The 111887-nt window shown below is 68.7% G+C and carries 100 protein-coding genes and 15 pseudogenes (1 of these 115 cut by a window edge); 57 read left to right on the forward strand and 58 right to left on the reverse strand.

Annotation, left to right across the window (positions count from 1 at the left end; translation table 11 throughout):
• The 3 genes in view from ABTY62_RS32345 to ABTY62_RS32355 are tightly spaced (at most 52 nt apart) and all read right to left on the reverse strand, a layout consistent with a single transcriptional unit that may run on beyond the window.
• Positions 1-302, reverse strand: the 5' end (the start) of a protein-coding gene (locus tag ABTY62_RS32345; RefSeq protein WP_352132978.1) for an ABC transporter substrate-binding protein. The gene continues 1078 nt to the left of window position 1, outside the view; the window shows 302 of its 1380 coding nt (coding positions 1-302); its start codon is at positions 300-302; its stop codon lies off the left edge, out of view.
• Positions 303-354: 52 nt separating this feature from the next.
• Positions 355-1248 carry a carbohydrate ABC transporter permease gene (locus tag ABTY62_RS32350; protein ID WP_352132979.1) on the reverse strand — a complete coding sequence of 298 codons (894 nt, stop codon included), beginning with the start codon at positions 1246-1248 and terminating at the stop codon, positions 355-357.
• Positions 1245-2150 carry a carbohydrate ABC transporter permease gene (locus ABTY62_RS32355; RefSeq protein WP_352132980.1) on the reverse strand — a complete coding sequence of 302 codons (906 nt, stop codon included), beginning with the start codon at positions 2148-2150 and terminating at the stop codon, positions 1245-1247. Before ABTY62_RS32355 ends, ABTY62_RS32350 begins: the two co-directional genes overlap by 4 nt.
• A 309-nt stretch (positions 2151-2459) precedes the next feature.
• On the opposite strand from ABTY62_RS32355, the pseudogene ABTY62_RS32360 reads away from it, so the two are divergent.
• Positions 2460-2810 (forward strand): annotated as a pseudogene (locus ABTY62_RS32360) (MgtC/SapB family protein); the annotation flags it as partial.
• Between the two features lie 323 nt (positions 2811-3133).
• On the opposite strand, the gene ABTY62_RS32365 reads toward ABTY62_RS32360, so the two are convergent.
• Both ABTY62_RS32365 and ABTY62_RS32370 read right to left on the reverse strand, forming a co-directional pair.
• Positions 3134-4156: a LacI family DNA-binding transcriptional regulator gene (locus tag ABTY62_RS32365; RefSeq protein WP_352132981.1), complete on the reverse strand. Its 1023-nt coding sequence runs from the start codon at positions 4154-4156 to the stop codon at positions 3134-3136.
• A 1108-nt stretch (positions 4157-5264) separates the two neighbouring features.
• Positions 5265-5972: an alpha/beta fold hydrolase gene (locus tag ABTY62_RS32370; RefSeq protein ID WP_352132982.1), complete on the reverse strand. Its 708-nt coding sequence runs from the start codon at positions 5970-5972 to the stop codon at positions 5265-5267.
• A 126-nt stretch (positions 5973-6098) separates the two neighbouring features.
• Between ABTY62_RS32370 and ABTY62_RS32375 the strand changes: the two genes are divergently transcribed.
• Both ABTY62_RS32375 and ABTY62_RS32380 read left to right on the forward strand, forming a co-directional pair.
• Entirely contained in the window at positions 6099-6668 is a 570-nt protein-coding gene (locus tag ABTY62_RS32375) for a TetR/AcrR family transcriptional regulator (RefSeq protein WP_352132983.1), read from the forward strand.
• Positions 6653-7019 (forward strand): annotated as a pseudogene (locus ABTY62_RS32380) (integrase); the annotation flags it as partial. The gene ABTY62_RS32375 and the pseudogene ABTY62_RS32380, both read left to right, overlap by 16 nt.
• Positions 7020-7294: 275 nt before the next feature.
• Here the strand turns inward: ABTY62_RS32380 and ABTY62_RS32385 are convergent.
• Positions 7295-7705 (reverse strand): RidA family protein, encoded by a 411-nt coding sequence (locus ABTY62_RS32385; RefSeq protein ID WP_100568610.1) that lies wholly within the window; start codon positions 7703-7705, stop codon positions 7295-7297.
• A gap of 474 nt (positions 7706-8179) precedes the next feature.
• Between ABTY62_RS32385 and ABTY62_RS32390 the strand changes: the two genes are divergently transcribed.
• On the forward strand, positions 8180-9067 hold the full coding sequence (locus tag ABTY62_RS32390; RefSeq protein WP_352132984.1) for a helix-turn-helix transcriptional regulator: 888 nt from the start codon (positions 8180-8182) through the stop codon (positions 9065-9067).
• A 223-nt stretch (positions 9068-9290) separates the two neighbouring features.
• Here the strand turns inward: ABTY62_RS32390 and ABTY62_RS32395 are convergent, their stop codons facing one another.
• Both ABTY62_RS32395 and ABTY62_RS32400 read right to left on the reverse strand, forming a co-directional pair.
• Positions 9291-10277: an SDR family NAD(P)-dependent oxidoreductase gene (locus ABTY62_RS32395; protein WP_352132985.1), complete on the reverse strand. Its 987-nt coding sequence runs from the start codon at positions 10275-10277 to the stop codon at positions 9291-9293.
• 40 nt (positions 10278-10317) lie between these two features.
• Positions 10318-11205 (reverse strand): helix-turn-helix transcriptional regulator, encoded by an 888-nt coding sequence (locus ABTY62_RS32400; RefSeq protein ID WP_352132986.1) that lies wholly within the window; start codon positions 11203-11205, stop codon positions 10318-10320.
• Positions 11206-11536: 331 nt separating this feature from the next.
• Here ABTY62_RS32400 and ABTY62_RS32405 point away from each other — a divergent pair, with 331 nt between their 5' ends.
• Complete coding sequence (locus ABTY62_RS32405; RefSeq protein ID WP_352132987.1) at positions 11537-12445, forward strand: MBL fold metallo-hydrolase; 909 nt, start codon at positions 11537-11539, stop codon at positions 12443-12445.
• Positions 12446-12594: 149 nt separating this feature from the next.
• Entirely contained in the window at positions 12595-13203 is a 609-nt protein-coding gene (locus ABTY62_RS32410) for a TIGR03086 family metal-binding protein (RefSeq protein ID WP_352132988.1), read from the forward strand.
• A 119-nt stretch (positions 13204-13322) separates the two neighbouring features.
• Here the strand turns inward: ABTY62_RS32410 and ABTY62_RS32415 are convergent, their stop codons facing one another.
• The 3 genes from ABTY62_RS32415 to ABTY62_RS32425 form a co-directional block, all read right to left on the reverse strand.
• On the reverse strand, positions 13323-15359 hold the full coding sequence (locus ABTY62_RS32415) for a glycoside hydrolase family 97 protein (protein WP_352132989.1): 2037 nt from the start codon (positions 15357-15359) through the stop codon (positions 13323-13325).
• A 614-nt stretch (positions 15360-15973) separates the two neighbouring features.
• A complete protein-coding gene (locus tag ABTY62_RS32420) occupies positions 15974-17644 on the reverse strand; it encodes a glycoside hydrolase family 13 protein (RefSeq protein ID WP_352132990.1) in 1671 nt (556 codons plus the stop codon).
• Positions 17641-19980 (reverse strand): hypothetical protein, encoded by a 2340-nt coding sequence (locus ABTY62_RS32425; RefSeq protein WP_352132991.1) that lies wholly within the window; start codon positions 19978-19980, stop codon positions 17641-17643. The genes ABTY62_RS32420 and ABTY62_RS32425 overlap by 4 nt, the downstream gene beginning before the upstream one ends.
• Positions 19981-20155: 175 nt before the next feature.
• Here ABTY62_RS32425 and ABTY62_RS32430 point away from each other — a divergent pair, with 175 nt between their 5' ends.
• From ABTY62_RS32430 to ABTY62_RS32470, 9 genes are all read left to right on the forward strand, one after another.
• On the forward strand, positions 20156-21205 hold the full coding sequence (locus ABTY62_RS32430; protein WP_352132992.1) for a LacI family DNA-binding transcriptional regulator: 1050 nt from the start codon (positions 20156-20158) through the stop codon (positions 21203-21205).
• Entirely contained in the window at positions 21202-22800 is a 1599-nt protein-coding gene (locus tag ABTY62_RS32435) for an FAD-dependent oxidoreductase (protein WP_352132993.1), read from the forward strand. Before ABTY62_RS32430 ends, ABTY62_RS32435 begins: the two co-directional genes overlap by 4 nt.
• 49 nt (positions 22801-22849) lie before the next feature.
• On the forward strand, positions 22850-24121 hold the full coding sequence (locus ABTY62_RS32440; protein WP_352132994.1) for an ABC transporter substrate-binding protein: 1272 nt from the start codon (positions 22850-22852) through the stop codon (positions 24119-24121).
• A gap of 2 nt (positions 24122-24123) precedes the next feature.
• A complete protein-coding gene (locus tag ABTY62_RS32445; RefSeq protein WP_352133095.1) occupies positions 24124-25089 on the forward strand; it encodes a carbohydrate ABC transporter permease in 966 nt (321 codons plus the stop codon).
• On the forward strand, positions 25079-25924 hold the full coding sequence (locus ABTY62_RS32450) for a carbohydrate ABC transporter permease (protein WP_352132995.1): 846 nt from the start codon (positions 25079-25081) through the stop codon (positions 25922-25924). Before ABTY62_RS32445 ends, ABTY62_RS32450 begins: the two co-directional genes overlap by 11 nt.
• Before the next feature lie 145 nt (positions 25925-26069).
• Complete coding sequence (locus tag ABTY62_RS32455; protein WP_352132996.1) at positions 26070-27167, forward strand: DUF3592 domain-containing protein; 1098 nt, start codon at positions 26070-26072, stop codon at positions 27165-27167.
• A gap of 66 nt (positions 27168-27233) precedes the next feature.
• Positions 27234-28097 (forward strand): DUF3592 domain-containing protein, encoded by an 864-nt coding sequence (locus ABTY62_RS32460; RefSeq protein ID WP_352132997.1) that lies wholly within the window; start codon positions 27234-27236, stop codon positions 28095-28097.
• A 41-nt stretch (positions 28098-28138) separates the two neighbouring features.
• On the forward strand, positions 28139-28465 hold the full coding sequence (locus ABTY62_RS32465) for a hypothetical protein (protein WP_352132998.1): 327 nt from the start codon (positions 28139-28141) through the stop codon (positions 28463-28465).
• A gap of 1 nt (position 28466) precedes the next feature.
• The gene (locus tag ABTY62_RS32470; protein WP_352132999.1) at positions 28467-28760 is read left to right on the forward strand and encodes a hypothetical protein; all 294 of its coding nucleotides are present in this window, start codon (positions 28467-28469) and stop codon (positions 28758-28760) included.
• 12 nt (positions 28761-28772) lie between these two features.
• On the opposite strand, the gene ABTY62_RS32475 is transcribed toward ABTY62_RS32470, so the two are convergent.
• From ABTY62_RS32475 to ABTY62_RS32485, 3 genes are all read right to left on the reverse strand, one after another.
• Positions 28773-29048 (reverse strand): hypothetical protein, encoded by a 276-nt coding sequence (locus tag ABTY62_RS32475; RefSeq protein ID WP_352133000.1) that lies wholly within the window; start codon positions 29046-29048, stop codon positions 28773-28775.
• 19 nt (positions 29049-29067) lie between these two features.
• The gene (locus ABTY62_RS32480; RefSeq protein WP_352133001.1) at positions 29068-29949 is read right to left on the reverse strand and encodes an endonuclease/exonuclease/phosphatase family protein; all 882 of its coding nucleotides are present in this window, start codon (positions 29947-29949) and stop codon (positions 29068-29070) included.
• Positions 29950-30623: 674 nt separating this feature from the next.
• The gene (locus ABTY62_RS32485; RefSeq protein WP_352133002.1) at positions 30624-31922 is read right to left on the reverse strand and encodes a sensor histidine kinase; all 1299 of its coding nucleotides are present in this window, start codon (positions 31920-31922) and stop codon (positions 30624-30626) included.
• Positions 31923-32090: 168 nt separating this feature from the next.
• Between ABTY62_RS32485 and ABTY62_RS32490 the strand changes: the two genes are divergently transcribed.
• The 5 genes from ABTY62_RS32490 to ABTY62_RS32510 are packed head-to-tail and all read left to right on the forward strand — an operon-like array spanning position 32091 to position 37640.
• Positions 32091-32714 carry a hypothetical protein gene (locus tag ABTY62_RS32490; protein ID WP_352133003.1) on the forward strand — a complete coding sequence of 208 codons (624 nt, stop codon included), beginning with the start codon at positions 32091-32093 and terminating at the stop codon, positions 32712-32714.
• Positions 32714-33430 (forward strand): ABC transporter ATP-binding protein, encoded by a 717-nt coding sequence (locus ABTY62_RS32495; protein ID WP_352133004.1) that lies wholly within the window; start codon positions 32714-32716, stop codon positions 33428-33430. The genes ABTY62_RS32490 and ABTY62_RS32495 overlap by 1 nt, the downstream gene beginning before the upstream one ends.
• On the forward strand, positions 33427-34164 hold the full coding sequence (locus tag ABTY62_RS32500; RefSeq protein ID WP_352133005.1) for an ABC transporter ATP-binding protein: 738 nt from the start codon (positions 33427-33429) through the stop codon (positions 34162-34164). Before ABTY62_RS32495 ends, ABTY62_RS32500 begins: the two co-directional genes overlap by 4 nt.
• Positions 34161-36821 (forward strand): FtsX-like permease family protein, encoded by a 2661-nt coding sequence (locus ABTY62_RS32505; protein WP_352133006.1) that lies wholly within the window; start codon positions 34161-34163, stop codon positions 36819-36821. The genes ABTY62_RS32500 and ABTY62_RS32505 overlap by 4 nt, the downstream gene beginning before the upstream one ends.
• Positions 36822-36872: 51 nt before the next feature.
• Positions 36873-37640 (forward strand): response regulator transcription factor, encoded by a 768-nt coding sequence (locus ABTY62_RS32510; protein WP_352133007.1) that lies wholly within the window; start codon positions 36873-36875, stop codon positions 37638-37640.
• Positions 37641-37655: 15 nt separating this feature from the next.
• Here ABTY62_RS32510 and ABTY62_RS32515 read toward each other — a convergent pair whose 3' ends face one another.
• The 4 genes from ABTY62_RS32515 to ABTY62_RS32530 all read right to left on the reverse strand — a co-directional run bounded on the left by ABTY62_RS32515 (position 37656) and on the right by ABTY62_RS32530 (position 42572).
• Positions 37656-39170, reverse strand: a complete 1515-nt coding sequence (locus ABTY62_RS32515) for an ABC transporter ATP-binding protein (RefSeq protein WP_352133008.1) — start codon at positions 39168-39170, stop codon at positions 37656-37658.
• Positions 39167-40015, reverse strand: a complete 849-nt coding sequence (locus tag ABTY62_RS32520) for an ABC transporter permease (RefSeq protein ID WP_352133009.1) — start codon at positions 40013-40015, stop codon at positions 39167-39169. The genes ABTY62_RS32515 and ABTY62_RS32520 overlap by 4 nt, the downstream gene beginning before the upstream one ends.
• Positions 40012-40932: an ABC transporter permease gene (locus ABTY62_RS32525; RefSeq protein ID WP_352133096.1), complete on the reverse strand. Its 921-nt coding sequence runs from the start codon at positions 40930-40932 to the stop codon at positions 40012-40014. The genes ABTY62_RS32520 and ABTY62_RS32525 overlap by 4 nt, the downstream gene beginning before the upstream one ends.
• 86 nt (positions 40933-41018) lie before the next feature.
• A complete protein-coding gene (locus tag ABTY62_RS32530; protein WP_352133010.1) occupies positions 41019-42572 on the reverse strand; it encodes an ABC transporter substrate-binding protein in 1554 nt (517 codons plus the stop codon).
• Between the two features lie 89 nt (positions 42573-42661).
• On the opposite strand from ABTY62_RS32530, the gene ABTY62_RS32535 reads away from it, so the two are divergent.
• The 5 genes from ABTY62_RS32535 (at position 42662) to ABTY62_RS32555 (ending at position 47704) form a co-directional block, all read left to right on the forward strand.
• Positions 42662-43438, forward strand: a complete 777-nt coding sequence (locus ABTY62_RS32535) for an ornithine cyclodeaminase family protein (RefSeq protein WP_352133011.1) — start codon at positions 42662-42664, stop codon at positions 43436-43438.
• A gap of 138 nt (positions 43439-43576) precedes the next feature.
• Positions 43577-44272 (forward strand): pyridoxal-phosphate dependent enzyme, encoded by a 696-nt coding sequence (locus tag ABTY62_RS32540; protein WP_502997557.1) that lies wholly within the window; start codon positions 43577-43579, stop codon positions 44270-44272.
• Between the two features lie 5 nt (positions 44273-44277).
• A complete protein-coding gene (locus tag ABTY62_RS32545; RefSeq protein ID WP_352133012.1) occupies positions 44278-45702 on the forward strand; it encodes an MATE family efflux transporter in 1425 nt (474 codons plus the stop codon).
• Between the two features lie 741 nt (positions 45703-46443).
• Positions 46444-47337, forward strand: coding sequence for an NAD-dependent protein deacetylase (locus ABTY62_RS32550; RefSeq protein ID WP_352133013.1), 894 nt, complete (start codon positions 46444-46446; stop codon positions 47335-47337).
• 31 nt (positions 47338-47368) lie between these two features.
• Positions 47369-47704 (forward strand): transposase, encoded by a 336-nt coding sequence (locus tag ABTY62_RS32555; protein WP_352133014.1) that lies wholly within the window; start codon positions 47369-47371, stop codon positions 47702-47704.
• 33 nt (positions 47705-47737) lie between these two features.
• On the opposite strand, the gene ABTY62_RS32560 is transcribed toward ABTY62_RS32555, so the two are convergent.
• The 5 genes from ABTY62_RS32560 to ABTY62_RS32580 form a co-directional block, all read right to left on the reverse strand.
• Complete coding sequence (locus tag ABTY62_RS32560; protein WP_352133015.1) at positions 47738-49495, reverse strand: amylo-alpha-1,6-glucosidase; 1758 nt, start codon at positions 49493-49495, stop codon at positions 47738-47740.
• A 130-nt stretch (positions 49496-49625) separates the two neighbouring features.
• A complete protein-coding gene (locus ABTY62_RS32565) occupies positions 49626-50450 on the reverse strand; it encodes a carbohydrate ABC transporter permease (protein WP_352133016.1) in 825 nt (274 codons plus the stop codon).
• Positions 50447-51415 (reverse strand): carbohydrate ABC transporter permease, encoded by a 969-nt coding sequence (locus tag ABTY62_RS32570; RefSeq protein WP_352133017.1) that lies wholly within the window; start codon positions 51413-51415, stop codon positions 50447-50449. Before ABTY62_RS32570 ends, ABTY62_RS32565 begins: the two co-directional genes overlap by 4 nt.
• Positions 51416-51434: 19 nt before the next feature.
• Positions 51435-52676, reverse strand: coding sequence for a sugar ABC transporter substrate-binding protein (locus tag ABTY62_RS32575; RefSeq protein ID WP_352133018.1), 1242 nt, complete (start codon positions 52674-52676; stop codon positions 51435-51437).
• Between the two features lie 131 nt (positions 52677-52807).
• Entirely contained in the window at positions 52808-53854 is a 1047-nt protein-coding gene (locus tag ABTY62_RS32580; protein WP_352133019.1) for a LacI family DNA-binding transcriptional regulator, read from the reverse strand.
• A 473-nt stretch (positions 53855-54327) separates the two neighbouring features.
• On the opposite strand from ABTY62_RS32580, the gene ABTY62_RS32585 reads away from it, so the two are divergent.
• Entirely contained in the window at positions 54328-57990 is a 3663-nt protein-coding gene (locus tag ABTY62_RS32585) for a LamG-like jellyroll fold domain-containing protein (protein ID WP_352133020.1), read from the forward strand.
• 69 nt (positions 57991-58059) lie between these two features.
• On the opposite strand, the pseudogene ABTY62_RS32590 reads toward ABTY62_RS32585, so the two are convergent.
• The 4 genes and pseudogenes from ABTY62_RS32590 to ABTY62_RS32605 form a co-directional block, all read right to left on the reverse strand.
• Positions 58060-58247 (reverse strand): annotated as a pseudogene (locus ABTY62_RS32590) (LysR substrate-binding domain-containing protein); the annotation flags it as partial.
• A 107-nt stretch (positions 58248-58354) separates the two neighbouring features.
• Positions 58355-58690: pseudogene (locus ABTY62_RS32595) on the reverse strand (integrase core domain-containing protein); the annotation flags it as partial.
• A pseudogene (locus ABTY62_RS32600) lies at positions 58662-58871 on the reverse strand (hypothetical protein); the annotation flags it as partial. The pseudogenes ABTY62_RS32600 and ABTY62_RS32595, both read right to left, overlap by 29 nt.
• Positions 58872-59008: 137 nt before the next feature.
• Positions 59009-59656: a TetR/AcrR family transcriptional regulator gene (locus ABTY62_RS32605; protein WP_352133021.1), complete on the reverse strand. Its 648-nt coding sequence runs from the start codon at positions 59654-59656 to the stop codon at positions 59009-59011.
• Between the two features lie 75 nt (positions 59657-59731).
• On the opposite strand from ABTY62_RS32605, the gene ABTY62_RS32610 reads away from it, so the two are divergent.
• The 5 genes and pseudogenes from ABTY62_RS32610 to ABTY62_RS47580 all read left to right on the forward strand — a co-directional run bounded on the left by ABTY62_RS32610 (position 59732) and on the right by ABTY62_RS47580 (position 63254).
• Positions 59732-60934 (forward strand): FAD-dependent monooxygenase, encoded by a 1203-nt coding sequence (locus ABTY62_RS32610; protein ID WP_352133022.1) that lies wholly within the window; start codon positions 59732-59734, stop codon positions 60932-60934.
• A gap of 319 nt (positions 60935-61253) precedes the next feature.
• Positions 61254-61808, forward strand: a complete 555-nt coding sequence (locus tag ABTY62_RS32615; protein ID WP_352133023.1) for a hypothetical protein — start codon at positions 61254-61256, stop codon at positions 61806-61808.
• An 85-nt stretch (positions 61809-61893) separates the two neighbouring features.
• A pseudogene (locus ABTY62_RS32620) lies at positions 61894-62286 on the forward strand (hypothetical protein); the annotation flags it as partial.
• 359 nt (positions 62287-62645) lie between these two features.
• Positions 62646-62786: pseudogene (locus ABTY62_RS32625) on the forward strand (IMP dehydrogenase); the annotation flags it as partial.
• Between the two features lie 306 nt (positions 62787-63092).
• The gene (locus tag ABTY62_RS47580; RefSeq protein WP_502997558.1) at positions 63093-63254 is read left to right on the forward strand and encodes a hypothetical protein; all 162 of its coding nucleotides are present in this window, start codon (positions 63093-63095) and stop codon (positions 63252-63254) included.
• A 188-nt stretch (positions 63255-63442) separates the two neighbouring features.
• On the opposite strand, the gene ABTY62_RS32635 is transcribed toward ABTY62_RS47580, so the two are convergent.
• Positions 63443-63766, reverse strand: a complete 324-nt coding sequence (locus tag ABTY62_RS32635; RefSeq protein WP_352133024.1) for a hypothetical protein — start codon at positions 63764-63766, stop codon at positions 63443-63445.
• A 199-nt stretch (positions 63767-63965) separates the two neighbouring features.
• Here ABTY62_RS32635 and ABTY62_RS32640 point away from each other — a divergent pair, with 199 nt between their 5' ends.
• Positions 63966-65054 carry a LacI family DNA-binding transcriptional regulator gene (locus ABTY62_RS32640; protein WP_352133025.1) on the forward strand — a complete coding sequence of 363 codons (1089 nt, stop codon included), beginning with the start codon at positions 63966-63968 and terminating at the stop codon, positions 65052-65054.
• A gap of 227 nt (positions 65055-65281) precedes the next feature.
• On the opposite strand, the pseudogene ABTY62_RS32645 reads toward ABTY62_RS32640, so the two are convergent.
• Positions 65282-66168 (reverse strand): annotated as a pseudogene (locus ABTY62_RS32645) (acetylxylan esterase).
• Positions 66169-66429: 261 nt separating this feature from the next.
• Here ABTY62_RS32645 and ABTY62_RS32650 point away from each other — a divergent pair.
• From ABTY62_RS32650 to ABTY62_RS32675, 6 genes and pseudogenes are all read left to right on the forward strand, one after another.
• Entirely contained in the window at positions 66430-67677 is a 1248-nt protein-coding gene (locus ABTY62_RS32650) for a sugar ABC transporter substrate-binding protein (RefSeq protein WP_352133026.1), read from the forward strand.
• A 35-nt stretch (positions 67678-67712) separates the two neighbouring features.
• On the forward strand, positions 67713-68699 hold the full coding sequence (locus tag ABTY62_RS32655; RefSeq protein WP_502997559.1) for a carbohydrate ABC transporter permease: 987 nt from the start codon (positions 67713-67715) through the stop codon (positions 68697-68699).
• Positions 68696-69568: a carbohydrate ABC transporter permease gene (locus tag ABTY62_RS32660; protein WP_352133027.1), complete on the forward strand. Its 873-nt coding sequence runs from the start codon at positions 68696-68698 to the stop codon at positions 69566-69568. The genes ABTY62_RS32655 and ABTY62_RS32660 overlap by 4 nt, the downstream gene beginning before the upstream one ends.
• Before the next feature lie 55 nt (positions 69569-69623).
• Positions 69624-70826: a glycoside hydrolase family 1 protein gene (locus ABTY62_RS32665; RefSeq protein ID WP_352133028.1), complete on the forward strand. Its 1203-nt coding sequence runs from the start codon at positions 69624-69626 to the stop codon at positions 70824-70826.
• 236 nt (positions 70827-71062) lie between these two features.
• Positions 71063-72472: a glucoamylase family protein gene (locus ABTY62_RS32670; protein ID WP_352133029.1), complete on the forward strand. Its 1410-nt coding sequence runs from the start codon at positions 71063-71065 to the stop codon at positions 72470-72472.
• Between the two features lie 484 nt (positions 72473-72956).
• Positions 72957-73827 (forward strand): annotated as a pseudogene (locus tag ABTY62_RS32675) (hypothetical protein).
• Positions 73828-73865: 38 nt separating this feature from the next.
• Here the strand turns inward: ABTY62_RS32675 and ABTY62_RS32680 are convergent.
• The 3 genes and pseudogenes from ABTY62_RS32680 to ABTY62_RS32690 all read right to left on the reverse strand — a co-directional run bounded on the left by ABTY62_RS32680 (position 73866) and on the right by ABTY62_RS32690 (position 76149).
• Positions 73866-74549: a hypothetical protein gene (locus ABTY62_RS32680; RefSeq protein ID WP_352133030.1), complete on the reverse strand. Its 684-nt coding sequence runs from the start codon at positions 74547-74549 to the stop codon at positions 73866-73868.
• Between the two features lie 803 nt (positions 74550-75352).
• Positions 75353-75529: pseudogene (locus tag ABTY62_RS32685) on the reverse strand (N-acetylmuramoyl-L-alanine amidase); the annotation flags it as partial.
• A 428-nt stretch (positions 75530-75957) separates the two neighbouring features.
• Positions 75958-76149, reverse strand: a complete 192-nt coding sequence (locus tag ABTY62_RS32690; protein WP_352133031.1) for a hypothetical protein — start codon at positions 76147-76149, stop codon at positions 75958-75960.
• 223 nt (positions 76150-76372) lie between these two features.
• On the opposite strand from ABTY62_RS32690, the gene ABTY62_RS32695 reads away from it, so the two are divergent.
• On the forward strand, positions 76373-76573 hold the full coding sequence (locus ABTY62_RS32695; protein WP_352133032.1) for a hypothetical protein: 201 nt from the start codon (positions 76373-76375) through the stop codon (positions 76571-76573).
• Positions 76574-76723: 150 nt separating this feature from the next.
• Here ABTY62_RS32695 and ABTY62_RS32700 read toward each other — a convergent pair whose 3' ends face one another.
• Positions 76724-77410 (reverse strand): TetR/AcrR family transcriptional regulator, encoded by a 687-nt coding sequence (locus ABTY62_RS32700; RefSeq protein WP_352133033.1) that lies wholly within the window; start codon positions 77408-77410, stop codon positions 76724-76726.
• 106 nt (positions 77411-77516) lie between these two features.
• Between ABTY62_RS32700 and ABTY62_RS32705 the strand changes: the two genes are divergently transcribed.
• The gene (locus ABTY62_RS32705; protein WP_352133034.1) at positions 77517-78650 is read left to right on the forward strand and encodes an FAD-dependent oxidoreductase; all 1134 of its coding nucleotides are present in this window, start codon (positions 77517-77519) and stop codon (positions 78648-78650) included.
• Between the two features lie 612 nt (positions 78651-79262).
• Positions 79263-80454 (forward strand): annotated as a pseudogene (locus ABTY62_RS32710) (IS110 family RNA-guided transposase).
• An 8-nt stretch (positions 80455-80462) separates the two neighbouring features.
• Here the strand turns inward: ABTY62_RS32710 and ABTY62_RS32715 are convergent.
• Both ABTY62_RS32715 and ABTY62_RS32720 read right to left on the reverse strand, forming a co-directional pair.
• Positions 80463-81554: an integrase gene (locus ABTY62_RS32715; protein ID WP_352133035.1), complete on the reverse strand. Its 1092-nt coding sequence runs from the start codon at positions 81552-81554 to the stop codon at positions 80463-80465.
• A gap of 262 nt (positions 81555-81816) precedes the next feature.
• The gene (locus ABTY62_RS32720; protein WP_352133036.1) at positions 81817-82779 is read right to left on the reverse strand and encodes an SDR family NAD(P)-dependent oxidoreductase; all 963 of its coding nucleotides are present in this window, start codon (positions 82777-82779) and stop codon (positions 81817-81819) included.
• Between the two features lie 100 nt (positions 82780-82879).
• Here ABTY62_RS32720 and ABTY62_RS32725 point away from each other — a divergent pair.
• A pseudogene (locus ABTY62_RS32725) lies at positions 82880-83091 on the forward strand (IS5/IS1182 family transposase); the annotation flags it as partial.
• A 924-nt stretch (positions 83092-84015) separates the two neighbouring features.
• A complete protein-coding gene (locus tag ABTY62_RS32730; protein ID WP_352133037.1) occupies positions 84016-85065 on the forward strand; it encodes a S66 peptidase family protein in 1050 nt (349 codons plus the stop codon).
• A gap of 13 nt (positions 85066-85078) precedes the next feature.
• Here ABTY62_RS32730 and ABTY62_RS32735 read toward each other — a convergent pair.
• The 3 genes and pseudogenes from ABTY62_RS32735 to ABTY62_RS32745 all read right to left on the reverse strand — a co-directional run.
• Positions 85079-85317 (reverse strand): annotated as a pseudogene (locus ABTY62_RS32735) (IS5/IS1182 family transposase); the annotation flags it as partial.
• Between the two features lie 2 nt (positions 85318-85319).
• Entirely contained in the window at positions 85320-86249 is a 930-nt protein-coding gene (locus tag ABTY62_RS32740; RefSeq protein WP_352133038.1) for an SDR family NAD(P)-dependent oxidoreductase, read from the reverse strand.
• 113 nt (positions 86250-86362) lie between these two features.
• Positions 86363-86785 (reverse strand): DUF6069 family protein, encoded by a 423-nt coding sequence (locus ABTY62_RS32745; RefSeq protein ID WP_352133039.1) that lies wholly within the window; start codon positions 86783-86785, stop codon positions 86363-86365.
• A 244-nt stretch (positions 86786-87029) separates the two neighbouring features.
• Here ABTY62_RS32745 and ABTY62_RS32750 point away from each other — a divergent pair, with 244 nt between their 5' ends.
• A complete protein-coding gene (locus tag ABTY62_RS32750; protein ID WP_352133040.1) occupies positions 87030-87548 on the forward strand; it encodes a MarR family winged helix-turn-helix transcriptional regulator in 519 nt (172 codons plus the stop codon).
• Positions 87549-87786: 238 nt separating this feature from the next.
• Here ABTY62_RS32750 and ABTY62_RS47585 read toward each other — a convergent pair whose 3' ends face one another.
• On the reverse strand, positions 87787-88026 hold the full coding sequence (locus tag ABTY62_RS47585; RefSeq protein WP_502997560.1) for a helix-turn-helix domain-containing protein: 240 nt from the start codon (positions 88024-88026) through the stop codon (positions 87787-87789).
• A gap of 9 nt (positions 88027-88035) precedes the next feature.
• Here ABTY62_RS47585 and ABTY62_RS32760 point away from each other — a divergent pair.
• A pseudogene (locus ABTY62_RS32760) lies at positions 88036-89177 on the forward strand (IS630 family transposase).
• On the opposite strand, the gene ABTY62_RS32765 reads toward ABTY62_RS32760, so the two are convergent.
• From ABTY62_RS32765 to ABTY62_RS32780, 4 genes are all read right to left on the reverse strand, one after another.
• Complete coding sequence (locus ABTY62_RS32765; RefSeq protein ID WP_352133098.1) at positions 89142-89927, reverse strand: class I SAM-dependent methyltransferase; 786 nt, start codon at positions 89925-89927, stop codon at positions 89142-89144. The pseudogene ABTY62_RS32760 and the gene ABTY62_RS32765 overlap by 36 nt on opposite strands.
• Before the next feature lie 280 nt (positions 89928-90207).
• Complete coding sequence (locus tag ABTY62_RS32770) at positions 90208-91101, reverse strand: helix-turn-helix transcriptional regulator (RefSeq protein ID WP_502997561.1); 894 nt, start codon at positions 91099-91101, stop codon at positions 90208-90210.
• Positions 91102-91128: 27 nt separating this feature from the next.
• Positions 91129-91935, reverse strand: a complete 807-nt coding sequence (locus ABTY62_RS32775; RefSeq protein ID WP_352133041.1) for an SDR family oxidoreductase — start codon at positions 91933-91935, stop codon at positions 91129-91131.
• A 302-nt stretch (positions 91936-92237) separates the two neighbouring features.
• Positions 92238-92507 (reverse strand): hypothetical protein, encoded by a 270-nt coding sequence (locus ABTY62_RS32780; RefSeq protein WP_352133042.1) that lies wholly within the window; start codon positions 92505-92507, stop codon positions 92238-92240.
• A gap of 187 nt (positions 92508-92694) precedes the next feature.
• Between ABTY62_RS32780 and ABTY62_RS32785 the strand changes: the two genes are divergently transcribed.
• Positions 92695-93027: a hypothetical protein gene (locus tag ABTY62_RS32785; protein ID WP_352133043.1), complete on the forward strand. Its 333-nt coding sequence runs from the start codon at positions 92695-92697 to the stop codon at positions 93025-93027.
• Positions 93024-93824 (forward strand): IS21-like element helper ATPase IstB, encoded by an 801-nt coding sequence (gene istB / locus ABTY62_RS32790; protein WP_352133044.1) that lies wholly within the window; start codon positions 93024-93026, stop codon positions 93822-93824. The genes ABTY62_RS32785 and istB overlap by 4 nt, the downstream gene beginning before the upstream one ends.
• 63 nt (positions 93825-93887) lie before the next feature.
• On the opposite strand, the gene ABTY62_RS32795 is transcribed toward istB, so the two are convergent.
• A complete protein-coding gene (locus ABTY62_RS32795) occupies positions 93888-94451 on the reverse strand; it encodes a cysteine hydrolase family protein (RefSeq protein WP_352133100.1) in 564 nt (187 codons plus the stop codon).
• A gap of 180 nt (positions 94452-94631) precedes the next feature.
• On the opposite strand from ABTY62_RS32795, the gene ABTY62_RS32800 reads away from it, so the two are divergent.
• A complete protein-coding gene (locus tag ABTY62_RS32800; protein ID WP_352133045.1) occupies positions 94632-94832 on the forward strand; it encodes a helix-turn-helix domain-containing protein in 201 nt (66 codons plus the stop codon).
• On the opposite strand, the gene ligA is transcribed toward ABTY62_RS32800, so the two are convergent.
• Entirely contained in the window at positions 94810-96888 is a 2079-nt protein-coding gene (ligA, locus tag ABTY62_RS32805; protein ID WP_352133046.1) for an NAD-dependent DNA ligase LigA, read from the reverse strand. The genes ABTY62_RS32800 and ligA overlap by 23 nt on opposite strands.
• Between ligA and ABTY62_RS32810 the strand changes: the two genes are divergently transcribed.
• From ABTY62_RS32810 to ABTY62_RS32825, 4 genes and pseudogenes are all read left to right on the forward strand, one after another.
• The gene (locus tag ABTY62_RS32810; protein ID WP_352133047.1) at positions 96878-97660 is read left to right on the forward strand and encodes a hypothetical protein; all 783 of its coding nucleotides are present in this window, start codon (positions 96878-96880) and stop codon (positions 97658-97660) included. The two genes, ligA and ABTY62_RS32810, sit on opposite strands and share 11 nt — an antisense overlap.
• 576 nt (positions 97661-98236) lie before the next feature.
• On the forward strand, positions 98237-98563 hold the full coding sequence (locus ABTY62_RS32815; RefSeq protein WP_352133048.1) for a hypothetical protein: 327 nt from the start codon (positions 98237-98239) through the stop codon (positions 98561-98563).
• Positions 98564-98676: 113 nt separating this feature from the next.
• Positions 98677-100245 carry an FAD-dependent monooxygenase gene (locus ABTY62_RS32820; protein WP_352133049.1) on the forward strand — a complete coding sequence of 523 codons (1569 nt, stop codon included), beginning with the start codon at positions 98677-98679 and terminating at the stop codon, positions 100243-100245.
• Between the two features lie 217 nt (positions 100246-100462).
• Positions 100463-100648 (forward strand): annotated as a pseudogene (locus ABTY62_RS32825) (transposase); the annotation flags it as partial.
• 17 nt (positions 100649-100665) lie between these two features.
• On the opposite strand, the gene ABTY62_RS32830 reads toward ABTY62_RS32825, so the two are convergent.
• Positions 100666-101298: a hypothetical protein gene (locus tag ABTY62_RS32830; protein WP_352133050.1), complete on the reverse strand. Its 633-nt coding sequence runs from the start codon at positions 101296-101298 to the stop codon at positions 100666-100668.
• 143 nt (positions 101299-101441) lie between these two features.
• Here ABTY62_RS32830 and ABTY62_RS32835 point away from each other — a divergent pair, with 143 nt between their 5' ends.
• On the forward strand, positions 101442-101636 hold the full coding sequence (locus tag ABTY62_RS32835; protein ID WP_352133051.1) for a hypothetical protein: 195 nt from the start codon (positions 101442-101444) through the stop codon (positions 101634-101636).
• A 37-nt stretch (positions 101637-101673) separates the two neighbouring features.
• Complete coding sequence (locus ABTY62_RS32840) at positions 101674-102444, forward strand: pirin family protein (RefSeq protein ID WP_352133052.1); 771 nt, start codon at positions 101674-101676, stop codon at positions 102442-102444.
• A 207-nt stretch (positions 102445-102651) separates the two neighbouring features.
• Here the strand turns inward: ABTY62_RS32840 and ABTY62_RS32845 are convergent, their stop codons facing one another.
• Positions 102652-103008, reverse strand: coding sequence for a zinc finger domain-containing protein (locus tag ABTY62_RS32845; protein ID WP_352133053.1), 357 nt, complete (start codon positions 103006-103008; stop codon positions 102652-102654).
• 139 nt (positions 103009-103147) lie between these two features.
• Positions 103148-104056, reverse strand: coding sequence for a LysR family transcriptional regulator (locus ABTY62_RS32850; protein WP_352133054.1), 909 nt, complete (start codon positions 104054-104056; stop codon positions 103148-103150).
• Between the two features lie 43 nt (positions 104057-104099).
• Between ABTY62_RS32850 and ABTY62_RS32855 the strand changes: the two genes are divergently transcribed.
• Both ABTY62_RS32855 and ABTY62_RS32860 read left to right on the forward strand, forming a co-directional pair.
• On the forward strand, positions 104100-105065 hold the full coding sequence (locus ABTY62_RS32855; RefSeq protein WP_502997562.1) for an NAD-dependent epimerase/dehydratase family protein: 966 nt from the start codon (positions 104100-104102) through the stop codon (positions 105063-105065).
• 15 nt (positions 105066-105080) lie between these two features.
• Positions 105081-105965 (forward strand): aldo/keto reductase, encoded by an 885-nt coding sequence (locus tag ABTY62_RS32860; protein WP_352133055.1) that lies wholly within the window; start codon positions 105081-105083, stop codon positions 105963-105965.
• Between the two features lie 6 nt (positions 105966-105971).
• Here the strand turns inward: ABTY62_RS32860 and ABTY62_RS32865 are convergent, their stop codons facing one another.
• From ABTY62_RS32865 to ABTY62_RS32910, 10 genes are all read right to left on the reverse strand, one after another.
• The gene (locus tag ABTY62_RS32865; RefSeq protein WP_352133056.1) at positions 105972-106259 is read right to left on the reverse strand and encodes a hypothetical protein; all 288 of its coding nucleotides are present in this window, start codon (positions 106257-106259) and stop codon (positions 105972-105974) included.
• Positions 106256-106513: an integrase core domain-containing protein gene (locus tag ABTY62_RS32870; RefSeq protein WP_352133057.1), complete on the reverse strand. Its 258-nt coding sequence runs from the start codon at positions 106511-106513 to the stop codon at positions 106256-106258. The genes ABTY62_RS32865 and ABTY62_RS32870 overlap by 4 nt, the downstream gene beginning before the upstream one ends.
• Positions 106514-106521: 8 nt before the next feature.
• Positions 106522-106767 (reverse strand): hypothetical protein, encoded by a 246-nt coding sequence (locus ABTY62_RS32875; protein ID WP_352133058.1) that lies wholly within the window; start codon positions 106765-106767, stop codon positions 106522-106524.
• Positions 106768-106905: 138 nt separating this feature from the next.
• Positions 106906-107550 carry an FMN-binding negative transcriptional regulator gene (locus tag ABTY62_RS32880; protein ID WP_352133059.1) on the reverse strand — a complete coding sequence of 215 codons (645 nt, stop codon included), beginning with the start codon at positions 107548-107550 and terminating at the stop codon, positions 106906-106908.
• An 89-nt stretch (positions 107551-107639) separates the two neighbouring features.
• A complete protein-coding gene (locus ABTY62_RS32885; RefSeq protein ID WP_352133060.1) occupies positions 107640-108596 on the reverse strand; it encodes a MerR family transcriptional regulator in 957 nt (318 codons plus the stop codon).
• An 84-nt stretch (positions 108597-108680) separates the two neighbouring features.
• Complete coding sequence (locus ABTY62_RS32890) at positions 108681-109121, reverse strand: integrase core domain-containing protein (RefSeq protein WP_352133102.1); 441 nt, start codon at positions 109119-109121, stop codon at positions 108681-108683.
• Complete coding sequence (locus tag ABTY62_RS32895) at positions 109112-109453, reverse strand: hypothetical protein (protein ID WP_352133061.1); 342 nt, start codon at positions 109451-109453, stop codon at positions 109112-109114. Before ABTY62_RS32895 ends, ABTY62_RS32890 begins: the two co-directional genes overlap by 10 nt.
• A gap of 522 nt (positions 109454-109975) precedes the next feature.
• Positions 109976-110269: a hypothetical protein gene (locus tag ABTY62_RS32900; protein ID WP_352133062.1), complete on the reverse strand. Its 294-nt coding sequence runs from the start codon at positions 110267-110269 to the stop codon at positions 109976-109978.
• 157 nt (positions 110270-110426) lie between these two features.
• The gene (locus ABTY62_RS32905) at positions 110427-110762 is read right to left on the reverse strand and encodes a hypothetical protein (protein ID WP_352133063.1); all 336 of its coding nucleotides are present in this window, start codon (positions 110760-110762) and stop codon (positions 110427-110429) included.
• 233 nt (positions 110763-110995) lie between these two features.
• Positions 110996-111160, reverse strand: a complete 165-nt coding sequence (locus tag ABTY62_RS32910; protein ID WP_352133105.1) for a hypothetical protein — start codon at positions 111158-111160, stop codon at positions 110996-110998.
• Positions 111161-111492: 332 nt separating this feature from the next.
• Here ABTY62_RS32910 and ABTY62_RS32915 point away from each other — a divergent pair, with 332 nt between their 5' ends.
• On the forward strand, positions 111493-111765 hold the full coding sequence (locus ABTY62_RS32915; protein WP_352133064.1) for a DUF4241 domain-containing protein: 273 nt from the start codon (positions 111493-111495) through the stop codon (positions 111763-111765).
• The last annotated feature ends 122 nt before the right edge of the window (positions 111766-111887 follow it).

Genomic DNA, 111887 nt, shown 5'->3' on the forward strand with positions numbered 1-111887 from the left:
CGCAGGCCTGCCGTGTACTTGGCCAGCAGGTCGGCGTAGACGCCCTGGAAGGTGGCGTTGACGTGGATCTTGCCCTTGTTGGCGGCGTTGAACTCACTGATCAGCTTGTCGAAGGCGACACCGTTGGCGGCACCGAGACCGTGCCAGACAGTGATCTCGGTGACACCCTTCGCGTTCTTCAGGGCGGACGCATCCGGCACGGACGACCCGCCGGCACCACTGTCCGACGAGTTCGAGCTGCAGGCGGCCGAGCCGGCCACGACGGTGACCGCTATGGCCGCAGCCAGGATTCTGTGCTTCATGACGGTTCCTTCAGGGCGATGAGGGGAGGGAGAGGAGACGTGGTGGGCAGGCTCAGCGCAGGACACCGCGGGTCAGGCCGTTGATGAGGAAACGCTGGGCGAAGATGACGAGGAAGATCGTGGGGACGACCACCAGCACAGCACCCGCGAAGATCACTGATGGGCTGGAGACCTCGGAGGCGGACAGCTGGGAGATTCCGACCTGGATGGTCCGGGCGGCGGCCGTGTCGGTGATCAGCAGAGGCCAGAAGAAGCCGTTCCAGGCGGCCAGGGCGCTCCAGATGACGGCGTTGGTGACCTGGGGTCGGCAGGCGGGCATGATGATCGTGAACAGGGCGCGCAGGTCACCGGCGCCGTCCAGCCGTGCCGCCTCCCAGATCTCGGTGGGTACCGCGGCGAACGCCTGCCTCAGCAGGAAGATGGGGTATCCCGCGGCCAGGTAGGGGAGCACGACGCCGAAGATGGTGTTGCGCAGCCCGATCGAGCTGACGAGTTCGTAGTTGGGGATGACGATGCTCTCGGCGGGGATCGCCAGCGTGACCAGGACCAGCACGAAGGCGACGTTGCGGCCCCGCCAGCGTGGGAAGACGAGGGCGTACGCGGCCAGCGCACCGGTCAGCAGCTGCCCGAGCGTCTGCAGCGTGACGGCGCCGACGCTCACGAGGTACTCCCGCACCAGGGGCACGGCCGTCAGCGCCTCATGGAAGTTGCCGAGCGTCACATCGGCGGGGCTGGGAACGATCCCGCTGCGCAGGAACTCCCCGTTGGGAGTGAAGGCGCCGACGAAGGAGACGTAGACGGGCAGGAAGATGATCGCCGCGAAGACCATCACAGCGGTGAACCGGACGATGATCCACGGGCCCGGGACACGCACGCTGCGCCGGGCGCGGGCTGGCACAGCCGGTGCTGACTGGACGCGGGTCGGCCTGGCATCGGTCGAAGTCATGCGGTGTTCTCCCGTCCGAGCAGACGGAACTGGAGCGCGGTGACCGCCGCGACAATGAGGACGAGGACGGTCGCGATGACCGATGCCCGGCCGAAGTCCGGAGTCCCGTTACCGAAGGCCAGCTGGTAGAGGCGGTAGACCAGGTTGGTCGTGGCGGACGCCGGCCCGCCCCGGGTCAGCACCTGGATCTGGGCGAACGACTGCAGACCCGTGATCGTCTGAGTCACGACCAGGAACAGGATGCTCGGGCGCATGATGGGAACCAGGATGCGGGCGGCGAGGCGGAAACCGCCGGCTCCGTCGAGCTGCGCAGCCTCGATGACCTCCGGCGGGACGTCGCGCACCGCAGCGGTCAGCACCAGGAACGCGAACCCGAACTCGTACCAGGCGGTCGCGATCGCGATCGACCACACTGCGGTGACCGGGCTGTCCAGCCAGTGCGGTCCCGGCAGTCCCACCTTGCCGAGGATGATGTTGAGGACTCCGACCGACGGAGCGAACAGTCCCGCGAACACCGCGGACGCCGAGGCCGCGGAGTAGGCGAAGGGCAGCGAGAAGACCACATTGAAGATCCCGCCGCCCAGCAGCCGCTGGCGCAGCAGCAGCACCGCGCACAGGGCGCCGAAGGTCGCCAGGGACATGCCCAGCAAGGCGATGACGATTGAGACGACGACCGTATGCAGGAAGTCGGGGTCCGAGAGCAGCGAGGTGTAGTTGTCCAGACCCACATAGCGGGTCGGATTCCCGATGAGGTCACTGGCGTAGGTGCTCAGCTCCAGGGTCCGAAACAGCGGCTTGAAGATGAAGACCGCCAGCAGCCCGGCCGCGGGCAGCACCAGCCAGGGGCCAAGGCCGTTTTTGCGCCACCTGGCCACCGGGGACGGCGATGTATTTGAAGGCATCAGTACTCCTTTGCCCGGCGCGTCGCATATCTGGCACGTTACGGGAACGTTCCCGGGCTGGCGATGACGCGAACGTATCAGAGGGTGTTCGACGCGAACAAGCGACGATTTCGCAAACGACAGGCTGCGCCAAAAGTCCTCATCGATGACCGGTTGTCGTTGCCGGATCATGGAGATGAACGTAGCCTTCCCCGCCGGGAGCGTTCCCGGCCCGATGGTGTACCGGGCGCCTATGACCAACCCGGAAGGGAACATCCGGTGACCGACCCTGGTGCCCTCTTCGGGCTCTCGTCCAGGGTCTTCGTGGCCATGGCGCTGGGACCGGCGATCGGTATGGAGCGTCAGTGGCGCCTGCGCACCGCCGGCATCCGCACCAATGCCCTGGTCCCGGTGGGCGCCTCACTGTTCGTGGTCATGGGAACCGTGGGACTCGGCGAGAACCCCGGGGCCGATCCCACGCGCGTGGCGGCTCAGGTTGTGTCCGGGATCGGTTTCCTCGGAGCGGGCGTGATCCTCCGGGACGGTTTCGACATCCGAGGACCGACCACGGCCGCGCCCCTGTGGTGCGCTGCCGCGATCGGCTCGCTCGCCGGGGCCGGGATGGAGGTCATGGCACTCATCGGCTGCGTTGTGGTCATCGCGACCAGCACGCTCATGCGCCCCGTGGGCCGGTTCGTCAACGGCCGTCAGCGCCAGGCCGGGGAATTGCCGCGCAGCAGGCGGACGACGAGAACGCCACGACCGATTTCATCCTTGAGGTCGCCACCAGCGCAGGCGGTCGACCGGCCGGAGTACACACTGCGCTCGCCGCACCGGGTCCTGGCAGGGGTGTCCCGGGGTGTCCGCGCAGCACGCCGACGATACGGCCGGCCTGGAAGCCTGGAAGTCACGTCCGAAGAATCGGCCTGGATCCGAAGGCGACCTCCAGCCGGTGGTGGCCGGCCGAGACCGACGACTGACCGGGTCGGCAAGCCGCGCACAGGTTACGGCATGCCGGGCCACTCCGCTGCCGTGCGGCCTTCGACAAGACGTCCCCGAAGCTCGACCAGGCGGTCCTGGTCCGTCTTGCCCTCGATCCTGTCGAGGAGGAGACCGATCGAGGTCCTGCCGATCTCCTCCACCGGCTGGCGGAACGTGGTGAGCCCCATATATGGGGTGGCCAGCGGGCCGAATCCGTCGTAACCGGTCACCGTGCAGTCCTCGGGTGCCGACTGTCCCCGCTGCCGCAACGCCTCCAGGACATCGACCGCTGCGGCGTCCGTGGGGCACATGACAGCCGTGGCCCCGGCGCTGTCCAGTTGGTCGGCGATCACCTGGGCCGATTCTCTGTCCGAGGCGACTTCCCAGACGACGGGTGTCTTCCCCGCGGCTCGTATGCGTTCGATCATGGCGTAGCCCCGGGTGTGCTGGCTCAGGGAGTACGTCTCGTCGGTCAAGAGGACCGCGATCCGTTCGTGTCCGAGCTTGAGCAGATGGTCCGCCAGTACGGTTCCGCCGTCGGCGTCGTCACAAAAGACACTGGTGATGCCCCTGCTCGTCTCCCGGCGGCCCGCCACCACGATCGGCACCCGATCGATGAACGGAACGATCTCCTCCGAGGGCAAACGGGCCGACGACACCACCAGACCGTCCACCTGCAAGGAGATGAGGCTCTTCAGCGCGCGCAGGGCGTCGGCAACCCCAAGATCTCCGGCACTCGCGACCGTGACCATCTGATAGCCCCGGGCCTCAGCCGCCTTCTGCATCGCCACCTGCAGCCACGCGTAGTACGGCCGGGTCATGTCCCGGAGCAGGACACCGACCGTCTTCGTCTGCGAACTGACAAGCCCCCGTGCCATGGCATTGGCCACGTACCCGAGGTCGCGCGCAGCGCGCTCGACCCGTTCCCGGGTCTCCGCGCTCACCTCGCCCTGTCCCGAGAGGGCACGTGACACGGCAGACTTCGAAACCCCCGCCTCCGCGGCGATATCCAAAATCGTAGGAGCCTTGCCGCGGGCCCTCGCCATCCGTTCCAGCTCCCCACTACGCGTCGGCCGATTCCATCCGGGAACGTTCCCCACAATGACTATACCGGTGGTCGTTGCAGCAAGCCTCTGACTCGGCAAGCCCATGAGCCTCGGTGAAAGGGCACGCGATGGACCGGCAGCCTCGAGCGGTCGCACGACTGCCCTCACAAGAGTTATCGAGAGCACGCAACCGCAGTGGGCGAACGACCAGCAGGACCAGCCCGTCAGGGCGACGCAGCGTGCGCTCGCTGAGTGCCGCGGGTGCCCACAATCCCTTGGTACATGCCGGCCAAGGGCCCATCGCCCACCCGCCGGTCGGCGCCGGGCGCACGTCACGCGCCAACAGGTATGCGGCCCGGGTAAAGGTGGCCGCCTCGACCGTCTGGAAGATCCTGAAGGATGCCGACGTCGATCCGGCGCCCGGCCGGAGCTCCAGCACATGGGCCGACTTCCGCGCTCCCAAGCCGACGCCCTCAGCAGGGTCCCACCGATGGTGGTGCCGCGGTGGTCAAGACGACTGCCAGGGCTGAGGGAAGCCAAGTAGGCATCGCGGCCCTCGTCGCTGAGGTGTGCCAGGCACGCGTCATACAGTTCAGGCTGGCTCTCGCCGTTCTCGCCTGGCTGACGCTCAACACGACGGCCTCTGCAACCCACAGGATCTCCGCCGTCCGGGTTAGCGCCGACACCGCAGTGCGCGTAGCTGGGGGGCTCAGTAGGCATGGTGGCAGTCATGTTGTCAGCGACGCCGCCTGGAACGGTTCCGGTTGCCACGGCCCCTTGGGACACATCACGCTCCTCGCCAACTGAAGTACTCCGAGAGACGCAATCAGTCACATCTGAACAGCGAAAATCGTGCTCGACTGGCCATTGCTCAGCCACACACACCCGCCAAGTACAACGCTCAGGGCCCGCCAACTCAAAGCGCTCGCTCGCCAACTACGGCGCTCAGTCACACGAAACTGTCCTGTGCCAGCGAACCTTGATCGTGTGCCACCGAAACCTGATGATCCGTAAGTTCGTGCCATTGAAGTCTGATCGGTACTGGGCCCCGGTCCGTCGCCGCCGCCGCAGCAGCCGATAGGCCGTGGTGGCGGCGACGAGGGAGGGGTCAGCGGGTGGCCTTGGCGGCCTCGATGATCAGGTCGGCCACCGCGTCGGGCTGCGAGATGGCCACCGCGTGGGACGCCTCGACGCGTACGACGTGCGATCCGGCGCGCTCGGCCATGAACTCCTGGGCCTGGGCGGGGATGGCGTTGTCCTGGGATGCGACCACTGCCCACGAGGGCAAAATGCGCCAGGCTGGGGTGCCGGACAGTTCGGCCGTCAGGGCCTGCACGCGTACCGAGCGCTGGGTGACCGCGAGGACGTCGGTGGTCTCGGCGGGCAGGTCGCCGGCGATGACGTCCTGGTAGTGCTCGGGCAGGATGCGCAGCTCCGGCTCGCCCTCGTGCTCGATGGCGATGGTGGTGTCCGGCCCCATCTTGGCGCCGGGGAAGCGGGAGGCGTTCTGCAGGGCACTCTCGCCCTCGTCGGGCTGGAAGGCGGCCACGTAGACCAGGGCCTCGACGTTCGACGCCTCGCGGGCCGCGCGGGTGATGATCGCGCCCGCGTAGGAGTGGCCGACCAGGACGACAGGGCCGTCCACGGCCTTGGTGACGGTGGCGACGTACTGCGCGTCGGACTCCAGCCCGCGCAGCGGGTTCGCCGCGGCGACAGTGGTGTAGCCCTGCGCCTGGAGCCTGGCGATGACCCCCTTCCACATGCCGGAGTCGCCGAAGGCGCCGTGGACGAGAACGATGGTGGGGGTGGTACTCATGGATTCCATTCCTCCCAGGAAGAACGATCGGTCTTTCTGAGAGAAAGATTAGTCGTTCTACCTGGGGCGCTGCAACGTGACAGGGGCGACAGCCGAGAACGACTGGTCTTTCTTTATGATGGGTGTATGACGACCGTCTCGGAGCTGCATCCCAAGGACCGGCTGCTGCGCACCGCGTCCCGCCTCTTCTACGCGGAGGGCATCCAGGCCGTGGGCATCGACCGACTGGTCACCGAGGCCAAGGTCACGCGTGCCACCTTCTACCGGCACTACCCCAGCAAGGACGACCTCGTCTCGGCCTACCTCACGGCCACCGCCGAACAGATCCGGGACGCGGTCGGACGGGCGCGGCAGGGCAAGACGCCGCGCGAGGCACTCCGCGCGGTCATGGCCGTACTCGGCGACGCGACCCTCGAAGACGGCTTCCGCGGCTGCCAGTTCCTCAATGCCGCCGCCGAATACCCCGACCGCACCCACCCGGTGCGCGCGGTCATCGACGACCAGCGCACCTGGCTGTTCGGCGTGCTGCGCGACCTCTCGGCCGCCATGGGCCACCCCGACCCCGACCACGCCGCACGCGTCCTCGTCCTGCTCCATGACGGCGCGTTCCAGGCCGCCGAACTCGACAACGCCATGGCTGTCCGCGAAACACTGCGCCGCGCCGTCGACGAGGTGTTCCCCGCTCAGGACGGCTGACGACGGTCCGCCGCTGCGGGAACAGCCGATGGGGCCACTGCCGGATTCAAGGAACCGGCCCGGCGCGGACACCCGATCGCCGCCTCCACCGTCTGGCAGATCCTCCACACCGCAGGCATCGCCCCCGCACCCCGCCACACAGGCCCAACCTGGCGCGAGTTCCGCTCAGCGCAGGCCACCGGCCTCTTCGCCTGCGACTCCCTCCACATCGACACCATCAGCCTGCACCGCCTGCACGCCCTGGTCTTTCTCGAGCACCGCACCCGACGCCTGCACGTCACCGGCGTCACCGCACGCCCGACCGCGGCCTGGACCACCCAGCAGGCCCGCAACCTAGCCACCGACCTGGGTTCCTGCGCACCCGCATCCTCGGCGGCGTGATCAACGAGTACAGATATGCCGCTTGACCAGGAGCGACGATTATTCGAGCCCCACACCTTCGACGGTTGGACGAAGAGGTTCACGGACCCGCGGCTCCGCGCGGCCATCGTCGACCGGCTGACGTTCATGCTGCCTGCCTCGATTGCCGGCCGCCCTCGCAGGCGGCGGGCAATCCCATATTCGCGGTGATACCGCCAGGCACTTCCGGTCCAGGCCGCGCGGCCGCCGCGTTGTGTCAATGGACCTCAGGAGTCGAGCACGGCGGCGACGGCCTCAATCTCGACGAGCTGGTCCTTATAGCCGAGGACAGTGACGCCCATCAAGGTGCTGGGGACGTCGTGGTCGGCGAACGAGTCCCGGACTACCTCCCAGGCAGACACCAGGTCCTCCCGCCGGGCCGATGCGACGAGAACCCTAGTACTGATCACGTCCTGGAGTGACGCGCCGGCGGCAGCGAGAGCAGCCCGCATGTTCTCGACGGCTTTCAGCGCCTGACCCGCGTAGTCCCCGATCGCTGCCGTCGAGCCGTCGTCGTTCAGGGGACACGCCCCGGCCAGGAAGATCAGGCGGGAGTCGGCGGGCGCCGTAGCCGCGTAAGCGTACTCGGCGACGTCGGACAGGGAGGCGGAGCGGATCAGAGTGATGGCACGAGCCACGGTCGTCGGGTCCTTTCCCATCGAGTGTTGAGCGTGGACATCCTGCCAACGGCCCGTAGGCACCCGCCTCCCTTTTCTCGCCACGCCCACGGCAACGCCGTCATTTCTGGCCGACACTCATGGACCCGCTGATCACCAACTGCTCCGGAACCCGTCGAGAAACGCTGTTCCTAGAGATCAACGAAGCCACCCGCGGGTGCGGGGAGCAGGAGGGCCACCACGGGTTGGTGCTGGCAAACCAGGCGGTGCCGCTCGAGCGAATCACCGCACTGGAGGGCCACCCGGCGTTCGACGAGGCGGTGGCCTGCGGCAGGCCGGCGAGGACCACCTGTGAAGGCGACGCTGCCTCCCGGTTCGCATCCAGCATCCCGCCCGGGACACACGTGTGGACGCCCCGCGCACGCCCTGCCGAACCTAGGTCTGACTGGTCCACCTTCAGCGCCCATGACGTCGCTGTGGTGTATCACTGGATGCATGGACCAAACCGGCGAGCTGGGTGACTTCCTGCGCTCGCGGCGGGCCCGGCTGCGTCCCGAGGATGCGGGGGTCGCGTTCGGTGGCGGCGCGCGCCGAGTGCCCGGGCTGCGCCGTGAGGAGGTCGCGCGCTTGGCCGGGGTGAGCGCGGACTACTACGCCCGTCTCGAACAGGGCCGGCACCCCCACGTCTCGGAGACGGTGCTGGAGGCGGTGGCCCGCGCCCTGCGCCTGGACGACACCGAACGCGGCTACCTCTTCGAGCTCGCCCGGCCCACGACCCCCGGCCCGGACAGGCGCCGTCCGGCCCGGGTACCGCGCGTGCGCCCGGCGATCCACCAGATGCTGGACGTCCTGAACGATGTCTCGCCCGCCCTGGTCCTCAATCACCGCAGCGACGTCCTGGCAGTCAACCATCTCGCCAAGGCGCTGATCACGGACTTCGACGCACTGCCGCACCGCGACCGTAACTTCGCCCGGTTCGTCCTGCTCCACCCTGCGGCGCAGGACCTGTACCAGGACTGGGACCGGGTCGCGGAGGCGTTCGTCGCCAGCCTGCGTCTGGCCACCGGACGCCATCCCGACGACCGCCTGCTGAACGAACTCGTCGGGGAACTGTCCAACAAGGTTCCCGCGTTCTCCACCTGGTGGGCCGGTCACCGCGTGGACCAGTGCGCCCACGGCACCCGGCGCCTCGTTCATCCCGTGGTCGGTGAACTCACCCTGTCCTACGAGATTCTGGCCCTGCCGGCCGACCCTGACCTGAGTATCTGCCTCTACACCGCGGAGCCTGGTTCGGCGTCTGCGGAGACACTGCGCATGCTCGCCAGCTGGAGTGCCCCGACGGGCGTACGAGGGCGCAACTCTCCCGAGGCACCGTCAAGTTGACTTTCGAGGGGCGTCCGGAAGTTCCGCTTCAGTGTGGCCAGCGGCACCGTCCTTCCGCCGCAGCGATGTGTTCGCCCTCGTCCGCGAGTCCTCGGGCGAGGGTCGGCTCCTCTGTGGGCTTCGAACGGTCTACGGGCGGACCGCGCGTGGAGGCAGGTGTTCTGTACATCGCGGCATCGAGGCCGATGCCACGAGTTCGGTGCTGCTCTTGCGGGGATTCTGCTCATGCGCCCGTTGCGGCGAGCGACAGTTCCCACAGGCGGTCGGCGGCGTCCGGGTCGAGCGCGTACGGGGCTACGCCGCCGGGGGAGGTTCCCACGGCCTCGGGCGTCAGCTGCTCCGCCTCGTTGCTGTCCTCGAAGTAGCGGCCGCCGATGCCCTCCAGCTGGGGGGAGGTCGCGGCCAGCACGCTCGTCGCGGCGCCCTGGGCGATCGTCTTGAACCGGAACGGCGCGCCCTGGATCGAGCCGGGTTCCCCGGCTGCCTCGGCGGCGCGCAGCTGTGCGGCCTGGTCGGGGTCCATGTGGCGCGACAGGTTTGTCGACATGATCACGCCGGGGTGGACGGCGTTGGCGGTGATCCCCTCGGCTGCCCAGCGGTTGGTCGCCTCGACCGCGAAGAGAACGTTGGCGGTCTTGGACTGCCCGTAGGCGAGCCACGGGTCGTAGGGGCGGGAGGTGAAGTTGATGTCGTCGAACTCGACGGGCGAGGCGTGGTGGCCCCGGGAGCTCAGCGACACGATCCGCGCGTTGCCGGCCGCCGCGAGCGCGTCGTGGAGGCCGAGCGTGAGCGCGAAGTGGCCGAGATGGTTGGAGGCGAACTGCAGTTCCCAGCCGTCCGGTGTGCGCTCGAGCGTGGGCAGTGCCATCACACCGGCGTTGTTGACGAGGATGTGCAGGGGCCCGGACCAGGCGCTCGTAAAGGCGGAGATCGACGCTCTGTCGGCGAGGTCGAGCCGGCCGACCTGGACCGCGTCGTTCCCGGTCGCCTTGCGGATGTCGGTCGCGGTGCGCTCGCCGGCGTCCGTGTTGCGGACCGCGAGGGTGACCGAGGCGCCGGCACTGGCGAAGGCACGGGCGGTCTCGGCGCCGAGACCCGAAGAGGCGCCGGTGACGACCGCGTGCTTTCCGGTGAGGTCGACGCCTTCGATGACCTCGGCGGCCGTCGACTCTTCTCCGAAGGGGGTGTGGATGCGCTGGGTGGTTGTCATGACCTCAAGTCCTAGTCGCTGATCGACCGCCTGTTCCTCATCAGTTGGACGGTGCCTGAGAGGGGGCGGTCTCGAGTGTGTTCGTCGGTGTGGTCCAACTGGCGAGCAGGCGGAGCGTTTCCGCGGAGGCGGAGCCGGGTTCGGCGGTGTAGAGCACGATGCTCTGGTCAGGGTCGGCCGGCAGGGCCAGCGTTTCGTAGGAGAGAGTGAGTTCGCCGACCACGGGGTGGTCGAGGCGCTGGGTGCCGTGGGCGCACTGGTCCACACGGTGACCGGCCCACCAGGTGGAGAACCCGGGAACTTTGATGGACAGTTCCCCGACGAGTTCGTTCAGCAGGCGGTCGTCGGGATGGCGTCCGGCGGCCAGGCGCAGACTGGCGACGAACGACTCCGCGACCTGGCCCCAGTCCATGTACAGGTCACGGGCGGCGGGGTGGAGCAGGACGAACCGGGCGAGGTTGCGGTCACGGTACGGCAGTGTGTCGAAGTCTGTGATCAGCTGTTTGGCCAGGTGGTTGGCGCCCAGGACGTCGCTGCGGTGGTTGAGGACGACGGCCGGCGAGACATCGTTCAGGACGTCCAGCATGCGGTGGATCCGCTGCCGCATGCGTGGTACGCCGGCGGGACGACGCCGGCGCCGTCCAGGTGACCCGGGCCGGGCGAGCTCGAAGAGGTAGCCGCGTTCGGTGTCGTCCAGGCACAGGGCGCGGGCCACCGCCTCCAGCACCGTCTCCGAGACGTGGGGGTGCCGGCCCTGCTCGAGACGGGCGTAGTAGTCCGCGCTCACCCCGGCCAAGCGCGCGACCTCCTCACGGCGCAGCCCGGGCACCCGGCGCGCGCCGCCACCGAACGCGACCCCCGCATCCTCGGGACGCAACCGGGCCCGCCGCGAGCGCAGGAAGTCACCCAGCTCGCTGTTGTGGTTCATGCGGCCAGTGTGCCCCCCACAGCGCCGTGACGGGCCGGTGAAGGTGGACCAGTCAGACCTAGGTTCAGCAGGGCGCCCTTGGAGCGCCCACGCATACACAAAGTAGGACATGCTGGACGAAAAGCGATGATCCTCTCTGGAGAGGAAACCAGAGGACGTCCCTGCACCGGAGCTGGAGAAAGGAGCGTCTGTCCTGCACTGGCCCGCTGTCGCCTCGAAGGCCACGCTGCCGCAGGCCAGGACCGACCCAGCCCTCACGCGGCCCCTGGAGCCGCATCACAGGAGACCATCCGCCCCCATCCCTGGGACGGGCCACCCAAAGGAGATCACCATGACCAAGTTCGCGCCTGTACCCGGCTTCGCCCTGGGTCCGGACATCCCGGAGTCCGGGTACGCCGTCAGGGACCTGGGCGGCGGTGCCCACTTCGTCACCCAGGGGATGATCAACACGATGTTCGTGGAGACGAACAACGGTGTCGTCCTCGTGGACGCCTCACCATTCCTGGGGGACAAACTGCTGGAGGCGATCGAGTCGGTCACCCCTAGGCCCGTCACCCACCTGATCTACAGCCACGCGCACGCCGACCACATCGGGGCAGCTCACCTGCTGAAGCGGGACGGCCTGAAGATCATCTCCCATGAGATCACCGGCGAGTTCATCAAGCAGGTCAAGAAAGACGATCGGCGCCCCCTGCCCACCGAGACCTTCAGCGGCCGGCGCAAGGAGATGGACATCAACGGGGTACGGTTCGTCCTCGACTACACGGGAGACTGGCATCAGGCTGGCAATCTCTTCATCCACCTGCCGGAGCTGAAGCTCATGGGAGCGATGGACAGCTTCAGTCCGAAGAGCGCGCCATTCTTCCGCCTGTACTTCTCCGCACACGTGCCCGCGTACTTCGACGCCATGGACCAGTTGCTCGAGTACGACTACGAGACCATCGTCACCGGTCATATGGCTCTGCCAGGTACGCCCGAGGACGTGGCGACGAACCGGGAGTACATCCGGGACCTGCGCGCCGCTGCATCCGAAGCACTGCGCACGGTCGACATGAAGGAAGCCGCGGCCGCCGCCAAGGTGCCGGCGAACAACAAGCAGGCGGAAATCAAGGTCTGGATGGATGCGGTCACCGCCCGCGCGGCCGAACTCATGCCGCCCTGGGAAAAGCGGCTGGGAGGGACCGACATCTTCCTCGCCGACAACCTCAACGCCACCGCGTGGAGCGTTTTCATCGACTAGGACGACGCCCTGCACATGAGGGGCGAACCGCGGTGATTGCGTTCGCAGTCACACACCAGACGGTGTTCCCGACTCGGGAACATTATCCAGCAAGCCACCGATCAGCATCACTCGCCCTCGGCGTGGGGCGTGAGAAGGAGGGATGCCACATGCTGCCGGCGACAGAGGTGGAGCAGTTGGCGCAGAGTATCGATCTGGTAGTGGACGCTGTCCACAATGCACCGGTCGACCAGTACCACAGCCCGACGCCGTGTTCGGCGTGGACGGTGAAAGATCTCGTCAATCACATCGCCATGATGCTCCTGTTGACGACAGACGCGGGCACCCGCACGGCATCGGATCCGAGCCTGCTGACCGCGAACCCGGTGCCCCTCCTCGCCGGGCGGGCGGAGTCCGAGTGGGCGTTGCTCGTGGCCAGCAGAGCGGAACCGGCGGCCAGGGCCTGGTCCGAGCCGGCAGCGTGGGAGGGAGAGGCCAGCCTCGGCACAGCGCACATGCCCGCGACCGCGCTCGGCGGCATTCTGATCGCCGAATTCACCGTCCACGCCTGGGACACGGCAACAGCCACCGGACAACGGCGCACCACTCCCCCATCCTTGGCCGAAGCCACGTTCGCGACATACTCGCGTGAGGCACCCCGCATGCGCAGTGTCGGCCTTCTGGGTGACGAAGTACCCCAAGACGCAGACGCCCCCATGCTTGACCGCGCACTGGCCCTCAGCGGCAGAAACCCCCGATGGACACCAGCAGAGCATTAGCCTCGCGCTTTCATAAAGCGGACTGCCCGAGGCTTGATCAAGAACACGGGAAGTGCCCTTGAAGCGGACCGACGGCCCAGATCAGCTTGAACCCCGTTCGGCTCGTCCTGGCCCAACGGTCAGGAGCGCGCGCGGCGGAAGCGGATCGCGGTGCCTCCACCGGCGACGAGTTTCAGCTTCAGTACGGTGGACGCTCGCACCGTCTCGGTCCGGATGTCGATCGGCAGTGGGTTGTCGTGCCAGCTGGTGTCCGCGGCGTCGCTGTAGATTTCGGCTCTGTACCGGCCGCGTCCCAGGAACCGCAGCGGCAGCCTCAGCGTCCGGTCGTGCTCGTCGGTGATGGCGCCGAGATACCAGGTGTGGCCCTTGCGGCGGGCGACCACCGTGTAGTCGCCGATCACGCAGTCCAGGAAGCGGGTCTCGTCCCAGCTGGCAGGCATGTCCTTGAGGTAGGCGAACCCAGGGTGGGAGTGGTAGTTCTCTACCGTGTCGGCCAGCATCTGCAGCGGGCTGAAGAACACCGAGTACAGCGCGAGCTGTGCGGCCGAGGTCGTCTGTACGCGGGTACCGAGTCCGGCCGGGTCCCAGGTCACGTTGAGTACGCCCGGGGTGTAGTCGGCCGGCCCGCCCATGAACCTGGTGAACGGAAGGATCGTGGCCTGCTCCGGCGGGTTGCCGAGCCGACCCATGTAGTTGTGCTGCTCCATGCCGGCGACGCCCTCGCTGGTCATCATGTTCGGATAGGTGCGCGCCAGCCCGGTCGGCTTGATTGCCTCGTGCGCGATGACCATGATCTGGTGGCGGGCCGCCGTCTCGACGACACGCTGGTAGTGACGCACCGCTTCCTGATCGAAGTGGCTGCGGTTGACCCCGCCCAGCACGAACTTGGTGGCGTAGCCGGTCTTGACCGAGTGGATGCCCAGTTCCGCGTATCGCGCGAAGATCGTTTCCAGGTGCTGCTCGTAGTAGTCGACGAAGCCGCGGGTCTCATTGTGCGCGGTGAACCCGACGCCGTTGGCCTGGGCGTAGCGCAGCACCTCGGCCAGGTCGAAGTCGGCCCGCGGCGTGAGGAAGTCCTGGCCGGTCCAGTTGCCGCCGGCGTTGGTGTTCCAGCCCTCGGCGAGTACGGAACTCGCGCCCGCCTCTCTGGCGAGGTCGATGTAGCGTTTGACCCGCTCAGTCGTGGCGCCGTGACGCGGTCCCTCGGTCCAGGTCGTGTGTCGCCGCTGCAGTTCCCACCAGACACCGACGTACGTGCCGGGTGAGATCCACGACGTGTCCGTGAGCGCGCACGGCTCGTTGAGGTTCTCGATCAGATGCGATTCGGCGAGATCGCCGGGTCGGCCGCCGATGACCAGCGTGCGCCATGGGGTGGAGAATTCACCCCTGAGGTGGGCCTTCGCGCCATCGGGAAGGCTGATCAGCTCGCTGGTGAAGGTGCCGGGCCGGTTACCGTCGGCGGCGAGGGTCATGCTCGGATAGTCGATCAGCGCCGCCTCGTGCACCACGATGTACTCACCACCCTGGGTGGCCAACGACAGCGGGGTCTGGGCGGTTTTCACGTCCGCCAGCCGGGCCTGCCGGTAGTGCCGTTCATCAGCGTTCCAGTCCGTGCCCGCCGCCAGCGACCAGCTCGTGGCGGTCGGTGGCAAGGAGAACTCGGTCCTCTCAGCGGTCACGGTGTAGCGGTCGAGCCCGGCCTGGGCCGGCAGGCGGTAGCGGAAGCCGACGCCGTCGTCGAAGACCCGGACGATCAGGTCCAGCCGTAGCCCGGTCGCCGGTTGCGCGGTCCGCAGTACGCACTCCTGTGCATGGTTGCGGACGAGCGCGTCGGGCCCCCACAACGGCCGCCATCTCTCGTCTATGGTCCTGCGCTGCACGGATTCCAGCACCAGACCGCCGGTGAGCGAGGGTCGGTCGGCCAGGTCGAGCCCCAGCCCGGAAGAGGGCACCAGGACCCTTCCGTGTCGTGCGACCTGGTAGCGCAGCCGTCCGTCCGTCACCCGCACGGTCATCCGCAGCCGGCCGTTCGGCGAGACGATCGTGACGTGGCCGGGCGGCGCGGCGGACGCATTGGCGGGTGTGGCGAGCACCCCGGTGAATACCAGGCCGGCGGTGGCGCCGACGACGGCACGGCGATTGGGGACATTGGCCATGTCACGCTCCATCAAGAGTGGTTGGCGACTGGTCCTGGGCGGTGCCCTTGCTCCGGAGCCGGTCGGGCGTGCGACGAGCCGTGGGCAGTCCGGGCCGGGGCGCGCGTCGGCACCGCGCGCAGTGCGGCGGCCGGGTGCGCGGCGACGTCAGGCATACGGCCCCTTTCGTGGAGGCAGGCAGGAGCACCGACGCACGACCTGTCACACCGGGCGCCGTTGCCACGGCGTTACAACGTTGTAACAAGCGCTTTCTGCGGACGTCAACCCTTCGGCGGACAGAAGTGACTCGCAGGGGCGCCGAGGCTCCGCGCGGGTCGGGGCCACGCACACCGCTTTGTCGCACCCCGCGCTCCGCGAGTGCGGGGGTGATCAGGCAGACAGTTCGCCATCCGCTCCTCGAGCACCCCACTCACCTCTGAATGACCGGGTCTTCACGGATCCATGGTTTGTGCGGTGCGCGGCGAAGGCGAGCAGGTGAGTAGGGCGGGTGGCGCCCACGAAGACGAGTTGCGCCGCACGCATCGGCGGCGGCCATGGGCTGGTGAAGGCCAGGGCCTGTCCGGACGGCGGGGCGTGAGGCCGGACAGGCCCTGGGGATATCGGGGTGTGGCTCGCTACACGCTGAGCCAGGCCGTGTGGTCCGGGGCCAGTCGGTTGTCTTCGACGGGGCCACTGGCCAGCAGGGTCGAGGCGTGTTCGGGCAGCTGGTACGGCTCGGTCGAGAGGTTGACCACGCACACGAAGCCGGGCTCGCGGTGGAAGGCGAGAACTCCGGCGGGGGTGTCGTCCAGCCAGGTCAGGGTGGAGTCGCCGAGGGCGGGGTGTTCGCGGCGCAGGCGGAGGGCGGCGCGGTAGAGCTCCAGCATGGAGCCCGGGTCGCCGCTCTGGGCTTCCACGGTGCGCGGCGCCCAGTCGGAGGGCTGTGGCAGCCAGGGCGCGGTGATGGCTTCTTCCGCGCCCGGGGGTGGCTGGGGGCTGAACCCGTACGGTGTGGTCCGTCCGGACCAGGGGATCGGGACGCGGCAGCCGTCGCGGCCCCGGTCGGTGTGGTCGGAGCGTTCCCAGACGGGGTCCTGGAGCGCGGATTCTGGCAGGTCCTCCACCTCGGGCAGGCCCAGTTCCTCGCCCTGGTAGACGTAGGCGCCGCCGGGCAGGGCGAAGGTGAGCAGGGCTGCTGCGCGGGCTCGCCGGGTGCCCAGTTCGAGGTCGGCGGGGCCGGCGGGGACGTAGGACTCGTTGGCCACCCACTTCTTTGCGGCCCTGCGGCCGTAGCGGCTGGCGTGGCGCATGACGTCGTGGTTGGACATGACCCAGGTGGCCGGGGCGCCGACGGTGCCGAGTGTCGTGAGGGTGGTGTCGATGACGGCTCGCAGGTCCTTCGCGTCCCACTCGGCCATGAGAAAGTCGAAGTTGAAGGCGGTGTGCAGGCCGTCGTCGCGGACGTAGGCGGCGAGCCGTTCCGGGGTGTCCGTCCAAGCCTCGGCGACGAAGGAGCGGTCGCCGGGGTACTCGTCGGCCACTTTGCGCCAGGCGCGGTAGATGTCGTGGACCTCGCCGCGGTCCCAGAAGGGGTGCACGCCGCCGTCGCGGTCGGCCAGGTCCGGCAGTTCGGGGTCCTTGACGAGGCCGTGGGCCACGTCGACGCGGAAGCCGTCCACCCCGCGGTCGAACCAGAAGCGCAGGACGGACTCGAACTCTGCGTGGACGTCGTGGTGTTGCCAGTTGAGGTCCGGCTGCTGGGGGGTGAAGAGGTGGAGGTACCACTCGCCGTCGGGCACCCGGGTCCAGGCCGGGCCGCCGAAGCGGGAGTCCCAGTCGTTGGGCGGCAGGGCGCCCTCGGGGCCGCGGCCAGGGCGGAAGATGTAGCGCGCGCGTTCGGGGCTGCCGGGGCCTGCCGCCAGCGCGTCCTGGAACCAGGCGTGCCGGTCGGAGGAGTGGTTGGGGACGATGTCCGCGATGATGCGGATCCCGTGCGTGTGCGCCTCCGCGATGAGTCGCTCCGCCTCGGCGACCGTCCCGAACAGCGGGTCGATCTCGCGGTAGTCGGCCACGTCGTAACCGTGATCGGCCATCGGTGACTTGTACCACGGGTTGATCCAGAGGGCGTCCACGCCGAGGGACTTGAGGTAGGGCAGCCGGGAGCGGATGCCGGCGATGTCGCCGACGCCGTCGCCGTCGCCGTCGGCGAAGCTGCGGATGTAGACCTGGTAGATGACGGCGTCGCGCCACCAGGGAGTGGTGGCGGTGGTGGCGGGCACGGTGTTGTTGCTCCTTGGTCGTTTCATGTCGGACTCGGCAGGCTGTGGTGGCCCGTGGCGTCGGTGTGCGGTGCGAGGCCGTAGTAGATCCGGGGCGCACCGTCGAGTGTCAGCGTCGCGCCACCGTTGGTGACCTGGATCTGGGTGACCTGTCCGATCGCGTCCACCTGCCGTACGACGGTCGTGGCGGCGACCACGAGCGGGGTCTTGGTCGGCCAGGGGTCGGTCCACACCTCGGGGGCGGGGAAGTGCCAGTCGGCGCGTTGGCCGGCGGTGTTCAGCAGATAGCCGTCGGCCCGGTTCCACAGCACGACCGCGGGGCCGTCGGGTGTGTCGAACCACAGGCCGAAGGTCCGCGGGTCGGGGAAGGTCAGCCGGCCCCGGAAGGTGGCCTGGTCGAGCGTGCGGGCCGCGGTCGCGTAGGCCAGGAGCGAGGGCTTCGGGCTGAGGTCGCGGTTCATGAGGCCGTAGTGGTACTCGACGTTGTCCGGGTCGGCGACCTGGGGCATGCCGAGCACGCTGTCGTGGAACTGGTACCAGCACACGCCCCGGATCCCCTCGGCCTTGGCCAATGCGAGGGTGAGCAGCACGTTCTCCGCGGCATGCCGGTAGGTGTCGTGCCACCAGCTGTTGGGCTTGGTCGGCGCGTATGCCTCGGTCAGCCAGATCTCCTTCTCCCCGTGCTCGGCCATCAGGGCCTTCAACTGCCGCAGGCCGCCGTAGAAGTTCCAGTAGGTGCCGTCGCCGCCGGTGGTCCAGTCGTCGCCCGGCGGTATGTAGTCCGGGGTGAAGTTGCCGCGTCCCGGGTGGTAGGCGAAGGCGTCGATCAGGTCCCAGCCGCCGGCGGCGATGAAGTTCTCCACCCATGGCTTGTCCATGCCGGCCAGTCCGTTGTTCATCAGTTTGACGGTGTCGCCGGTGGCTGCTCGCCGGTCGAAGACCGGCCGCAGTGCCTTGTCCAGGTATGCCTGCGCGGCGTCGCCGGTGTTGAAGGGTCTGTTCAGCTCGTTGCCGACCTCGAAGTAGCCGGCGCCGGCAGCGACCGCCACCGCCAGTTTGTCCGCGGCCCAGGTGGCGGCCTCGGCGTCGGTGACGTCCAGGGACGGCTGGAGTTCGATGTTGTGGCGCATGCCGCGGGCGTCGAAGGCGGAGGGCGGCAGCCCGGGCCCGCCGTCGTAGGAGATCCGGACCAGGCTGATGCCGACCTTCTGCCACAGGTCCAGTACGGCGTCGGCGCTCGGCCGTTGCAGCCACGGATAGTTGGCGACGGCGAACATGCTGTCCGTGCCGGCCCGGTAGTCGTAGGAGGGCAGGACCGCGAGATTGGTCCGGGCGAACGCCTCGTCGTCACCGGATCTGACGACCACTTCGGCCAGTGCGATCCCGCCGGCCGGTGCGGTCAGGGTGAAGGTGTGCTGCCACGTGGCGGCCGCGGCGACGCTGCCGGTCGTGGTCGTGGCGGCCAGCAGGTCACCGTCGAAGCCGCGCACCCACAGCTCCAGCTCGACCGTCTTGGCCGCGCCGCCGTTGGCCACCAGGGCGGTGAGTTCCATCTGTTCACCGGCCGACTCGTACAGGTTGAAGTCGCGGTTCGTGGTGAGTTCGAGGCCGAGTTCACGGCCCCGGCCGATGGTGGCGGTGGCGGACGGCCGGGTCTCGGAGAAGAAGAAGTCGGCCCGGCTGGTCCAGCCGCCGGCCGCGTCGGCCACACCCGGAGCGTGCACCCAGGTCGCGTTCGTCCATGCCTGGCGGGACCGGTCCAGCAGGAACAGGCCGTGCAGCGCGGTTGACCAGGTGGAGGTGTGGGCGATGCCGGTGGTGGCCTCGTACGGGATGCCGCCGCCCGTGTCGCGGACCCATTCGGTGATCGGAATGTAGTCGTCGGGCGCCGTCGGCGCCTGGATCGCCCGGCTGAACAGGAAGCCGTCCGGGACCAGCGTGTCCGCCCCGGTGACGTGCCACTCCAGCACGGCATGGGAGGTGGTGACGCTGAACCAGCCGGTGACGGCGGTCGGGCCGGCGGCGGCGTCGAAGGTGTAGTCCATGCGGATCGCCGGCGTCCCGTCCCCGAGCGTGCTCAGCGTCGGGGTGCCGCCGGTGGACACGTGGATGCCGGTGACACTGTCCTTGACCTGGAACTTCGACCCGGCCGAGCGGGTCACGCCACCGGCGTCACGGATGGCGAGCCTGCCGCCCGCACTGGCCAGCAGGCTGATGCCACCGGCGGCCAGGGTGACGTCACCGGCCGCGGCGTGCGCGGTGACCGGGGTCGACTCCGCGACGAGTACGACACCGGCGGCGAGAGCCGCGCCGAGGAAGCGCCGGCGGTCGAGGGCGGGTCGGGAGAAGGCTTCGGAGGTCATCGTCTGCTCCTGTCCAGCGCTGGGCTGCGCACGCTGATAATGCCTATCTGCAACTTCGTGAACAACACGTTTCCAGGCCGCTACCCCGGTGTCAACAGATGCTTGTCCTGGCGATCCACCGTGCGTTACGGTCATCCCCAGCAGATGAAGTTACGCATTATCAGATGGAGGAGCGATGTCGCCGAGACCTCGCCGTGTCACGCAACGCGAGATCGCGGAGCTGGCGGGCGTCAGCCAGACCACGGTGTCGGTGGTGCTGAACGACCGCGACGGCTCGAACGTGCGGGTCCCCGAGGCCACCCGGGCGCGGGTCAAGCGGGCCATCGAGCAGCTCTCCTACGTCGCGGACCCCGCAGCCCGGCGGCTCGCCGGGCTGGACAACCAGATCATCGGCGTCTTCACGTACGAGGCCGCGCTGTCCCCCGAGAGCATGGACTTCTACGGTCCGCTGCTGAACGGGATCGAGCGGGCCGCCGAACGGATCGGCTGGGACCTGTTGTTCTTCACCTCCTCACCGGTGGAGAACAACACGCGCAGCCTCTTCCACCGCAAGACCCGGCTGCGGCTGACCGACGGCTGCGTGCTGCTCGGCCAGCAGATGGTCGCGTCCGAGCTGGAGCGGCTGGTCGCCGAGCAGTTCCCGTTCGTCGCGATCGGCCGCCGGGACGAGACCGCCGCCGCGGTGCCGTACGTGGCGATCGACTACACCACTCCGACCACCGCGCTGCTCGATCAGGCGGCGGCCGGCGGGCACCGGCAGGCGCTGTATGTCCACCGCGGCCGCGACACGCCGACCGCGCGGGACCGGCGCGATGCCGTCGAGGGCGCCTCCGCGGCGGGCCGACTGGCCTTCCTGCTGGTCGGTGAGGAGAGAATCGCCGACCTGCCCCGACTGGCGCGGGCGACCGGCGCCACCCTGATCATCGCGGAGGACGCGTTCCTGGCGGAGGACGTCGCGCACGCCCTGTTGGGTGCCGGGGTCGCCGTACCGGACGAGGTCTCGCTCGCCGCGCTCGGTGAGGTGCGCGGCCATCGGGTGGAGGGCCGGACACTGACCGGCTTCCACGTGCCCAGACCACAGCTGGCCGCCGAGGCGCTCGACCTCCTCCAGCTCCTGATCGGCACGGCCCCGCAGGAGTGGGCCGGTCTGGACCGTGAGCGGCTGCTGGTCGCCGAGGTCGAGCCGGGGGACACGATCGTCGCGCGAACGGAGTCGCCGTCATGACTGACAGGATCACGGCCGAGGTGGCGATCATCGGCGGCGGACTCGGCTCCGTCGCCGCGGCGCTGGCCCTTCTGCAACGTGGCCGCCGGGTGGTGATGACCGAGGAGTACGCCTGGCTCGGCGGGCAGCTCACCTCGCAGGCCGTTCCGCCCGACGAGCACATCTGGGTGGAGCAGTTCGGCGTCACCGCCCGCTACCGCGCGTTGCGCGAGGACATCCGCCGCTACTACCGCGACCACTACCCGCTGACGGCCGCCGCGCGCGCCGACCGGGAACTCAACCCGGGCCGTGGCCGGGTGAGCAGGCTGTGTCACGAACCGCGGGTGGCCGACGCGGTGATCACCTCCCTGCTGGCGCCGTACCGGTCGACCGGGCGGCTCACGGTCCTGCAACCCGCGGTACCCGTCGCCGCCGAGGTGCGCGACGCGACGGTCCGCTCCGTCACCGTCGCGGACCCGCGCACCGGGGCCGAGACCGTGATCACCGCCGAGTACGTCATGGACGGGACCGAGACCGGCGATCTGCTGCCGCTGACCGGAACCGAGTACGTCGTCGGCGCCGAGGCGCGGTCCGACACCGGTGAGCCGAGCGCTCCCGAGACCGCCGATCCGGGCAACGTGCAGTCGATCGCGTGGTGCTTCGTCTTCGATCACGTCGCGGGCGACCACACCATCGCCCGGCCGGACGACTACGACGTCTGGCGCTCCTTCGAACTCCCCTTCTGGGGCGCGCCGATGTTGTCCTTCACCGCGCCGAACCCCCGGACCCTCGCGCCGGAGGACCGGACCATGAACGTCAACCCGGCCGCCGACGCCACCGGGGACCCGCGGTTCGACGCCGGCGACCGGGATCTGTGGCAGTTCCGGCGGATCGCCGCCCGGCAGAACTTCGCCGACGGCTTCTACGACAGCGACATCGTGCTGGCCAACTGGCCACAGCTGGACTACGTGGGCGGCTCGATCATCGACACCGACGACCGGCAGCTCCACCTGGACGCGGCGAAGGCACAGTCCCGTGCCTACGTGTACTGGTTGCAGACCGAGGCGCCCCGCCCGGACGGCGGCCGCGGCTGGCCCGGACTGCGGCTGCGCGGCGACCTGGTCGGCACCGCCGACGGCTTCGCGCAGGCGCCGTACATCCGCGAGTCCCGGCGGATCAGGGCGCTCACCACCGTGCGCGAGCAGGACATCTCGGTCAAGGCCCGCGGGGACGCCGGACCGGCCCGCTTCGACGGCTCGGTCGGGGTGGGGATGTACCGGATCGATCTGCATCCCTCCACCGGCGGCGACAACTACATCGACGTCGAGTGCGCGCCGTTCGAGATTCCGCTCGGCGCGCTGGTCCCGGTGGCCACCCAGAACCTGGTTCCGGCCGCCAAGAACATCGGCACCACCCACATCACCAACGGCGCCTACCGGCTGCACCCGGTCGAGTGGAACGTCGGCGAATCGGCCGGGGAGCTGGTCGCGTACTGCCTCGACCTCGGCCTGAGCCCAGGTCAGATCGCGACCGACGATCGCCTCGTCGACCGACTCCAGCACAGGTTGACCGCGGCCGGGATCGAACTCCACTGGCCGCAGATCGCCGGTTACTAGCCCCAACCCGAAGGCGCAGCACGCGCCGAGACCACGAAAGACGCACACCATGAACAGAGCAAGAAAGGTGTTCGGCGCCCTCGCGCTGACGACCTCGCTGACCCTGACAGCCGCCTGCGGTGCATCCACCGACGGGTCCGGCGGGAAGAACGCCAAGGACGTCAAGCTGCGGATGACGGTCTGGACCTCGAACCAGGACCAGCTCAAGCTGTTCGACTCGATCGCCGACGCCTACCGGGCCAAGCACCCCGAGATCTCCTCGATCACCTTCGAGAGCCTGCCCTTCGAGGACTACAACACCACCCTCACCACCCAGATCGCCGGCGGCAACGCTCCCGACCTGGCCTGGATGGGCGACCTGTCGAGGGACCTGATGGCCTCCGACGCGCTGGTCGGCCTGACCGACAAGCTGAAGGCGACCCCCGGCTGGCAGTACGACGACCTGGAGGCCAGCGCGACCAAGGAGTTCAGCCGGGACGGGACGCTGTACGCCTACCCGTTCTCCACCTCGCCGTACGCGCTGTACGTCAACACCGACCTGTTGGCGAAGGCCGACCAGAAGATCGACCCGAAGAACCTGACCTGGGACCAGGTCGCGGCCGCCGGGGCCGCCGTCCACGCGGACACCGGCAAGGCCGGATTCGTCGTCCGGGACTTCGACTACAAGTCGTGGAACATGCTGGCCACCGTGTGGACCGGCTTCGGCGCATCCGCCTGGAGCCCGGACGGCAAGACCTGCACGTTCACCAGCCCCGAGATGCAGAAGGCGTTCACCTTCCTGCACGACGCCGCGTTCGAGACCAAGGCCATGCCCGGCCCCGGCACGACGGCCGACTTCTTCGCCGGTGACTCCGCCTTCACCGTGGCCCAGGTCTCCCGCGCCTCGCTGCTCACCGACAAGTTCAAGCACGCGCTGTACCCGCTGCCGGCGGGCCCGGCCGGCCGGTACTCCGTCATCGGCCAGGCCGGCGTGGGCGTCCTCGCCGCGGGCAAGCACAAGACCCAGGCCACCGACTTCCTCGCCTACCTGACGAATCCGGCGAACTCCGAGAAGCTGGCGCAGTTCTTCCCGCCGCCGCGCAAGTCGATGCTCACCGGCGCGAAGCTCGCCGCCGACAACAAGGTCCTGACCGCCGCGCAGCTCCAGGCCGCCGTGGTCGACCAGCTGCCGAACGCCGTCACCCTGCCCAACCACACCAACCCGGCCGAGATCGCCCAGAAGGGCAAGACCGCGCTGGACGCGATGTGGAAGGCCGACGCCGACATCCCCGCCGTACTGAAGTCGGTCTGCTCCGCGATCAATCCGATCCTGGCCAAGTGACCATGTCCGGCCTCACCAAGACCCGCACCAGGGCACCTGACACCTCCCGGACGCCGGCCACGGCCCGGAGCACCTCCGGAGCGCCGTTCTGGACGACCCGGCGCCGAGACGTACTCGCGGGCTACCTGTTCATCACGCCGCAGCTCGTCGGGGTCGTGCTGTTCGTGCTGATCCCGGTCGGGCTGGCGATCTGGTACAGCCTCAACGACTGGAACGTCTTCTCCGGCGCGCAGACCTTCGTCGGCGCCGACAACTACAGGGCCCTGGCCGACGATCCGCAACTCCCGTCGATACTGGGGGCGACCGCGATCTTCTGCGGCGGAGTCGTGGCCTTGAACATCGGCCTGGGCCTGCTGCTCGCCGTACTGCTGAACCGGCGGTTCCGCGGCGCGACCTTCTTCCGCACTCTGTTCTTCTCCCCGGTCGTCGTCTCCGTGGTCGCCTGGACCCTGGTCTGGGGCTTCCTGCTCCAGGACAACGGCGGTGTCAACGGGGCTCTCGGCGCCGTCGGCATCGACGGCCCGAACTGGCTCCAGCGCGGCGACACCGCGATGCTGTCGGTGATCGTCACCCAGGTGGTCCGCAGCGTCGGCGTCAACATGGTGCTCTTCCTGGCCGCCTTGCAGGGCGTGCCGACACAGCTGTACGAAGCCGCCCGGCTCGACGGCGCGGGAAGCAGGGTGATCTTCACCCGGATCACCCTGCCGCTCATCTCCCCCACGGTGCTGCTGACCGCGATCATCACCGTCGTCGGAGCCTTGCAGTCGTTCGCGCAGATCGCCGTACTGACCAGCGGCGGCCCGGGGTTGAGCACCACCGTGCTCGTGTACTACGTCTTCCAGCAGGCCTTCGAGTTCAACCACATCGGTTACGGCTCGACGCTGGCCCTGATGCTGCTGTCCTTCGTCATGCTGCTGACGCTGGTGCAGTGGCAATTGCGCCGTAAGTGGGTGTTCCATGAGGAGTAAGCCGCGTTCCCCCGTCCTCAGGCGGGTGGCCCTGCTGACCGCGCTCGGCGTCCTGGCGATCCCGTTCGTGGTGCCGACCGTCTGGATGGTGGCGGCCTCGGTGAAGCCGCTGCCCGAGATCTTCAAAGCCCCGCCGTCACTGTGGACCGCCGACCCCACCCTGTCCGCGTACACCGAGGCGTTCAGCTTCCAGCCGTTCGCCCGGCAGTACATGAACAGCGTCTACATCGCCGTCCTGGTCACCCTGATCACCCTGCTGGTCTCCAGCCTCGCCGGATACGCCTTCGCCCGGATCCGCTTCCCGGGCGCGAACGCCCTCTTCCTGGTGGTGCTGGTCGGCCTCCTGGTGCCCAGCGAGGTGACGATCGTGCCCTTGTTCCAGATGTTCAAACGAGCCGGGTTGATCAACACGCACTGGCCGCTGATCCTGGTCACCGCGCTGGCCGGACCGTGCGTCCTGGCCACCTTCATCATGCGGCAGTTCTTCATCGCCCTGCCGACCGAGCTGGAGGAGGCGGGCCGGCTGGACGGCCTCGGCCGCCCCGCGCTCTGGTGGCGGATCTTCCTGCCGCTGGCCAAGCCGGCGTTGTCCGCGGTCGCCATCCTGACCTTCCTCACCTCGTGGAACCTCTACCTGGAACCCACCGTCTACCTCACCTCGCCGGAGCTGTTCACGCTGCCGCAGGCCCTCACCCGGTTCACCGACTCCTACGGGGCCGAGATGTGGAACACCCAACTGGCGGCCGCCACCATGACCGTCCTGCCGGTCCTGGTCGTCTTCGTCATCGCCCAGCGCCAGTTCGTCGAGGGCCTGGCCCACTCGGGCCTCAAATGAGGCCGGAACGGCCCCTGCCGGCGCACCGGACCCGGACACCGGCGCCGGGCCCGCCCACTCCCCGGGTGGGGTCGTTCCCAGCAGCCCAGGAGGCAGACACGTGGAGATCCACCGGCCGTCACCCGACCCCGACACAATCACCGCCATGACGATCACCACGGGCGCCGCGCCCCCCGCACGGAACACACCCCTCGTCCTCGCCCGAGGGGTCCTGACAGGTGGTGTGATCGGGGCGTCGCTGGCCGCTCTCGTCGTCGGCGGCATCATCGAGAAGTGGCCGCTGTTCGCCACCGGACTGGGTCTTCCCGTGGTCTACGGCCTGCTCTACTTCCTCGCCGGTGCGCCGAGGCGGGCCCGGGAGGCGGCGATCGCGCCCCGTACGGCGCTCGCGATCGTCGAAAGCGTGGAAGCCGTCGGGGGCGAGGCGACCAGCGACGTGGCGGTGCGGTTCGTGTCGACGGTCGCGCCGGACGACGTACCGGCGTACCGCGTCGCGTTCACGCAGAACATCAACCTCGCGGACCTGCCCGACTACCGGCCGGGCGGCGTCGTGGTGGTCCAGTACCCGCCGGACCGGCCGTGGCGGGTGAGGATCGTGAAGCGGCCGACGCCGGAGTGGGAGGAGCGGGCGGCCGGTGCCCTCCTGGACTCGGCGCCGGGGCCGGCCCTGGTGAGCGAGCCCCCAGAGGGCTGTGCCGTCGGCATCGTCACGCTGCTCGCCGTGCTGCTCGCCGCGGCCGGTGTGGTCCTGCTGTTCCGCGCCGACCTGTTCGACGAGGACGCCTCCGCGCAGCCGCCGTCCTCCACCCAGCCGTCGACCTCCTCCTCTTCGTCGACCACGGTGGAGTCGTCGGCCTCCGGCACGGTCACCCTCGGCCCGCACCAGTCGTTCCTCGACAAGGGCGAGCTGCGCAAGGCCGTCGCCTCGCTCGCCAAGGGCACGGACGCGCGCGCGGCGCTCACCGTCGTCGTACAGGACCGGCTGCTGTCGATCGTGTACGCGCCCACCGGCTCGCAGGCCCCGACGTTCGACCCGGACTCCCTGCCCTACGACCACTTCCCCGCCCTCGTCGAGAAGGCGCGGACGGGCCTGGGCGTCGGTTCGCCGCAGACCTGGCAGCTCACCGTCGAACGCCTCACCGGCTCACTCACCATCAGGGTCAGCGTGACGGGGACCGAGGGAGCGGCCTCGCTGGAGGCGGACGGGGACGGCAAGGTGGTGCGGCGCACCCCGGCGCACTGACGGACGCCGCGCCGGCCGCGTCTCACGGCCGCATCTCACCGACGAAGAGGAAGAAGGGGGAACCGCATGGGCCTACAGGGATATCTGGCGCTGTGGTGCGCGGTGTTCGGCACCGTCGCACTGGTCGGCTACACCCGGTCGCTGGCCGGAGTGACCGCGGCCCAGCGAGCGGTCCGGGTCCTGGGGCGGATCGAGCAGGTCCGCGAACCCAGGCACGGAAGCTCGCAGCACGACGGGATACCCGTGGTCGTCTCCTTCCAGGACCCCACCACCGGTGAGGAGTTCACCGTGACGAACGACCGCGACCACGGGGAGAGCATCACGGCGGCCTGGACGGGCCGGGAGGTCGGGGTCCGCTACCCGCGCGGAAGACCGCACGCCTACCGGTTCTTTACCGGCGACCTGGGGGCAGGCCGACGCGGCCTCGGGTGGCCCAACTTCGCGCTCTTCCTGATCTACGTCGGACTGGTGGTCTTCGCCGCGATCGACTGGAGCTGGCCATGGGCCCTGATCGGCTTCGGCGTGCCCTGGACCCTGTCCGGCGTGTGCTACATGCCCCAGAACGCGCGCGCGGTTCGCCGCCGTATCGACGCGCTGACCTCTCAACCCCCCGTTCCGGGCCACGTCATCGCCGTACTCACGGACACCAGCACCGACAGTGAGGGCGGCACCTACACCAGCCACACGCCGGTCATCGCCTTCACCACCCACGAGGGCACGACCGTCACCGCCTACTGCACCGACCAACTGCCCGACCCCACCCACTCCCACGGCCGCAACATCACGATCCACTACGACCCCGACGACCCCGCCGTCTTCACCCCGGACCTCGCGTCCGAAGACCGTTCCCGCGCGCTCGACATCACCTGCGGCACCGTGGCGCTGCTCCTCGGTGTGGCCGCGGTCGTCGTCGGGGCGACACTGCTGTGACAGCCGACGAGCGATGGTACGCACCGGAGGACTTTTCCCCCATGGATCCCCTCACGTTCGACTACGAGAGCCTGCATGTGCGCGTGGACCGGGGGGTGTTCGAACTGTTCCGGCCGTACAACCTCGAGACCACGCTCCGGATCCCGCTGCCCTGGCTCGGGGTCCTGGTGCACTACAGGAAGCCGGGCAAACCCGGCGAGCTGATCTTCGGCGGCGTACGCAATCCACACGCCGCCCTCTACGGCACCGACCTGGCCTCCTTCGGGTACCGCTCCACCGAGGCGGTCCGGGTGCCCCACAGTGACGAGCCGTTGTTCCGCGCGTACTTCACCGAGGTGGCCGCGCTCGCCGACCGGCCGGTGATCTGACATGGAACCACTGGTCTTCGAACACGGCGATGTGCACCTGCGGGTCGATCACGGCATCTTCGAGGTGTTCCGGCGCAGCCGCACCATCGGCTCCTACCGGGCTCCGTTGAGCTGGCTCAAGGTGCGCGCCGAGACCCGCAAGAGTGGGGTGACCCGGCTGCACTTCGGCAACATCGCACACCTCGACGAACCGCTCTACGCGCCCAAAACCCAGCCCGGACACCTGCTCGCCACCATCGAGATCCCGACCTTCACCAGGCTCGCCCAAGTGTCCGACCGCCCGATCGTGTCGTAGCTCCGAGGCCGGTCACCCGACGGCCATTCCCTCACCCCGGCCGCCGGGTGCGAGAACGGGACGGGGCCCTCCCCTGCGCCGGACCAGCAGGTCGAGCTGGAGGTGCAGCGCCGCTGTGGTGCGCGCGCCGTCACCGGTGGCGAGCAGGCCCAGCAGGGCGCCGCTCAGGACGGCGAGGACGAGGGTGCGCTGCGCGCGTGCGCTGTACGTCTTCGCGGTGATCGAGCACGCCACCCGCCGGGGGCGGATCCCCGGCGCGACCGCACACCCCACCGCGGCCTGGGCCACCCAGGCCGCAGGCGCCCACTCAAGTTGGGTCCAGGTCGGTGTGCAGCAGGTGGTGGTCCGAGTACGGGGTCGGAAGCACACGGTGCTCGAGCGGGACGATGCCTCGCAGGAAAATGTAGTCAAACTTGCTCTGCCAGTCGGTGGTCGGCTTGCAGGTTCCGGTAGACGAGGGATGACACTGGGGGTCTGTGTCCGCGGCCAGTGCCCACATCCCGATGAGCTCGGGAGCGTCCGGCACAGCGTTGAAGTCGCCGAGAACGATCGCGCGGTCGTGCCGGGCGACGGCTGCGGCGAGTATGTCGGTCTGGTCTGCCCGGACTGCCTCCTGACGTCGTTCAGCGAGGTGTGTGTTGAAGACCCGGACGGACCGGCCGCCCACCCTGGTGGTGACTGCCATGTACCCACGGTCCTCGGATCCGCCGTCGGGGTATTCCACGTTGACCGGGTTCGTCATCGGCGCCGCCGAGAGGACCGCTTGGCCGAATGCCCCCGGACTCCACGGCGCTCCCCCGCAGCGGCCCCAATTCCGGAGAACCGTCCCGTACTCGACGTGGTAGACCAGCCCGTAAAAGCCCTCCAGATAGTCCCGCATCCTCTCGACGTCACGCACGCACGCTTCTTGCAGGCCGATCACCTGGGGCGCATACGTGGCGATCTCCGCTGCGCGGTCGACGTTGCTTTCCTCACAGGGGTTGCAGATGTTCCACGTCATGACCCGGTTCGGCACGACACCCCTGACGGCATCGACGGGCAGTGGCCGGGCGAGGGGCGCGCCGCTTGGTGCGCTGGGGCCGACGAGCACCATGCAGGCCGCGATCACGGCGCCCGCGAACCACCGCGTGTCCCTTCCGAGCACCATCGCCTCCTCAGAGTGGATACACGTGGCATCCGACGTCTTCATGCACGAGGTTATGGGACGGAGTTGTGAGCAACATACGCGGTGTGCCGGATCTCATTGCGCTCGGACGACCCAATGACTCTCTCGCAGTGTGCGTTCATCCGCGGGGTCCGTGGTGCGGTCTTCACGGTTTCGACGTCCCCGGCCGCGAAGACCGCGTCGAAGGACTCGCTGTATCTGCCGTCCCGGTCGCGGATCAAGACGCGCACCGACTCGAAACGCACGCCCGTTTCGACGGCGAGGTTGCGGGCCTGCTGAACCGTCCGCCGCGCGGTCGGGCGTGCGGTCACCCCAGCGACGTGCAGGCGACGCGTCGGTAGGCGGCCGCCCAGGGCTGCTCCGGTGCTTGCTGTAGTCCCATCCGCGTGCAACAAGCCATCGGTGCCATGCGAGCAGGGTCCCCGGAGTCACCGGGAAATCCCGCCTCCAGCGACTTCCGCGTCACCTGACACACCAGCGAGACGATCACCCCGGCATGATCCCAACATCCCCACAGACCTCGCCAGACCCCCTATGAGCAGCAGCGACGCATCTCTGAACGGCAGGCGGCGAAGGGCGGGTGAGCGGTCACCGCGACTCGGTGCCCGGCGTCCAGCAGGCGCCGCCCCAGGCTCATGAAGGTTGCGACATTCCCTCGCGAACCGGCGGTGACGATCAGCCGAACGCAGCGCCGTCCGTCACTCGCCTTCGGGTATTGGCAGGAACAGGGTGAAGGTGGTCGGCGACGCCCGTACGAGTGTGAGCCGGCCCCCGGCCGCCCGCGCCATGTCGCGCGCCAGGGGCAGGCCGATGCCGCTGCCGGAGCGGGAGGTGGTGGCCCCCCGCTCGAAGACGATCCTCGGCTCGAGGGCCAGTGAGCCCTCGTCGGCGACGTCCATGGCGATCGCGCCGCCCATGTCGCGCACCGTGACATCGACGGCGCCCCGGCCGTGCTGTCGCGCGTTGTCCAGCAGCACGTCCAGGATCTGCTCGCCGGTCCGGTCCGGTATGCGCAGCGCCCTGCTGCTTGGTTCGAGCACGAAGTCCAGACGGCGGCCTTCGGCGGCGAAGGCGCCGTGCCAGCGGCGTTCCACACGGTCCACCACCCCGGTGAGCGGCCCGGCGCGCTCGGAGACTTGTGGTCCGGGGGCAGCTCTGGCCAGGCGCAGGACCTCGTCGACCGTCCGCTGAAGGTGCCGGGACCGCTCCAGGGCCTCCTCGACGGCCGCCCTGAGGTGGCCCGTGTCCGGGTCCGCGGCGGCCTCCTCGAGACCCAGCTGGAGGCCCGCCAGCGGCGTACGGAGCTGATGTGAGGCGTTGGCGCTGAAGTGCCGCTCGTGTTCGAGCAGCGTGGTCAGCCGCTCGACCATGGTGTTCTGGGTGCGCGCCACCTGGTCGATCTCGGCGATCGCGCTGCGGTCGGCGCGCGCGGTCAGATCGCCGTCGGCGACCGCCACGGCCGTGGCCGACAGCGCCTCCAGCGGTGCGGAGAGCGTGCGCGCCTGGCGCCGCGCCACCAGTACGCCGGTGGTGAGCGCGACCAGGGCGGTGCCGGCGAGCGCCAGCCACGCGAGGGTCACCCGGCCCCATGCCTCCTGGGTGCCGTCCGCCGCGCGGACCACGCCGGTGACCCGCTCCGCCGTCGACACGGGCACAGCGGCAACCATCTCCTGGCCGTCGCGGCCGCGCGCCACGACCCCGGCCATGGCCCGCCGGGTCACCGGATCCGCCGTCGCGGGCCCCTGCCCGTCGCGCAGCCGGCCGGCGAGGTCGTACAGACCCACCCGGGCATCCGATTCCCCGGTGGGCAGCTCCGTGTGATCCCCCGACGCGAACTTCGCGCCCACGCGCACGGCGGCCGCCAGGGCAGCCCGCTCCAGCTCACCGCGCTCGTCCGCGAAGAAGGACCGCTGGATCCCCACGGCCAGCGGCGTGGCGAGCAGGACGAGCGCCACCATGACCGCGACCACCGCCACGCGCACCACGCGCTTCCTCATACACCCATCATGACCACCCGGCGAGCCGAACGGCGCCCGGCTGACCAGGATGCTGCTTCTCGGCACCGTGTTTTGCCGTCGTCTCACCTTCGTCGTAGCGGGCTTTCAGCAGCCTCTCCCTAGCGTCGTGGACATCACCGACCCGCTCGCCTGTGGAGGACAGACACCATGACCAAACGAGGCATTCTCGCCGTCCCGGCCGCGATGGCCCTGGCCACCGCGGTTCTCGCGGGCTGTTCGGGAGGCGGGGGCGGCTCCGGCTCGCACAGCGGCTCCTCCGCCTCGTCGACCGCGGACCGGCCCGGCCCCGCGCCCACGGAGTCCAACCCGCCCGGCGACATCCCCGACAACCAGGTCTATGTGTCCTACCGGCCTTCTGGCGCCGGGTTCACCCTGAAGGTCCCCGAGGGGTGGGCCCGCTCGTCGGCCCAGGCCACCACTGCCTTCAGCGACAAGCTGAACAAGATCCAGATCGCCTACGCCACCACCTCGGCGGCGCCGACGGTCCAGTCGGTCGAGGCCCATGTGGTCCCGGCCCTCAAGAAGCAGGCACGGCACTTCTCCCTGGAGAAGGTCACGACCGTCTCCCGCAAGGGTGGGCAGGCCGTACGGGTCACCTACCAGGCGGACTCGGCCCCCAACCCGGTGACCGGCAAGGCTGTGCGCGACTCCGTCGAGACATACATCTTCTTCCACAACGGCCACCAGGCCACCCTGACCCTGTCCGGACCGACGAACGCCGACAACGTGGATCCCTGGCGTATCGTCAGCGACTCGCTCCGGTGGCAGTGATGGCCGGCCCGACGACCGCGTCCGCCCCCGCGACCGAGACCGGCCCGGACAGGGCGGCCGCCATCGAGGCCAGGGACCTCTACCGCTTCTTCCGCACCGGCGAGGAGGAGACGCTCGCGCTGCGCGGGGTATCCCTGAGCGTGGGGCGGGGCGAGACCGTGGCCGTGGTCGGGCCCTCGGGCTCGGGCAAGTCGACCCTGCTGGCCTGTCTGGCGGGGCTCGACGAGCCGGCCGGGGGCTATGTCCATGTCGGCGGGGAGCGGATCAGCCACCGCCCCGAGGCCCAGCGGGCCCGGGTGCGCGCCCGGCGCATCGGGGTGCTGCTCCAGTCCGGCAACCTCATCGCCCATCTCGACGTACGGGAGAACATCCGGCTCGCCCAGGCGGCGGCCGGACGCCGCACCCACGCCCACGACGTCGCCGAACTGCTGGAGGGGGTCGGCCTCGCCGGCCGGGCGCACGCCCTGCCGCACCAGCTGTCCGGCGGCGAGCTCGCCCGCGCGGGCCTCGCCGTCGCCCTGTCGAACGACCCCGATGTGCTGCTCGCCGACGAGCCCACGGGCGAGTTGGACGGGCGTACCGAGCGCCGCGTGCTCGACCTGCTGAAGATCCGAGCCGGGGCGGGCCGCGGAGTCCTGGTCGTCACCCACAACACCGAGGTCGTCGGCTTCGCCGACCGGGTGCTGGTGCTGCGCGACGGGAGGATCGAGCCATGAGCGCCGACGTCGCCGCCGATGTCCTCATCGACTGCCGGGATGCCTCCCGCACCTACGGCCAGGGGGAGAACGCCATCGTCGCGGTGCACGGCGCGACCTGCCGGGTGAGGGGCGGTGACCGGATCGCGATCATGGGCCCTTCCGGGTCCGGCAAGTCGACGCTGCTGCACCTGATGGCCGGCCTGGAGCGGCCGACCAGCGGCGAGATCGACTGGCCCGGGCTCGGCCGACGGGCCACCGCCGGGCACATCGGCGTGGTGTTCCAGTCGCCGAGCCTGATCCCGGCCCTGGACGTGGCCGAGAACGCGGCGCTGCCGCTGGTCCTCGCGGGCACCGCGGAGTCCGCGGCCCGCCGCCGCGCGCTGGCGGCCCTGGAGGCCGTCGGCGTGGCGGACCTGGCGGGCAAGCTGCCGGAGGAGATCTCCGGCGGTCAGGCCCAACGGGTGGCCGTGGCCCGGGTGCTGGCCCTGGGGCCGCGCGTGGTCCTCGCCGACGAACCCACCGGCCAGCTCGACCGCGCCACCGGCGGGCATGTCCTGGACGTCCTGCTGGACGCCGTGGCGCGACTGGGCGCCGCGCTCGTGGTCACCACGCACGACCCCACCATCGGCGAGCGCCTCGCCGAACGCTGGCCCATGCACGAGGGACGGCTGATCGCTCCCGCCCGCGCCGAACCCGGACCGAACGGGGCGCCGCCCGCGCCCACCCACGCACGTCAAGGAGAGAACCCGTGATCACCACCTGGCTGTCCGGGCTGGTCAGACGCCGCCGGGGCAGACTGCTGGCCGCCGCACTCGGCATCTCGCTCGCCGTCGCGCTGGTCGCGGCCCTGGGCTCCTTCCTGACCGCCTCGAAGTCGACGATGACCGATCGCGCGGTGCGCTCGGTCGCGGTCGACTGGCAAGTCGAGGTTCAGCCGGGCGCCAACCCCGGCCAGGTGCTGAGTACCGTACGGTCCGCCCCCGGGGTGCACACCGCCCTCCCGGTCGGCTTCGCGCACACCACCGGCTTCCAGGCCACCACCGGCGGGTCCACGCAGAGTACCGGCCCCGGCGTCGTCCTCGGCCTGCCGCCCGGCTACCGCACCGCGTTCCCCGGTGAGATCCGGCAACTGACGGGCAGCGCGTCCGGGGTGCTCATCGCCCAGCAGACCGCGGCCAACCTGCATGTCGCCCCCGGGGACACCGTCACCTTCGGCCGCCCCGGCGGCCGCCCGGCGCATGTCAAGGTGGCCGGAGTGGTCGACCTGCCCCAGGCCGACTCGCTGTTCCAGAAGGTCGGCGCCCCTCCCCAGTCCCAGCCCTCGGCACCGCCCGACAACGTGATCCTGCTGCCCCCCGCGCAGTTCGCCTCCGTCACCGCCCCCGTCAAGGCCGCGGACCCGGCCGCGGTCGCCACCCAGATCCACGTCGCCCGCGACGCACGCCTGCCCGCCGACCCCGCCGCCGCGTACACCGCGGTGACCGGCGCCGCGCACAACCTCGAGGCGCGCTCCGCCGGTGGCGCGCTGGTGGGCGACAACCTCGGCGCCGCGCTCGACAGTGCACGCCAGGACGCCCTCTACGCCCAGATCCTCTTCCTGTTCCTCGGCGTACCGGGCGCCGTGCTCGCGGCCCTGCTGACCGCGGCCCTGGCGGGCGCCGGCGCCGACCGGCGCCGGCGGGAACAAGCCCTGCTGCGCACCCGGGGCCTCGGGTTCCGCAAGGTCGTCGGGATCGCGGCGACCGAGGCCGCCGTGGTCGGCGTGGCCGGTGGTCTGATCGGGCTCGGCATCGCCGCCGCCGCGGGCCGTATCGTCTTCGGGACCGTCTCTTTCGGCACCACCACCTCCGCCGCGGTCGGCTGGTTCCTGCTGGCCCTGCTGCTGGGGCTGGTCATCGCGGCCCTGGCCGTCCTGCTGCCCGCGGTGCGCGATCTGCGGCAGGGCACCGTCGCCGAGGCCCGCCGGGTCGTCGGCCGGGCCCGGACCCCGCGGTGGATGAGGTTCTGCCCCGATCTGATCCTGCTGGCCGTCTCGTTCTTCGTCTTCCGGGCCTCCAGCGGAAACAACTACTCCCTGGTCCTGGCGCCGGAGGGGGTGCCCACCATCTCCGTGTCCTACTGGGCCTTCCTGGGCCCGGCCCTGTTGTGGCTCGGCTCCGCCCTGCTGCTGTGGCGGCTGGTCGTACTCGCCCTGACCTACGGGCGCCGCCCGCTGGCCCGGCTCGTCCGGCCACTGACCGGCCCGCTCGCAGGGACCACCGCGGCGAGCCTGTCCCGGCAGCGCCGCCCGCTGGCCCGGTCCATCGTGCTGCTCGCGCTGGCCATCTCCTTCGCCGTGTCCACGGCGGCGTTCAACGCCACCTACCGGCAACAGGCGGAGGTCGACGCCCGGCTCACCAACGGCGCGGATGTGACGGTGACCGAGTCGCCGGGCTCGACCGTCGGCCCCGGCGCCGCCCGCCCGCTGGCGGCCATCCCGGGCGTGCGCCATGTCGAACCGCTTCAGCACCGGTTCGCCTACGTCGGCTCCGACCTCCAGGACCTGTACGGGGTCCGGCCCTCCACGATCACCTCCGCCACCTCCCTTCAGGACGCCTACTTCGCCGGCGGCAGCGCCAAGAGCCTCATGGCCAAGCTCGCGGCCCGGCCCGACTCCCTCCTGGTCAGCGAGGAGACCGTCAAGGACTTCCAGCTGGCCCCGGGCGACACGCTCAAGCTGCGGCTCCAGGACTCCAGGACCAAAGCGTTCCACACCGTGCCGTTCCACTACGCGGGCGTCGTCAAGGAGTTCCCGACCGCGCCGCGCGACAGCTTCTTCGTGGCCAACGCCGGCTATATCGCCAAGACCACCGGCAGCGGCGCAGTCGGCACCTTCCTGGTCGACACCGGAGGCGCACACCAGAAGTCCGTCGCCGCGAAACTGCGCCACCAGCTCGGCACCACCGCGAAGGTCACCGACATCACCCAGACCCGCTCCGCCGTCGGCTCCAGCCTCACCTCCGTGGACCTCGCCGGGCTCACCAGGATCGAACTCGCCTTCGCCGTGCTGCTGGCGGCGGGTGCGGGCGGCATCGTGCTGGCCCTCGGCCTCGCCGAGCGCCGCCGGACCTTCGCCATCGCCACCGTGCTCGGCGCCACGCGGCGGCAGCTGCGCGGGCTGGTGTTCAGCGAGGCCGCCGCGCTCACCGCGGCCGGGCTGGCCGGGGGCGCGCTCATCGGCTGGGCCCTGACCCAGATGCTCGTCAAGGTGCTGACCGGGGTCTTCGACCCACCGCCCGCCGCCGTGGCGGTGCCCTGGCCCTATCTGGGCCTGACCCTCCTGGCGGCCCTGGCAGCCATCGCCACCGCCGCGCTCAACGGCGTCCGCAGATCCACCCGGCCGGCGGTGGAGGAGCTCCGTGAGCTCTGACCTGACCCGGCGGCGCGCATGAATCGCGCCGCCGGGCCTAGGCTTCGGGGCATGCGTACGACACGGGCTGAGGACTCCGTATCCGTGCTGGTCGTCGAGGACGACGACGTCATCGGACGGCACCTGGAGACCGGGCTGCGCGGCAGCGGCTACCAGGTGACCTGGAGCCGGACCGGCGGCTCGGCGCTGGCCGAGGCCCGGCGGCTGCCCCTCGACGTCGTCCTCCTCGACCTGGGCCTTCCCGACGTGGACGGCATCCAGGTCGCCCGGGAGCTGCGCGACGAGTACCCCGACCTCCTCATCGTCATCCTGACCGCGCGCAGCGAGGAGATCGACGTGATCGTGGGCCTGGACGCGGGCGCCGACGACTACCTGGTCAAGCCCTTCTCGCTGACCGTGCTGCTCGCCCGGCTCCGCGCCCATCTACGCCGCCGCCCGGCCGGCCCGCCGGGGCCGAGCGAGCCGGTCAGGCTGGGGGACCTGACCGTGGACATCACGGCCCGCCGCTGTCTGCTCGGCGACCGTGAAGTGGAACTGCGCCCCAAGGAGTTCGAGCTGCTCGCCGTGCTGGCCCAGCACCCGGGCGAGGCCGTCTCGCGCGAGACGCTCATGGCGCGGGTGTGGGACGAGAACTGGTACGGACCCACCAAGACCCTGGACGTCACCATGTCCTCCCTGCGCCGCCGGCTGCACACCGCCGCGGCGGCCTCCCCCGTCCCGCTCGAGCTGCCCGAGTTCACCACGTTGCGCGGACACGGCTACCGGCTCGAACCGCCGCCCTCCGGCGCGGCGGGACCGGGAAGCCGACCACGCAGCTGACCACGGGCGCGGCCGTTACATCGCGGGCAGGAGTTCGGCCGTGGGGCCACTGGTGCTGATCCGGCCGGTGTCCATCAGGTGCACGGTTTCGGTGTAGCGGGCGATCAGGTGGTGTTCGTGGGAGACCACGACGAGTGTGGTGCCGTGCTCGTTGCGCAGGCGTGCGAGGAGGTCCATGACAGCCGTGGCGGTGGTGGTGTCGAGGGCGGAGGTGACCTCGTCGCACAGGAGGACGTCGGGGCCGGTGGCGAGGGCTCGGGCGATGGAAACGCGCTGGCGTTGGCCTCCGGACAGCTCGCCCGGGTAGCGCTCGGCGAAGTCGGCGGGGAGTTCCACCTCTTCAAGGAGTTGGGCGATTCGGTCGCAGATCTCCCTCGCGGCGAGGCCGGTGTGCAGGCGAAGGGGCCGGGCCAGCTGATGTCCTATGGTGCGCCGGGGGTTGAGTGCGGCGAGCGGGTTCTGAGGGACGAGCTGGATACGGCGTTGCTGTTCCCGGGTGCGGCGTCGCGCCGTGGCGGCCAGCGCCTGCCCGTCGAGGATGAGTTGGCCGCTGGTGGGCGGATGCAATCCGGCCAGGACCCGCAGAAGGGTGGTTTTACCGGATCCCGAGGGGCCGATCACGGCCGTGGCGGAGCCGGCCGGTGCGGTGAAGTCGATCCCGGTCAGGGCGGGCCGCCGGTGGCGGCCGTCGCGGAAGTGGACCTCGACACCCCGCGCGGAGAGAACCTGGTTGGCTGTGCGCTCCGGCACGCCCGCTGCCGGCGGCCGTGTGGCGGTACGGGGCGAAATGGTCGGCGGCACGGCGCGGGGCGCGGTGATGTGGACGGTGTGGTCGGCGCAGGCGTCGCGGAGGCGGGGATCGTGGGTGGCGATGACGACGGCCAGGTTTCGGCTTGCGGCGAGGTGGCGCAGCAGGTGGGCGATCTCGTCGCGCAGGGCGGTGTCGAGTCCGGCGGTGGGTTCGTCGAGAAGGAGGATCTGCGGTGTGCGGGCGAGGGCCCTGGCGAGGGCGACGCGGCGCTGTTGTCCTCCGGAGAGGGCGGTGGGCCGGCGCCCGAGGAAAGTGCTGTCGCCGGGGAGCCGGCATTCCGCCAGCAGGTTGCGGACCGACTCGGCGGAGGGGTTCGTGGCCAGTTCGGCGACCAGGCGGTGGACCGACATACGGGGGTTGAGTGCCGAGCCGGGGTCCTGGCCGACATAGGCGACACAGGTGCGGCGCAGTCGGCGCAGTGCGTCAGGGGCGAGGGTGTGGGGCTGTCGGCCGAGTATGTCGAGGGTGCCGGCGGTGATCGTGGCCTGGCCGGGGAGATGGCCGATGAGGGCGCGCAGGAGCGTGGTCTTGCCTGATCCCGAGGCGCCGGTCAGGGCCGTGACCTGGCCGGGCCGGATGACCGCGGAGGTGGCGGGCAGCAGGACGGTGCCGTCGGGCAGAGCGACTTCCAGACCGGTGACGGTCGCCACCGGCCTCCCCGTATCGGCCGGGGTGTCAGGTCCGGTGCGGGCCTGGTCGTGGTGGGTGGGGTCGCTCACGAGCGGGTGACCGCCTTCTGCGTGGTGTCGGGGGCCAATGCCTGGGTGGCGAGGTTGACGGTGATGGCGATGGCCGCGATGGCCAGACTCGGTGCGACGACGGCCCAGGGATTGAGGAGGATGCCCGGGCCGTTTTCCCGGACCATCAGGGACCAGTCGGAGGCCGGGGGCTGGGGGCCGATCTGGAGGAAGCCGGCCATGGAGATGAGGTAGACGGCTTCGACGAACCGCAGTCCGAAGAGGGTCAGGACCGTGGAGCGCAGGTTGGGCAGCAGCTCGCGCAGGGCGATGTAGGCGGTGGACTCACCGCGGGTGATGGCCGCCTCGACGTAGCCGGCGGAGGCGAGAGGTGCCGCGGCGGCGGCGACGACCCGTATCGCATAGGGGATTCCCAGGACGACCGCCGCGGCGATGACGGCCCAGCGCCCGCCCCCGGGCCAGGCGAGCGCGATCAGCATGATGCCCAGCAGCGGCGGCAGCAGGATCGCGACGTCGGCGCAGCGTTCGACTGCCCGGCCCAGCACGGGACGCAGGACGGCGAAGCAACCGATGAGGGTGGCAGCCATGGTGACGACGACGGCCACGAGCAACGCGCTTGCGACGAGGAGGGTGCCGCCGTGCAGAAGGCGGCTGAGTACGTCTCGTCCCAGCTGGTCTCCCCCCAGCGGAGCGTCGGCACTGGGGGCGGCGAACGGGGCGGTGACGGGCGTGTCTTTGGAATGCCGGGCCAGCAGAGGACCTGCGACGGTGAGCACGAGGGGCAGGACCGCGACGGCGATCAGCACATGGGTTCTGGCCCGTCCGGTGCGTCGACGCTTGACCGTCGGGGCTACGGCGGTGGTCATGCGCGATCTCCCAGGATGGCCTGGCGGATCAGGTCCGCGGCAAGAAGGACGAGGCTGATGACGGCGCCCGCGCAGACGACGACTCCGGCGATCAGCGGGGTGTCGCGCGATGCGACGGCACCGGCCAGGACCGTACCGATCCCGGGGTAGTTGAAGAGGGTCTCCACGACCACGGCCCCACCCAGCAGCATGCCCGTGGAAGTGGCGAAGCCGGTGGCGATGGCGGGCACGGCTCCGGGCAACTGGTGACGCAGCAGCACCCGGCGGATGGGCAGTCCGTCCAGGTGAGCGGCCTCCACATGGGGAGTGCCGGCCTGGTCGGCGAGGGCTCCGCGCACGATGCGGACGTTCCAGCCGGTCTGCGGGATGACCAGGGCGACCACCGGCATGATCAGCATGGTCCACTGGGCGGGCCTCCCGTCGCTGCCGGTGACGGTGACCGCGGGGAGCCAGCCGGTCCACAAGGACAGCACCAGCAGCAGTACGACGGAAATCACGAACTCGGGCAGGGCGAACGCGGCCGTCGAGACGTGGCCGATGATGCGGTCGGTCAGCCGGCCCGGGCAGGCGGCGGCCCAGCAGCCCAGCAGCAGGGAGATGACGACCGTGAGGACGAACGCGCTCAGGCCCAGTATCAGGGTGTTGGGCAGCGGGTCCGCGAGCAGGTCGCGCACCTTCTGTCCCTGGGCGGAGGTGCCCAGGTCGCCCGTCGGCAGTGCGGTCATCCATTCGGCGAACCGCTCCCACACCGGACGGTCCAAACCCAGCAGGTGCCGACGGGCGGCGATGTCAGCCGCGCCGGCCCCCCGGTCGGAGGTGGCACTGGCCGCGTCCCCGGGCAGGACCTCGACGGCCGCGAACACCACGGCCAACAAGACGACCAGCATGAGCGCGCGGCGGACCACCGCGGTGGCCACACGCACGGCCAGGTGGCGCGGGCGGCGCGGCGCGGTGGCCGCCCCCGTCCGGGGAGTGGCCACCGCGCCGGTCCTGGCGAATGGGCTCAACTCAGCCACACGCCTTCGAGCTGAACACGACCGTAGCCCGCGAGCTTGGGCAGGTTCCGCACCTTGGCCGCGGCCAGGTCGATGCCGTCGGCCATGCCCCACAGCAGGTAGCCCGAGCGGTCGTACTCGATCTGCTGCAACTGTTTGAGGAAGGCGGCGCGCTGCTCGGCGTCCTTGGTACCGATGACCTTGCGGTACGCGGCGTCGAACTCCTTGTCCGCCCACCCCGACTCATTCTGCCCGGCGTCGCTGACCAAGGTCTTGGAGGCGAAGAAGACGACCGAGTCGTTGGTGCCCCAGTAGGTGGTGTAGAAGTCGCCAGTCTTCCAGGTCTTCTCCCAGAACGCGCCGGATTCCTGCTTGACGACCTTCACCTTGATGCCTGCCTCGCGGGCCTGATTGGCGAAGAGGGTCGCGGAGTCGGCCAACCCGGCGATGTCGTCGGTGGTGACCAGATCGTAGGTCCTGGACAGGTCGAAGCCGGCCGCCCTCAGGAGCTTCTTGGCCTGGGCCAGGTCCCGATCGCGCTGGGGGATGCTCTTGGCGTAGTCCGGATCGCCGGTGCCGAGAATGTCGTTGGCGACAGTGCCGTAACCGGACAGGACCTGCCTGACCATCGCCTCACGGTCGACGACCAGGCGCATCGCCTCGCGCACCCGCTCGTCCGCGAACGGGCTGCCCTCGGCGGTGCGCATGACGATCGGCATCGCCATGTCGTTGGGACGGCGCAGGACCTGGATGTCCTTGCGGGTCGCCGCGGTGCGGGCGGCGACCGCGCCGGCGTTGGAGGCCAGGTCGATCTGGCCGGCGAGAAGCGCGTTGGCCATGGCCTGCGGGGTTTCGAACATGGTGACCTCGATGGCGTCGAGGTGCACGGCCGGGCCGTACCATGTGTCGTTCTTCACCAGGCGGGCGTTGCCGCCGCGGTACCAGTCCAGCTTGAACGGGCCGGTGCCCGGCGCCTTGGCGATCTCCGAGTCCTTGGTTCCCTTCTTCATCACGAAGGTGGTGAACCGGGTCAGGACCGGGAACTCGGCGTTGGCGTAGTCGGAGACGATGACGACGGTGTCGGCGCCCTCGGCGGTGATGTTCTCGGCCTTGACCCCGGGCAGCCGGGCCGCGCCTGACGGAGTGTTGCGAAGTCGCTTGAGCGACCACACGACGTCCTCGGCGGTCACCGCGGTGCCGTCATGGAACACCGCATCCTTGTCGATCTTGAATTTCCAGGTCTTCAGGTCGGGCGACGACTCCCATGAAGCGGCGAGACGCGGGACGGTGTTGGTCTTGGCCCCGGGGACGGTGAGGGTGTCGAAGACGAGAGCGATGACGAGGTAGTCGCTCTCGTTGACCTGGGTGCCGTGCGGGTCGCGGGTGATGGCGCTCGCCCGTCCCAGCGCACCCACCCGCAGGGTGCCACCGTTCTTGGGCTTGCCACCACCCGCTGCCGGGTCCGAGGAGGTACCGCCGCCGCTGGAGGAGCAGGCGGCGAGCAGGGCCGTCGCGCCTATCGCCCCGCCGGCCCACAGCACTTGGCGCCTGTTGATGTTCACGTACGTCCTCGATCCACGAGAGGCCACGGGTGCTTAGGTTTGCCTACCCTAACGATAACCATCTCCGCAAGGCATCGCCCGCGAACGTCGTGGCGATCAAGACCTCGTACAAGCACGGCCTGGACAAGGACCGTGAAGCGCAGCACTACTACACTGCCCTGACGATCTACGACGACATCACCGGACTGCCGGTGGCCATGATGGACTGCTCCCGCATCGGCTCACTGCGCACCCCGGCCGTCTCCGCCCTCCTCGCCCGCGAATGCGCGGTCCCCGGCGCACGCTCCGCACTGGTCATCGGCACCGGAACCCAAGGGCGCCTCGCCCTGCCGTTCCTGCTCACCACCATTCCCTCCCTGGACCGACTGATGGCGTTCGGCACCCACCCCGAAGGCATCACCGCAGTCCGCGAGCAACTGTCCGCCCACTTCCCCGACCGGGACATCGAGATGGTCACAGGCCTGCGGGACGCCGCCGCGGACGCCGACATCATCGTCGCTACGGCCGGTCCCCACACCCCGGCCGCCGTCGAAGCGGACTGGCTCAAGCCGGGCGCACTGTCCGTCCTCGTCGGACACGGACTCGCGCCGTCGACCCTGCACCGGGCGGACCGCTCCATCGCCACCAGCGAAGCCCAGATGAACGTCACCGGCACCGACATGGCCGACGCCGAAGGCAAACCCCCCGCAGTCGATGCCGAGTTCCCACCCGTGATCGCCGGGATCGTACCCGGCCGCCTCAGCGACACCGAGCGGATCTTCGCCTACAACAGCGGTCTCGTCGTCACCGACATCGCGCTCGGCCACCGCTTCGCCCAACTGGCCATCGCCCAGGGCCTGGGCACCCAGGTGCCACTGTGGCATTGACCACCAGCGGACATCCTGTCCTCCCCGCGCTGCCCGACGCCGCCACGGACGCGGTCGTGGCCAGCGGACTCCTGCCCGAACTCGCCTACCTTCGCTGCCGTCGTCGACAACCACGCGGCCGCCGACAAACTGCGCGCCATGAAGGCTCTGGGCGCCGAACTCGTGTACGTCGCCGACAATGGCACCGAGGAGCTCGCCACCGCCGCGCGCGAGGAACTCGCCGAGAACATGGCGCGTGAGGACAACACCATCTTCACCGAACAGCACAACAACCCCGCCAACGGCGACGGCTACTTCCCCGTCGCCCACGAACTCAACGAGGCCCTCGACGGCAGGATCGACGTGCTGATCGGCGCCGTCGGCACCGGCGGCGCTCTGTGCGGCACCGGGCGGGAGCTGACCAGGCTGATATCCGGCGTCGCCGTCATCGGCGTGGAGCCCAAGGGATCGATCGCCTTCGGCGGCCCCGCCCACGACTATTACCAGTCCGGCACCGGCACCCCCGAGGGCGCCGAGATCGGCGCTCTGGTCGACTTCGATCTGATCGACGAAGGGGTCAGGGTCGGCGACATCGAGGCGTTCGCGACCTGCCGCGTCGTCGCCCGTACAGGCCTGCTGATCGGCGGTTCGGCCGGCGGCGTCGTCTACGAAGCCCTGACCCGCCTGCCCGCCTCGGCGCCAGGGACGACTATGGTCGCCCTGGTCAATGACGGTGGGGAGAAGTACATGGACACCGTCTTCAACGACGACTGGATGAGCGAACGAGACCTCCTGAGCCCCGAGATCGAGCAGGAAGTCGACGAACTTCTCACCAAACTCCGCAGGAACCGGTAGACCACATGCTGACCACCCTCCTCCGCGACAGCCGTGCGCTCGGCGTGCTCGCGGTCCCTCTCATCCTCACCCAGCTCGCCCAGGTCGCCCTCACGACCACCGACACAGTGATGATGGGATTGCTGGGCACCACCGAACTCGCGGCCGGCGGCCTCGCCATCGTGATCTTCAACCAGATCCGCACCATGGGCGTCGGCCTCGTCACCTCCGTCGGCAACCAGGTCGCCGCCGCTGCGGCCCGTGCCGAACAGGCAGCCCACAGCACGGACGATGCGCAGGAATCGGCGGACACCGACACCGCGCAGGAATCGGCACACGATGATGTGCAGGCCGTCGTACGCGCGAGCCTGGCCGTCGCCACCCTCGCCGGGGCCGCCGGTGCCCTCGTGATGATCCTCATCGGGCAGACGCTGACCTGGCTCGGCCAGCCCCCCTCTGTCGTCGGCCTCACCCAGAAGATGCTCTACGCGCTCGCCCCCGGTTTGCTGCCCTGCCTGTGGTTCCAGGCCATACGCCAGTTCACTGTCGGCATGCGCCGCCCCCAGGCGCTGCTCCAGATCACCCTCGTGTCCATCGGCGTGAACGCGGGCCTGAACTGGATCCTCATCCACGGCACCTTCGGGCTTCCCCGCCTGGGATTGACCGGCGTCGGCATCGCCACCTCAACCGTCTATCTGCTGTCCTTCCTCGCCCTGTACCTCGCCGCGAAGAGGGACACCGCGCTCGCCCCCCTCCTCACCCTCAACATCACCCGCACCGACCCGGCAGTGGCCAAACGTCTCCTCGGCCTCGGCGTGCCGATCGCCGCCACCTACGGCTCCGAGGCCGGATTCTTCTCTGTCACCGCCCTGATGGCCGGCTCCTTCGGCCCCGACGCACTGGCCGCCCACACGGCCGTCAACCAACTCGTATACATCGTCTTCCAGGTCGCCGTCGGGCTGTCCCACGCGGCATCCATCAACGTCAGCCGCGAACTCGCCCTCGGCAACCACGACGCCGCCCGACGCATCAAGAACACCGCACTCGCCTGTGCCGGCGCCGTCATGACCTGCGTCGGCATCCTCTACCTCACCCTGCCCCGGCTTGTGCTGGCACCCTTCCTTGACACCAGCTCCAGCCAGGCCCTCACCATCGCCACCCACCTCCTGGTCGCCACCGCGTTCCTACAGTTCTTCGACTGCGCCCAGAACATCGGTCTAGGGCTCCTGCGCGGACTCCATGACACCAAGAGCGGCTTCCGCATCACGCTCATCGGCTACTGGACCGTCGGACTGCCCGCCGCCTGGCTGCTCGCCTACCCCGTCCACCTGGACATCCTCGGCATCTGGCTCGGCCTCCTCATCGGCCTCGCGGCGACAGCCATGCTCCTGCTGCGCCGCTACAGCACCGCCCTTACGGCCTCACAGCTCCTCACGGCAGCAACCGCCTGAACCGTTGCCGCACGGCCTACAGCCCTGCAAGTGCCGATACATCATCCACGCAGGTGAGAGCTTGATCAGAGATCTTCGATCGTGACCGACACTTGCCCTGGCGTCTTCCCCTGCACACGGCCCCGGCGGCATCATGATCTGTCGTGCTGCTGCACTTGCCGAGAGTGTCATCCGTGCTGTTCATACGGCATGTTAGTGCTCGCAGAGGATCCCGCCGAGTCGATCGCGGCGTCGTATGTCGAGACGGCTGATCTGCTCAGGATCGCGTTCGGCGTGGGTAAGACGTGCAGCCGTCTGGCGTCTGCGATGCCCTGGTGTGGCCAGTGTGCGTTGTAGAGCTGCTCGAACTCGCACAGGGCGGGGAGCAGGTGCCGGTGGTTCCAGATCGAGGTGCGGTCCAAGAGCCCCGTCGGCAGGTCCGGACCCGGCTGACGGCCTGAAGGGTGTCTTTGAGTGTCGTCTTCCGCCCGGCCCGGCGGATGGCCGCGGGAACAGCGGTCACGTTCGACGGCGCGCCTGCCCGATGACGGGCCGGCCACTCCATGTACGAGGGCAACCCGCTGGACAGGTGACACCCGGTCCGCCGAGTCGATCTCGTCCGGGCCCCCGACGCGCCCAAGGCAAACGGCGCTGGGCCCGGCCTCGGCGACCTTCCGGCCCCACTCGCCGGGCCCGTGAACGCCCAGATGGTGCCATCGGCGGCGGAAGCGGGGGTGGCAGCCTGTTCCGTACTCTGGCGGCATGCGCATGCGTCCCACTTTGAGCTGGACCCCTGCCGAGGACCTGCCGCCGGGCAGCACGGATCTGGAACCGGTCGCCGAAGCGCTGAGCACCGGCGGTGTGCTGGTACTCAGCGGGGCCGGCATCTCCACCGAGTCGGGCATCCCCGACTACCGGGGCGAGGGCGGGAGCCTGAGCCGGCATACCCCGATGACCTACCAGGACTTCATAGCCGACGCCCAGGCCCGGCGCAGGTACTGGGCTCGCAGCCACCTCGGCTGGCGCACCTTCGGCCGCGCCCGCCCCAACACCGGGCACCGGGCCGTGGCCGCGTTCGCCCGGCATGGCCTCCTCTCGGGTCTGATCACCCAGAACGTCGACGGCCTTCACCAGGCCGCCGGCAACGAGGGCGTCGTGGAACTCCACGGAAGCCTGGACCGGGTCGTCTGCCTTTCCTGCGGCGCCCTCGGCCCGCGCCGCGAACTCGCCCGGCGATTGGAGGAGGCCAACGAGGGCTTCGAGCCGGTGGCCGCCGGAATCAACCCGGACGGTGACGCCGACCTCACCGATGAACAGGTCGGGGACTTCCGTGTGGTGCCCTGTACGGTCTGCGGCGGCGTTCTCAAACCGGACGTGGTGTTCTTCGGCGAAGCCGTTCCGCCACGGCGGGTCGAGCACTGCCGCAAGCTGGTCCGCGAGGCGACCTCGCTGTTGGTCCTGGGATCGTCACTGACGGTGATGTCCGGGCTCCGGTTCGTCCGCCAGGCGGCCCAGGCCGGAAAGCCGGTACTGATCGTCAACCTGGACCCGACCCGGGGCGACCGGCACGCCGTCACCCGGGTCGCGCTCCCGCTGGGAACGGCCCTCACCGCCGTGGCCAGCCGACTGGGCATCCCGGAATCGGCACAGGCCTGACCCGGAGCAGGCGTGACGGAGCCGGGCCGCGGTGAGGGACGGGAAGTTCCCCGGACCGTTCAATGCCGGCCGCAAAGACGCGGGGATCGAAGTCATCCTCAGCGGCATCCAGATGCCACGAATGAACTCGATCACGGAACGGTGGGTGCAGACTTGCAGACACGAACTCCTGGACCGGACCCTGATCTGGAACCAGCCCCACCTCCCCCACGCGCTCCGGGAGTTCGAGCAGTTCTGCAACACTCATCGATCCCACCAGGGCATCGCGAACGCCCGGCCACTGCACCCGCTGCCCGCACCGATCACCGATCCGGACAAGTTAACCCGCCTCGGCAGCCTCCTCCACGCATATCACCATGCTGCCTGACCTGCATGGATGAAGTTCTCGGCAAGGGCATCTTCATCCGCCCGTCTGCGGGGCGGGCCTGGCGGGCCGGAGTGCGTGGGCTTCGGCGAGGAGCAGGTAGCCGCTGGCGGTCCAGGTGTAGGCGCGGTCGCGCAGGCCGGTTCCGGTGAGGGCGTCGAAGTTCTCCGCGAAGCCGTGTGTCTCGCACAGGGTCCGGAAGCGGGCGCTGATCTCGTCCGCGAGGTTCTGGTGCCCGCTGCGGCGCAGGCCGTCCTCGATGAGGACGACGGCGGGGGCCCAGACGGGGCCGCGCCAGTAGCCGTCGGAGAGGTAGTGCGGTGAGCTGGGCAGTTCGGTCGCGAGCCCGTACGGCGTCAGGTGTGCCTCGATGCGGTCGGCCAGCACCGCGGCGACGTGCTGCGGGAGGTGCTCGCCCAGCGCGATCGGCATCAGGTCCAGCAGGCTGGAGCTGCTCCACGCGTCCCCACTGTGCGCTCCGCGGGCGACGAAGTGGTCACCCTTCCACAGGTCGTCGAGCATCGCGGCCTGAGTCGCATCCGCGGTCCTCGTCCACCGGTCGGCGTCGTCCGGCCGTCCCAGCTCTTCGGCCAGGCCCGCGAGTTCGCGCAGTTGGAGGACCAGGAACCCGGCGAGGTCGGCGGTGGCGACCAGCCGTTCCGGGTCGAAGGTCGTGGCGTTGTCCCAGCCGCTGTCATTGCCGTGCTGGTAGTGGGGAAGGGCGCTGCCGGGCGCTCTTCGCGCGGTGAGCCAGAACTCGGTCCAGCGTGCCAGCCGGTCGTACGTCCGGGCCAGCTCCGCGGGGTCGAGCGGTTCGGGCAGGCGTCGGCGCAGGTGGCCCAGAGCCCAGCCGTGGATGGGGGGTTTGACGTAGTTGTAGAGGATCTCGGAGTGGCAGACGGAGTCGGGCAGGGCTCCGCTCTCGTCCTGGTGGTCGAAGGGGAGGCAGAACTGGTCCCAGGCGGACGCCGACAGACCGGGGGCCATCGCCAGGGCGTTGAAGCAGTGGTCCCAGCTCCAGACCTTGTCCATCCAGTGCTTGGACATCAGTACCGCGGGCCGGGTGACGTAGCCCGCTGGGTTCACCGTCGCGGACCACAGGACGTAGGCCGCCAGTTCGGCGGCCGGGGTGTCGTCCGAGCGCCACGGGGCGACCTCGTCAGCGAATTGGGCGAAGGCGTTCTGCGCGGCGGTCACGACCTGGTCGAAGGCCGTCCGCGCGGTGTAGGGGCGGCGCGCGCTGTCCAGTTCCTCGACAGCGGCCTCCCAGACCCCGCCGTTCTCCCCCGCGATGGCCAGACCGCGCTCCGCGCTGCCCAGGTCCTGGGCGCCGAACGCACCGACCGCGCCGGCGGACAGCGCGGTGATCCGGTAGCGGCGGCCGGTCTCATACGAGGTGAAGACGTGCGCCCCGTCCACCGGGTCACGGAAGAAGTAGGCGCCGGTGAAGGGTGTCAGGGTCTGCTCGGCGGCACAGATACGCAGGCCGAGCCCCTCACCGCGCAGCCGTATGGTGTCCGGTGACTCGTAGGCGAGGTCGATACGCCCGCCTTCGCCGGTCCAGCTGAGCAGTCCCGGTGTCGCCTCGATGCGGGTCGTGGCCCGGGCACCCGTCCCGGCATCGAGGGGGACGAACCGCACCACTGCGTGCATACCGTTCTGGTGCGAAACCAGGTGGAGGTCGTCGGCGTAGGTCTTCTGGGCCACCACAGGCGAGATGCCGAACCAGGACCCGTGGGTGCTAAACGGAATGTCGTGGACGGAGAAGGCCGGGCCGGACGGGTCGGCGGTCATGAGCGTTACTCGTTTCTTCGACGGTGGCGGGTCGGCGGCATACCGGGCGGCTGTGGCGGCGTACCGGTCGATGGTGTGCGGCGTCCCGGCGGGAGCTTCCCACGGGCGGGGGAAGGATCGCCGGGGAAGGTCAGTCCTTGACGGCGCCGGCGGTCACGCCGGCGGCGACGTACCGCTGGGCGAGGACGAGGATGACCGCGGCGGGCAGCGAGGCCACGACGGCGGTGGCCATGATGGCGTTCCACTCCTGGTTGTTGTTGCCGATGTAGTGGTAGATGCCGAGGGTGATCGGCTTGTGTGTGGCGCCGCCCGCGAGGGTGCTGGCGAAGACGAAGTCGGACCAGGACCACAGGAAGGCGAACAGGGACACCGTGACGACGGCGTTGCGGCTCATCGGCAGGACGATCGACCAGAAGGTGCGCAGGGGGCCGGCGCCGTCGGTCTTCGCGGCCTGGAGCAGTTCGCCGGGGATGCCGGACATGAACGCGGTGAAGATGAGGACCGCGAAGGGGACGGCCAGGGTGGAGTCGGCGACGATCAGGCCGGGCACGGACTGGAGCAGTCCGAGCTGGAGGTAGATGGCGTAGAAGCCCATCGCCATGATGATGCCTGGGATCATCTGGGCGGCCAGGAGAAGGAAGCTCAGTACCCCGCCGCCGCGCGGGCGCAGCTTGGCCAGCGCGTAACCGGCGGGCGCGGACAGAGCCACGGTCAGTACGACGGTGCCCAGGCCGATGACGAGGCTGGTGCCGAGGTAGGGCAACTGCTCGTCGAGGACCCTGCGGTAGCCGGCCAGCGTGCCGTGGACGGGGAACAGGTCCGGTGGGCTCTTTCGCATGTCCTGGTCGCGGGTGAAGGACACGTTCAGCATCCAGTAGACCGGGAAGAGCATGATCCCGGTCAGCAGAAGGCCGATCGTCGTCTTTCCCCAGGTGCGCTTGGAGCTTCGCATCATGTCAGCGCCTGCTTTCTCTGCACCCGGACGTAGACCAGGCCGAAGACCAGGGCGGCGATCACGAGCAGGTTGCCGACGGCCGCGCCCGGGCCGAATGCGGGCAGCAGGTTGCCGAAGCCGAGCTGGTAGGACCAGGTGGCGAAGGTCGTGGATGATTCCGCCGGGCCGCCCTTGGTCATGATCCAGATGATGTCGAAGACCTTGAGCGTGTAGACCAGCCCCAGCAGCAGGGTGATCGCGGACACGGGGCGCAGCAGCGGGAAGGTGATACTCCAGAACCGGCGCCAGGCACCCGCCCCGTCGAGGGCGGCCGCCTCGTACAGGCCGGCGGGGATGGACTGAAGGCCGCTGTAGAGCACGACCAGGTTGAACGGGACACCGATCCAGATGTTGGCGGTGATCACCGAGGTCAGCGACCAGGAGGGTGACGTCAGCCAGTTCACCGGGTCGATGCCGACGGCGTGCAGGGCGGCGTTGACGACACCGGAGTCGCTGTTGAGCATCCATGACCAGGTGGAGGCGGACACGATGAGCGGCAGCAGCCAGGGCACCAGGAACAGGGCGCGCAGGGTGGCGGAGAGCCGGAAGTGCTGGTTGAAGAAGACCGCGAGGGCCAGGCCGATGGCGTACTGGAAGAACAGGCACACGGCGGTGAACACCACGGTGTGGAACAGGGCGGGGGCGAAGGTCGGGTCGTCGAAGACGGTGCGGTAGTTGGCCAGGCCGGTGAAGGGTGCGTCGCCCTGGACGAAGGAGCGCACGGTGTAGTTGCGCAGGCTCAGATCGAGGTTGCGGTACAGCGGATAGGCGTAGAAGAGGGCGAGGTAGAGGGTGACCGGGGTGAGAAAGGCCCAGGCGGCCCACTGCTGGGAGCTGGGGCGGCGCCGTGCCCGGGGCGGTGCGGTGGGGACCGCCGTGCGGTCGGGCACGGGTCGGCGATGCGGCACTTGTGTCGTGTGACTCATCAAAAGGCCCTGGAGTACGTCACTTGACGGCGGACTGAGCGGCGCTCAGTGCGTCCTTCGGAGACTTCGAGCCGCTCAGGGCGGACTGCACGGCCTTCCACAGCTGCTCGGAAATCTTCGGGTACTTGGTGCCCAGGTCGTCGCTGGTGCGGCCCCGGGCGGCCTTGACCGCGTCAACCCACGGCTTGAGCCCGGGGTTGGCCGCCACCTGCTTGTCCTGGACCTCGGAGGTGGGGGCGACGTAGGAGAGGGTGGTGTCGGTGTCGTACAGGTTCTGGGTGCTGGTCAGGCAGGTCGCGAGTTTCTGCGTGGTGGCGTAGCGGTCGGTCGAGTCCTGGACCGGGACGGTGACGAACTCGCCGCCTGTCGGGGCCGACGCCTTGCCTCCCTCGATGCCGGGGATGGGCAGGACGCCGTAGTCGAAGCCCGCCTTCTTGGCGTTGGCGAGCTGCCAGGTGCCGTTCTCGCTGAACGCGTAGTCGCCGGTCGCGAACTCCTGCCAGCTGGTGGTCTGGGTGTTGTTGAGCACCGAGTTCGGGGCGTAGCCCTTGGCCAGCCAGTCCTTCCACAGAGACAGCGCGGAAACGGCCTGGGCGGAGTCGAGCTCGGTCAGCTTCGTGCCCGAGCCCCAGAACCATGGCAGGAACTGGAAGCTGCCTTCCTCGGTGCCGATCGCCGAGAACGTGATGCCCTTCTTGCCTGCCTTCTTGACCTTCTCCAGCGCCGCGGTCAGCGACTTCCAGTCCTTGATCGAGGCGATGTCGACCCCGGCCTCCTTCAGGACCTTCTTGTTGTAGTAGAGGGCGAGGGTGTTGGCGCCGATGGGGGTGCCGTAGGTCTTGCCGCCCGACTGGCCGGCCGCGAGCAGGTTGGGATCCACTGGGGAGGTGTCGAGCTTGTTGTCGTCGGTGGTGGTGAGTACGCCCGCCTCGGCCAGGGTCGACACCACCGGGTTGTCGACGATGAGGACGTCCGGGGAGTTGCCCTGTTGCGCGGCCAGCAGTGCCTTGTTCGCCAGGTCGCTGGTGTCGAAGCCGGTGCGCTTGACCTTCACACCCGCCTTGGTGCCGCACTCGTCCAGCAGCTTCACCCATGCCGAGCCCTTGTCGAACTGGGGATACGGGTCCCAGATGGTGTACGTGCCGCTGTCCGACGCTTCCGCCCCGGTGCCTCCCGAGCCGCAGGCGGTGGCACTGGTCGCGACGGCCAGGGCGGTGAGGGCTGCGGCGGTGAGGCGACGCCGTCTGGAGGAGCTGTTCATGGCCGGTCCTTTGTTTTTGGCATGCCGGTGCCGAGGGCTGGAGGTGGTGGGGAGGGTCCGGGCACGACGAACGAGAACTGCTGAGCGGTTCGAGCGTCCGGTGGGCGTGAGGAGGTGAGCGTGGGGTGCGGTCAGGGGGTCGTGTCGGGCCAGGTGTCCGCCGCGGGCGTGGTTCCCGAGGGCCCGGTGCTGGCCCGCAGGGAGATGGGCGGCGTGAGGAGATGGTGCCGGGGCGGCGCGTGGGGATGGTCTAGCCGCTCCACCAGCAGCTCGACGGCGAGCCGCCCCATTTCGGCCGCCGGTACGTCCGCCGCGGTGAGCTGCGGGGTCACCGTCTCCGCCCAGCGGCCGGCCACCACTCCGGTGACGGAGAAGTCGCGCGGTACGTGGCGGCCGGCCTGGGCGAGCCCCCGGTAGAGACCGCCCAGCGCGGCCTCGTTCAGCGTGACGAGGGCCGTGGTGGCGGGATCGTCGTGCAGGATGCGCTGTACGCAGCTCTGGCCCGAGGCGGCGTCGTCCCCGCAGCAGTACGTCCGGACCGTCAGCCCGCGCTCCGCGGCCGCCTTGGTGAAACCGTCCAGGCCGCGGTGCGCGGACTCGTACCCGGCCCGCAGCAGCTGCTCGGGACGGTTGACGAAGGCGACCCGGCGGTGGCCGAGATCGGCCAGGTGGTGGACGCACGCCTGCACCAGCGCGGTGTGGTCCAGGGCGACCCACCAAACGCCCTCGGGACGGGCGGTGCGGCCGATGGTGACAGAGGGGAAGTCCAGGGCGGCCAGATGGTCCACCCGGTCGTCCTCCAGTCTGATCTCCATCAGGATCGCCCCGTCGACCCGCCGCTCCCCCAGCAGCCGCTGGAACGACCGGTCACTGTCCACGCCGCTCGGCGACAGCAGCACGTCGTAGTCGTAGGCCGCGGCGGCCTCCACCACGCTCCCGATGAAGTCCAGCTGCATCCCCGTGTAGTGGTTCCCGGCCGGCGGGAAGACCAGGCCGAGGGTGCTGGTCCGCCCGTTGGCCAGGGCGCGGGCACTGGCGCTTGGCCGATAGCCCAGCTCGTCGACGACCTGCTGGATCTTCCGGCGCGTGTCCTCCGACACCGGGCGCTTGCCGCTCAGCGCGTAGGACACGGTGCTCCGCGAGACACCGGCCCGCCGCGCGATCTCACCGATGTTCACGGCAACTCCTTGCTCGAACCAGTTCGACGCTTCACAGGAGGAGCGCCCGCCGGTTGTGGGGATGCGGTACGGGACGAGAGGGGCGCCCCGGCCGTCGAACCGGTTCGTGTGAAGCGACGTTAGGAACCGCCCGAACGCCTGTCAACACCCTGAACATCACTTTCTCGATCCATCCAAGGGCTGGGAATCGCACTTGCGTCGCAGGGATTGCTGGTCGGGTTTCCCGGTGCTAGCTTCGCGAACCGGTTCGACGAAGCGATCCTTCCGGCAACCCTGGGCGCGCTCCGCACACCCCCGAGGAGAGGAGCTGCCGCCCCGGCCGGCCGGAGAGGTTCCCGTGGCGCAGGAAATCGAACCGATTCGCCTGACACCAACACCACCCTCAAACTCTCCCGCCGGGCCGCCCCATGGACGAGCAGCCGACCGAGGTCGGCCGACCGGAACCGCCAACTCAAGGATTGAGGACGCAATCCATGCCATCCGCTGACAGATCCACCCGGCGCCGGGCACCGGCCGCCGTGGCGCTGGCCCTCGGCGCGGGCCTGCTGGCCGCACCAGCCGTCCCCGCGCAGGCGGCCGACACGCCCCAGCCCACCGCCCGCTACACCTTCGACCAGGACGACCTGTCCTCCGGCAAGATCACCGACAGCTCCGGCAACGGCCTGACGGCGAGCCTGGTCAACGGCTCCACCGCCCGGTCCGTCGCCGGCACGGGCGGCGGCAAGGCGCTCGCTCTCCCCGGCGGGGCGCCCACCTCCACCGGCGCGTACGTCCGCCTGCCCCGCGAAGTGGTCGGCGACGCGGACAGCTTGACGGTCTCCGCCCGGGTGAAGTGGAGCGGAGACGCGTCGTCGTGGCAGCGGATCTTCGATCTGGGCACCAACACCACCAAGTACCTCTTCGCCACCCCGTCCAACAACAGCGGGTTGCTGCAGACCTCCGTGACCACCGGCGGAGGGGGCGCGGAGACTCAGATCCGCGGCTACGCGCCGCTCCCCGCGGACGAGTGGCGGACCGTCACCGTCACCCTCGACACCACCGCCGGCCGGCTCACCACCTACCTCGACGGCGTGGCGGTCTCCTCAGCCGCGACCGGTGTCAAGGCCAGGGACCTGTTGGACAGCTCGGCCACAGCCGCCGGCTACATCGGCAAGTCCTTCTACCCGGATCCGCTGCTCAAGGGCGCGATCGACGACTTCACCGTATGGCACTCGGCGCTCAGCCCCGAGCAGGTGGCCGGCATGGTCGGGGAGGTGCCCACCCTCCAGCAGCTCTCGCAGATGTCGTTCGAGGTCCGTACGGCGACCGGGACCGCCCCGTCCCTCCCCGCCGCAGTCCGCTCCTCCTTCTCCGACGGATACGACCGCGACACGCCGATCACCTGGGACGCCGTGGCTCCCGACAAGTACGCCCAGCCGGGCACCTTCACCGTGGCGGGAACGGCCGCCGGGCGCGCGGTGGAGGCGACCGTCACCGTGGTCCGAGAGGGGCAGCTCACCGTCGACCTCGGCTCGGACACCGGCGCGTTCCACGGCGGCGCCTCCGGCACCCTCTACGGCGTGTACGGACCGGACGTCCCCACCAACAACCTCATCGAGGGCATGGGCCTGCGCACGGTCTCCACGAAGGCGCAGGACGGCCCACAGCACCCCGGCGCCGACGCGCTGGAGGTGGTGGGGCCGCTGGCCGACTCCACCGACGGTGACGTGTACATCTACATGACCGACATCCACCGCGGTTTCCCGTACGAGTGGCCGGGCGACACCCCCGAGGAGAAGCTGGCGCTCTACAAGGAGAAGATCGCGGTCCAGGTCGACCAGGTCCTGAACCTGCCGAAGCAGTACCAGGACAACATCGTCTTCGTGCCGTTCAACGAGCCCGAGGGCAACATGTTCGGCACCGGTCAGTGGAGCTACAACAAGGTCAGCTGGCTGACCGACCCGGACGACTACTTCGCCGCCTGGGACGACGTCTACAAGCTCATCAAGCGCAAGATGCCCGGCGCCCGGATCGCCGGTCCCAACACCAGCATCCTGTACAACCAGGTGAAGGGCTTCCTCACCCACACCCTGGCCGCCGACACCCTCCCGGACGTCATCACCTGGCATGAGCTGAGCCACCCCGAGGCGGTCCGCGAGAGCGTCGCCACGTACCGGGGGTGGGAGAAGGAACTGTTCAAGGGCACCGGCAAAGAGGGCACCCAGCTCCCCATCAACATCAACGAGTACGCCTTCAACTACCACACCTCCGTCCCCGGCCAGATGATCCAGTGGGTATCCGCGATCGAGGAGTCCAAGGTGGACGCCAACATCGCGTACTGGAACATCGACGGCAACCTCTCCGACTCCGCCGTGCAGTCGAACCGCGCCAACGGCCAGTGGTGGCTGCTGCACTCCTACGCCTCGATGAGCGGGCACACGGTGAAGGTCACCCCGCCGTTCCCGGGCGAGAACTACTCCATGCAGGGCGTCGCCACCGTGGACGAGAAGAAGCGGCAGGCCCGGCTGCTCTTCGGCGGGTCCACCGGCAAGGGCCACATCACCTTCGCCGATGTCCCGAAGAAGCTCTTCGGGAACCGTGTGCACGCCTGGGTGCGAGAGATCGAGTGGAGCGGACAGTTGGGCGACAGCTCCGGCCCGAAGCTGCTCACGGAGACGAACCTGAAGGTCGGTGACGACGGCAGGGTCGTCGTCGACTTCGGCGACGGCGAACTGCCGAAGCTGAAGGAGTCCTCGGCGTACGAGATCGTCCTCAGTCCGGCCGGGAAGGCGAAGGGCACGCAGTCCACGCCCGTGCGCTGGCAGGCTTCGTACGAGGCGGAGGACGCCGCCCACACCGGGTCCGGCTACTCGAAGAACGGCCCGGAGGGCTCCCCCCGCGAGGTGTCGAAGTTCTACACCTCCGGCGGCTACGACGTGGGCGGTCTGCGCACCGGCTCGGACGTCACGCTCGACTTCACCGTGGACGTGCCCGAGGACGGCACCTACGACCTGGGCGTCTTCGCCAACTCCCTGAACACCTTCGACAAGGTGAAGGAGCAGGGCCCCACCAACGTCTTTCTGCGCGTGGACGGCAAGGCGGACAGCGAACGGGAACTGCACCTGCCGCTCGCCTACAAGTGGGTGGTGTGGGACCACACGGACACCAAGGTCCACCTCACCAAGGGCAAGCACACCCTGACACTCGCTGCGAAGAGCGTCGACGGCAAGCGCGCCACCAAGGGCGACGCCATCGTCGATCGCCTCGCCCTCTCCCTCCCCGATCCTTCCGCCGCCACCCAGGTGTACGAAGGCGAACTGGCCTGGCCGGACGGCGGCGCACGGCCCGTCTACGACCTGCCCAAGCGGGCCGGAACCCCCGCCACCGGCTCGGGCGCGATCCAGCTCCCGAAGAACGGGACCGCCACCTTCTGGGTCTACTCCCCCGCCGACCGCGAGGCCACCCTCAAGGTCGACACCCTCGGTGGCGCGAACGCCCGGCTCTCCGTCAACGGACACCACGTCCTGCGCCTGTCCAGGGGCAAGCACAGCGTCGCGGTCTCCCTCTCCGGCGGCATCAACAAGGTGACACTCACCGGAGGCTCGTCCGCCACCCTCGTCGACCGCCTCACGGTCACGCCCACCGAAGGCACGCTCACGGCGCGCACATACGAGGCCCAGGACGCCAAGCTCGCGGGCTCGGCCACGCTCACCCCGCTCTCTCTGGCGACCGACGGCACGGCGATCACCGGCATCGGCGGCGACCCCGGCAACGGCAACACAGCGACCTTCACCGTGAATGCCGACCGGGCCGGCCTGAACGCGCTGCGCATCCGCTACTCCAACCCCGAGCAGTCCGAAGCCACCCACTACAACCCGGACCCACTCGCCCGCCACGCCGACATCACGGTGGGCGGCGGCAAGGCGCAGCGCGTGACCTTCCCCCACAGCTTCCACCAGAACAACTTCTGGGAGCTGACCGTTCCGGTCCACCTCGAGAAGGGACAGAACACCATCACCTTCCGCTCCGAGGAACTGCCGAACTTCGACGGCACCACCTACGCCTCGGACACCTTCCCCGGGGTGCTGCTCCGTTCCCGCTACGCACCGCTGATCGACCGGATCACCGTCGCGCCGTACGCACAGGAGGTGCGATGAGGTGATCACCCGGCAGTAGCCCGGGTCCGCCATGGTCGGCGGACCCGGGCTACTGACGGGTGATACGCATCAGGCAGCCGCGGAATTGTCGCGCAGGAAGCCCGCGAACGCCTCGGCGGCAGGGGTGAGGACATGGTCGCTCATGCGGACCAGGAGGATGCGACGCCCGGAGCGGGGGGTTGAAGCGGCAGGACGCTGACGCCGGCTCGGATGCCCTCCAGGGCCAGGGTGGGGGCGAGGGCGATGCCAGCGCCGGCGACGGCGACGAAGCGGCACGCCTGTGGCGTGTGAAAGTCGAACGCAGCTGCCGCTGCATGGCCTCCCAACTCCCGGACTGCGGGTGCCGATAAATCATCCGCGCAGTTCAGGCGGCGTGCTGGTACTGATGGAGGACTCCGCCGAGTCGGTCTCGTCGGCTGACTTCCAGGTGGGTGAGTTGGGCTTGTTGGGTGATGGGTGCGGGGACTGGGCGGCATGGGGCGGCTTGTTCGAGTGCCCTGTGCGGGCGGTGTCCGTTGTAGAAGGTCTCGTACTCGCGCAGGGTGTGCAGGAGGTGGCTCCGGTTTCAGATCAGGGTCCGGTCCAGGAGTTCGGTGCGGCAGGTCTTTATCCAGCGCTCCATGAGCGAGTTCATCCGCGGTAGTCGAATACCGGTGGTGACGACCTTCACGCCGGCATCGGTCATCAGGGCGTCGAAGGCGGGGGATGAACTGCGGACTGTCGGCGGCCTGGCCCGCGGTCAGGACGAACACCAGCGGCCGGCATCTGCGGTCGGCGGCCAGGTGGACCTTGCTGGTCTGCCCGCCCCTCGAACGCCCCAGAAGGGCGGCCTTCAGCCGGAGCTTGCGTTGGCGCCTCACCCGTCGTCGCTCCTCCCGTCCGGGATCGGCTTCGCCGTCTCCCGCGAATCCGCACCGAGGTCGCCGCGAAGCGGCGTCCCTTGGGGACGCGCGAGGCCAGGACAGCAGGATCAGCTCCCGACCTGCTGCGGATGCCGGCGCGCCGGGAGCTGACGTCGTCAGGCGCTGGTGTCGAGGATGCCGCGGAGCAGCTCCGCGAACCCCTTGCGCAGCTCCGCGCGGCTGGGCACGGCGGCGTGGTCCGGTCCGGCGGCGCAGAGGAACATCAGCCCCTCGCACCAAGCGGCGAGTGACTGGGCGTGGCGTGGCGGTTCGGGGGATCCCAGGGCTGTCAGCAGTGTCTCCAGCGGCTCCCGGAAGCCGCGTCCGGCCGTGTCGTAGAACTCCCGCAGCTCGGGTCGGCGAGTCGCCTCCAGGGCCAGTTCGTAACGGGCGATCAGCAGTTCGCGCTGGCCGGTCAGTGTGCGGTGCAGGGCAAGGGCGAGGGCGTCGGCCACCGCGTCGAGCGCGTCGCCGTCCTGGCCGTCCGCGGTGTTGAGGGGGCTGCCGCCCGGGTGCGGCAACTCGTCCGGTGCGAGTACCCGCGCCTCCCGCTCGGCCAGCCGTCGGACGGCCGCCGTGAGCAGGGCGGCGCGGGTGCGGGCATGGTTGGAGGTCGAGCCCTGGGGCAGCCCGGCCGCCTCGTCCACCGCGCGGTGTGTCAGGCCGCGCATGCCGCGCTCGGCCAGCAGCGCGAGGGCGGTGTCGGCGATGAGCTCGGCGCGGGATCCACCGGCCAGGGCGGCGGGGGTCTGATCAGCGGTCATGGTCCCTCAACCTATCGCCCCAACTACAGGTGTAGTAGCTTGACCGTTACTACACCTGTAGTATCGGGAGGGATCATGAAGCAGCCCCGTGCCGTCGTCATCGGCGCCGGAGTCGGCGGACTCACCGCCGCCGCGGCCCTGCACCGCAGTGGCTGGGCCGTCACCGTCCTGGAACGCGCTGCCACCCTGGAACCCGTCGGCGCCGGGATCTCGCTCGCCCCCAACGCCCAGCGTGCCCTCGATGTGATCGAACTCGGCGACGAGATACGCGCCCTGGCCGCCTGGCGGAGCGACGGCGAACTGCGCGCCCCCGGCGGCCGCCGGCTCGCCCGGATGGACGGCGCGGCGGCGATCGGGCGGTTCGGCGGCCCGACCGTCCTCCTCCACCGCGCGACCCTCGTGGCCCTGCTCGCCTCCCGGCTGCCCGGGGACCGCGTACGCACCGGGGCCGCCGCCGAACTGGCCGACCCCGGCGCCGTCGGCCGCCCCGCGCGCGTGACCGTGGCAGAGGAGGAGTTCGAGGCCGAGCTCGTGGTCGCCGCCGACGGCATCCACTCGGCGGCCCGCCGCGTCCTCTTCCCCGGCCATCCCGGGCCCCGCTACGCCGGATTCACCACCTGGCGCATCGTCGCCCCCGCCCCCGAGCGGCCCTTCACACCGCACGAGACCTGGGGACGGGGACGGTTCTGGGGCACGCATCCGCTCCTGGACGGCCGCATCTACGCCTACGCGGCGGCCTTCACCCCGGAGGGCGGGCGCGCGCCCGACGACGAGAAGGCCGAACTGCTCCGGCTCTTCGGCGACTGGCACCGGCCGATCCCCGATGTCCTCGCGGCCGTCGAACCCGGCGATGTCCTGCGCCACGACATCCGCCACCAGACCGAACCGCTGCCCGCCTACCACCGGGGCCGCACCGCCCTCCTCGGCGACGCGGCCCATGCGATGACCCCGACCCTGGGACAGGGCGGCAACCAGGCCATCGAAGACGCCGTCGTCCTCGCCCACCACCTGACCGCCGCCAAGGCCGCCGACCTGCCGGGCGCACTGACCGCCTACACCCGCGACCGGCTGCCCCGCACGACGGACATCGTGCGCCGCTCGGCACGCAGCAGCCGCATGCCGGCCCTCTCCAGCGCCCCCGCAGCCGCCCTGCGCAACGCCGCGCTGACCGCGGTCAGCCGACTGGGCCCCGGCCTGCTGCTGCGGGGCTTCGACGGCATCGCCGACTGGCGCCCGCCGGGCCCGCGGCAGGGACGGGCCGGGCACGGCCCGTCATGAGCGGAGCGGAAGCCCCGGGGCTGCGGGGACACCAGGAGCCCCGGCGGCACGGCCTGGTCACGGCCCGACGTTTTGGCACCGGGCGCCAGGATGCGGGCCATCTCGCTGTGCACCGGCATCATCACCGCCATGGAAACCATCCGGGACAGCCTTTTCACCCTGTTCGGCATCAGGACCACCGCGGTCATGACCTGAACCCGGACGATTGCCGCGCCCGACACCGACCGGGTCCCGGCCGCCGCGCAGCATGCGGCCGCGCTCCGCCGATCCAGCGCGACCGGGACCAGCGGCCGGGCCCCGGCATACAAGGGATAAAGCGATGACATTGCATTCCGATGTGGCCGAGTTGCTGGCGGGGGCCGGCATCGTCGACGTGGACGTCGACGATGCCGTCGCGGACGAGCACATCCGATCGTCCGCCTACCAACGCGTCGTCTCGGTAACCGCTTCCTCGCGGAGCCGCGACCGAGACCGCGCGGTTGTGGCCACGATCCTGCGCGACCCCATCGACATCGTGTCCAAGACGGCGGTGATCGCCCTCGTGGACAAAATCGCGATGAAGGTGACCGGTTCCGCCGAGTTCCGGCAGTGGTCGGCCGAACTACTGCCAGAGATCGACCAGCTCAAGGCAGAGGGGTACCGCGAGTTCATCCGCCGCCGCATCCACGACTGGCTGTTCCACCTGTCCATCAAGGACGGCCATACGCCGACACCAGCCGAGTTGGCGAAGGTCACGGACTGGATGCAGCGCCGCCTCGCCGAGCATTCGATGTCGCCGGCGGTACTCACCCTGCTCGCCGAGTCGGGCAGAACCAGGAAGACACGAAACATCGCGCAGAACCGAGCCGGAAACCACAAACTGAGGACGAAATGAGTCGGTGGTGGCAATTAGCAGGCGCGCCGACTGCCTCACTCACAAGAACGGCGTCATATCTCGCTGTCTCGTGTGATGCGCCGGAAACAGCGATCACTACCAGGACATCGTCATCAGCGCCGCGGGCGAGGACCTGAACGGCGTCGCCGACACCGGCGCGGTCACCGTCCTGTACGGCTCCACGAGCGGCCTGAACACAACCTCCGGCGCCCAGTACTTCGCGCAGAGCACCGCGGGCGTGCCCGGCGACGACGAGAAGTACGACGGGTTCGGCGCCGACACCAAGCTCGACGACGTCACCGGTGACGGCAAGCCCGACCTGCTGGTCAGCTCCTGGGAAATCTCCGGCGACGGCGCGGTGACGTACCTGCCCTCCAGCGGCACACAGATCACCACAATCGGCGCCCGCTCCGTCTCGCCGGGCTCATCGGGCGTCTCCATCACCGGCACGCCGGAGGTCGGCGCCAACTTCGCCGACTGGCCACCACCCCAACCCCTCACCGGGTCCGCTCCCCACCGGGACGCGGGCCCGGTCCGTCGTGATCCTGCTCGAAGAGGTCGTCAATGCGGCCGTCCGGCAGGGGCCCTGCGGGCACGTGAAGGCCGACAGTCAGGCACCTTCTCCTCGGGCTGGTCGGTTCCTGGTGCGGGAATGTCTGGGGATCGGTGCTGGTTGGAGTATTCGCGGGTGCCGGCCGGTGGACAGTGTCCCCGGGCCTCACCTATTGCCTGTGGGGAAGATCGTTCGGCTGAAGCCCCACGGTGCCTTTCGCCGCGAAGGCGACCGCCACCGCCGGCAGCCCGCACCCCACAGTCCGGCGTCGGCCAGGCTCCCCCATCCTGGCCGACGCCCTCGGCGATGTCCGCGTGGAGGAGCGCGAGGATCCGGAGATCATCGAGCCCACCGACGCGATCGTGAAGCTGACCGCGACCTGCATCCGCGGATCGGACCTGTGGCCCTACCGCGGGATCGAGCCCGCCGACCACACGGCCGCCTGATGTCGGAGTACTTCCAGCCGCAGGCGGAGTCGAGGTCCGGGCGGGGCGAACCCGCAGTTGCTTTCGCTTGGCGAGCAACTGCTGCGACGTGTGCGGCTGTGCCCGTTCCAGGCTCAGCGCATGAAGATCACTGTGCGGTCAGCGGCTGAGGCGGACCTGCTGGCGTTGCTGACGCGCCATCCTGGTGACCGATGGGTTCAGCGGCCCCCAGTAGGATTTTGACCAGGTCCTTGGGTGCGTCACGCATGAGGTTGTGGCCCCTACCGTGGCCTTGCCAAGACCTCATTGGCCCAAGTCCTGACCGCGGCCGCACTCAACCTTCAGTTGACCGGACCGGTCCGCTATGAGCCCGGCGACCGGTTCTGGCTCGCCGCCCTGTCCGGACTGACACCCCGGCGCCACTGGCACGAGACCTTCCCTGCCACCCCCGGCACCCTGCTTGCCTGACACCGCAGATTCATCACCGCGAAGTGGGACTACACCGCGCGCCGACGCACGGGACGACCACCCACCCCGGTAGCGATCAGGACGCTCGTTATGCGGCTGGCCCGGGAGAATCCGAGGTGGGGACACCGACGGAGCAGGGACTCGATGCGTATGCTCCGCGGCCGCACCGACCGGCGTGGCGCAACAGCTCACGCGGCCACGTCCCAGCCACGGACCACGTAGCCCAGCAGATGGAGGCCGATCGCCATCGGCACGGGAAACATCTGGCCGCGACGAGCCTCCGGCAGCCACAGCGATCGCGACAGCACATCCGGTTCCGCGTACGCCGCGGCGTACGATGCGGCCGATGCAGCGAACACAGCCGCCGGATCCTGCCCGGTCCGCCCACACACCGCGATCGGTGGTTTCGCCCGGACCTCAGCGAAGCCGTGATTCTGGCCCGCGTCGACCTGGCTCACGATCGACTCGGTGATCTTCAGTGCGCGTGCGTCCAGCCCACGGACGTCACCCATGCCACCAACCGTACCCACCGGGCCCGGCAGCACAGTATCGAGCCGGAACCGTGAAGCTTCCCGGTCGGCGCAAATGACACCTCTGCAAACCCACGACCTGGGCCGACCTTGCCCCCGTGCCGCGCCCCGACCTAGAGTGAATGCGCTTTCATACTCTTTCAGGCTCTGCGGGCCTGCAACGGACTCGGAGGGCTTCTCAGTGAGCACAGCTCCCACTGTGTACGACGTCGCCGAACGCTCCGGCGTCTCCATCGCTACCGTGTCCCGGGTCTACCGCACCCCCGACACGGTCCGCGCCCAGACTCGCGAGCGGGTCCTCACGGCCGCCCGCGAGCTCGGCTACGTGCCCAGTGGAAACGCTCGCGGTCTCGCCAGCCGCTCCACCGGAGTACTCGGCCTGTGCTTCCCTGACTACTCCGACCCGGACGCCGAGTCAGAGGCCAAGAACAGCGCAGGCGACGAGGCCGACGACGCCGCGATGCTCTACTCCGACCAGATCATCCGGGGCATGGAGCGCGCCGCACGCCGCCACGGGTACGCGCTGCTGATCGCCGCCTCGCTCAACGGTGGCCCGGAGAGCCAGGTGGCGAAGGTGGCGGGCCACGTCGACGGGTTCGCGGTACTGGCCCGCACCGTCCCGACGGAGGACCTGGAGGTCATCTCGCAGCGGCAGCCAGTGGTCATGCTGGCCGGGCCCCGCGAGTCCGACGACCTCGACCACCTGGACCACATCGAGGTCGCCAACGCCGACGGCCAACGGGAACTCACCCGCCACCTCATCGAGGACCACGGGCTGCGCCGCCTCGCCTACGTCGGGTCCGCGGAGGAGTCGCCGGACGTGGAGGCCCGTTTCCGCGGGTACGTCGAAGCCTGCCGCGCTGCCGGAGTCTTCGTGCCCGAAGAACCCGATCTGCGCGTCGGCATGATGACGCAGGCCGAGGGTGCCCGCGCCGCCGATGCCCTCCTCGACCGGCCGGGCGAGCGGCCGGAGGCGCTGCTGTTCGCCAACGACCAGATGGCAGTGGGCGCCCTGCACACTCTGGAACACCGAGGCGCGCGGGTACCGGAGGACATCGCGGTCACCGGCTTCGACGGCATCGCGCTCAGCCGCCTGGTGCGCCCCGCGCTCACCACGGTGCGCCAACCGATGCGACAGATGGGCGAGGAAGCAGTGGAGCTCCTCGTACGCCGCCTGACCGGGCGCCAGGACAGGAAGCCGGTATCGATGGTGCTGCCGGTGTCCGTCACTCGCCGGAGCAGTTGCGGGTGCACAGGCCACGGGAAATAGCCGCCGACCACCGGGGCACGACGCGGCGACGTTCCGGGGCCGGGAGTCGGCGTCATCGCTGAAGGCGGCAGCGGGCTCGTTGACGACACATGCACCGTCGGCACGGCCCCCTTCACGCCGCGTAACACCCGGGCACGGCTGAGGTTCCCGGGCCGCGGACGGCTCGTGGAACAGGTGGTGGGGAGCCGCCCGTCCATGCTGAGCCGCCCACTACCGGCTTCCGCACGTCACTCGAGCATGCGGGCGAAGAACGCAGCAGTAACCGCATCCAGCTCGGTCTGCTCCGCCTGCGTCCCCCCGTACTCGAAGTGCCCGGCTTCCAGCACGTGCAGCTCGCCCGCCCCGGTCGGCGCGTTGTACACGGCGAACTGGCCCGGTGGTGGCACCGACGGGTCAAACAGCGCTGCGGCCACCAGTTACCGGTTTACGGAGCCGGCCCGCCGCCGTCACCGCGTCGAAGCAGACACATCGACGACTTCAGGGTGGTCCGCATGGTGTCGGCGCACCGCCGCTCCGCTGCCGACGCAGCCCAGGGTCAGGCGCAACGGATGGTTTCCGAACGTCGGCACCGTCAGTTGCCCGATCGCGAATCGGTCGCCCCAGGGCAGCGCCAGGGCACCGAGTCCGCCACCGAAGCTCACCCCGCAGTACCCGAACCGCGGCTCCGGGTCGCCCAGCACCGGGACGAGTTCCAGCAGCGCCGACGCCGCGCACCACAGGTCGGCGACACACTCCCCGATGACGTACGTCTCCCGCGAGGCGATCCCGTGCAATACGTGCTCGGCGGAGACGCATGGCACGGAGGGCGTCATGCTGCGACCCGCCATGCCCCGCACGCACGGCAGGATCGCCGCCGACCTCGGCAGCGGCAGTGGTACGACACCTCGTGGATCCGCACCCCGTCCCGCTCCTCGACGAGCCGCCCGACCTCGGGTTGCGGCGCCACCGCACGGGCCTCCTCGTACCGGCCCAGCCAGAACGCGTCGAAGTCGGCGGGGCCCTCGGGCGCGGGGATGCGCAACAGTTCGCCCAGGCCACAGCTGTAGGAGGGGTCGGAAGGAAAGTCGTGTGCGAAGGTGCGGGCGGAACGGGCGCCATCCGTGCCGGCTGTCATGCCCGCGACCTTAGGTCAGGAGGTACGGCCGTCGCGAGCGATTCGCCTGGGCACACGCGGGGTCCGGTGGAGTGGAGTGTCTCGTCTAGGGTCGACGTGCGCCCATGCCGCACACACGACACATTCACAGTCTGATGTCACTCCCGTTACGAGAGTGTGACCAAGCCCCCTCTTGCCACATCAGGAGGGTGACCACAGAGTTATGTATGCGCTTACAGGCAGCGCATACATGCCACGGGCCCGCCCGAGGAGGAGCCGTCCATGAACCGCCGATCCACCACCGCCGCGATCGCCATCACCCTGGCGTCCGCACTGACCCTGACCGCCTGCGGCGGCTCTGGCGGCGACCAGGTCAAGGCCGACGCGAAGCAGACGCTGACCGTGTGGGCCATGGGCACCGAGGGCGAGAAGCTCACCGACGTCGCCAAGGTCTACGAGAAGGCCAACCCGAACATCACGGTCAAGGTGACCCCGATCGGCTGGGACGTCGCCCACCAGAAGCTGGTCTCCGCCGCTGCTGCCAACAAGCTGCCCGACGTGATGCAGATGGGCGGCAGCTACATGACCGAGTTCGCCGACATGGGCGTCCTCGAGCCGGTCGACACCAAGACCTTCCAGGAGAAGGACTACTTCCCGGCGGGCTGGAAGCAGGGCCAGTACGACGGCAAGACGTACGGCGTGCCCTGGTACGTCGACACCCGCGTGCTCTTCTACCGCACCGACCTCGCCGAGAAGGCGGGCATCTCCAAGGCCCCGGCCACCATGGCTGAGCTGCAGCAGGCTGCGGAGAAGTACCAGAAGAAGGCCGGAACGAAGTACGGCCTCTCGATCCAGCCCGGCGGCCTCGACACGGTCCAGAGCTTCTACCAGTTCCTCTACTCCGCGGGCGGCGAGATCGTCACCCAGGACGGCAAGGCCGTCGCCAACAGCGCGGAGGCCGTCAAGGCCCTGGAGAACTACGGAAGTTACTTCAAGAAGGGCCTCGCCGAGAAGTCGGTCCGCCCCGGCTACGACGTGACGAAGGACTTCAACAACGGCTCCGTGCCGATGTTCTTCGGCGGTCCCTGGGTCATGGGCCTGATCGATGAGAACTACCCGGACCTGAAGGGCAAGTGGGCGGTCGCGAACGTGCCCACCGACGAGACTTCCGCCTCCATGGCGGGCGGCTCCGCCCTGACGATCTCCGCGGACAGCGAGCACAAGGCCGCCGCCAAGGAGTTCATCAAGTACCTGACCGACGCCAAGGGCCAGGCCGACTGGTACCAGCGCACCAAGGACCTGCCGGCCAACGTGAACGCCTGGAGGTCGGGCGAGCTCGCCACCGACCCGAACATGAAGGTCTGGAAGACCCAGATGGAGTCGGCGAAGGTCTCCCCGGCCCAGCCGAAGTGGACCGAGATCACCTCGAAGATCGACTCCGCGATCGAGAAGGTCGCCCAGGGGAAGGCATCGGCGAAGAGCGCGCTCGACGCCGCCAACAGCGAGATCGAAGGCCTCGTCCAGAAGTAACCCTTCCCCCACGCCAGAAGTCCGAAGGGCGCACCATGTCCACCACGACACCCACCCCCACGAACTCCGGGGCCATGAAGGCCCGGGACGGCGAGCCCGCAGACGGCCCGGGCGGCAAGGCGGGCCGACGCAGAAAACGCTCGATGGGGAAGCAGAACCTGGCCGGCTGGCTGTTCTCCACCCCGTTCCTCGCGCTGTTCGGCGTCTTCATGCTCTTCCCGATCATGGCGACACTTCTGATGAGCTTCACCGACTTCGGGCAGCGCAACGTCCGGCGCCCGCTGGAGGCGAATTTCGTCGGCCTGGACAACTACACCAAGCTGTTCAGCGACGACCAGTTCATGAAGGCGTTGTTCAACACCGCGTACTTCGTGGTCGTCGGGGTGCCGCTGACCATCGGGCTCGGGCTGCTGGTCGCGATACTGCTCAACAACGGGATCGGCCGAGCCCGCACGTTCTTCCGCGTCGGCTTCTACGCCCCCGTGGTCACCACCATCGTCGCCGTGGCGATCGTGTGGCGGTTCGTGCTCGACCCATCGGACGGGCTGATCGCCGGACTCGGTGACGAACTCGGTTTCACCGCACCGGACTTCCTCGGCTCGGAGACCTGGGCCATGCCGTCCCTGATCATCATGGCGGTGTGGCGCAATCTCGGCACCGTGATGGTCCTCATGATCGCCGGTCTGCAGGCCATCCCGACCGAGGTCCGCGAGGCCGCCCGGCTCGACGGGGCGAGCGCCTGGCAGGAGCTGCGCCGCATCACGGTGCCGCTGCTGCGCCCGACGCTCCTGTATACCACGGTCATCACCACGATCGGCTACCTCAACGTCTTCGAGGAGCCGTTCGTGATGACGCAGGGTGGCCCCTCCGACTCCACACTGACCGTGTCGCTCGACATGTACAAGCAGGGATTCAGCTTCTTCAACATGGGCTACGCGAGCGCGATGGCGTACGTCCTCTTCGTGGTGATCATGGGCATCACGGTGCTGCAGCTGCGACTGATGAAGGACAACACGAAATGAGCGCCGCGCCCACCACCGCCCCGGGCTCCCCTCGCCGCCGTCAAGGCCGCGTCAGCAAGCCGGTTCTGTACGTCGTCGCCTCGCTCGGCCTGCTGGTGATGGCCATGCCCTTCCTGTGGATGGCGCTGAGCGCCTTCAAGACCAAGAAGGACCTCACTGCCAGCCCACCGGTCTGGATCCCGTCAGAGTGGACGCTGCGGAACTTCCAGGACCTGCTCGACCAGCTGGACATGTCGCGGTACTTCATGAACTCGGTGATCGTCGCCGGGCTCGTGACCGTGTGCAACCTGCTGTTCTGCTCGATGCTCGGCTACGCGCTGGCCAAGCTGAACTTCACCGGCCGCTCGAAGGTCTTCGGGATCGTGCTCGCCGCCCTGATGGTGCCGGCCAACCTCATGGTCCTGCCGCTGTTCGTGCTGATCAGCCAGCTGAACCTGCTGGACACCTACGCCGGCCTGGTGCTGCCCTTCGCGGCGGGCGCCTTCGGTGTCTTCCTGATGCGGCAGTTCATGCAGGCCATCCCGGATGAGCTGCTCGAAGCAGCCCGGATGGACGGCGCCGGTGAGTGGTACATCTTCTGGCGGATCGTGCTTCCGCTGGTCAAGCCGGCCCTCGCGACGCTGACGATCTTCACGTTCCTCGGGTCGTGGAACAACTTCATCTGGCCGCTCATCTCGACCAACGACCCGAACAAGTACACCCTCCCAGTGGCCCTCGCGACCTTCGCGAACGATCCCAACCGCACGGTCGGCGGCGGCAACGGAATGCTGATGGCGGGCTCGCTCCTCGTCGTCCTTCCCGTGCTCATCGTCTTCGCTGTCCTGCAGCGCCACTTCACCCAGGGCGTCGCCACCGCCGGCATGAAGTAGCCCTCCCTCAGGGCCTCGCCTCCCCCACGCACCTAGAAGGACAGGCATCACCACCATGACGCTCACCCCTGCCCGCACGCCCTTCCCCGACGGCTTCCTGTGGGGCGCCTCCACCGCCGCCCACCAGATCGAGGGCAACAACGTCAACAGCGACTGGTGGCGCAAGGAGCACGACCCGGCGGCCAGCATCCAGGAGCCGAGCCTGGACGCCTGCGACAGCTATCACCGCTGGGAGCAGGACATGGACCTGCTCGCCGAACTCGGCTTCACGGACTACCGGTTCAGCGTCGAGTGGGCCCGCATCGAGCCGGCCCGCGGCCACTTCTCGCGCGCCGAGATCGCCCACTACCGCCGCATGGTCGAGGGCGCGCTCGCCCGCGGCCTGCGCCCGATGATCACGCTGCACCACTTCACGATCCCGCAGTGGTTCGAGGACCTCGGCGGCTTCACCGCCGAGGGCGCCGTCGCACTCTTCGCGCGGTACGTCGAGCAGTGCGCGCCGATCATCGCCGAAGGCGTCAGCCATGTGTGCACCATCAACGAGCCGAACATGATCGCCGTGATGGCCGGTCTCGCCAAGCGCGGCGACCAGGGCTTCCCGCCCGCTGGTCTGCCCTTCCCCGACGCGGCGACGACGCATGCGGTCATCGCCGCGCATCGCGCCGCGGTGAAGGTGGTCCGCGCCATCAACTCCGACATCCAGGTGGGCTGGACGATCGCCAACCAGGTGTACCAGGCCGAGCCCGGCGCCGAGGACGTCACCGCCGCCTACCGCCACCCCCGCGAGGACATCTTCATCGAGGTGGCGCGCGGCGACGACTGGATCGGCGTGCAGTCCTACACCCGGACCAAGATCGGCGCGGACGGCCCGATCCCGGCCCCGGCCGATGCCGAGCGCACCCTGACGTCGTGGGAGTACTACCCCACCGCCGTCGGCCACGCGATCCGGCACACAGCCGAACTCATCGGTCCCGGCACGCCGTTGATCGTCACCGAGAACGGCATCGCCACCGGGGACGAGCAGCGCCGTATCGACTACTATGCGGGCGCGCTCGACGCGGTCGCCGCCTGCATCGAGGACGGCATCGACGTTCGCGGCTACCTCGCCTGGAGCGCGCTCGACAACTACGAGTGGGGCACCTACAAGGCAACGTTCGGGCTCATCGGCTGGGACCACGAGACCTTCGCGCGCACGCCCAAGCCTGCCGCCCACTGGCTCGGGGGCCTGGGCCGGGAGAAGGCCCTGCCGCGCCTCTGAGCCCTCGGCAGAAGAGACCCGTCCGGAGCCGGCTCCCCACCCGGTGTGCCGATCCGTGACGTACGGGACCGGGACTCCCGCCCCGCCGTCCCGGTCCCCAGGGCCTGCGAACCATGACCGGCAGGCCCGCACTGGGCGGGGCCGACACCCCCTGACAGGCGTCGGCCCCGCCCTTTCCCCCCCACGGGCACCACGAAATTCCCTTCCCCACCCGCCCTTTCGGAAGAAGGACCTTCATGGACCGCCGTACATTCCTCACGGCTGCCGGCACCGGCGGCGCCGCCCTCGCACTTGGCTCGGTTCCGGTCGCGAGCGCGGCTCCGGCCGTCTCCGAAACATCGCTACTGCGCACCTGGTTCCGCTCGACGTACCGCTCGATCGAGGCGATGACCACCGATTTCGGCCTCGTCACCGACAAAGTCGACGTCAGCGGGTCCGGTACCCCGGTGCCGTCCGTGCAGACCTCGCCGACGAACATCGGCTGCGGGCTCTGGTCGACCGTCGCCGCCGGCGGGCTCGGTGTGATCACCCGGGAGACGATGGAACACCGGCTCGCCAAGACCGTGGCCGCGGTGGAGAAGCTGGAGCGGGCGCACGGATTCTGGTTCAACTGGTACGACGCGCACAACGGTTCGCTCCTGACGGCCTGGCCCGAGAGCGGCGACACCGTGCGCCCGTTCCTCTCCTCCGTCGACAACGCCTGGCTCCTCACCGGCCTGCGCATCGCCGCCGACGCCTCCCCCGCCCTGCGCCCGCGCATCGCGAAGCTGCTCGCCGACGCCGACTGGTCGTACTACTACACGCCCTACGACCCGGCCGACCCGGTCGCGGGCCCCGGCCAGCTCCGCGGCGGCTTCTGGCCGGACAAGCCGGGCAAGGGCGAGCCGACCGGGCACCACTACGGCGCCCTCAACACCGAGCCTCGGATGGCCAGTTACCTCGGCATCGCCGACGGCAGCCTGCCCTCCGAGCACTACTGGCATATGTTCCGTACGCTGCTGCCCGGCATGGGGCAGGAGCAGGAGCCCGAGGGCTCATACACCACCATCGACGGTGTCCGTGTCTGGCAGGGCCACTACACCTACCGTGGCCGCAAGCTGGTGCCCACCTGGGGCGGGTCGATGTTCGAGGCGCTGATGGTGCCGCTGTTCGTGCCGGAGCCCGAATGGTCTTCGCCCTCGTGGGGCGTCACGCACACCCGCTACGTCCGCAGCCAGATCGAGCACGGCATGCAGGAAGCGAAATACGGATACTGGGGCTTCTCCCCTGCCAGTATCCCCGAGGGCGGCTACCGCGAATACGGCGTCGACGCCATCGGCATGCAGGAAGACGGCTACAACTCCCTTGGCGTCGTCACCCCGCACGCCTCCTTTCTCGCGCTGCCGTACGCCCGTACGGAGGCCATCGCGAACCTCAAGGCGCTCGATGCGGACTTCGGCGCGTACGACAACACGTACGGCTTCCGGGACTCCGTGAACGTGACGACCGGGCGGGTCAGCGACTTCGTCCTGGCCCTCGACCAGGGCATGATCGCCGCCGCCCTCGCCCAGCAACTGTGCCCCGGACTGCTGCAACGCCCCTTCCGCACCGGCGGCTTCGCCTCACGGGTGCGCCCCCTCCTGGCGAAGGAGCGCTTCTCCATCTGAGCCGACTGCTCAGGCGTCACAGACTGGTGCCGAGACTGGGAGCGCTGTGGGGGCGCCCTGGTCGCGGCACCTGGCTTCGATCGTGGGTCTGGCGGAGCGGCGCCTCACTGAGCGGTTCAGCATGACCTCACCTGGAAGCACCCGCAGAGCGTTGCCATGACCGGGTCCGGCCGTGTCCGGAGCCGGTCATGGCTCAACATTCTCCTTGGGCCGCCTCACCGGGCCGGCGAGCTGCCTCGTACACCGTCACTCCGTTCAGCACCGACTGCGTCGTCGCGGTGACACGCAGCTCATGCCGACCGGCGGGAAGAGGCTCGGTCATGGACTCCTCAACCGCTTCCACCTGCTCAGCCGAAAAGCAGCAGTACCACGCACCACCGTCCACGACCTGCGCCACCTCGCCGCCACCTGTGCCGTTCGGAAACTCATCCCTCCTGCTCGCGGGTGGTCTGGCGCGCCATCACTCTGCTGGAACCCTGTCCGGGTGATCGTTTCGCTCGTATACCAGATGACTCGGAAGCTGCTCACGGTCCCGGCGGTGCTGCTACGCCGGGACACAGCCAAGAACACGGAATTGCCCGTGCTCCGGCACGAGAACGCGGTGCTGCGCAGGCAGCTCACGAGGCCGGTTCGCTACGAGCATGCGGACCGGCTGTGGTTCGCAGCGCTGTCCTCGCTGGTCCCCCGGCGCCGGTGGGCGCAGGTGTTCCCGGTGACGCCCGCGACGCTGTTGGCGTGGCACCGCAGGCTGATCGCCCGGAAGTGGGACTACCACAAGCATCGCCGCAGGCCCGGGAGACCTTCGACGGCGGGTGCGGTGAAGGCTCTGGTGCTGCGGCTCGCCAGGGAGAATCCGCGTTGGGGCTGTCGAAGAATTCAGGGCGAGCTGGTCCGGCTCGGACACCCGGTCGGCTCGACGACGATCTGGGAGATTCTCACCGCGGCGGGCATCGTTCCAGCCCCACGCCGCAGCCGTCCGACATGGCGCCATTCCCTGACCGCGCAAGCCCAAGCCATCATCGCCTGCGACTTCGTCCACATCGACCTGGTCGATCTGCGCCGGATGTACGCGCTGGTGTTCCTCGAACACGGCACACGCCGACTGCACATCGCGGGAGTGACCGCCCATCCCACCGGACCCTGGACGGTACAGCAGGCAAGAAACCTCGCCGTCGAGTCGGGTGTTCGGGCGGACTCGCTGCGTTTCCAACGGTCATCGCCCCCACCAGGCTCGCGGGCAGCTCCCTCCCCTCCTCCAGGAGCACCCGACGCCCATGGTCGGCCCGTCCACTCACCGGGTTCTGCGCACCCGAATACTCGGCGGCGTGATCAACGAGTACAGATACGCCGCCTGACCGGGAACGACGAGTTTCCGAACGGCACAGTGTCGGGACTACTGATAGCCCATGTGCCCCTGCTGCCCCATCGGGTATTTCTCTGTAATCAGGGTGGCGAGTTCACCCAGGACAGTGAGCAGCCCCTCTGTCGTCCTACGGGCCTCCTCTGCCCAGGCCAGAAGAGAATCTCGGTCAGCCGACCCAGCGGCCAGAGCTTCCATCAACGCTGATTCGTTGGCCACGACCCAGGCAACCCGCCGATCTGTCGCGTCCTCGAACTTGGACAACAGGTCTGGGCAGTAGACACGCATCATGTTGCGCAGTGTGCGCCTTGCGGCTCTGCGCCGCTGCTCGGGGGTCAGCCTCTTGACCAGGGACACCTTCGGTGTCAGCTGATTGACGATGCTTCCTTTGATCTGCACCGCGTGAACCTCGCCCGCCATCACGAAGCTGTTGCATTGGGAAGCGATCATGTTCACAGAGTTACCGAAGTCGTACCGCCCCCTGAAACGAGTTTGTCTTGCCTGCCCGATCTCGTCATCGAGCTTCATCTCAATCAAGCGCGTGGTATGTCCGGCGGCGGTGCACCATTGGTCGAGGATCGCATGTAACTCCATCAGGCTGGCGTGGAGCGAGGGCCATTCCGGCGATGTGGTTGCCTGCTGCTTTACACCTCGCACGACCGCGCCGCCTGCGCGAGTGATGATGGTTGCTTCTGGCCCTGTGAGCATGCTTTTCACCCAACTGTCGGCACACGTTGAGTCATTCTGTCGTTCCGCAGCAGAGACGGCCAAGACGTTGGAGGGACCCTGCTGTCACCGCTGGCTGCTGGCACGAGGCCGAACATTCTCCTTGCCCTGGCACTCTCTTGAGCGCCGCCCCGAAGACCAGCAATATTTGACCAGCGCGTTTGGGCTCGCGCCATGAGGCTTAGGCAGCGTCCTTGCTTTCGATGGCATCCGCGCCGCCCCGGCCCTGGTCACGGGGGTTCTCGCACAGCTTCTTGGTTGGCGACCGCGATGTTTCGTTCTTCGATCCATGCCCTGCCGGGGGTCGAGCGGACGCCACGCCAGCGCGGAACGCTGTACCTGGTGACCAGGGTCCAGGCGGCGCGTGTGGCGTCCTCCACCCACGCGTGACCGGCGGCGGGCAGGCCGCCGACCGCGGTCAGGTGGCGTGTGATCTGGCCCTCGGAATGTGCTTGTTGCCGTGTCCGAGGTACTCACAGTCTGCTGGATCCCTGTCCGGGTGTTCGTTTCGCTCGTATACCAGATGACTCGGAAGCAGCCGCCCGATGGCACGTTGAACGCGGCCTCGGCAACGTACACGGCCGATTCCATAGCGATGGCCGGCCACTGCCTGAGCACCGGGCCGCCCGCTGCCGGGACGTCCCAGGCGCGGGCGGCAACCAGGCCACCCATCGCCGCGTCGGCATCGATCGGGTCCTCGAAGGTGGGTTGTCCGCCATGGCGGACAGGGCGGCGGCGTCATGTCGTAGGGCCTCTGGTTTCGGCGGTCGGCCAGCACAGCGGGGTGGGTAGGTGTCGACGCCCGCCTTCGTGCCGGAGCTGACGGTGTGGTGGATCATCACGCCGTTCACCGGGCCCCAGGTGCCCTTCGCGTTGCGGTTTTGGTGCCGCCAGCCGCCTACTTCGACGACCCGCACGCCCTCGGCTTTGAGCGCGGCGAGGAACTCGGCAGCGGACAGGGGTGTAGCCATACGGGAACTCCTGGGTATGAAGAACGCCCCAGCCAGGCGAGGCGGGGCAGGCAAATGCGCAGGTAGCTGATGCCAGTCTCGCCGGGGCGTGAACACCCGGTGATCGAGATGCACCGGGGATGGAGGAAGCGAAGGATGGGTGTAGAGGTTCGCGAGTCGACCCAAAGAAGGTGACAGGTATGCGGAACCCGATAGCGCGAGCGCTGGCCACTGGTGCCGCCGTAACCATGCTGGCTGGCGGAGCGGCCGTGGCCTCGACGGGTACCGCCTTCGCGACGCCCTCCGCATCGGTGACACACTCCCATGCGGCAGCCAGTGATGACACGCCCAGCCCCAGCCCGAGCCCGGGATACAAACACTGCGTGACCATCGGGGCTCACCACGAGACGATCCCCATCAACGGCAAGAACCACAAGGTTTGGATCGGGTCACACAAGATGTGCTGGGAGAAGTAGTAACCGGCTGCGGTTGTTGCCGCCTCGGGAACCGGTGACGGTGGGTTTGGTGGCGGCGGTGGCTCCGTAGAGGCCCAGCGTGGTGCCGAGGTGCCGGAAGGCCAACGAGACGATCAGCGCGTCGTCGGTGGTCCACTCGTTCGCAGCGCTGCGCCGGAAGCTCACGTCCCGTGTCGCGGTTCCCGGTCAGGCTTCGAAGGTGCCGTTCGCGAGGACGCGCCTGTCACGCTCGAAAAGCCATCGCTGCTGATCAGGCACCGTACCGATGCTCATTGATAACGCCGCCGAGGACGCTCGTGCAGGAGTCTGCCTACGTCGAGGTCATGCAGGGCTGTCGGCTGCTGGTGGGCTCTCATGTGCCGACGCCGGGCCGTGTCCTCAAAGCCTCATGCAGGCCGGCCTGCACATCCAGGACATCATCGAGGCCGGCGACGGCGGCATCGTGGTGGAACTGGAGCGGCGCCTCACGAAGGCCGCGAAGGGTGTCAATATTCCATTTAGGCTGCTGAGCTGGGCGTTTCCTGTGGATGGTGAGACAGCCGGGGTGACGTGGTGCGGTACATCCGTGGGTGGTGCGTTGATCACTTGAGGGTGCCATCGTTTGCCGACAGGGGGCGGCGATCGGGTGAGGAAGTGAGAGGGGCATCCGCGGAAGGTCGGCCGAGGCTGGCATCGCGCCGCGGCGTACGGATGTGCACCGGCAGGACGGCGTCGCGGGGGCAGTGGGTGTCGGGGGCTTCTAGCGCAGGGCTGCGATACCGGCGAGAAAGATGTCTACCCCGACGAGGAACTGCTCGCGATCGTCGTGTTCGCCCAACTGAGTCGCCGCCGCGTGCACAAACGGGTACCGGCTCGGGTCGATCTGCGCCCATTGCGCGGCGGCGTGCTCCAGGAAGGTCTCTCGGTCCGTGTCGCTGCCCGTGCGGAGCCGCGCGTTCGCGGCGTTCTGCGCGGCGACGCCGAGGACGTAGTTCACGAGCGCGCCGGCCGCATCGAAGCGCGCTTTCTCCGGAACACCGAGGGCGTCCAGCAGGCGGCCGACGCCCTCGTAGAAGTCCAGCAGCGCGGGCCGCCACGGTTGGCGGGAGAATTCCGCCCCGACCCAGGGGTGGGCGTCGATCGCGTCGAACAGGCCGAGGGCGAGGACGCGCAGAGCAGTGCTCGGATCCGCGTCGGCGACCGCGCCCGACATCACGCCGGTGATGACCTCGTCAGCGGCCGTCGCGAGCAGATCACTCTTGTCCGCGACGTGGTGGTAGATCGCCCCGTAGCCGGTACTCAGGCGCACGGTGAGCGCGCGCAGCGTCAGCGCCCTCTCGCCGCCGCTGTCCAGCATCTCGATCGCGGTCTGGATGATCAGCTCCCTCGACAGGCTGTCCGTCCGCCGCGGAGCCCGCGCAGATCCCTTCACTGTTCTCTTCACCATGACCCCAGCATCGCACGAATGGAGCGTCGATCCAACTTCGTGTTAGCGTGAATGGAGTGGCGATCCAAAGGGGGCGTCACGGCACCCCGCAAGCTAGGAGGACACCATGACGGCACCTGTCACGATCATCGGAGCAGGTCTGGGCGGCCTGACGCTGGCCCGTGTACTGCACGTACACGGCATCCCGGCCACGGTCTACGAGGCGGAGCCCGCGCCGGACGCCCGCCGCCAGGGCGGCCTGCTCGACCTGCACCCCCACAGCGGGCAGGCGGCTCTGGAAGCGGCCGGACTGATCGAGGAGTTCCACAATCTGATCCTCCCGGGCCGCGAGGCGTACCGGGTCATGGACCAGGCGGGGAACGTGCTGCTCGACCTGCCCGATACCGGAACCGGCGAACGCCCGGAGGCACCGCGCGGCGAACTGCGGGAAATGCTCCTCGACTCCCTGCCCACCGGAACCGTCCGCTGGGGCCACAAGGTCACCGCCGCGCAGGCCCTCGGCGACGGCCGCCACCAGGTGGACTTCGCCGACAACACCACCGTGGTCGCGGACCTGCTCATCGGCGCCGACGGCGCCTGGTCACGCGTACGACCGCTGCTCTCGAAAGCCACTCCGGAGTACTTCGGCGTCTGCAGCGTGGAGACGTTCCTCTTCAACGCAGAAACCCTCCACCCCGCATCCGCGAAGGCGGTCGGAGCCGGCTCGCTGTTCGCGCTCGCACCGGGCAGGGGACTGCTGGCCCACCGTGAAGGCGGCGGAACCCTGCACACCTACGCGCAGCTGAAGAAGCCCCAGGAATGGTTCACCGACTTCGACACCACCGATGCCGCAGCCCTCACCGCACGGGTAGCGAAGGAGTTCGACGGGTGGGCTCCCGCACTCACCGCCCTGATCACCGACAGCAACACCCCGCCGGCCCTGCACGCCATCTTCACACTGCCGGCCGGACACCGCTGGGACCGCGTGCCGGGGGTGACCCTGCTCGGCGATGCCGCCCACCTCCGGGCACCGAACGGCGAAGGCGCCAACCTGGCCATGCAGGACGGCGCCGAACTCGGCCGAGCCCTCGCCGCGCACCCCGACGATGCGGAGACCGCGCTCGCCGCGCACGAACAAGCCATGTTCGCCCGCGCCGCCGCTGTGGAAGCGGACGACGACGGCTTCTACACGATCATGATCGACAACCACGCGCCCCACAGCCTGCTCGCCCTGATGACCGGCGCCGAACCAAACGCGTGATCCGCAGCCACGCGTACAGCGACAGGTGGCCCGACGCAGCGCCGCCTGGTGCTCTGAAGCGCGGGTCCTCGGCATCGGCTCAGTCCTCGCGGCCGTCGTCGTCCTCGTCCAGTTCAGGCGCGTCCGGGTCGCGCACCGGACGCAGGGCGCCGGTGGCCGGGACACTGGCGGTGAAGCTGTAACGGCCGAGCAGGTTAGATCCTCACCCTCGGCATCGGTGTGGTTCTTCCCGCGGTGTGGTCCCGCTTTCCGAAGCGGCAGGAGGCCGCTTTCAAGATTCTTGAGCTGATCGTCTCCGCCTCTCGTTCCCGCCAGCGTCGAAGCCGGTAGCCAGAGCTCTGGGTCTGCGCATGCCGATAAATCATTCCGCGCAGCTCAGGCCGCTCTACCTTCTTGATCGGGCTGGTCCTCCCATTCGTAGGGTGAGGGCGCCCGGGGGTGTCGGGTGTGGCTGTCAGGCTGCTGCCAGCTCGTGGCTGAACACGCTTCGCCGTCCGGCACCCCGCGACGACTCGGCCGCCGATTGGGAAGTGCGAATGTGTCGCTGTGTAGAGCAATGCCGGCGAGGTCGTCCGTGGCACGAAGAGCACAAACGAGCACGTCAGGAGCACGATGAGCCGGATATGGGCGGGGATCGACAGCGGTAAGAGCCACCATCACGGCCTTGCCGTGGATGCTGACGGCAAGACGCTGTTGTCGCGGCGGGTCGCCAACGACGAGCCCGAGCTGCTGAAACTGATAGGCGACGTCCTCGACCTGGCCGACGGACGGCGGGTCACCTGGGCGATCGACATGACCGGCGGAGAGCCAGCGCTTTTGCTGGCCCTGCTGCTCAACCACGGCCAGGAGGTCCTCTACATTCCCGGCCGCCTGGTGAACCGGGCCTCCGACGGCTACCGCGGCGAGGGCAAGACCGACGCCCGCGACGCCTACGTCATCGCCGACCAGGCCAGGATGCGCCGCGACCTGCGCCCCATCCGCCCCGGCGACGAAGCCGCCATCGAACTCAAACTGCTGACCGGTCGCCGGGCCGACCTGGTCGAGGACCGCACCCGCGCGGTGAACCGGCTGCGCGGCACCCTGCTGAGCATGTTCCCCGCCCTGGAACGGGCCCTGGACATGACCAACACCAGCCCGCTCAGGCTCCTGACCGGCTACCAGACCCCGGCGCAATCCGCCGCACTGGAGACACGCGGCTGACCAAGTGGCTGGCCAACCGCAAGGTCCGAGACGCCAGATCGCTGGCCGAAACGGCAATCGATGCCGCCGAGCGCCAGCACACCGCCGTCCCCCGGGGAGAAGACCATCGCCAACTGCTCCACACCCTGGCCGAGGAGGTGACGGCCCTCAACGAACATACCGCCGGGATCGACAAACTCATCGAGGCCCGGTTTCACGACCACGAGCTCGCTGACATAGTCGAGAGCGTCCCCGGCATTGGGCCGATCCTCGGCGCCGAGTTCCTCGCCTCCATCGGCGGCAGCCTCGACGACTTCGCCTCCCCGGACGCCCGGCCTTCGCCGGCCTCGCCCCCGCTCCCAAGGACTCGGGCAAGGTCAGCGGCAACCTCCACCGACCGGTGGCCTACCACCGGCGCCTGCAACGCGTCTTCTACACCTCCGCGCTCGTCAGCATCCGCTGTGACCCCAACTCCAGGAAGTTCTACGACCGCAAACGCGCCGAGGGGAAGAAGCATGTCCAAGCCGTGCTGGCCCTCGCTCGCCGACGTGTCAACGTCCTGTGGGCCCTGATCCGTGACCGACGGTGCTACCAAGTCACACCATCAGTCACCACGCCTGCTTGACAACAGCATTAGGAAGCGTGCTGGTACTCGTGGAGGGTTCCGCCGAGTCGGTCTCGTCGGTCGATTTTCAGGTGGGCGAGCTGGGCTTGTTGGGTGATGGGTGCGGGTAGTGGGCGGCATGGAGCGGCTTGCTCCATGGCCCTGTGCGGGCGGTGCTCGTTAGAGAAGGACTCGTACTCGCGCAGGGCATGGAGGAGATGTCGCTGGTTCCAGACCAAGGTCCGGTCCAGAAGTTCCCTGCGGCAAGTCTGTATCCAGCGCTCCATGAGCGAGTTCATCCGCAGCATCCGAATGCCAGTGGTGACGACTTTGAGATCGGCATCGGTCATCAGGGCGTCGAAGGCGGCCGTGAACTTCGAGTCGCGGTCTCGGATGATGAACTTCGCCTTGCTGTCGGCGTCCTCGAGGTCCATGAGGAGGTTACGTCCGAGCTGGACGATCCACTCCGCGGTGGGGTGCGCGGTGGCGCCGAGGATCCGGATACGCCGGGTGGCATGCTCGATCACAGCGAAGACATGCAGGCGTGCCCCCGTCAGCGTGCGGACTCCGAAGAGGTCGCAGGCGAGAAGGGCCTTGGCCTGGCCGCGGAGGAACTCGGTCCAGGTGGTGTTCTGCCGTCCGGGTGCGGGTGGGATGCCGTATTCGCGGAGGATCTCCCAGACGGTGGAGGCGGCGACCTTGATGCCCAGGGCTGCGAGTTCACCGTGGATCCGGCGATAGCCCCACGAGGCATTCTCCCTGGCCAGGCTCAGGACCAGGGCGCGGATCGATCGGATGGTGCATGGGCGTCCGTGTCGCCTGGGTACGCAGGTCGCGGCGTGGCGTCGCCTGAGCATGTCGCGATGCCAGCGCAAGACCGTGTCGGGGCGCACCAGCAGCAGAAGGTGCCGCAGTCTGTCTTTGGGGAGGTGGTGGACCAGGCCGGCGAGGACGGCGCGATCGCTGTCGGTGAAGGTCGGCTTGCCGACCTGACGCTGCAGGACGAGCAACTGGTGTCGGAGTACGAGGATCTCGATGTCCTTCCCTTTGTCGCTCATCGGCAGGAGGCGCAGGAACGCCAGGGCGTTGGTCACGGTGAGGTAGGCCAGGCGCAGCAGCACGACAGCTCATGATGACGCCGGGGCCGTGTACAAGTGAAGACGCCAGCGCAAGCGTCGATCACAGTCGAAGATCTCCGATCAAGCTCTCACCTGCGTAGATGATTTATCGGCACTCGCAGTGGTGAAGCCCGACAGCGACAAGGGCCCACCACGCCATGCTCGGCATTGCCCGACTACACAACCTCACCCTCGCCGGATAGGTGAACCGCCCCAGCAGTGATGGGCGTCTGAACCGGCCTGGAGATCACTTACGGGCCAGCCATTAGGTTGCCGCCGCGAAAACGTCGATACCCGTGAGGTCGGCCGACAGCGCCCACAGGCGAGCGGCTTGTTCGGGGTCGGTCGCGTGTGCGTGCACGCCGCCTTCCGAGCCGTCGCCGACCGGCTCGGCTATGTCGCAGTCCTCGCAGTACACGCCGCCCATGCCCGCCAGCTGGGGGGAGGTCGCCGCCCATACCTGCGTCGCCGCGCCCTGCCCGGGCGTCTTGAAGGTGGGATCGGTCGGGTTGCCGTTCTCGTCGATCCAGCCCGCGTCGACCATCTCCGCCTTCGCAAGGTGGCGCTGCAGCGGGGTGAGGATGCTGCCCGGATGCAGCGCGAACGCTCTGACTCCGGCGTCGCGGCCGAGCGCATCGAGCTGCACGGCGAACAGCACGTTCGCCGTCTTCGCCTGCCCGTACGCCTGCCACCTGTCGTAGCCACGCTCGAACTGCACGTCGTCCCAGCGCATACCGGTGATGCCGTGGGCGCCGGAGGACACGGCGACCACGCGCGCGCCACCGCGGGCGATCGCCGGCCAGAGATGGTTGATCAGCGCGTAGTGACCGAGGTGGTTGGTGGCGAACTGCGCCTCCCACCCCGGGCCGACCCGCGTCTCGGGACAGGCCATGACCCCAGCGTTATTGATCACGATGTCGACGTTGCGACCGGAGGCCAGGAACCGCTCGGCGAAACCGCGGACGCTTTCGAGGTCGGACAGGTCGAGGTCGTCGGTCTCGACGCCGTCGATGCCCTCGACCGCCTCCTGCGCGGACGCCCGTCGCCGGGCGGGAACCACGACGCGGGCTCCGGCACCCGCCAGGGCGCGGGTTGTCTCCAGACCGAGTCCCGAGTAGCCACCGGTGACGATCGCGGTGCTGCCGGACAGGTCGATCCCGCTCAGGACGTCGTCCGCGGTGCTCCGGGCTCCGAAGCCCGAGCCGATCTTGTGCTGAGGTGTCGTCATGACGGAGACGCTAGATGCTGGACCGCGCTCTAGGGCAAGGGCCGGTGACGGCGAACGTCCGGACTCAGCGTTGCGTCTGTGCCAGATCACCGCAGATACCGACGGTGGCTTTCCCGGTACTGGATTGTCATGCCCCACAGGCGAACAAGGGCGAAGCTCTGCCCGGCCGGAAGGAAGCCCACAGCAGGTCACACAAACAGGCCCGCGCCCGAGTCGAGCACGTCTTCGCCCGGATGAAGACATGGAAGTGACGGCGTCCACCACGCCATGCTCGGCATCGCGCGCATGCGCAACCTTGCCCTCGTGGGGTAGGCGGTGGGCGCCCAGCAACGAACAGCCGCGTCAAGCCGACCCAAGAATCATTTGCGGGACAACCCTTAGGCTCTCTGCGATGCACTCGTAGAGGAGGTCACAGGGTGTCGGTCGATGGGTCTGTTCTTGCGTTGTTCACCCCACCGAGCGCCCTCCGCATGACTCAGGAGTACGCGGCCGTCGTGAGTTCCGTGCTTGCCGCCATCATGGTGGTGGGCGCGGTAGAGGTCGCAAATACGCTAAAGTCCTTGGACTCGGGTAGAGAGAAACTTCGAGTTCTGTTCGCCGATGAATTGAAAGAAAGCGCCATAGCGCACAGGACCGGCATCCCCAGGATTGCGCCTCAGAGTCCATCGCACGCTTTTGAACCTCTACATCCCTTGGTCCGTGAACTTCACCATATCTGCTGGCGCCCTTCTCTTCGTTCTCACTCGGTACGCACAGAAAAAGGGAGGGGACTGGCCTCAGCCTACAGGCAATCCGCTCTCCGAACTCCAGCTCTTTGGGAACAGCGAATAGAATTGACCCGGCGCATGAGTCTGCCACCTGTGCAGACGAGAAACTTGATGAGGTCTTGGGCGCGCCATAACGGAACAAAATGGTGACAGGAGCTGAGAGTAGTGTGACAAGGGTAAGAAATTCGTGTCTCATGGCGCGAGGCGTAGCGCCCGTGCCATGAAATCGTTCGCCCGGGTTCCGGGATGCCTCACTCGTTTCGCAGACACGACCTCACCGCCCACTCCGAAGCACAACGCCCGCGCTCGGCGGGGCCGAATGATGTGCGGCCGCGTCCCGTCGAGGACGTACCGCACGGCCGGGTGGTTACAGGTCGCCATGGCGGGGCATTGAGCCTCTTCCAACGTGAGGAGGGAGCCGATCGGTAAATGTGTCGCGTGTTATTGCAGGCATCGGGATACTGCCTCGGTGACGCTCACCGCACCGCCTCAACTGTCCCAACTGCTGCGCCCTCGGGCCCTCGTGTCCGGTGACCTTGTCGTCATCGCGGCACTGTCCGGGCCGCTCCATGCCAGATACACGCCCGATCTCGAGCGGGCCGTGGCCGAGCTCGAGGGGATGGGATTCCGCGTGCGTCTCGCACCGCTCCTCGAAGCCGGACGGCATCGTTGGTGGAGCGTGGCGCGGCCGGACGAGATCGCTGAGGAGTTCAACAGTCTGCTGCGTGATCCCGAGGTGCGCGCGATCGTCGCGCACGACGGTGGCCAGACAGTGTTCGGATATCTCGATCTGATCGACTTCGACGCGATCAGGGCCGACCCCAAACCGATCCTCGGCTACAGCGACATCTCGCTGCTGCATCTGGTGCTCTACGCGCGTACGGGCCTGGTCGGATTCCATGCCGACCTGGCTACGCCCGGGCTCGGCGGGCACTGGCAGAGAGCGTCCGCGGCCCGCCGGAAGGAGCTGGGGAAGCTGTACGCGACGCTGCTGACCGGCACGGAGCCGATCGGCGCGCTGCCCGCCGGCCCGTCGTGGGAATGCTGGCGTGCTGGGCGTGTCGAAGGCCCGCTGATCGGCGGGGTCATCAACCGCATTGTGCTCGCGCAGGCGACGCCTTTCGCGCTGCCGCTCGAACGGTTCGACGGTGCGGTGCTGTTCTGGGAGGAATTGGGCGGCCAGGCATCGTACGTGTGGAGCTACCTGCAGATATTGCGGCACAGTGGCATCCTCGATCGGATCGCCGGCATGGTCGTGGGTGTTCCGGAGGCGATCGACGGGCTCGACTCACCCGACGGCTCCCCGACCCTGGCCGAGATCGTCCTCGACGTCCTCGGCGACCGTGACATCCCGGTCCTGGGCAACGTCGAGGTCGGACATGCGGGCCCGAATCTGCCGATGCCGGTCGGCATCCGCGTCGCCCTCGACGCGGAGGAAAAGACGTTGTCGCTGCTCGAACCGGCAGTACGTGCCGCTCGTGGCGACGGGACCGGTCGGTTGAGCCACGCGGATCAGTGAGGATCTTGCATCCTCAGGCTGGGGCGGTCAGCTCCAAGGTGAGGACGGCCTTGACCAGGCCGGTGATGCGGGTGGTGCTGCACCGGAGCTTGCGCAGGAAGCGCCAGCTCTTGAGGGTCGCCATGGCTTGCTCGCCGAGCGCGCGGATCTTCGCGTGAGCGCGGTTGACAGTCTTCTGCCTGCGGAGAGCTTGTCCCAGCGGCGGAGGTAAACACAGACTGTCCCGGACCGGCCTGTCGCACCTTCCCCCGCTGCTATCGCCCGCCCACGGCCTCCGCGGATACCTCCCACAGGCGCGAGGCTTGGGCGGGGTCCAGCGCGTAATCGGCGACACCGCCGTGGAGGTTGTCCGGAGTCAGCGGCTCGGCCTGGTTGCAGTCCTCGAAATAACGGCCGCTGACGCCTTCGAGCAGCGGGGACACGGCGACAAGGACGGATGTGGCAGCACCCTGTTCTGTCGTCTTCCACGGCAGTTCCGGAGCACCGCTCTCCGCAAAGCGGGCCAGCACCTCAGGGTCGACATGGCGCATCAGGTTGGTGCGCACCACACCGGGCATCACCGCGTTCACAGCGATGCCGTCGCCGGCCCACCTTCGGGCGGCCTCGACGGCGAACAACGCATTCGCCGTCTTGGACTGGCCGTACGCGGACTGCGGGTCGTACGCGCGCTGCTCGAAGTGGATGTCGTCGAAGACGACCGGCGAGAGCCGGTGCTGCGAAGAACTGACGGAGACGACCCGCGCGTCGCCCGCTTCGGCGAGTGCCGACTGCAGCCCGGTGGTCAACGCGAAGTGTCCGTAGTGGTTGGTGGCGAAGTGCGTCTCCCAGCCCTCACGCGTACGTGTCAGCGGAAGGCCCATCACCCCGGCGTTGTTGACCAGGACGTGGAGGGGGCCACTCCAACCGGCGACGAAGGAAGCGACCGACGCCTGGTCCGTGAGATCCAGGAGTTGTACGTGGATCTCCTTGTTACCCGTGTGGGCGGTGATGCTCTCCGCGGCGCTCGCGCCTGCGGCAGCGTCCCGAACCGCCAGGGTCACTTCCGCGCCCGCACCGGCCAACGCTCGCGCGGTCTCAAGGCCGATGCCGGACGTCGCCCCGGTGACGACGGCCCTGCGCCCCGGCAGCCTGATGCCGTCGACCACCTCGGCAGCGGTGGACTCGGCGGTAAACGGTGTACTCACACGTGTGCTCACTTGTTAATTCCCTTCGATGTGTTTGCAAGACAGGACCTGTCTGTGGAAGGCCCACTGGGGCGATGTGTACACCTACCGGGATGCAGGTCGAAACCGCCCCTTCACCGGGCGGTCAGAGGCATGACCCGGCGATAGACAGGCACGGCGATGACCGCGACGGCCACGTGCATGAGAAGCAACGCGGTCACGCCCACCGCTCCCCCGTCGTCGAACAAGAAGAAATCCGGAACGAAGGACACCACGACCACGGCCGGCACCAGTCGCCGGAGCAGATGCTCGGGGCGCTTCGACACCTTGCACACTGCCGCCCATCCGACGGAGCCCAGCACGATGCCCACAGCGGTCAGGAAGATGTACGAGCCCGGATTGAGCGGTCCGAAGTCGTCGGTCCTGTCCGCGATCGCACGAGCAGCGATGGCGAGAAGAGCGTTGACCGCGCTGGCGGCAACGATCGCGGCGATCACTCCACCGACGACAGTCAAAGGGCTGCGCCGGCCAGTCGGCGTGTGGGTGAGGGAGGACATGTGAAGTGCTCAGCTCCTGTTTCGGGGGAATTCAACGAGCGGCTCGGCAGACACAACGGACTGACTCACGCCGGGCCAGGACCTGGAGCGTCGGAAACAGGCGCACCCACGACTGCGCAAAAGGCGCACTTCGCTGACCGCCAAGCTCCCCAATGACTTCAAGCTTGTAGCGACCGTAACACTGGATGACTTCACGAAACAAGTGATCAACGATGTGGATCACTTCGTCGGTACACTCGAAAACATGGATGATCCGGAGAAGCCACGCTGGCTCGACAGCGAGGAACAGTGGAACTGGTTCCAGTTCGCCTACGCGTTGATCCGCGTTCCTGCTGGACTGGAAGCGCAGATGCAGCGCGACGCCGGCATCAGCCACTTTGAGTACCTGGTCCTCTCCGCACTATCCATGGCCCGCGATCACACCCTTCGGATGAGCGACCTGGCGGAGTTCACAGCCAGCACTCTGTCCCGGTTGTCCAACGCGGTCGGCAGGCTGGAGAAGCGCGGCTGGGTACGTCGAGCGCCGGATCCCGCCGACGGCCGCTACACCCTCGCGATCCTGACCGAGGACGGCTGGAACAAGGTCGTCGAATGTGCTCCGGGGCACGTGGCGGAGGTGCGCCGCATCGTCTTCGACCCGCTCACCAAGACGCAACAACGCCAGTTGGGGGTCATTGCCCAACGCATGCTGCGCGCCATCGACCCGGACTACGCTTCCGTCGAGGACCTCGCCCGCCGCGCTTTTGCCACGAACGAGAAGTAGACGTTCGGCGCCCGGTTGTCTCGTGGCAGCACCGGCTCACGCGCCGTTGACTCGAACCAGTCCCGCCTCGTAGGCGAAGACGGCAGTTTGCGCCCGGTCGCGGAGCTCCAGCTTGTCCATGATGCGGTACAGGTGCTTGCAGCGATCAGCACTCGCGCTCTCGTCTTCAGCAGAAGGCCCGAGGCTCTCGCTCTGAGTCCCGCGAAGGCGTACTCGTCCAAGTCGAACGTGGTCAAGATCAGAAGCGGGTCTCGGGGCGCTCCGCCGCGATGGCCGCTGTCGCCTCGATGCTGTCCATGCCCGGCATCCGTACATCCATCAGCACCACGTCGGACTCAGCTCGCGTGTGAGCCGCGCCATGTCCTCCTGTGCCTCCAGCACCATCCTGAATGCCCCGCAGGAGCGGCTCGTCGTCCACCAATAGCACGCGGATCTCGATCAGGCCCCTGTCCCAAATCGGACGGCGCGCGTCGGCCATGCTGTCCTGGTGGCTGAACGGGTGCGGGTGCGGGAGATCGACGACGATGAGGGCCGGAGGCTGCTGCGGATTATCCGCCGGGGTACCGGGTCGGTGGTGACCTGGCGGCGGGCCCAGATGGTGCTGCTGTCCGCGCAGGGTACGCCTGTCGACAAGATCGCAACGGTGGCGTTCGCCAGCCCGGATCGGGTCCGGGACGTCGTGCACAACTTCAATGCCGACGGATTCGACTCGCTCTACCCGAAGTACAAGGGCGGGCGCCCCAGGGCGTTCACGCTGCCTGAGCGTCGCGAGATCAAGAAGATCGCCAAGTTCAAGCCGGCCGAGCACGGCCTGCCGTTCTCGACCTGGAGCCTGGTCAAGTTGGCCGATTTCCTGGTCGCCGAGGGGTGGTCGACGACATCAGCCACGAGGGCCTGCGGGTCCTGCTCCGTGAGGAGGGCGTCTCCTTTCAACGTGTGAAGACCTGGAAGTCTTCGAACGACCCCGACTACGAGGCGAAGAAGGCCCACGTCGAGCACCTGTACACGATCGCCGACGGCGAGGTCGTCCCTGAAGAGGGTGAGCCCGAAGTCGTCCTCTGCGTAGACGAGTTCGGCCCGCTCAACCTCCAGCCCCACCCCGGACGCCAGTGGGCCGAACGCGGCGGCAAGCACAAGGACCCCCACCGCGAGCCTCGGCCCCGCCGCCGTGCGACTTACACGCGCCCGCACGGGGTCCGGCACCTGTTCGCGGCCTACGACCTGGGCAAGGACCAGCTCTACGGCCACATCAAGAAGGCCAAGAACCGCTCCAAGTTCCTGGAGTTCTGCCGCTACCTGCGCTACCTGCGCTCCCTGCACTCCATCGGGAAGCGCATCGCGATCGTGTGCGACAACTACTCGCCGCACCTGACCACGAAGCGGTGCCGCCGGGTCGCGGACTGGGCCGAGGCTAACAACGTCGAGATCGCCTACACCCCGACCAACTCCTCATGGATGAACCGGATCGAAGCCCAGTTCACCGCCCTGCGCTACTTCACGCTCGACGGCACCGACCACGCCGGCCACAAGGAGCAGGGCAGCATGATCCGCCGCTACATCATCTGGCGGAACAAGCACGCCCAGGACGAGCGCCTACGCGCGGTGGTGAACAGGGCGAACATCGCCTGAGGCGGCCGCACCCCGGCGGAACAAGGCGGTCCATAGGAACGTCACGCCGAACAGTGCTGACTCAGGGAGCTCCTCCCGCATTCGGCGCAGTTCCACCTCCACCAGGTCGGAGAAGATCCAGTGCAGCGATTCGGGGGTGTAGGCGAGGCCGCCTTGCAACTCGCGTTCACGGTAAAGGTCCGCATCCGTGAGTTCCGACCCCATTCCCCCCTCGCCGGCGGCGAAGCTGGTGAGTGCGAGGTGGCCGCCAGGAGCGAGGACCCGGTCGAGGAGGGCCAGGTAGCTGACCCGGCGGTGCGGCGGCAGGTGGTGGAAGCACCCTGAGTCGACGACCAGGTCGTACGGGCCGCTCAACTCGGCAGCGGGAAGCGCGAAAGCGTTGCCGCACAGGAAACGGACGTCGACTCCAGCCTCCTGAGCCCGGTCCTCGGCCCAGGCGACGGCCACCGGGGAGAGGTCGACGGCGTCCACCTGGAAGCCGCGCGCAGCGAGGTAGAGCGCGTTGCGGCCTGGGCCGCATCCCAGGTCCAGGGCCCGGCCGGGAGCGATCAGGCCCTGGTCAAGGTAGGCGGCCAGGTTCTCATCCGGCTTCGACACGAAGAACGGGACCGGCCTTGACCGGTCGGCATAGAAGCGGTCCCAGAAGTCCTTACCGTCGCCCGTTGCCGAGCGGCCGGCCTCGGATTCAGATGCGAAGAGCCCGTCCAAGAGCGCGAGAACGTCCTCGACGGTGCGTACGGTCCGGTCCATCCGGCCCCCCTTTCGACCGATGCCGATCATAGGAGCGAGGATGATAAAAGACCAGGTCAGACGGCATACAGCGAGGGCTGGAACGGGCTGCTGCAAGCCCCGGAAGCCACCGGCGAACAACCCACTCCAGACCTCGACTCCGCGTCCGCCCAGCCTTTCGTCGAAGGCCAGAACGAGGCCATCCTCGGCTACTGCGGGGAGACCATTTCGATGAGTTTTCCAGCGGTGCTACAGGGCGAACGTTGTCTGATGCGGCACCAGTACGGCTGAAGAGGTTGGACTATCCGTTGTGTGCTTCGAGCTCGGTCGCCAGCGTCTGTTGGGTGGCCGCCCACGACGCCAGGAGCGCTAAATTGTCAGCGGTCGGTGTGCCCGCGGGTGCGGTGTGGACGTTGAGGTGCAGGCCGGGTTCGGCGGGCAGTTCCAGGGACTCGACGTCCAAGTCGAACCGGCCCACGATCGGATGGCGCACACGCTTGCGGCCGGACCGGTGCAGTCGCACGTCCTGAGATGCCCACCGCTGCCGAAATAGCTCACTGCACGTTGACAGTTCGCCGACTAGGGCGATCAGCTCCTCGTCGTGCGGATTGCGGCCGGCTTCCATGCGTAGCTTCGCGGCCACGTCACCGGCAATTTGGTCGTAGTCGACAAAGAAATCTCTGGCCGCCTCGGGGTTTAGATAGACGAACCGCGCTGTGTTCGCGGGCCGTCGCGGGTCGGCCAGCACCGGTGAATACAGCGCGCGAGCAAGTTGATTCATAGCGAGCACGTCATAACGGCCGTTACCGATCGAGGCCGGCGCATCGGAGATCGCGTCGAGCACCTGCTGCAGCGTCGAGCGCACCGTCACGGCAGGCCTACGCCGGCGTGGGCCGCTGGGCGCCCTGGATTGGCGCGCGAGATGGAACAGGTGGTCGCGCTCGGCCTCGTCGAGTTGCAAGGCAGAGGCCAACGCGTCGAGCACGCCATCGGAGGCACCGGCGAGGCTGCCGCGCTCCATGCGCACGTAGTAGTCGACCGATACCCCCGCCAGTAGCGCCACCTCCTCGCGGCGCAGACCTTTGACCCGACGGTTGCCGCCGTAAGCGGGCAGGCCCGCCTGGTCGGGTGCGATGCGGGCGCGACGCGAGCTGAGAAACTCCCGGATCTCGGTGCGTAGATCCATCGTGGCCATCCCCTCACCGTAAGCCCGTCCCGCAGTCTAAGGGGTACCCGATGCGGTCGTCGCGATGCCGCCGTCTACCGGGATGATGGTGCCCGTGAGGTAGGACCCAGCCCGGCTGGCGAGAAACACGGCGATACCCGCCATGTCGTCGTCGCGGCCGAGCCGGCGCAGAGGGGCCGCCGCCGCGATCGTGTCGCCGATGGCATCGAGCGTGGACGCCATCATCTGCGACGGGAACACTCCCGGTGCTACCGCGTTCACCGTGACGTGCTGTGGGCCCAGCTCTCTGGCAAGCACTCTGGTGAGTTGATGGAGTGCCGCTTTGCTGCTGGCGTACGAGTAGTTGGGCGACTGGGCGACGTGGATGGCGGCGATACTGCCGATGTTAATGATCCGCGCGGGATCATCGGCGGTGCCCGCCCTGCGAAGTGCGGGGAGCAGCGCCTGCACCAGCCGGAACGGCGACTTGAGGTTGAGGTCGATCACTGCGTCCCACGCCTCGTCCGGGAACGTCGCTAGCGGCTCGCGCCACATCGCTCCCGCGTTGTTGACAAGGATGTCCAGGCGTTCCGAGTCGACCTTGACAAGATCAGCGAGGCGCTGACACTCGTCGTGCCTGGACAGGTCGGCGGGGATTGCTTGAACGTCGCCGAATTCAGACAGTAGATGCTGTGCCTCCGCGCACGTGTCGGCCTTGCGTGAGCTGATGACGACGCGGGCGCCCGCCTGGAGAAGGCCGCGCGCTACCATCATCCCAATGCCCCTGGTGCCGCCAGTGACAAGGGCGTACTTCCCACTCAGATCGAAAAGTTCTGCGTGAGCGGTGAATTGGTTGTCCGCCATTTGTCTCCGTCCCTTCTGTCGCGGAATAATGCGCCGACACGGTCGCGCATTCGGGGCAGCTGAATTGAACTGATGGGGGAAAGCTGCAGTGCGTGTCCATGGAGTGTTGTCGACGCTTTCGACTCAACCAGGTTGACAGGCGTTTGGGACGTCCGGGAGACCCTGGTGATACAGGTACTGTGAGAGCCCCCCTTGCCTGGTGCGCTGACTCACCCCGGATCCACCGGCTTGATTCCCGGTTGATCGTTTCGGAGTCGTGCAGGTCGTGTTGGGTGTGCCGTTCAGAAACCTGTCGCGGCAGGTCAGGCCGTATACCTGTACTCGTTGATCAGGCCGCCGAGGACGCGAGTCTGGAGTAGTCGTCGCGGAGTGCTCGAGTCAGTCAACGCTGCGGCCTGGCGGTCACAAACCGCGAGTTGCCTGCGCAGCACCACGTTCTCATGCTGAAGCACCAGCAGTTCGGCGTCCTTGCCTGCCTGCCTGCGTAACAGCACCGCCTGAACGGAGAGCAGCCTCCGCGTCACCTGGTACACCAGTGAGACGATCACCAGGCATGATCCCAGCGTGCCCACGAGGCCGCCAGACAGCCTATGAGCTGCAGCGATGCATTTATGAACGGCGCACGCTACCTGGAGGCCCTGGTCCGCAAGCCCGGCGCCTTCCCCGGCGCGACCGCGCTGGAACAGGCCCGCTCCGCAGGCAAGTTCATCCCTGTCCATGACGCATGGTGGGCGGCCGCCTGCAAGGCCCACGGCGACCGTGGACGGCACCCGTGCCCTGATCGAGGTCCTGCTGCTGGGACGGCATCTGCATCACGAGTACCTGGTGACCGGGCTCGCCGCCGCCCTTCGGGCAGGCGCCCTGACCGCGGACGCGGTCGCACTGGAAGCCCGCAAGGCCGCCGAGGCCGACGATGCGCCGGCCACGACGGCAGATCCTGAGCCGGACCGGGCGAGTGTGACGTTCCTGACCGAACGGCGCCTGGCCCACCTGCCGCCCGACAACCGGCCGCTGCCCTCGGTCGCGGCCTACGACCAACTGCTGCGACCGCGGCAGCCGGACCGTTCTGCCGTCGAGGGAGAAACGCCATGACGACGTTCAAACGCCACCGCGGGCTGACCGAACAGGCCGCCGATGCTGCTGTCGATCAGGCATGCCGGATGCTGCGGCTGCCGACCATCCGGGCCCAGTTCCCCGAGCTGGCCGAAGCCGCCGCCCGTGACCAGATGTCGTATCGCGGTTTCCTCGCCGAACTGCTGATGGCCGAATGCGACGATAGGGCCCGCCGCCGTTCGGAGCGGCGGATCAAGGCCGCCCAGTTCCCCCGCGAGAAATCACTGCGGGCCTTCGACTTCGAGGCGAACCCCAGCGTGGACCCGGCGGTCATCCACACCCTGGCGACCTGCGAGTGGGTCAAGAAGGGCCTGCCGCTCTGCCTGATCGGCGGCTCCGGCACCGGCAAGTCGCACCTGCTGATCGCGCTGGGCACCGAAGCCGCGATGGCCGGCTACCGGGTCCGCTACACACTCGCCACCAAGCTCGTCAACGAGCTGGTCGAGGCCGCGGACGAGAAGGTGCTGACCAAGACCATCGCCCCCTACGGCCGAGTCGATCTTCTCTGTATTGATGAGCTGGGCTATATGGAGCTGGACCGCAGGGGCGCTGAGCTGCTGTTCCACGTGCTGACCGAGCGCGAGGAAAAGAACAGCGTCGCCATCGCCTCGAACGAGAGTTTCAGCGGCTGGACCAAAACCTTCACCGACCCCCGGCTCCGCGCGGCCATCGTCGACCGGCTCACCTTCGGCGGCAACCTCATCCAGACCGGCACCGAATCCTACCGCCTGGCCCTCACCCAGGCCCGGACAGCAGCACAGAACGCTGCCGGCTGACCTCGCACGGTACGGGAGTCGATGCCGTTTTCCCCCGCACGCGAGGGCCCGGACGGCCTCCCGCTATTGCGGTGCGATGGCTTTGATCCAGTCCTCGATGGCGACCACATCTGCCCACTGCGGGAACAGCTTTTCGGTGAGCATCCGGTGCACCTCGGGGTCGGTGTCGAGGCAGGCATCCGCCAGGACAGTGAGGCCGAAGTCCAGGTCGATGGCGTGCCACAGGGTGGACAGCACTACAGCGCTGGTGGCGATGCCGGTGAGAACAAGGCTGTCGATACCGCGAGCCCTGAGCACCAAGTCGAGGTCGCTGCCCGAGAACGCGCTCCCCCGCCTCTTGGTGACCACCACGTCGCCCTGCTGGGGCGCGATGTCGTCATGAATCGCGGTGCCAGGGGCCCCCTCGGTGAACAGGCCGGCCCGCACGACGTTTGTCATCACCCTGTTGCGAGGGCTGACTTCTGGATCGCCCGGCCGCAACCCCATCACCACGTAGATCACAGTGATACCTGCAGCCCGGGCACCGTCGATCGCCCTGCGCAAGCGCGGCAGATATCCGGAACCATCGTCAGCGATGGCCACAACGTCCCGTTGGACGTCCATCACCAGAAGTGCGCTGTTCGCCATGCTTGCCATCCCTTCTCCGTTGGGAAACAGGAGCAAGTCTGGTGGATCAACCGAGCTGCGATGGAGGTTCCGGAGATCCTCGCAGCGTCGCGCCGCACTGCGCCTTCAACCAGTGTCGGTTCTCATCAACATTTTCTCGCCCTGTGATCACCAAGTGCTGTCCAAACTTGGTGATAAGCGGTGTCGCCCGTCAGTTACGAAGCCGGCTACACCTGGCGGCTTCGCGAGGTCATGGCCCAGCACCAGATCTTCACGGCCACCGAACTGGTGCCGCTGTTGCGCGAACGCGGCATCGACCTGTCCGCCTCCCAGGTGCACCGCCTGGTCTCCGGCACCCCCGAACGCCTGTCGTTGCAGGTCAGGGCAGGAGGTCGGCGATGAGTTCGGCGAACTCGCCGGGCGAGACGATGCGGATGCCGAGGTCTTCGGCCTTGGCGCGTTTGGCCCCGGCGCCGTCACCGGCGACCAGGAGGGAGGTGCGCTTGGAGACACTGGAGGAAGACCTGCCGCCGGCCCGTTCGATGAGTTCATTCATCTGGTTGCGGCCGAGTTGTTCCAGCGGACCGGTCATGGCGCCGGTGACGACCACCGTCATGCCATGGAGGGATCCTGCCGTCTCGGCGGTATGTGCCGCGCCGTTGCCGGCAGGTGGAGTGGCGCCGGGTTCGGTCGTGTTCACTCCGGCGGCGATGAGTTTGTCGATGACGGGTGCGAGCTGGGCCAGCTCGGCGACAATCACGGGCGCCTTCTCGATTCCGATGCCGTCGACCTGCTGCATCGCATCCGCGTCAGCGGCCCGGACCGCCTCCATGGTGGCGAAGTGGCGCGCGATGCGGCGGGACATCGACCGGCCGGTGCCGCGCACACCCAGCGCGCACAGTACCCGCGACAGCGGCCGGGTCTTGGCCTGCTCGATCGCGGCCAGGAGGTTGTCGCCGCTGGTGGGGCCCATCCGTTCCAGCGTCAGGAGCGCATCGCGGGTGAGGGAGAACAGGTCGGCGAAGTCGCTGATGAGGCCTGCGTCAGTGAGCTGGACGACTCGGGTCAGGCCGAGGCCCTCGATGTCGAGCTGGTCGCGGCCGACCGCGTAGGAGACGGAGGCGACCAGGTGGCAGTCGCGTCCGCGTTCGCACCGCCAGCGCTGCTCGGAGGCATCGATGCCGGATCCGCACTGCGGGCAGGTCTCGGGGAACGCGATGGGCTGCTCGGCCCCGGTGCGCAGATGCGCGACGGGAGCTTCGACGCGCGGGATGATGTCGCCGGCCTTGTAGACCATGACCTGGTCGCCGATGCGCAGATCGCGGCGGGTGATGTCGGAAGGGTTGTGAAGGGTGGCATAGGTGATGACGGACCCGTCGATCTCGACCGGTTCCAACACGGCGCGGGGAGCGATGATGCCGGTGCGGCCCACGTTCCATTCCACGTCCAGCAATCTGGTGATCTTCTCCACCGCGGGAAGTTTCCAGGCGATGGCCCAGCGAGGCGCCCGGGTTCCGGACCCGGCGGCCTGCCGGTCGGCGGCCAGGTCGGCCTTGATGACGATGCCGTCGATACCGAACGGCAGGTCGGCCCGCAGGCCCGCGAGCTCCTCGACGCGGTCCTGGACCGCCATCACGGAGGTGACGGAACGGCCGGGCACATCAGTGGCTGCCGCCGTTTGCACACCCCAGCCGACCATGCAGGCCATCACCTCGCTGTGAGAGGAGCCGGTCAGACGCTCCGCGAGCCCAGTGCCCGTGGTGGGCAGGGGCAGGCAGCCGTAGCCGAAGAACGTCATCTCCAGCCGGTACGCACGGTCCCTCGCCCGCAGCGTGCCCGCCGCGGCGTTGCGCGGGTTCGCGAACGGCTCCCCACCATGCTGGGCACGCACCGCGAGCGCCGTCTCGAACTGGACCGAGGTCATCAGCACCTCGCCGCGCACCTCCACCGTGACCGGCTCGGCCAGCTGACCGGGCAGGCCGCTCAGAGTGCCGATCGCGTGCGAGACGTCTTCCCCGGCTGTCCCGTTGCCGCGAGTGATCAGCTGCGCCAGCCGGCCGTCGCGATAGCGCGCGGCTATCGCAAGGCCATCCAGCTTCGGCTCCACGCTCCACGCCTGAACCGGCCGGCCGATTCTCCGCTCCAGCGAGGCGGCCCAGGTGGTGAACTGCTCAAGGGAGAACACGTTGTCCAGACCCAGCATGGGCTGGGTATGCGGCACATCCCCCTGCCCAACGCCTCCGGCAACCTTCCCCGTCGGCGACCCGGGCAGAATCTGCTCCGGGTGGTCCGTCTCCCAGGCGGTGATCGCCCGTATCAGCCGGTCATACGCGTCGTCGTCCAGCGCACTGTCCCCACCCCCGTAGTAGGCGGCCGCGGCCTTCATCGCGGTCTCGACCGCTTGCACGTACCCAGTGTTATCGGCGATCACAGCATCAGTGGTGGTCATGACCGCCATCGTGACTGCCACCACTGACAGCGCTGCGAAAGCCGCAGCCGAAATGGCCGCCACCAGCGACAACCAGCCGCAGCGCCTGGAGCTCACCGGAATGGATCGCAAGCCGAGGTTCGTCGCAGGCCGCCATCATCGGCGGCCAGCTCGGCGGACGCCGCGCGGGCAGACTCGCCTCACAAGAGGGGTTGGCCTTCCCGCCTGGGCACGAACCGCAGACGCCGCCCTGCGCAGGATCTTCAGGCTTCCGATACACGCCCCCGTTGCTTGTCAGATATGCGACCATCACCCAATGCTGCGCAGCCTTGAGATCAGTGCTGTTCTGTCGGGAGTGGAGCAGACTCACCGTGATCGGTTGTTCTGGGAGCGCACGATCGAGTTGACCTTGGATTGCTTCGTCTGCGAGCGAGTGGGCCGGACGACGGTACTGAAGTGGGGAGCCGAGCGGGCTGTCTGCATGAGCGGCCGGGGTGAGGACCACTTCACGGCAGCACGGATCGCGGCGTTCGACGTGACGAGCCAGGATGACCGGCTCACGTTGAAGTCCGTGGTCGACTTCTGGTGGGCACCGTTCCAGGACGCCAAACGCGGAGGGCAAGCGATGCCGCTCAGCTCCTGGGTCCGCCTGCAATACGGCTGTTACTGCCCACATCAGGAGACGTCAAGCAAGGGCTCGATCCAGACCAATGTGCGGCGCCCCAGCCCCGTGTATTGCGGAGAGTGCAAGACGGAGATGGCGATTGATGCGGAAGCACCGTCGATTCGGCTGCTGGTATAGGTCCTGGGGAGGGGCGGTGTCTGCCCACGAGGCTCAGTTCGCCCACCTCAACAAGCAGTGCGGTCCTGCTGCCGATGAGCGACCGGGACAAGGATGCGGAGATCCCGGCTCTCCGTCATCAGATCACGGTCCTGGAACGCCAACTCGGCAAGGGAAAGGCCCGGTTCAGCCCGAGCGAGCAGACGTTCGGCGCGGTAACTGTGGGAGTGGCTAGCCCGTGCCAGTAAGGACGCTAATACACCTTTTGCCGGTTGACGCGTCGACGCTCTGGGTGGTCCGCCGAACGCCAGGCGGGTGACGGTGCCCTTCGGCTGGTGAGTGGCGTGCGGTTGTGGGGAACTGGGGCGAGTGCCTGGTGTGGATGCTGGGGTGCCCGGCAGGCCCAGGTCACGTCACCACAACACCGGTGACCTCGCCCCTCGCAGGCATCACGCAAGGTCCGGTCACCGCCAGGAGGGCGGCCCACTACTCCTCCACGTCGCCGATGCGGACGCGCATCCTGTGCATAGATGCCAACACGTCCGCGATGGACCGCTCAGCCCGGTTTAGAGCTTTCCAGGCGCCATCCGGGTTCCCGTGATCGATCGCCGGCTCGGGGCGGACCTTGACGCGAGTCGATGTCTTCTCGGAGAAGATCCGCTTGCAGACGGGTTCGAGTGCGGCGAGCTGGCTGGCGAGTTCCTGCTGTGCGGTCGAGCAGCGGGCGTACCCGGATGGGAGATCGACCCGGAGGACCTGGCCCAGGTCTCCCCGTACCTGACCGAGCACATCAAGCGGTTCGGCGAGTACAGCACCCACGAACTCGGTATCCAGCCCGAGGCGTACGACCCCAAGCTCGACGTCGACTTCACTCAGCTCCGCGAACAGGAACCGGCCGCCTCCGGCTTCGGCACGGCCGCCTGAGCGCTCCATCGTTCTCAGCGCAAACTGTGCCGGCCCCATTCTCCTCGCGGGGCTGGTCCCTTGACACCTCGGCGCCTTTTTGGCCTCTTTGGCCCTCGGTCATAGTCGGCGCCATGGACTATGACGTAGACGTAGTGGTGGCCGGAGGCGGCCCGGTCGGACTGATGCTGGCCTGCGAGCTCCGGCTCGGAGGCGCGCGCGTGGCCGTCCTGGAGCGCCTCACCGAATTGAACCCGACGATCAAGGGCGGGGCGATCACCACGCCCAGCGCCGAGGCGCTCTACCGCAGAGGCATGCTGCCCGCGCTGGCCGAGGTGCAGCGGCAGGCGATGGACCGCTTCCAGGCATTCATGCGCGAGCGGAACGGCGGGGACGGAGGCGGGGCCGCGGGCCAAGGGCTCGGGATCGTCGGGCACTTCGCCGGGATCATGCTGCGCGCCGACCTGGTCGACCGTACGGAACCGGGCCTCGGCGACGCCGGACCCGCCGCCGAGATCGCTTTCGTGGCGCAGCAGGACATCGAGCGGCTGCTCGGCGGGAGGGCGGACGAGCTCGGCGTCGACGTGCGCCGGGGGGTGGAGCTGACCGGCTTCGACGCGGACGACGGGGCCGTCACCGTGCGGACCAGCCACGGGGCCATACGCGCTGGCTGGCTCGTGGGCTGCGACGGCGGCCGCAGCGTGGTCCGCAAGCTCGCAGGGTTTGAATTTCCCGGTACGGACCCGGAGATCACCTGTCACCAGGCGGTCGTGGAGATGACCGGCGCCGAGGACCTGAAGGTCGGCTGGACCGCCACGGACACCGGGGTGTACGCCTACGGGCCGATGCCGGGCCGCGTCGTCACCGTGGAGTTCGACGGCCCGCCGGCCGACCGGGACGCGCCGGTCACCGCCGAGGACCTCCAGGCGCGGCTGCGCCGCGTGTCCGGCGTGGACGTCACGATCACCGGGGTGCGGACCGCGACCCGCTTCACCGACCACGCCCGCCAGGTCACCGAGTACCGCAAGGGCCGGGTGCTGCTGGCGGGCGACGCGGCGCACGTGCACTCCGCGTTCGGGAGCCAGGGGCTGAGCCTGGGTATCGGGGACGCGATGAACCTCGGCTGGAAGCTCGCCGCGGTGATCGGCGGCCGGGCGCCGGAAGGGCTGCTGGACACGTACACCTCCGAGCGGCACCCGGTCGGTGCGTGGGTCCTGGACTGGACCCGGTCCCAGGTCGCGGCCATGCGCCCGGACCCGCAGTCCCGGGCCCTGCGCGAAATCGTCAGCGACCTGGCGGGGACGGTCGCGGGCACCACGTACCTCACCGCGCGGCTCAACGGTGGCGGGGTGCGATACGAGCTGCCGGGCAAGCACCCGCTCACCGGCCGCAGCACCCCGGACCTCGAACTCACCGACGGCGGCCGCCTCGCGGACCACCTCCACGGCGGCCGGGCGCTCCTGCTCGACCTCACCGACGACCCGGAGCTCCGGGCCCTCGCCGCGGGGTATGCCGGCCGCGTCGACACCTTGACGGCCGGCTGCCCGTACCGCCCGGACCTGGCGGCGGTCCTCGTCCGTCCAGACGGCTTCACGGCCTGGGCGGCCGACGCGGGGGCGCAGGCGCCGACGTCGACGGCCGGGCTGGCGGAAGCGCTGGAGGAGTGGTTCGGAGTGCCAGAGGGTGCGGTGACGCCGGGCTGATCCGCCGCTCTGATGACTGACTCGAACCACGAGCCGATCCCACCCACGGCCGCCGCACCCACCCGGTGTGGCGGCCCGGAGTGCTCGGGCAAGGATTTCAGTGAAACCGCTGACCGCCCCATGGGGCGGCTTTCGTGCGTATCTCCTCCGAGGGCCTTACGGGCAGGCACTCGGCGAGCAGGCCGACGATGTCGCGCCAGGCCCGCTGTGCGTGCCGCAGGAACTGCCTGCCTGGAAGCAGGCGCACAACAAGTCCCACACGCAGGTCCGGGCCCGTGTCGAGCACGTTTTCGCCCGCATGAAGACGTGGAAGATCCTTCGCGACTGCCGGCTGAAAGGCGACGGCGTCCATCACGCGGTGCTCGGCATCGCCCACCTGCACCACCTCGCACTCGCCGGGTGACGGCGACGGTGTTCATCTCACGGACCGGTCTCCGCCGTCAGTCCGGCGGGCGTGTGGCGGGGCCATGGCCTGCTCGTGCGGTCGATTGCGGCGGCCCGCAGCAGCTCCAGCACATGGCAGCCCGGGTATGTGCCGAACACGGGGAACTTCCACCGGTAGTAGCGGGACCAGTAGCTCACCACGCGGCGCTCGGTTCGCGCGAAGAACCCCGGATTCCGCGCGATGAAGTCCCCGTATGCCAGCCGCTGGGCAGACCGCCTGGACGGCAGGTCGGAAAGGCCGTGTTGGATGGACTCCAAGATCTCCAAGACGTACTCGCCAGCCAACTGCACCACGAACGGCACCACCCACAGCTGCTCGGAACTGGCGATTTGCTCCAGGTGAAGCTGGCGGACCAGCCCGTCGCAGTGCCGTGAGTACAGACAGTGCAGGATCGCCTGCTGCACCACCGTCAGCGAGCGCACCACGTCGATGGGCAGCTCATCCTGATAGATCCGATACGGAATGGCGACGGCTTCATCCTCCACGTACACCGAAAACGGCGACATAGATGCGATCCGGGCCTCCGGCATGACCGCCAAGACCGCGCGAACGTCATTGGCAAGTTGGTGTGGGAACGCCGCAACCAGGTCACCGTCGGTCATCGCCATGGATCGAGGCTGCTGCATTGCCATGGAGGCAATGGCCCACCGCCGGTTCTGCTCCATAGCACGGGACGGTCTTACGGATGGCGGCGGCACGCGGGTGCGCCTAGCCTGAAGGCTGGCGACCCCCCGCACTTCCGGAGGCGGACATGGATGACCTCCGCTACAAGATGATCATGGCATTGACCGCCGCCGACTTCGGCAACCCCCTCTGCGAGCAGGCGGCCGACATCTGCGCCGAGATCGCCGACCAGCACTGCACACAACTGCACGTCGCCGACCGGGGAGCCCCCGACGCTGTGCCGGCGGTGACAGTTCCGTCCGGCGCCCGGGGACGGCCGTGAGCGCGGCAGTACGCCGGGGATGGAAAGGACGCATGCGATGACCGCTGCTCTGCAACCGACGGTGGACATCCGCCGCAGCCAGGCACGGTACAAAACACAGCTGTCCTGGCTTGATTCCAAGCACTCCTTCTCCTTCTCGCGCCACTACGACCCTCAGAACACCCACCATGGACTGCTGCTGGTCAACAACGACGACATCGTCACCGCCGGCACCGGCTTCGAAACTCATCCACACCAGGACATGGAGATCGTCACGTGGGTGCTGCAGGGATCACTGGTCCACCAGGACTCCACCGGCCACACCGGGCTGATCTACCCCGGACTCGCCCAGCGCATGAGCGCCGGAACGGGCATCCTGCATTCGGAGAAGAACGACTCCTGGCGACTTAAGGACGTCAGCCCCCACACCGACCCCGTGCACTTCGTGCAGATGTGGGTCGTACCCGACGAGGAGGGCATCACCCCCGGCTACGAACAGTTGGAGATCGACGATGCACTGTTGCACGGCGGCCTGGTCACCGTGGCGTCGGGAATGGACCGGCATGCCGACACATCGGCGATCCGCATCAAGAACAAATACGCCGGACTGCACGCGGCACGACTGAACCCGGGCGACTCGGTGCTCCTTCCCGAGGCACCGTTCCTTCACCTCTTCGTTCCCCGCGGCACCGTCACGCTGGAGGCATCCGGAAAACTCGAAGCCGGGGATTCCGTACGCTTCACCGCAACCGGAGGCCAGCGGATCACCGCCGACGAACCCGCCGAGATCCTCGTCTGGGAAATGCACGCCACTGTCAAAGGCTGGTAAAACTCAAGATGGAAACCGCCGTCGGCGTACGGGACGACAAGAGCGAAGTCAGGCTTCTCCACCAGGCCGTAGACGCCCTTGGCACCGTCGTGCCTACGCTGAATAGCCCAAGATCAAGTACTTGACGTTACCGGCTGTCCCGTTGGTCCCCAAGGCCGGAACCTTGGAGCTCACCGGTGAGAAACTCCAGGCTGACGTCGCTCTCCTTCAGTTCCTCGGCCAGGGTCGCGTAACCCCGGCTTCGGCGGGCGAGTCGAGGGACTGCCGGGGGGTGGATGCACGGGCGTATCCCAGGCGGGCGTGCCCGACGGGTTCGGCGCCGGCGTGCCTCGGCCGGGGCAGCCCGGCCCAGGCGGAGCCGAGCTTGCGTGCGGCGGGGGTCGGCACGTCGGGGGCCTTGGCGAGTTGGGGCACGAGGCGAAAGCGGGTGGTGTGGTACTGGATGGCCACCTCGCCCTTGCCGGTGCGGCATGGCGAGCCCGCGGGGGCGGCGCAGGTGGACATCGGGCATTCGTACGATTCCACGCGCTTGAAGTTGTCGCTCACCAGCCCCGACCGTTTCATGAATTTCCTTCAAACCGTCGAGCCGTTTCCAATAACTCATGAAACACAGTTCGCCCCGGATACCGGGTGATGGTGCTTCACAGGCGACTTCCTGTGAGACGTCGGCCCCGTCGGCGTTTGGCCGGGGACCCGTGTCGGATCATTGCCCGTTGTGCTGTATCGCCTGCTCGCGAAGGGCGTGGATGAGCGTCGTGACATGGGGCCGGTCGCCGCGGCTGATTGCGGCGACGCCGATGTGCCGGATCGGCCCCTGCGACTTGATCGGGACGGTGCATAGGCCAGGAATCTCCGGGGCGAGCGCAATAGAGGGGATCAGAGAGATTCCCATACCCGCAGCGACCAGTGAGCGGGCGAAGAAGTAGTCGGTCGTGGTTCCGCGTACGTCCGGATCGAAGCCGGCGCGCTCGGCGTAGCGGCGCAGGTATGCCTCGCTCTTCAGACAGCCGAGCACCCAGGGTTCGGCTGCCATCTCAGCGAGGTCGAGCGCGTCGCGGTTGGCAAGTCGGTGCCCTTGTGGCAGGACGACGTGCAGGGGGTCTTCCAGGAGCGGCGTCCACTCCAGGCTGGAGCCGGGGCCCGGCCCCACGGGTAGCGGGCCGTCGAAATGGTAGGCGAGGGCGAGGTCCACGGCACCCTGCCGGACGAGCGGCAGGGTGTCCTCCGGTTCGCCCTCCCTGATGTGGAGCACAGTGCGGGGATGGACTGCCGTGAGCCGGGTGAGAGCGGCGGGCAGCAGCAGTCTGCCGCCGCTGGTGAAGGTGGCGACGGTGAGTTGGGGGCGGCCGGTGCTGAGCTGGGCGACCTGTTGTTGTGCGTGTTCGAGCTCTGCGGCGACAGATTCGGCGGCGCCGACCATGATGCGGCCGGCCTGTGTGAGGGTGACGCCGCGGGTGCTGCGGGCGACGACTTGGGTGCCGAGGCTGCGCTCCAGGGCGGCCACCTGCTGTGAGACGGCCGAGGGGGTGAGTCGGAGAGCCGCGGCCGCCTGGTTGAAGCTGCCGTGTTCCGCCACCGCCCGCAGGATGCGGAGCCGCTGCACATCGATCAACAGTTTTCCTTAATACCTATCCAGAAGGTCGATACTTCTGCTGATGACGATAGGTCTCCAGGATGGGGGCGTGCAAAAGATCTGCGTCATCGGTGGAAGCCGGTACTTCGGAAAGCTCCTGGTGAAGCGCCTTCAGGCCGCTGACCACCATGTCACTGTGATCAATCGCGGCTCCACCTCGCCGCCCGCCGGCATTGAGCACCTCGTTGTCGACCGAAACGACGAGGCCGCCCTGACGGCCGTGCTCGGCTCTCGCACCTTCGACGTCGTGGTGGACCAGGTCTGCTACACCCCGGTGCAGGCCGAAACCGCCGCACGCGCCTTTGCCGACCGCACCCGGCGCTACATCATGACCTCTACGATCGAGGTCTACGACCCCGCGACCGCCTCGCTGCCGGCAGTGCCTCCCGGCACGCCGGTGCCGGAGGAGATCGTGGACCCGGCCACCTGGCTGGTGGCCATGGACCTGCCCTGGCACGACGACGCGTACCTGGAGGCGCACTACGCCGAGGGCAAGCGCCAGGCGGAGGCCGTCTTCGCCCGCACCGGCTGCTTTGAGTGCACCAGTGTGCGCAGCGCTCATGTGCTCGGCGGCGGCGCGCAGGAGTTCACTGGCAGGTTGGCGCACTACGTCGGGCGCATCACCCGGGGTGAAGAGATCACTGTGCACGCGCAGGTGCTGCCCACGGTCTTCATCCACTACGAGGAGCTGGCGGAGCTGCTGCTGTGGGCGACCACAGCCGACTTCACCGGCCCGGTCAACGCCTGCTCCGACGGCCAACTCGATGTCCACGGCCTCGCCGCGATCACCGCCACGCAGGTAGGCCGGGAGGCCGTTTACCGGACCGTCGTCGCGGGCGAGCCGGCCTCGCCGTTCTCCTTCGACCGCCACTACGCCATGAGCAACGCCCGCGCGAAGGCCCTCGGATTCTCCTTCTCCCACACCACCGACTGGCTGCCCGGCGCCGTCGTCGAAGCCCTCACCACCGAGCCATCCCCCACTGCCTGAGGAACTTGAGCCACCATGCGCTACCGCACCATCGCCCACACCGCCGTCAGCGCCGTCGGGCTGGGCGCCATGCCGCTGTCCATCGAACACCGCCCCGACGAGACGCAGGCCATCGCCACCATCCACGCCGCCCTCGACGCCGGCGTCACGCTCATCGACACCGCCGACAGCTACCACTGGCACGCCGGCGAGGCGGGCCACAACGAACTGCTGATCGCCCGCGCCCTGGCCCGCTACGGCGGCGACACCTCCGGCGTCCTGGTGGCCACCAAGGGCGGCCGCGGCCGCCCCGGCGACGGCAGCTGGACCGTCACCGCCACCCCCGCACACCTCAAGCAAGCCGCCGAAGCCTCCGCCAAGCGCCTCGGCGTCGACGCCATCGGCCTGTACCAGCTGCACAAGCCGGACCCGGCCGTGCCCTGGGCGGAATCCGTCGGCGCGTTGCGCGAGCTGCTCGACGCCGGCACGATCCGCGCCGCAGGCATCTCCAACGTCACCACCGCCCAGATCCGCCAGGCGCATCAGATCCTCGGCGAGGCACTCGCCTCCGTGCAAAACCAGTACTCGCCCGCCGTCCGCGATAGCGAGCCCGAGCTGCAGCTGAGCACCCAACTGGGCCTGGCCTTCCTGCCCTGGAGCCCGCTCGGCGGCATCTCGCGCAGCTCCCTCGACGGCCCCACCGGCCCCACCTCCATAGGCACCGCCTTCCACCGCATCGCCGCCGAGCACGGCGTCAGCCCACAGCGGATCGCCCTGGCCTGGCTGCTCGCCCGCTCCCCGGCAGTGCTCCCGGTACCGGGAGCCAGCCGCCCGGCCTCCATCACCGACTCCGCCAGGGCCGTGGAGCTCACGCTGAGCACGGAGGAGCTGGCGCAACTTGAGGACGTTCTGCCGGGCTGAGGTGGGTCATGGGTCGCTTGCCGACCTGGGCCGAGGACGGCTGAGCCCTGCCGCCTGCCGCTGCCCGGGCACGGTCCCCGACCAGCCGAGGCCGAGGCGCTTGCCCATCTCCAGACGGAACGTTCCGTACGGATTGATGTTGGACCAGAACAGCGCGGTCAGGCCGCGCCGGTTCTCATCCGAGAGTGCCCGTCCCTCGCCATGCTGGCTGGCCTCCCTCGGAGCGAAGAGCCCGAAGCGCCAGTGCTCTTCGACGAGGTTGCCCTTGCCGGAAATCTCATCCGTGCACGTCAAGCCGTATTCCGGTACTCGTGGAGGATGCCGCCGAGGCGATCGAGTCGACGTATGTTGAGGCGGGCTGATATGTCCGGGTCGTCGATCGGCGGGGGCAAGGGCTCTGGCGGTCTGGCGTTCGCGATGCCCTGGTGTGGGCGGTGTCCGTTGTAGAACTGCTCGAACTCGCGCAGGGCGTGGAGAAGGTGTCGCTGGTTCCAGATCATCGTCCGGTCCAGGAGCTCGCGGCGACAGGTCTGTATCCAGCGCTCCATGATCGAGTTCAACCTCGGTATCCGGATGCCGCTGAGCACGACGTCGACCCCGCGTCTTTGAGGACGGCATCGAAGAGGACGGGGAACTTCCCGTCCTGGTCCCGGATCATGAACCGTGCCCGGCAGCCGAGGTCTTCGAGGTCCATGACGAGGTTCTTCGCCGCTTGTGCCACCCAGGTTGCGGTGGGATGGGCGGTGGCGCCCAGGATCCGGATCCGGCGACTGCCGTGTTCGATCACCACGAGGGCGTACATCCGTACACCTCGTCGGTGCGACGAGCCACCACGAGGTCGAGTTCGACTTCGGTGTTCGCTGTGGTCATCGGGGGTCCTCTCGGGGCCCGCGCCGGCCCGCGGTGCCGGCGCGGTGCACGAGCCATCGTGCGGTGGTGGTCAGGAGGTGGTGGTGTGCGGGTTGTGGGCGCGTACGGCTGCCGCCACTGCGGCGTCGTCGGCCTGGCCGCGGGCTTCGAGGCCCGCGATGACGCCCTCGACGTTCTCCTGCGGCTGGTTCTGGCTGAGCTTGAACTTGGCCTCGATGCGGCTGATGACCACCTCGACGCCGACCACGGCACGCAGCTGCCGCTCGACGAACTTCACCGGGGCCTGGTCGACGGACCAGGGTTCGGCGTAGCCGGTTTCGTGCCGGTCGGTCAGACGGCGGATCTGGCCCTCGATCCAGGCCGGGTCGTCGTGCACGACCAGCTGCCCGTACACGTGCGCAATCATGTAGTTCCAGGTCGGCACCACGCGGTGATGCTCCTGCTTGGTCGGGTACCACGACGGCGTCACGTACGCCTCGGGCCCGCGGACGATCACCATGGACTCACCCCGCACCGGCTGATGCCATTGGTCATTGGCGCGCGCCATATGGCCGATGAGGGCCCCCTGCTCTCCGGCGTCCGGGTCGTAGTCGAAGGGCAGCAGGGTGGCCACCAGGCCCTGCTCGGTCATGGTGATCAGGTCGGACGCGCCGTGGTTGGTCAGCAGGTCACGGACCGCGGCCTCGTCGGGCACGAAGTGTTCGGGGATGTACATGGGCGTCCTTTCGTGCGAATAGTGATAAATGGGGTAGTCGCCGGGATCGTGGTGCAGGCATCCAGCAGGCGTCCGTGCCTACGCCGGCCCTACGGGGGGTTCTGGCGCAGCCAGGTCAGGACCTGCTGGGCGTGTTCGTTCGGCGGGAAGATCGGATAGAAGGCGTGCTCGATCACGCCGTCACGGACGACGAGCGTGAGCCGCTTGAACAGGCGCATCCCGTCGGCCTCGAACGTGGGCAGGCCAAGGGTGTCGGCCAGGCTGAGGGAAGGGTCGGAGAGCATGCCGAAGGGCAGTCCGAGCCGTTCCACGACCTCGTTCTGGTAGTCGGTGTCCTGGCTGGACAGCCCGTACACGCGGCCGGCGCCGGCTTGGAGGAGGTCCTGGAAGTGGTCGCGGAAGCCGCACGTCTCGGGGGTGCAGCCGCGGGCTCCGGGGATGGCGTTCCAGCCGTCGGGCAGATCGGTGCCGGGGCGGCCGGTGAGGGGGTAGATGTAGATCACCGTGCGGCGAGGGCCGAGTGCGTCCAGCCGGATCGCCTTGCCTGCCGTGTCGGGCAAGGAAACCTGCGGCGCCTTCGTGCCGGGCAGGTGATTCGCGGCGCCGTCGTTCTCGGGGGCGGGCAGGCCGGCGGGCAGCGTCAGATAGCTCTCGCCTCCCGTTGCGGCCTGCTCAGTCGGTCTGACGCTGCTGCCCCGGTGGGCGGCGGCGTTCAGGTTGGTGATCAGCGTCGTGCGGCGGGCGGTCAGTGCCTCGATGCGTTCGGTGAGCTCGTCGATGGCCTCCCGGTAGCTCGCCAGTGAGGCCGGGCAGTCGTCGGCGTGCGGGCGTCCGGCCGCCAGGCACTCCAGGAACGGCCGGGTGCGCTCGACGGGGATCCCCAGCCGGTGGAGGGTCCTGATCTCGCGTACGAGGCGTACGTCGTCCTCGTCGTAGTTCCGGTAACCATTGGCGAGGCGCTCGGGTGTGATCAACCCCAGCGATTCGTAGTACCGCACGGCCTTGGTCGTCACGCCGGCCTGATGTGCAAGCTCACTGATCTTCATGCCGTTCACCTCGCTCAACGCTAAACCTTGCCCTCAGGGGTAAGGTCAAGTGCCGGTCCGGCCTGAAGGGTGTCAATGTTCCGATCAGGCTGCTGAGCTGGGCGTTTCCTGTGGATGGTGAGGCGGTCGGGGTGGCGTGGTGTGGTACTCGTTGAGCAGTCCGCCGAGTACCTGCGTGCGCCTGACCGTGGCGGCGGGCAGGGGAATGATGTGCGGGTCGTCGTCTGGGGCACGTAGGTCGAGGCTGCGGTGGGCTCGTCTGGCGTAGTCGTGCTCGGCATACCTGGTGAGGACGGTACGCAGGTGTCGTTCGCTGGTGGTGAGGAGGCGGTCGGTGCATTCGATGCGGGCTGTGCGTATCCATCGTTCGGCGAACGCGTTGGACCGTGGGCTTTGCGGCGGCGTTGGGATGACGGCTGTGCCGTTGCCGGTGAAGACGGCGTCGAATGCTGCGGTGAACTTGCTGTCCCGGTCGCGGATGAGGACCCGGATGCGCCCAGCCCTCTCCTCGAGATCTATGAGCAGGTTGCGGGCGAGTCGGGTGACCCATGTGCCCGCCGGTGGGACGGGCGGTGACGCCCAGGACCTGAACGTGCCGGGTGCATCTCCATGACGAAGAAGACATAGAGACGCTTGAGGATGACGGTCTCCACGTGCATGAAGTCGCAGGCGAGCAGCGTGTGGGCCTGGGAGCGGAGGAAAGTACGCCAGGTCTGCTGGGAGGCTCGCTGCGGTGCGGGCGGCAGGCCGGAACGGCGTAGGACGCGCCGGATGGTGGCGGCGGCGACCCGATGACCGAGCCGTCGCAGTTCGCCCTGGATCCTGACGTACCCCCAGGCCGGGTTCTCTCTCGCCATGCGCTGGATGAGCGCGACTGTCTCTTCCGGTAACGGTGGCCGGCCGGGCCTGGCTGGTGCCTGTCGCTATTCCCAGCGCACCGGACGACGGTGCCAGGTCAGCAGGGTGCCCGGGGTGACCAGCCGATGGCGACGTAAGACAGGTGGCAGGTACCGGGCGAGAGCAGAGAGCACGGCACGGTCAGCCCACGAGAGCCGCGGGCGCTCCACCTGCTGGCGAAGCGCAGCGACCTCATGGCGGAGAGCAAGGATCTCAGCGTTGTTCGCCGCGGTCGATCGACCCAGCACAGGAAGCAGCCCCAGGAGTCGGCAGGAAATCAGGTAGAGCAGTCGCAGACCCACCATCAGAGATCATGCCCATACTTGGGCGATGGCAAAGCACCAGGTCAACCACCATACGGCAATAAGGACACCCTTCAGGCAAACCCGGCACACGGACAATCCCAAAGGCTCGGACGCCGTCGGCCCCAGCCACCGGGCATCGGGACTGCGGGGCGACCGATTGGCCGCCCCGCTGAGTGTTCAGGGGGTAGGGCTTGGCATCGGCGTCGTGCCGTCGGAAGGCGTCGCGTATGGGTCCTCGTCCCACGGATAGGTGGGATTGTCATCGATCTGCGGGCTCCAGGGCGTCTCCTTCGGGGGCTCGAAGGGGCCCTTCCGCTCCTCCATCAGGAACATCACCACGAGCGCGAAGACAAGGCTCAAGATGATCAAGGCCATCCCTACGGGGTTGTTGGGGTTGTAGACGTACCGGCTTGTACCCCAGTTGCTCTTCTTGAAGACCGGCTCGTAGTCGTCATCGTTACCCTGCGGCATGAATCCCCCCAAGTTGCCTCAGTAAGCAAGATCGCTGCATATCAGGTCCCGTGCCCAGCGCTGGCCAGGGGCACGTTGCGGGCCCCCGCCATGACCCTTCGGACAGGGATGGGGTCATCACGCTTCGTGAACGACCGCTTCAAGTCCCTTGAGGTGCTCAGGGCAGCAGCCGGGCGGCCAGACGTCGCTGGAGGCGGACACCGACCCAGGCCGCGCCCAGCGCGGCGGGGAGTACGGCGGCTCGCAGCCAGGGCCAGTCGACCAGCACCGTGCCGAGTAAGCTCACGAACCAGGCAATGACCGCGCCCATCGAGACGATGACGGTGACCGGAAGGCCCGCCACGTCGGCGTGGACGCCATCGCCCCCGTCAAAAGCATCCACGCCGCCGGCTCCCCCGATCAGCACCACCAGCCAGTAACCGGCGACGACGAGGAGTACGAAGCTGAACAGGACGGCCGGGAACCCCAGCACGGCCCGCAAGAACTCAGCCACACGCCACCCCCGTTCCTCGTCTCGGTGCCCTGCCATGCTGGCATCTGGGGCCACGGCCGCACATTGCCGGATTCCGGCAATCTTTATGCGCCCCTGACGTCCCGTTAACCCGGGGAACCGAACGGTGCGGGAAGGCGTCTACAGCGGCGCTTCCGGCCAGCCGAGCAGAGGTGCCCCCATCGCCGCCGTCTCCAGGGTGAAACGCTGCAGGGCGTCCCTGGGGTCGTAGCCGGTCAGAGTCTTGATGGGAGGAGGTGGTTGAGGCGGTTCTTGTCGGTGTTGTGGGTCGGGCCGATCAGTGGCTCGCCGGGATGGCGGGCGGCGAGGGTGTGCAGCAGGGGTGCGTAGGCGGCGAGCACGGGGATGGCGCGCGGCCGGATACCGGCGATGCTCAGCACGGTGATGCCGCGCTCGGTGGTGGCCAGGGAGCGGCCGGTGATGGTGAGGTGTTCGCCGGGCCATCAGGTATCCGGCGACCTGGGCGGGGGTGTAGGGGGTGGCCAGCCGGTTGCGGGCCAGCCCAGTCCTGGCAGGTGGCCAGGGTGCACGGCGGGTGATCGTGCGGCCGATGGCGGACAGCTGGGAGAGATGCGTGCGCCGGCATGAGGGCTGCAGATCCCGCATACCGGTCAGAACGTAGCGTTCGACAGTGTCGGGGGTGAACAGCGTTTCGCGGTCCAGGGGGAGGAACTCCTCCAGGCACCAGGCGCAGAACCGGGTGACGATGGACATGCGGTCCACGGCGGACCAGGGTGAGACGGGCTCGGAGTCGGTGACACAGGCGCGCACGGACCGAAGACCGGCTGGGCGAGGACCTGTTCATACCCTCGACAGCCATTTCACCGTCGAACTGCCCAGCACGGAGCCCGAGCCGAACCTCATCGCCTTCCGTACCGGCCGGGGCGACGGGGCCTACCCCGTCCGGATCGGCCGCACCGATGACGGACGGGTTGGTTGCGTCGTCGTCGACTTCCAGCTCCATTCCGCCGACGGGGGAGAGTAAGGAGCCGCCGACCATCGGCGCGAGGCCGCACTGCCCGAGACTGGGACCGCGGCGAACCTCCAGAGTGCACACGGCGATTGAGAAGCTCGACAACTCGATCACCGACTTCGGCCTGGTGGACG

Source organism: Streptomyces sp. NPDC097640 (assembly GCF_040302705.1).
Classification (GTDB): Bacteria; Actinomycetota; Actinomycetes; order Streptomycetales; family Streptomycetaceae; genus Streptomyces.

What these genes read in the sequence shown, in the direction of transcription:
- ABTY62_RS32350 (WP_352132979.1), bottom strand. Translation starts at nt 1,248, where the DNA reads ATGACTTCGACCGATGCCAGGCCGACCCGCGTCCAGTCAGCACCGGCT.
- ABTY62_RS32355 (WP_352132980.1), bottom strand. Translation starts at nt 2,150, where the DNA reads ATGCCTTCAAATACATCGCCGTCCCCGGTGGCCAGGTGGCGCAAAAAC.
- ABTY62_RS32365 (WP_352132981.1), bottom strand. Translation starts at nt 4,156, where the DNA reads ATGGCGAGGGCCCGCGGCAAGGCTCCTACGATTTTGGATATCGCCGCG.
- ABTY62_RS32370 (WP_352132982.1), bottom strand. Translation starts at nt 5,972, where the DNA reads ATGAGTACCACCCCCACCATCGTTCTCGTCCACGGCGCCTTCGGCGAC.
- ABTY62_RS32375 (WP_352132983.1), top strand. Translation starts at nt 6,099, where the DNA reads ATGACGACCGTCTCGGAGCTGCATCCCAAGGACCGGCTGCTGCGCACC.
- ABTY62_RS32390 (WP_352132984.1), top strand. Translation starts at nt 8,180, where the DNA reads ATGGACCAAACCGGCGAGCTGGGTGACTTCCTGCGCTCGCGGCGGGCC.
- ABTY62_RS32395 (WP_352132985.1), bottom strand. Translation starts at nt 10,277, where the DNA reads ATGACAACCACCCAGCGCATCCACACCCCCTTCGGAGAAGAGTCGACG.
- ABTY62_RS32400 (WP_352132986.1), bottom strand. Translation starts at nt 11,205, where the DNA reads ATGAACCACAACAGCGAGCTGGGTGACTTCCTGCGCTCGCGGCGGGCC.
- ABTY62_RS32405 (WP_352132987.1), top strand. Translation starts at nt 11,537, where the DNA reads ATGACCAAGTTCGCGCCTGTACCCGGCTTCGCCCTGGGTCCGGACATC.
- ABTY62_RS32410 (WP_352132988.1), top strand. Translation starts at nt 12,595, where the DNA reads ATGCTGCCGGCGACAGAGGTGGAGCAGTTGGCGCAGAGTATCGATCTG.
- ABTY62_RS32415 (WP_352132989.1), bottom strand. Translation starts at nt 15,359, where the DNA reads ATGGCCAATGTCCCCAATCGCCGTGCCGTCGTCGGCGCCACCGCCGGC.
- ABTY62_RS32420 (WP_352132990.1), bottom strand. Translation starts at nt 17,644, where the DNA reads ATGAAACGACCAAGGAGCAACAACACCGTGCCCGCCACCACCGCCACC.
- ABTY62_RS32425 (WP_352132991.1), bottom strand. Translation starts at nt 19,980, where the DNA reads ATGACCTCCGAAGCCTTCTCCCGACCCGCCCTCGACCGCCGGCGCTTC.
- ABTY62_RS32430 (WP_352132992.1), top strand. Translation starts at nt 20,156, where the DNA reads ATGTCGCCGAGACCTCGCCGTGTCACGCAACGCGAGATCGCGGAGCTG.
- ABTY62_RS32435 (WP_352132993.1), top strand. Translation starts at nt 21,202, where the DNA reads ATGACTGACAGGATCACGGCCGAGGTGGCGATCATCGGCGGCGGACTC.
- ABTY62_RS32440 (WP_352132994.1), top strand. Translation starts at nt 22,850, where the DNA reads ATGAACAGAGCAAGAAAGGTGTTCGGCGCCCTCGCGCTGACGACCTCG.
- ABTY62_RS32445 (WP_352133095.1), top strand. Translation starts at nt 24,124, where the DNA reads ATGTCCGGCCTCACCAAGACCCGCACCAGGGCACCTGACACCTCCCGG.
- ABTY62_RS32450 (WP_352132995.1), top strand. Translation starts at nt 25,079, where the DNA reads ATGAGGAGTAAGCCGCGTTCCCCCGTCCTCAGGCGGGTGGCCCTGCTG.
- ABTY62_RS32455 (WP_352132996.1), top strand. Translation starts at nt 26,070, where the DNA reads ATGACGATCACCACGGGCGCCGCGCCCCCCGCACGGAACACACCCCTC.
- ABTY62_RS32460 (WP_352132997.1), top strand. Translation starts at nt 27,234, where the DNA reads ATGGGCCTACAGGGATATCTGGCGCTGTGGTGCGCGGTGTTCGGCACC.
- ABTY62_RS32465 (WP_352132998.1), top strand. Translation starts at nt 28,139, where the DNA reads ATGGATCCCCTCACGTTCGACTACGAGAGCCTGCATGTGCGCGTGGAC.
- ABTY62_RS32470 (WP_352132999.1), top strand. Translation starts at nt 28,467, where the DNA reads ATGGAACCACTGGTCTTCGAACACGGCGATGTGCACCTGCGGGTCGAT.
- ABTY62_RS32480 (WP_352133001.1), bottom strand. Translation starts at nt 29,949, where the DNA reads ATGAAGACGTCGGATGCCACGTGTATCCACTCTGAGGAGGCGATGGTG.
- ABTY62_RS32485 (WP_352133002.1), bottom strand. Translation starts at nt 31,922, where the DNA reads ATGAGGAAGCGCGTGGTGCGCGTGGCGGTGGTCGCGGTCATGGTGGCG.
- ABTY62_RS32490 (WP_352133003.1), top strand. Translation starts at nt 32,091, where the DNA reads ATGACCAAACGAGGCATTCTCGCCGTCCCGGCCGCGATGGCCCTGGCC.
- ABTY62_RS32495 (WP_352133004.1), top strand. Translation starts at nt 32,714, where the DNA reads ATGGCCGGCCCGACGACCGCGTCCGCCCCCGCGACCGAGACCGGCCCG.
- ABTY62_RS32500 (WP_352133005.1), top strand. Translation starts at nt 33,427, where the DNA reads ATGAGCGCCGACGTCGCCGCCGATGTCCTCATCGACTGCCGGGATGCC.
- ABTY62_RS32510 (WP_352133007.1), top strand. Translation starts at nt 36,873, where the DNA reads ATGCGTACGACACGGGCTGAGGACTCCGTATCCGTGCTGGTCGTCGAG.
- ABTY62_RS32520 (WP_352133009.1), bottom strand. Translation starts at nt 40,015, where the DNA reads ATGACCACCGCCGTAGCCCCGACGGTCAAGCGTCGACGCACCGGACGG.
- ABTY62_RS32540 (WP_502997557.1), top strand. Translation starts at nt 43,577, where the DNA reads ATGAAGGCTCTGGGCGCCGAACTCGTGTACGTCGCCGACAATGGCACC.
- ABTY62_RS32545 (WP_352133012.1), top strand. Translation starts at nt 44,278, where the DNA reads ATGCTGACCACCCTCCTCCGCGACAGCCGTGCGCTCGGCGTGCTCGCG.
- ABTY62_RS32550 (WP_352133013.1), top strand. Translation starts at nt 46,444, where the DNA reads ATGCGCATGCGTCCCACTTTGAGCTGGACCCCTGCCGAGGACCTGCCG.
- ABTY62_RS32560 (WP_352133015.1), bottom strand. Translation starts at nt 49,495, where the DNA reads ATGACCGCCGACCCGTCCGGCCCGGCCTTCTCCGTCCACGACATTCCG.
- ABTY62_RS32565 (WP_352133016.1), bottom strand. Translation starts at nt 50,450, where the DNA reads ATGATGCGAAGCTCCAAGCGCACCTGGGGAAAGACGACGATCGGCCTT.
- ABTY62_RS32570 (WP_352133017.1), bottom strand. Translation starts at nt 51,415, where the DNA reads ATGAGTCACACGACACAAGTGCCGCATCGCCGACCCGTGCCCGACCGC.
- ABTY62_RS32575 (WP_352133018.1), bottom strand. Translation starts at nt 52,676, where the DNA reads ATGAACAGCTCCTCCAGACGGCGTCGCCTCACCGCCGCAGCCCTCACC.
- ABTY62_RS32585 (WP_352133020.1), top strand. Translation starts at nt 54,328, where the DNA reads ATGCCATCCGCTGACAGATCCACCCGGCGCCGGGCACCGGCCGCCGTG.
- ABTY62_RS32605 (WP_352133021.1), bottom strand. Translation starts at nt 59,656, where the DNA reads ATGACCGCTGATCAGACCCCCGCCGCCCTGGCCGGTGGATCCCGCGCC.
- ABTY62_RS32610 (WP_352133022.1), top strand. Translation starts at nt 59,732, where the DNA reads ATGAAGCAGCCCCGTGCCGTCGTCATCGGCGCCGGAGTCGGCGGACTC.
- ABTY62_RS32615 (WP_352133023.1), top strand. Translation starts at nt 61,254, where the DNA reads ATGACATTGCATTCCGATGTGGCCGAGTTGCTGGCGGGGGCCGGCATC.
- ABTY62_RS32635 (WP_352133024.1), bottom strand. Translation starts at nt 63,766, where the DNA reads ATGGGTGACGTCCGTGGGCTGGACGCACGCGCACTGAAGATCACCGAG.
- ABTY62_RS32650 (WP_352133026.1), top strand. Translation starts at nt 66,430, where the DNA reads ATGAACCGCCGATCCACCACCGCCGCGATCGCCATCACCCTGGCGTCC.
- ABTY62_RS32655 (WP_502997559.1), top strand. Translation starts at nt 67,713, where the DNA reads ATGTCCACCACGACACCCACCCCCACGAACTCCGGGGCCATGAAGGCC.
- ABTY62_RS32660 (WP_352133027.1), top strand. Translation starts at nt 68,696, where the DNA reads ATGAGCGCCGCGCCCACCACCGCCCCGGGCTCCCCTCGCCGCCGTCAA.
- ABTY62_RS32665 (WP_352133028.1), top strand. Translation starts at nt 69,624, where the DNA reads ATGACGCTCACCCCTGCCCGCACGCCCTTCCCCGACGGCTTCCTGTGG.
- ABTY62_RS32670 (WP_352133029.1), top strand. Translation starts at nt 71,063, where the DNA reads ATGGACCGCCGTACATTCCTCACGGCTGCCGGCACCGGCGGCGCCGCC.
- ABTY62_RS32695 (WP_352133032.1), top strand. Translation starts at nt 76,373, where the DNA reads ATGCAGGCCGGCCTGCACATCCAGGACATCATCGAGGCCGGCGACGGC.
- ABTY62_RS32700 (WP_352133033.1), bottom strand. Translation starts at nt 77,410, where the DNA reads ATGGTGAAGAGAACAGTGAAGGGATCTGCGCGGGCTCCGCGGCGGACG.
- ABTY62_RS32705 (WP_352133034.1), top strand. Translation starts at nt 77,517, where the DNA reads ATGACGGCACCTGTCACGATCATCGGAGCAGGTCTGGGCGGCCTGACG.
- ABTY62_RS32720 (WP_352133036.1), bottom strand. Translation starts at nt 82,779, where the DNA reads ATGACGACACCTCAGCACAAGATCGGCTCGGGCTTCGGAGCCCGGAGC.
- ABTY62_RS32745 (WP_352133039.1), bottom strand. Translation starts at nt 86,785, where the DNA reads ATGTCCTCCCTCACCCACACGCCGACTGGCCGGCGCAGCCCTTTGACT.
- ABTY62_RS32750 (WP_352133040.1), top strand. Translation starts at nt 87,030, where the DNA reads ATGGATGATCCGGAGAAGCCACGCTGGCTCGACAGCGAGGAACAGTGG.
- ABTY62_RS47585 (WP_502997560.1), bottom strand. Translation starts at nt 88,026, where the DNA reads ATGGCCGACGCGCGCCGTCCGATTTGGGACAGGGGCCTGATCGAGATC.
- ABTY62_RS32765 (WP_352133098.1), bottom strand. Translation starts at nt 89,927, where the DNA reads ATGGACCGGACCGTACGCACCGTCGAGGACGTTCTCGCGCTCTTGGAC.
- ABTY62_RS32770 (WP_502997561.1), bottom strand. Translation starts at nt 91,101, where the DNA reads ATGGCCACGATGGATCTACGCACCGAGATCCGGGAGTTTCTCAGCTCG.
- ABTY62_RS32775 (WP_352133041.1), bottom strand. Translation starts at nt 91,935, where the DNA reads ATGGCGGACAACCAATTCACCGCTCACGCAGAACTTTTCGATCTGAGT.
- istB (WP_352133044.1), top strand. Translation starts at nt 93,024, where the DNA reads ATGACGACGTTCAAACGCCACCGCGGGCTGACCGAACAGGCCGCCGAT.
- ABTY62_RS32795 (WP_352133100.1), bottom strand. Translation starts at nt 94,451, where the DNA reads ATGGCGAACAGCGCACTTCTGGTGATGGACGTCCAACGGGACGTTGTG.
- ABTY62_RS32810 (WP_352133047.1), top strand. Translation starts at nt 96,878, where the DNA reads ATGACCGCCATCGTGACTGCCACCACTGACAGCGCTGCGAAAGCCGCA.
- ligA (WP_352133046.1), bottom strand. Translation starts at nt 96,888, where the DNA reads ATGGCGGTCATGACCACCACTGATGCTGTGATCGCCGATAACACTGGG.
- ABTY62_RS32820 (WP_352133049.1), top strand. Translation starts at nt 98,677, where the DNA reads ATGGACTATGACGTAGACGTAGTGGTGGCCGGAGGCGGCCCGGTCGGA.
- ABTY62_RS32830 (WP_352133050.1), bottom strand. Translation starts at nt 101,298, where the DNA reads ATGGCGATGACCGACGGTGACCTGGTTGCGGCGTTCCCACACCAACTT.
- ABTY62_RS32835 (WP_352133051.1), top strand. Translation starts at nt 101,442, where the DNA reads ATGGATGACCTCCGCTACAAGATGATCATGGCATTGACCGCCGCCGAC.
- ABTY62_RS32840 (WP_352133052.1), top strand. Translation starts at nt 101,674, where the DNA reads ATGACCGCTGCTCTGCAACCGACGGTGGACATCCGCCGCAGCCAGGCA.
- ABTY62_RS32845 (WP_352133053.1), bottom strand. Translation starts at nt 103,008, where the DNA reads ATGAAACGGTCGGGGCTGGTGAGCGACAACTTCAAGCGCGTGGAATCG.
- ABTY62_RS32855 (WP_502997562.1), top strand. Translation starts at nt 104,100, where the DNA reads ATGACGATAGGTCTCCAGGATGGGGGCGTGCAAAAGATCTGCGTCATC.
- ABTY62_RS32860 (WP_352133055.1), top strand. Translation starts at nt 105,081, where the DNA reads ATGCGCTACCGCACCATCGCCCACACCGCCGTCAGCGCCGTCGGGCTG.
- ABTY62_RS32870 (WP_352133057.1), bottom strand. Translation starts at nt 106,513, where the DNA reads ATGGAGCGCTGGATACAGACCTGTCGCCGCGAGCTCCTGGACCGGACG.
- ABTY62_RS32875 (WP_352133058.1), bottom strand. Translation starts at nt 106,767, where the DNA reads ATGTACGCCCTCGTGGTGATCGAACACGGCAGTCGCCGGATCCGGATC.
- ABTY62_RS32880 (WP_352133059.1), bottom strand. Translation starts at nt 107,550, where the DNA reads ATGTACATCCCCGAACACTTCGTGCCCGACGAGGCCGCGGTCCGTGAC.
- ABTY62_RS32885 (WP_352133060.1), bottom strand. Translation starts at nt 108,596, where the DNA reads ATGAAGATCAGTGAGCTTGCACATCAGGCCGGCGTGACGACCAAGGCC.
- ABTY62_RS32895 (WP_352133061.1), bottom strand. Translation starts at nt 109,453, where the DNA reads ATGGCGAGAGAGAACCCGGCCTGGGGGTACGTCAGGATCCAGGGCGAA.
- ABTY62_RS32900 (WP_352133062.1), bottom strand. Translation starts at nt 110,269, where the DNA reads ATGCCGCAGGGTAACGATGACGACTACGAGCCGGTCTTCAAGAAGAGC.
- ABTY62_RS32915 (WP_352133064.1), top strand. Translation starts at nt 111,493, where the DNA reads ATGCGGTCCACGGCGGACCAGGGTGAGACGGGCTCGGAGTCGGTGACA.